94 protein-coding genes, 2 tRNA genes and 8 pseudogenes (1 of these 104 running past the window's edge) are annotated in these 115,343 nt (G+C 41.1%); 47 read left to right on the plus strand and 57 right to left on the minus strand.

The window, feature by feature from the left end; translation table 11 throughout:
• Window positions 1–1,335 (plus strand): chromosomal replication initiator protein DnaA, encoded by a 1,335-nt coding sequence (gene dnaA / locus ACQY1Y_RS00005; RefSeq protein ID WP_002792753.1) that lies wholly within the window; start codon window positions 1–3, stop codon window positions 1,333–1,335.
• A gap of 112 nt (window positions 1,336–1,447) precedes the next feature.
• Here the strand turns inward: dnaA and ACQY1Y_RS00010 are convergent, their stop codons facing one another.
• Window positions 1,448–2,398 (minus strand): heme o synthase, encoded by a 951-nt coding sequence (locus ACQY1Y_RS00010; protein WP_016516960.1) that lies wholly within the window; start codon window positions 2,396–2,398, stop codon window positions 1,448–1,450.
• 13 nt (window positions 2,399–2,411) lie between these two features.
• On the minus strand, window positions 2,412–3,332 hold the full coding sequence (locus tag ACQY1Y_RS00015) for a COX15/CtaA family protein (RefSeq protein WP_430013706.1): 921 nt from the start codon (window positions 3,330–3,332) through the stop codon (window positions 2,412–2,414).
• 314 nt (window positions 3,333–3,646) lie between these two features.
• Here ACQY1Y_RS00015 and ACQY1Y_RS00020 point away from each other — a divergent pair, with 314 nt between their 5' ends.
• The 3 genes from ACQY1Y_RS00020 (at window position 3,647) to ACQY1Y_RS00030 (ending at window position 7,064) form a co-directional block, all read left to right on the plus strand.
• A complete protein-coding gene (locus ACQY1Y_RS00020; RefSeq protein ID WP_002778178.1) occupies window positions 3,647–4,612 on the plus strand; it encodes a cytochrome c oxidase subunit II in 966 nt (321 codons plus the stop codon).
• 29 nt (window positions 4,613–4,641) lie between these two features.
• Window positions 4,642–6,318, plus strand: a complete 1,677-nt coding sequence (gene ctaD, locus ACQY1Y_RS00025; RefSeq protein WP_002738565.1) for a cytochrome c oxidase subunit I — start codon at window positions 4,642–4,644, stop codon at window positions 6,316–6,318.
• 122 nt (window positions 6,319–6,440) lie between these two features.
• Window positions 6,441–7,064, plus strand: a complete 624-nt coding sequence (locus ACQY1Y_RS00030; protein ID WP_002738397.1) for a cytochrome c oxidase subunit 3 — start codon at window positions 6,441–6,443, stop codon at window positions 7,062–7,064.
• Between the two features lie 412 nt (window positions 7,065–7,476).
• On the opposite strand, the gene ACQY1Y_RS00035 is transcribed toward ACQY1Y_RS00030, so the two are convergent.
• Together ACQY1Y_RS00035 and ACQY1Y_RS00040 are read right to left on the minus strand one after the other, a co-directional pair.
• Window positions 7,477–7,839 (minus strand): acyl carrier protein, encoded by a 363-nt coding sequence (locus tag ACQY1Y_RS00035; RefSeq protein WP_430013092.1) that lies wholly within the window; start codon window positions 7,837–7,839, stop codon window positions 7,477–7,479.
• Window positions 7,817–9,616, minus strand: coding sequence for an acyl-CoA dehydrogenase family protein (locus ACQY1Y_RS00040; protein WP_430013707.1), 1,800 nt, complete (start codon window positions 9,614–9,616; stop codon window positions 7,817–7,819). Before ACQY1Y_RS00040 ends, ACQY1Y_RS00035 begins: the two co-directional genes overlap by 23 nt.
• A 256-nt stretch (window positions 9,617–9,872) precedes the next feature.
• On the opposite strand from ACQY1Y_RS00040, the gene ACQY1Y_RS00045 reads away from it, so the two are divergent.
• Window positions 9,873–11,603, plus strand: coding sequence for a calcium-binding protein (locus ACQY1Y_RS00045; protein WP_430013708.1), 1,731 nt, complete (start codon window positions 9,873–9,875; stop codon window positions 11,601–11,603).
• 149 nt (window positions 11,604–11,752) lie between these two features.
• Here ACQY1Y_RS00045 and ACQY1Y_RS00050 read toward each other — a convergent pair whose 3' ends face one another.
• Window positions 11,753–11,908 carry a DUF29 family protein gene (locus tag ACQY1Y_RS00050; RefSeq protein WP_353847178.1) on the minus strand — a complete coding sequence of 52 codons (156 nt, stop codon included), beginning with the start codon at window positions 11,906–11,908 and terminating at the stop codon, window positions 11,753–11,755.
• 100 nt (window positions 11,909–12,008) lie between these two features.
• Between ACQY1Y_RS00050 and ACQY1Y_RS00055 the strand changes: the two genes are divergently transcribed.
• Window positions 12,009–13,745 (plus strand): IS1634 family transposase, encoded by a 1,737-nt coding sequence (locus tag ACQY1Y_RS00055; RefSeq protein WP_430014637.1) that lies wholly within the window; start codon window positions 12,009–12,011, stop codon window positions 13,743–13,745.
• Window positions 13,746–14,164: 419 nt separating this feature from the next.
• Here ACQY1Y_RS00055 and ACQY1Y_RS00060 read toward each other — a convergent pair whose 3' ends face one another.
• The 5 genes and pseudogenes from ACQY1Y_RS00060 to ACQY1Y_RS00080 all read right to left on the minus strand — a co-directional run bounded on the left by ACQY1Y_RS00060 (window position 14,165) and on the right by ACQY1Y_RS00080 (window position 17,347).
• Entirely contained in the window at window positions 14,165–14,980 is an 816-nt protein-coding gene (locus ACQY1Y_RS00060) for an Rpn family recombination-promoting nuclease/putative transposase (protein WP_430013709.1), read from the minus strand.
• Window positions 14,981–14,996: 16 nt separating this feature from the next.
• Window positions 14,997–15,569, minus strand: coding sequence for a Uma2 family endonuclease (locus ACQY1Y_RS00065; RefSeq protein ID WP_287231685.1), 573 nt, complete (start codon window positions 15,567–15,569; stop codon window positions 14,997–14,999).
• A gap of 46 nt (window positions 15,570–15,615) precedes the next feature.
• On the minus strand, window positions 15,616–16,629 hold the full coding sequence (locus tag ACQY1Y_RS00070) for a WD40 repeat domain-containing protein (RefSeq protein ID WP_430013710.1): 1,014 nt from the start codon (window positions 16,627–16,629) through the stop codon (window positions 15,616–15,618).
• Between the two features lie 36 nt (window positions 16,630–16,665).
• A pseudogene (locus ACQY1Y_RS00075) lies at window positions 16,666–16,908 on the minus strand (DUF5678 domain-containing protein).
• 7 nt (window positions 16,909–16,915) lie between these two features.
• A complete protein-coding gene (locus ACQY1Y_RS00080) occupies window positions 16,916–17,347 on the minus strand; it encodes a DUF29 family protein (RefSeq protein ID WP_430013711.1) in 432 nt (143 codons plus the stop codon).
• Between the two features lie 266 nt (window positions 17,348–17,613).
• Here ACQY1Y_RS00080 and ACQY1Y_RS00085 point away from each other — a divergent pair, with 266 nt between their 5' ends.
• The 5 genes from ACQY1Y_RS00085 (at window position 17,614) to ACQY1Y_RS00105 (ending at window position 20,275) form a co-directional block, all read left to right on the plus strand.
• Window positions 17,614–17,775 carry a hypothetical protein gene (locus ACQY1Y_RS00085; RefSeq protein ID WP_430013712.1) on the plus strand — a complete coding sequence of 54 codons (162 nt, stop codon included), beginning with the start codon at window positions 17,614–17,616 and terminating at the stop codon, window positions 17,773–17,775.
• Window positions 17,776–17,883: 108 nt separating this feature from the next.
• The gene (locus ACQY1Y_RS00090) at window positions 17,884–18,741 is read left to right on the plus strand and encodes an IS5-like element ISMae4 family transposase (RefSeq protein WP_420065461.1); all 858 of its coding nucleotides are present in this window, start codon (window positions 17,884–17,886) and stop codon (window positions 18,739–18,741) included.
• 222 nt (window positions 18,742–18,963) lie between these two features.
• Window positions 18,964–19,440 (plus strand): choice-of-anchor C family protein, encoded by a 477-nt coding sequence (locus ACQY1Y_RS00095; protein WP_430014714.1) that lies wholly within the window; start codon window positions 18,964–18,966, stop codon window positions 19,438–19,440.
• Window positions 19,441–19,586: 146 nt separating this feature from the next.
• Window positions 19,587–19,919, plus strand: a complete 333-nt coding sequence (locus ACQY1Y_RS00100) for a DUF433 domain-containing protein (protein WP_002750711.1) — start codon at window positions 19,587–19,589, stop codon at window positions 19,917–19,919.
• Window positions 19,916–20,275, plus strand: a complete 360-nt coding sequence (locus ACQY1Y_RS00105) for a DUF5615 family PIN-like protein (protein ID WP_430013713.1) — start codon at window positions 19,916–19,918, stop codon at window positions 20,273–20,275. The genes ACQY1Y_RS00100 and ACQY1Y_RS00105 overlap by 4 nt, the downstream gene beginning before the upstream one ends.
• 27 nt (window positions 20,276–20,302) lie before the next feature.
• Here ACQY1Y_RS00105 and ACQY1Y_RS00110 read toward each other — a convergent pair whose 3' ends face one another.
• Window positions 20,303–21,694: an MlaD family protein gene (locus tag ACQY1Y_RS00110; RefSeq protein ID WP_002750715.1), complete on the minus strand. Its 1,392-nt coding sequence runs from the start codon at window positions 21,692–21,694 to the stop codon at window positions 20,303–20,305.
• A 30-nt stretch (window positions 21,695–21,724) separates the two neighbouring features.
• Between ACQY1Y_RS00110 and ACQY1Y_RS00115 the strand changes: the two are divergent.
• A pseudogene (locus ACQY1Y_RS00115) lies at window positions 21,725–21,961 on the plus strand (formylglycine-generating enzyme family protein); the annotation flags it as partial.
• A 33-nt stretch (window positions 21,962–21,994) separates the two neighbouring features.
• Here the strand turns inward: ACQY1Y_RS00115 and ACQY1Y_RS00120 are convergent.
• Both ACQY1Y_RS00120 and ACQY1Y_RS00125 read right to left on the minus strand, forming a co-directional pair.
• Window positions 21,995–22,084 (minus strand): annotated as a pseudogene (locus ACQY1Y_RS00120) (type II toxin-antitoxin system HicB family antitoxin); the annotation flags it as partial.
• 17 nt (window positions 22,085–22,101) lie between these two features.
• Window positions 22,102–22,593: a DUF29 domain-containing protein gene (locus ACQY1Y_RS00125; RefSeq protein WP_002750720.1), complete on the minus strand. Its 492-nt coding sequence runs from the start codon at window positions 22,591–22,593 to the stop codon at window positions 22,102–22,104.
• Window positions 22,594–22,741: 148 nt separating this feature from the next.
• Here ACQY1Y_RS00125 and purL point away from each other — a divergent pair, with 148 nt between their 5' ends.
• Together purL and purF are read left to right on the plus strand one after the other, a co-directional pair.
• Entirely contained in the window at window positions 22,742–25,012 is a 2,271-nt protein-coding gene (purL, locus tag ACQY1Y_RS00130) for a phosphoribosylformylglycinamidine synthase subunit PurL (protein ID WP_430013714.1), read from the plus strand.
• 137 nt (window positions 25,013–25,149) lie between these two features.
• Window positions 25,150–26,613, plus strand: a complete 1,464-nt coding sequence (gene purF / locus ACQY1Y_RS00135; RefSeq protein ID WP_430013715.1) for an amidophosphoribosyltransferase — start codon at window positions 25,150–25,152, stop codon at window positions 26,611–26,613.
• An 8-nt stretch (window positions 26,614–26,621) separates the two neighbouring features.
• On the opposite strand, the gene ACQY1Y_RS00140 is transcribed toward purF, so the two are convergent.
• A complete protein-coding gene (locus tag ACQY1Y_RS00140; protein WP_430013716.1) occupies window positions 26,622–28,337 on the minus strand; it encodes an ABC transporter ATP-binding protein in 1,716 nt (571 codons plus the stop codon).
• A gap of 195 nt (window positions 28,338–28,532) precedes the next feature.
• Window positions 28,533–29,873, minus strand: coding sequence for a 3-phosphoshikimate 1-carboxyvinyltransferase (gene aroA, locus ACQY1Y_RS00145; protein ID WP_430013717.1), 1,341 nt, complete (start codon window positions 29,871–29,873; stop codon window positions 28,533–28,535).
• Window positions 29,874–30,245: 372 nt separating this feature from the next.
• Here aroA and ACQY1Y_RS00150 point away from each other — a divergent pair, with 372 nt between their 5' ends.
• Window positions 30,246–30,788, plus strand: a complete 543-nt coding sequence (locus tag ACQY1Y_RS00150) for a peroxiredoxin (RefSeq protein ID WP_002738531.1) — start codon at window positions 30,246–30,248, stop codon at window positions 30,786–30,788.
• Between the two features lie 71 nt (window positions 30,789–30,859).
• On the opposite strand, the gene ACQY1Y_RS00155 is transcribed toward ACQY1Y_RS00150, so the two are convergent.
• Window positions 30,860–31,024 (minus strand): hypothetical protein, encoded by a 165-nt coding sequence (locus tag ACQY1Y_RS00155; RefSeq protein ID WP_193977023.1) that lies wholly within the window; start codon window positions 31,022–31,024, stop codon window positions 30,860–30,862.
• A 144-nt stretch (window positions 31,025–31,168) separates the two neighbouring features.
• On the opposite strand from ACQY1Y_RS00155, the gene ACQY1Y_RS00160 reads away from it, so the two are divergent.
• Window positions 31,169–32,509, plus strand: a complete 1,341-nt coding sequence (locus ACQY1Y_RS00160) for an AAA-like domain-containing protein (protein ID WP_430013718.1) — start codon at window positions 31,169–31,171, stop codon at window positions 32,507–32,509.
• A 382-nt stretch (window positions 32,510–32,891) separates the two neighbouring features.
• Here the strand turns inward: ACQY1Y_RS00160 and ACQY1Y_RS00165 are convergent, their stop codons facing one another.
• Window positions 32,892–33,830: a WD40 repeat domain-containing protein gene (locus tag ACQY1Y_RS00165; RefSeq protein WP_271935805.1), complete on the minus strand. Its 939-nt coding sequence runs from the start codon at window positions 33,828–33,830 to the stop codon at window positions 32,892–32,894.
• Between the two features lie 411 nt (window positions 33,831–34,241).
• On the opposite strand from ACQY1Y_RS00165, the gene ACQY1Y_RS00170 reads away from it, so the two are divergent.
• On the plus strand, window positions 34,242–35,372 hold the full coding sequence (locus ACQY1Y_RS00170) for a glycosyltransferase family 4 protein (RefSeq protein ID WP_430013719.1): 1,131 nt from the start codon (window positions 34,242–34,244) through the stop codon (window positions 35,370–35,372).
• Between the two features lie 183 nt (window positions 35,373–35,555).
• The gene (locus tag ACQY1Y_RS00175; RefSeq protein WP_430013720.1) at window positions 35,556–36,626 is read left to right on the plus strand and encodes a glycosyltransferase family 4 protein; all 1,071 of its coding nucleotides are present in this window, start codon (window positions 35,556–35,558) and stop codon (window positions 36,624–36,626) included.
• Between the two features lie 119 nt (window positions 36,627–36,745).
• Here the strand turns inward: ACQY1Y_RS00175 and ACQY1Y_RS00180 are convergent, their stop codons facing one another.
• The gene (locus ACQY1Y_RS00180; protein ID WP_193977020.1) at window positions 36,746–37,699 is read right to left on the minus strand and encodes a DNA-methyltransferase; all 954 of its coding nucleotides are present in this window, start codon (window positions 37,697–37,699) and stop codon (window positions 36,746–36,748) included.
• A gap of 229 nt (window positions 37,700–37,928) precedes the next feature.
• Window positions 37,929–38,711, minus strand: a complete 783-nt coding sequence (locus ACQY1Y_RS00185; RefSeq protein WP_149107438.1) for an MBL fold metallo-hydrolase — start codon at window positions 38,709–38,711, stop codon at window positions 37,929–37,931.
• Window positions 38,712–39,103: 392 nt separating this feature from the next.
• On the opposite strand from ACQY1Y_RS00185, the gene gnd reads away from it, so the two are divergent.
• Window positions 39,104–40,531 (plus strand): decarboxylating NADP(+)-dependent phosphogluconate dehydrogenase, encoded by a 1,428-nt coding sequence (gnd, locus tag ACQY1Y_RS00190; RefSeq protein WP_002750762.1) that lies wholly within the window; start codon window positions 39,104–39,106, stop codon window positions 40,529–40,531.
• A 137-nt stretch (window positions 40,532–40,668) separates the two neighbouring features.
• Here gnd and ACQY1Y_RS00195 read toward each other — a convergent pair whose 3' ends face one another.
• The 6 genes from ACQY1Y_RS00195 to ACQY1Y_RS00220 all read right to left on the minus strand — a co-directional run bounded on the left by ACQY1Y_RS00195 (window position 40,669) and on the right by ACQY1Y_RS00220 (window position 49,626).
• Window positions 40,669–42,330: a GUN4 domain-containing protein gene (locus ACQY1Y_RS00195; RefSeq protein ID WP_081330814.1), complete on the minus strand. Its 1,662-nt coding sequence runs from the start codon at window positions 42,328–42,330 to the stop codon at window positions 40,669–40,671.
• 111 nt (window positions 42,331–42,441) lie between these two features.
• Window positions 42,442–42,909, minus strand: a complete 468-nt coding sequence (locus ACQY1Y_RS00200) for a hypothetical protein (RefSeq protein WP_002738405.1) — start codon at window positions 42,907–42,909, stop codon at window positions 42,442–42,444.
• A gap of 51 nt (window positions 42,910–42,960) precedes the next feature.
• Window positions 42,961–44,973, minus strand: a complete 2,013-nt coding sequence (locus tag ACQY1Y_RS00205) for a phospholipase effector Tle1 domain-containing protein (protein ID WP_287636896.1) — start codon at window positions 44,971–44,973, stop codon at window positions 42,961–42,963.
• A gap of 326 nt (window positions 44,974–45,299) precedes the next feature.
• Window positions 45,300–47,312 (minus strand): ABC transporter ATP-binding protein/permease, encoded by a 2,013-nt coding sequence (locus tag ACQY1Y_RS00210; RefSeq protein ID WP_430013721.1) that lies wholly within the window; start codon window positions 47,310–47,312, stop codon window positions 45,300–45,302.
• 56 nt (window positions 47,313–47,368) lie between these two features.
• On the minus strand, window positions 47,369–48,571 hold the full coding sequence (locus ACQY1Y_RS00215) for a thioester reductase domain-containing protein (protein ID WP_430013722.1): 1,203 nt from the start codon (window positions 48,569–48,571) through the stop codon (window positions 47,369–47,371).
• Window positions 48,572–48,588: 17 nt separating this feature from the next.
• The gene (locus ACQY1Y_RS00220; protein WP_272072100.1) at window positions 48,589–49,626 is read right to left on the minus strand and encodes a methyltransferase; all 1,038 of its coding nucleotides are present in this window, start codon (window positions 49,624–49,626) and stop codon (window positions 48,589–48,591) included.
• Between the two features lie 6 nt (window positions 49,627–49,632).
• Here ACQY1Y_RS00220 and ACQY1Y_RS00225 point away from each other — a divergent pair, with 6 nt between their 5' ends.
• Complete coding sequence (locus tag ACQY1Y_RS00225) at window positions 49,633–49,833, plus strand: hypothetical protein (RefSeq protein ID WP_430013723.1); 201 nt, start codon at window positions 49,633–49,635, stop codon at window positions 49,831–49,833.
• Between the two features lie 81 nt (window positions 49,834–49,914).
• Here ACQY1Y_RS00225 and ACQY1Y_RS00230 read toward each other — a convergent pair whose 3' ends face one another.
• From ACQY1Y_RS00230 to ACQY1Y_RS00260, 7 genes are all read right to left on the minus strand, one after another.
• Complete coding sequence (locus ACQY1Y_RS00230) at window positions 49,915–51,279, minus strand: aspartate aminotransferase family protein (protein WP_430013724.1); 1,365 nt, start codon at window positions 51,277–51,279, stop codon at window positions 49,915–49,917.
• The gene (locus tag ACQY1Y_RS00235) at window positions 51,276–55,670 is read right to left on the minus strand and encodes an amino acid adenylation domain-containing protein (RefSeq protein ID WP_430013725.1); all 4,395 of its coding nucleotides are present in this window, start codon (window positions 55,668–55,670) and stop codon (window positions 51,276–51,278) included. Before ACQY1Y_RS00235 ends, ACQY1Y_RS00230 begins: the two co-directional genes overlap by 4 nt.
• A gap of 58 nt (window positions 55,671–55,728) precedes the next feature.
• Window positions 55,729–56,421, minus strand: coding sequence for a polyprenyl diphosphate synthase (gene uppS / locus ACQY1Y_RS00240; RefSeq protein WP_430013726.1), 693 nt, complete (start codon window positions 56,419–56,421; stop codon window positions 55,729–55,731).
• Window positions 56,422–56,486: 65 nt separating this feature from the next.
• Window positions 56,487–57,479, minus strand: a complete 993-nt coding sequence (locus tag ACQY1Y_RS00245; protein ID WP_430013727.1) for a methyltransferase — start codon at window positions 57,477–57,479, stop codon at window positions 56,487–56,489.
• A gap of 87 nt (window positions 57,480–57,566) precedes the next feature.
• Window positions 57,567–58,139: a chorismate--pyruvate lyase family protein gene (locus ACQY1Y_RS00250; protein ID WP_002738782.1), complete on the minus strand. Its 573-nt coding sequence runs from the start codon at window positions 58,137–58,139 to the stop codon at window positions 57,567–57,569.
• Window positions 58,140–58,368: 229 nt separating this feature from the next.
• On the minus strand, window positions 58,369–60,924 hold the full coding sequence (locus ACQY1Y_RS00255; protein WP_430013728.1) for a sulfatase-like hydrolase/transferase: 2,556 nt from the start codon (window positions 60,922–60,924) through the stop codon (window positions 58,369–58,371).
• Window positions 60,925–61,053: 129 nt separating this feature from the next.
• On the minus strand, window positions 61,054–61,599 hold the full coding sequence (locus ACQY1Y_RS00260) for a hypothetical protein (RefSeq protein WP_002738344.1): 546 nt from the start codon (window positions 61,597–61,599) through the stop codon (window positions 61,054–61,056).
• Window positions 61,600–61,894: 295 nt separating this feature from the next.
• On the opposite strand from ACQY1Y_RS00260, the gene ACQY1Y_RS00265 reads away from it, so the two are divergent.
• The 5 genes from ACQY1Y_RS00265 to ACQY1Y_RS00285 all read left to right on the plus strand — a co-directional run bounded on the left by ACQY1Y_RS00265 (window position 61,895) and on the right by ACQY1Y_RS00285 (window position 69,777).
• Window positions 61,895–63,256 carry an AMP-binding protein gene (locus ACQY1Y_RS00265; RefSeq protein ID WP_430013729.1) on the plus strand — a complete coding sequence of 454 codons (1,362 nt, stop codon included), beginning with the start codon at window positions 61,895–61,897 and terminating at the stop codon, window positions 63,254–63,256.
• 3 nt (window positions 63,257–63,259) lie between these two features.
• Window positions 63,260–63,541, plus strand: coding sequence for an acyl carrier protein (locus ACQY1Y_RS00270; protein ID WP_287636888.1), 282 nt, complete (start codon window positions 63,260–63,262; stop codon window positions 63,539–63,541).
• Window positions 63,542–63,586: 45 nt separating this feature from the next.
• The gene (locus ACQY1Y_RS00275; RefSeq protein ID WP_430013730.1) at window positions 63,587–64,900 is read left to right on the plus strand and encodes a coproporphyrinogen-III oxidase family protein; all 1,314 of its coding nucleotides are present in this window, start codon (window positions 63,587–63,589) and stop codon (window positions 64,898–64,900) included.
• Window positions 64,901–65,082: 182 nt separating this feature from the next.
• The gene (locus ACQY1Y_RS00280; RefSeq protein WP_430013731.1) at window positions 65,083–66,357 is read left to right on the plus strand and encodes a sulfotransferase family protein; all 1,275 of its coding nucleotides are present in this window, start codon (window positions 65,083–65,085) and stop codon (window positions 66,355–66,357) included.
• Window positions 66,358–66,498: 141 nt separating this feature from the next.
• The gene (locus ACQY1Y_RS00285) at window positions 66,499–69,777 is read left to right on the plus strand and encodes an amino acid adenylation domain-containing protein (RefSeq protein WP_430013732.1); all 3,279 of its coding nucleotides are present in this window, start codon (window positions 66,499–66,501) and stop codon (window positions 69,775–69,777) included.
• Between the two features lie 19 nt (window positions 69,778–69,796).
• Here the strand turns inward: ACQY1Y_RS00285 and ACQY1Y_RS00290 are convergent, their stop codons facing one another.
• From ACQY1Y_RS00290 to ACQY1Y_RS00325, 8 genes are all read right to left on the minus strand, one after another.
• A complete protein-coding gene (locus ACQY1Y_RS00290; RefSeq protein ID WP_430013733.1) occupies window positions 69,797–71,011 on the minus strand; it encodes a thioester reductase domain-containing protein in 1,215 nt (404 codons plus the stop codon).
• A complete protein-coding gene (locus ACQY1Y_RS00295) occupies window positions 71,004–71,828 on the minus strand; it encodes a hypothetical protein (protein WP_430013734.1) in 825 nt (274 codons plus the stop codon). The genes ACQY1Y_RS00290 and ACQY1Y_RS00295 overlap by 8 nt, the downstream gene beginning before the upstream one ends.
• Window positions 71,829–71,886: 58 nt before the next feature.
• Window positions 71,887–72,690 (minus strand): hypothetical protein, encoded by an 804-nt coding sequence (locus ACQY1Y_RS00300; RefSeq protein ID WP_430013735.1) that lies wholly within the window; start codon window positions 72,688–72,690, stop codon window positions 71,887–71,889.
• A gap of 77 nt (window positions 72,691–72,767) precedes the next feature.
• A complete protein-coding gene (locus tag ACQY1Y_RS00305) occupies window positions 72,768–73,589 on the minus strand; it encodes a hypothetical protein (protein ID WP_042791032.1) in 822 nt (273 codons plus the stop codon).
• Window positions 73,590–73,650: 61 nt separating this feature from the next.
• Window positions 73,651–74,463, minus strand: a complete 813-nt coding sequence (locus ACQY1Y_RS00310) for a hypothetical protein (RefSeq protein ID WP_002738639.1) — start codon at window positions 74,461–74,463, stop codon at window positions 73,651–73,653.
• Between the two features lie 100 nt (window positions 74,464–74,563).
• On the minus strand, window positions 74,564–75,424 hold the full coding sequence (locus tag ACQY1Y_RS00315; protein WP_016515118.1) for a sulfotransferase domain-containing protein: 861 nt from the start codon (window positions 75,422–75,424) through the stop codon (window positions 74,564–74,566).
• A 38-nt stretch (window positions 75,425–75,462) separates the two neighbouring features.
• Window positions 75,463–77,229 (minus strand): thiamine pyrophosphate-binding protein, encoded by a 1,767-nt coding sequence (locus ACQY1Y_RS00320; protein ID WP_016515119.1) that lies wholly within the window; start codon window positions 77,227–77,229, stop codon window positions 75,463–75,465.
• 102 nt (window positions 77,230–77,331) lie between these two features.
• Complete coding sequence (locus tag ACQY1Y_RS00325; RefSeq protein ID WP_002738617.1) at window positions 77,332–78,045, minus strand: sulfotransferase family 2 domain-containing protein; 714 nt, start codon at window positions 78,043–78,045, stop codon at window positions 77,332–77,334.
• Between the two features lie 583 nt (window positions 78,046–78,628).
• Here ACQY1Y_RS00325 and ACQY1Y_RS00330 point away from each other — a divergent pair.
• Window positions 78,629–79,108, plus strand: a complete 480-nt coding sequence (locus ACQY1Y_RS00330) for a hypothetical protein (protein ID WP_430013736.1) — start codon at window positions 78,629–78,631, stop codon at window positions 79,106–79,108.
• Window positions 79,109–79,272: 164 nt separating this feature from the next.
• Here the strand turns inward: ACQY1Y_RS00330 and ACQY1Y_RS00335 are convergent, their stop codons facing one another.
• Together ACQY1Y_RS00335 and ACQY1Y_RS00340 are read right to left on the minus strand one after the other, a co-directional pair.
• A complete protein-coding gene (locus ACQY1Y_RS00335; RefSeq protein ID WP_002739260.1) occupies window positions 79,273–79,431 on the minus strand; it encodes a microviridin/marinostatin family tricyclic proteinase inhibitor in 159 nt (52 codons plus the stop codon).
• A 230-nt stretch (window positions 79,432–79,661) separates the two neighbouring features.
• Window positions 79,662–79,853, minus strand: a pseudogene (locus ACQY1Y_RS00340) (MvdC/MvdD family ATP grasp protein); the annotation flags it as partial.
• Window positions 79,854–79,925: 72 nt separating this feature from the next.
• Between ACQY1Y_RS00340 and ACQY1Y_RS00345 the strand changes: the two are divergent.
• Window positions 79,926–80,714 (plus strand): annotated as a pseudogene (locus tag ACQY1Y_RS00345) (class I SAM-dependent methyltransferase).
• A 157-nt stretch (window positions 80,715–80,871) separates the two neighbouring features.
• Window positions 80,872–81,606, plus strand: coding sequence for an SDR family oxidoreductase (locus tag ACQY1Y_RS00350; protein ID WP_430013737.1), 735 nt, complete (start codon window positions 80,872–80,874; stop codon window positions 81,604–81,606).
• A gap of 643 nt (window positions 81,607–82,249) precedes the next feature.
• Here ACQY1Y_RS00350 and ACQY1Y_RS00355 read toward each other — a convergent pair.
• Together ACQY1Y_RS00355 and ACQY1Y_RS00360 are read right to left on the minus strand one after the other, a co-directional pair.
• Window positions 82,250–82,405 (minus strand): annotated as a pseudogene (locus tag ACQY1Y_RS00355) (IS4 family transposase); the annotation flags it as partial.
• 36 nt (window positions 82,406–82,441) lie between these two features.
• A protein-coding gene (locus ACQY1Y_RS00360; RefSeq protein WP_420064666.1) for an ISKra4-like element ISMae18 family transposase occupies window positions 82,442–83,493 on the minus strand; the annotation gives its coding sequence in 2 pieces (ribosomal slippage) (window positions 82,442–83,337 and window positions 83,337–83,493; 1,053 coding nt in all).
• A gap of 292 nt (window positions 83,494–83,785) precedes the next feature.
• On the opposite strand from ACQY1Y_RS00360, the pseudogene ACQY1Y_RS00365 reads away from it, so the two are divergent.
• Window positions 83,786–85,000: pseudogene (locus ACQY1Y_RS00365) on the plus strand (ISL3 family transposase).
• A 23-nt stretch (window positions 85,001–85,023) separates the two neighbouring features.
• On the opposite strand, the pseudogene ACQY1Y_RS00370 reads toward ACQY1Y_RS00365, so the two are convergent.
• Window positions 85,024–85,458 (minus strand): annotated as a pseudogene (locus tag ACQY1Y_RS00370) (IS4/Tn5 family transposase DNA-binding protein); the annotation flags it as partial.
• A gap of 382 nt (window positions 85,459–85,840) precedes the next feature.
• On the opposite strand from ACQY1Y_RS00370, the gene dacB reads away from it, so the two are divergent.
• Together dacB and glgA are read left to right on the plus strand one after the other, a co-directional pair.
• Window positions 85,841–87,265, plus strand: a complete 1,425-nt coding sequence (gene dacB, locus ACQY1Y_RS00375; protein WP_430013738.1) for a D-alanyl-D-alanine carboxypeptidase/D-alanyl-D-alanine endopeptidase — start codon at window positions 85,841–85,843, stop codon at window positions 87,263–87,265.
• A gap of 192 nt (window positions 87,266–87,457) precedes the next feature.
• On the plus strand, window positions 87,458–88,936 hold the full coding sequence (gene glgA / locus ACQY1Y_RS00380; protein ID WP_123230000.1) for a glycogen synthase GlgA: 1,479 nt from the start codon (window positions 87,458–87,460) through the stop codon (window positions 88,934–88,936).
• A gap of 138 nt (window positions 88,937–89,074) precedes the next feature.
• Here the strand turns inward: glgA and ACQY1Y_RS00385 are convergent, their stop codons facing one another.
• Genes ACQY1Y_RS00385 through trmB form a run of 3 tightly spaced genes read right to left on the minus strand, consistent with a single transcriptional unit; the run spans window position 89,075 to window position 91,173 of the window.
• A complete protein-coding gene (locus tag ACQY1Y_RS00385) occupies window positions 89,075–89,875 on the minus strand; it encodes a tetratricopeptide repeat protein (RefSeq protein WP_430013739.1) in 801 nt (266 codons plus the stop codon).
• A gap of 19 nt (window positions 89,876–89,894) precedes the next feature.
• Entirely contained in the window at window positions 89,895–90,503 is a 609-nt protein-coding gene (locus ACQY1Y_RS00390; protein WP_430013740.1) for a hypothetical protein, read from the minus strand.
• Window positions 90,504–90,537: 34 nt separating this feature from the next.
• The gene (trmB, locus tag ACQY1Y_RS00395) at window positions 90,538–91,173 is read right to left on the minus strand and encodes a tRNA (guanosine(46)-N7)-methyltransferase TrmB (protein WP_002777978.1); all 636 of its coding nucleotides are present in this window, start codon (window positions 91,171–91,173) and stop codon (window positions 90,538–90,540) included.
• 65 nt (window positions 91,174–91,238) lie between these two features.
• Between trmB and ACQY1Y_RS00400 the strand changes: the two genes are divergently transcribed.
• The 3 genes from ACQY1Y_RS00400 (at window position 91,239) to petG (ending at window position 93,315) form a co-directional block, all read left to right on the plus strand.
• Entirely contained in the window at window positions 91,239–92,375 is a 1,137-nt protein-coding gene (locus tag ACQY1Y_RS00400) for a metallophosphoesterase family protein (RefSeq protein WP_430013741.1), read from the plus strand.
• A gap of 88 nt (window positions 92,376–92,463) precedes the next feature.
• Complete coding sequence (locus tag ACQY1Y_RS00405; protein WP_430013742.1) at window positions 92,464–92,949, plus strand: hypothetical protein; 486 nt, start codon at window positions 92,464–92,466, stop codon at window positions 92,947–92,949.
• 249 nt (window positions 92,950–93,198) lie between these two features.
• Window positions 93,199–93,315, plus strand: a complete 117-nt coding sequence (petG, locus tag ACQY1Y_RS00410) for a cytochrome b6-f complex subunit V (RefSeq protein WP_002738052.1) — start codon at window positions 93,199–93,201, stop codon at window positions 93,313–93,315.
• Between the two features lie 169 nt (window positions 93,316–93,484).
• Here petG and ACQY1Y_RS00415 read toward each other — a convergent pair whose 3' ends face one another.
• Complete coding sequence (locus ACQY1Y_RS00415; RefSeq protein WP_430013743.1) at window positions 93,485–94,036, minus strand: 1,2-dihydroxy-3-keto-5-methylthiopentene dioxygenase; 552 nt, start codon at window positions 94,034–94,036, stop codon at window positions 93,485–93,487.
• Window positions 94,037–94,167: 131 nt separating this feature from the next.
• On the opposite strand from ACQY1Y_RS00415, the gene ACQY1Y_RS00420 reads away from it, so the two are divergent.
• A tRNA-Ala gene (locus ACQY1Y_RS00420) sits at window positions 94,168–94,240 on the plus strand.
• A 41-nt stretch (window positions 94,241–94,281) separates the two neighbouring features.
• Here the strand turns inward: ACQY1Y_RS00420 and ACQY1Y_RS00425 are convergent.
• From ACQY1Y_RS00425 to ACQY1Y_RS00455, 7 genes are all read right to left on the minus strand, one after another.
• Entirely contained in the window at window positions 94,282–96,507 is a 2,226-nt protein-coding gene (locus ACQY1Y_RS00425) for a hypothetical protein (protein WP_430013744.1), read from the minus strand.
• Between the two features lie 10 nt (window positions 96,508–96,517).
• The gene (locus ACQY1Y_RS00430) at window positions 96,518–97,582 is read right to left on the minus strand and encodes an NAD-dependent epimerase/dehydratase family protein (protein WP_430013745.1); all 1,065 of its coding nucleotides are present in this window, start codon (window positions 97,580–97,582) and stop codon (window positions 96,518–96,520) included.
• A 58-nt stretch (window positions 97,583–97,640) separates the two neighbouring features.
• A complete protein-coding gene (locus tag ACQY1Y_RS00435; protein WP_430013746.1) occupies window positions 97,641–98,330 on the minus strand; it encodes a class I SAM-dependent methyltransferase in 690 nt (229 codons plus the stop codon).
• Between the two features lie 30 nt (window positions 98,331–98,360).
• On the minus strand, window positions 98,361–99,629 hold the full coding sequence (locus tag ACQY1Y_RS00440) for a glycosyltransferase (protein WP_430013747.1): 1,269 nt from the start codon (window positions 99,627–99,629) through the stop codon (window positions 98,361–98,363).
• 39 nt (window positions 99,630–99,668) lie between these two features.
• Window positions 99,669–101,195, minus strand: a complete 1,527-nt coding sequence (locus tag ACQY1Y_RS00445) for an ArnT family glycosyltransferase (RefSeq protein WP_430013748.1) — start codon at window positions 101,193–101,195, stop codon at window positions 99,669–99,671.
• Between the two features lie 76 nt (window positions 101,196–101,271).
• Window positions 101,272–102,339, minus strand: coding sequence for an NAD-dependent epimerase/dehydratase family protein (locus tag ACQY1Y_RS00450; RefSeq protein WP_002737062.1), 1,068 nt, complete (start codon window positions 102,337–102,339; stop codon window positions 101,272–101,274).
• Between the two features lie 70 nt (window positions 102,340–102,409).
• Window positions 102,410–103,189: a pantothenate kinase gene (locus ACQY1Y_RS00455; RefSeq protein ID WP_430013749.1), complete on the minus strand. Its 780-nt coding sequence runs from the start codon at window positions 103,187–103,189 to the stop codon at window positions 102,410–102,412.
• A gap of 365 nt (window positions 103,190–103,554) precedes the next feature.
• Between ACQY1Y_RS00455 and ACQY1Y_RS00460 the strand changes: the two genes are divergently transcribed.
• Together ACQY1Y_RS00460 and ACQY1Y_RS00465 are read left to right on the plus strand one after the other, a co-directional pair.
• Window positions 103,555–104,832 carry a M16 family metallopeptidase gene (locus ACQY1Y_RS00460; RefSeq protein WP_430013750.1) on the plus strand — a complete coding sequence of 426 codons (1,278 nt, stop codon included), beginning with the start codon at window positions 103,555–103,557 and terminating at the stop codon, window positions 104,830–104,832.
• 3 nt (window positions 104,833–104,835) lie between these two features.
• The gene (locus tag ACQY1Y_RS00465) at window positions 104,836–106,095 is read left to right on the plus strand and encodes a M16 family metallopeptidase (protein WP_430013751.1); all 1,260 of its coding nucleotides are present in this window, start codon (window positions 104,836–104,838) and stop codon (window positions 106,093–106,095) included.
• Between the two features lie 52 nt (window positions 106,096–106,147).
• Here the strand turns inward: ACQY1Y_RS00465 and ACQY1Y_RS00470 are convergent.
• Window positions 106,148–106,219, minus strand: a tRNA-Asn gene (locus tag ACQY1Y_RS00470).
• A gap of 147 nt (window positions 106,220–106,366) precedes the next feature.
• Here ACQY1Y_RS00470 and ACQY1Y_RS00475 point away from each other — a divergent pair.
• From ACQY1Y_RS00475 to trpB, 10 genes are all read left to right on the plus strand, one after another.
• Window positions 106,367–106,840, plus strand: coding sequence for a hypothetical protein (locus ACQY1Y_RS00475; RefSeq protein WP_430013752.1), 474 nt, complete (start codon window positions 106,367–106,369; stop codon window positions 106,838–106,840).
• Between the two features lie 574 nt (window positions 106,841–107,414).
• Window positions 107,415–108,167: an LCCL domain-containing protein gene (locus tag ACQY1Y_RS00480; protein ID WP_202950800.1), complete on the plus strand. Its 753-nt coding sequence runs from the start codon at window positions 107,415–107,417 to the stop codon at window positions 108,165–108,167.
• 230 nt (window positions 108,168–108,397) lie between these two features.
• Complete coding sequence (locus ACQY1Y_RS00485; protein ID WP_230400944.1) at window positions 108,398–108,472, plus strand: hypothetical protein; 75 nt, start codon at window positions 108,398–108,400, stop codon at window positions 108,470–108,472.
• A 39-nt stretch (window positions 108,473–108,511) separates the two neighbouring features.
• The gene (locus tag ACQY1Y_RS00490; RefSeq protein WP_430013753.1) at window positions 108,512–109,540 is read left to right on the plus strand and encodes an adenine-specific methyltransferase EcoRI family protein; all 1,029 of its coding nucleotides are present in this window, start codon (window positions 108,512–108,514) and stop codon (window positions 109,538–109,540) included.
• Between the two features lie 289 nt (window positions 109,541–109,829).
• The gene (locus ACQY1Y_RS00495) at window positions 109,830–110,078 is read left to right on the plus strand and encodes a DUF4160 domain-containing protein (RefSeq protein WP_002736965.1); all 249 of its coding nucleotides are present in this window, start codon (window positions 109,830–109,832) and stop codon (window positions 110,076–110,078) included.
• 4 nt (window positions 110,079–110,082) lie between these two features.
• Entirely contained in the window at window positions 110,083–110,328 is a 246-nt protein-coding gene (locus tag ACQY1Y_RS00500; RefSeq protein WP_002737254.1) for a DUF2442 domain-containing protein, read from the plus strand.
• Window positions 110,329–110,530: 202 nt separating this feature from the next.
• Window positions 110,531–110,785 (plus strand): hypothetical protein, encoded by a 255-nt coding sequence (locus ACQY1Y_RS00505; RefSeq protein ID WP_430013754.1) that lies wholly within the window; start codon window positions 110,531–110,533, stop codon window positions 110,783–110,785.
• Window positions 110,766–111,026 (plus strand): Txe/YoeB family addiction module toxin, encoded by a 261-nt coding sequence (locus ACQY1Y_RS00510; protein ID WP_002777946.1) that lies wholly within the window; start codon window positions 110,766–110,768, stop codon window positions 111,024–111,026. The genes ACQY1Y_RS00505 and ACQY1Y_RS00510 overlap by 20 nt, the downstream gene beginning before the upstream one ends.
• Before the next feature lie 390 nt (window positions 111,027–111,416).
• Entirely contained in the window at window positions 111,417–113,987 is a 2,571-nt protein-coding gene (locus tag ACQY1Y_RS00515; RefSeq protein ID WP_430013755.1) for a DUF3536 domain-containing protein, read from the plus strand.
• A gap of 245 nt (window positions 113,988–114,232) precedes the next feature.
• Window positions 114,233–115,343 carry the 5' portion of a tryptophan synthase subunit beta gene (trpB, locus tag ACQY1Y_RS00520; RefSeq protein ID WP_002738234.1) on the plus strand. 137 nt of this gene lie beyond the right edge of the window, so only the first 1,111 of its 1,248 coding nucleotides appear in the window; it begins with the start codon at window positions 114,233–114,235; its stop codon lies beyond the right edge, outside the window.

The raw sequence follows: 115,343 nt of genomic DNA on the forward strand, positions 1-115,343 counted from the left end.
GTGGATAGCAGCACCCAACAACTTTGGCATAATCTCCTAGAGCGTCTAAAATTACTATTAACCCGTCCCGCTTTTGAGACTTGGTTTCAAACGGCAACGGTTAAAGAATGGCAAAACGATCGCTTAGTAATTCAGGCTGCCAATCCCTTTATTCTTAACCATCTTCAGAAAAATTATCTGTCAACAATTGCCGAAGTAGTGGAGGATATCGTCGGTTATCCCGTCGAGATTCAACTAACGGCACAACAGGGGGATTCGATCGCTATTTTCCAGCCTAACAGTAGCTTAGAATCAGAATTACCGCCCAGTAATCAACTTAACCCTAAATATAATTTTTCCCGTTTTGTTGTCGGTCCAACTAACCGCATGGCCCACGCGGCTGCTTTAGCGGTGGCGGAATTACCCGGACGCGAATTTAACCCGCTTTTTCTCTGTGGTGGTGTGGGATTAGGTAAAACCCATTTAATGCAGGCCATCGGTCATTATCGTCTGGAATTATATCCCCAATCCAAGGTTTTTTATGTATCGACGGAACAATTCACGAATGATTTAATCACCGCTATCCGTCAAGATAGTATGGAAAGTTTTCGTAATCATTATCGTCATGCTGACATATTATTAGTGGATGATCTGCAATTTATTGAAGGAAAAGAATACACTCAAGAAGAATTTTTTCATACCTTTAATACCCTGCACGAAGCGGGAAAACAGGTGGTTTTAGCCTCCGATCGCCTCCCCAAACAGATTCCCAGTTTACAGGATCGTTTAATTTCTCGCTTTTCTATGGGATTAGTGGCCGATATCCAAGCACCAGATATCGAAACTCGCATGGCAATTTTACAAAAAAAGGCCGAGTACGAAAATCTGCGTCTCCCAAGAGAAGTTATCGAATATATTGCCGTTAATTATACTTCTAATATTCGCGAATTAGAGGGGGCATTAATCCGGGCTACTACTTATATTTCTATCTCCGGATTGCCGATGACGGTAGAAAATATCGCGCCGGTTTTAAATCCACCAATGGCCAAAATTGCCACTTCTCCTGAGATTATTATGGCGGTAGTAGCGGAAAAATTTCAACTCTCGATCGCTGATCTAAAGGGAAATTCCCGCCGACGAGAAATTAGTTTTGCTCGACAGATTGGGATGTATTTGATGCGTCAACACACGGATTTAAGTTTACCGCGCATTGGCGAAGAATTTGGCGGCAAAGATCACACCACCGTTATTTATAGCTGTGATAAAATCAACCTTTCCCAACATCAAGATCGACAATTACAAGAAATCTTAGCGCAACTAATCGAGCGAATTAACTCCCTCAGTCGCAATCAGTAGTCGGAGGGAATTATGAATTATGAATTGGGGAGATGGGGTTTTTCAGTAAACAGTAATCAGTGAACTGAAAACTCACATCTGATAACTGATAACTGATAACTGATAACTGAGATTAACTACAGGGGAATAAACTGGCAATTGTAGCGAGGAGACGAGAGGTCATGGGTAAACTATCGATCACCATAGCTGTACATAATAACATCATGTAAAGAATGGAATATTTAAACAGCGATCGAGCCATGTCTCGATCAAAAGGATTCTGTTTTAATTGCCAAGCTTTTTTCAGGAAAACAAACCCTAAAACCAAAGCCGCTAGACCATAAACCACACCACAGGCAGCCAAGGGATAAATCAGGAGGAAAGTGAAAGGAACGACGATTAAAGTATAGAGCCAAATCTGTTCGCTAGTGGCTTCTTCTCCTTTAACTACGGGCATCATCGGGATATCCACTTCTGCATAATCATCCTTGATCATTAAAGCTAAAGCCCAAAAATGGGGAGGAGTCCAAAGAAAAATAATGGCGAATAAAATCCAGGGAATCCAACCGAGATCGCCCGTTACTGCCGCCCAACCGACGAGAGGAGGAATCGAGCCGGCTGCGCCGCCGATAACAATATTTTGGACACTATGACGCTTGAGCAGATGGGTATAAATCAGCATATAAAATGCGATACCGGTCATTGCTAAAAATCCGCTCAAAGTATTGACAAAAAAGACAAAAAGTGCTAGGGAAAGGGAAGCTAAAACGAGGGCAAAAATGAGGGCGTGGAGGGGTTGCACGCGGCCGGAGGGAATAGGACGGGCGCGGGTGCGAAGCATGGTGTGATCGATGTCGCGATCATAGATGCAGTTTAAGGTTTGAGCGGCGGCGGCGGCGAGAGTGCCACCGAGGAGAGTAAGAAAGAGTAAGAGGGGGGAAACCTGACCTTTAGAGGCGATTTCCATGGCAGCGGCCGTGGTAATCAGCAGTAGAGGAATAATTCGCGGTTTAGTGAGTTGATAATAACTTTTAGCGACTTGTAAAAAATTATCGTGGTGGCGAAGGGCTTGAGTTCCAGTCATCGTGATTAAATCCTTAGAGATGGCTTATAGGCGCGAAAGAACGATCGCGAAGGGCAAAAGTGGTAAAAGCGACGAGGGTTCCCACCAATAGCGCACCGATGCTGTGGTGGGTAATGGTTAAGGGTTCCACCTGGAGATGTAGTTTCAGGGTGGCAACGCCTAAAAACACCTGTAGGGCGACTAATCCCCCGGCGCTAAAAGCTAGTTTTTTGAGGAGAGGATGGATAGCGGCAGCTCGCCAAGCGAAGAAAACTAGGGTTAACACCGAGATAGTGGCGGGAAAAACCCCGATAATGTGGCTATTCATCACCGTGCAGAGTTGGGAAACCGTTAAACACTGATGGGCTGCCCAACGGGAACCGACGAGACCGCCGAGGAGACATTGCAGATAAACTAGACTGGTGGCGACCATTCCCATCCCGGTTAGTTTTCCGACCGTACCTGTGCCACGGTAGGGAGTCAGACCGATAGCAATGACGATTAAGGTGGCAAAAAAGAGCAAAGCTGTGGCTAAATGGGCGGTTACGATGTCAAATCGCAGTAATTGGGTGACGGTTAGTCCTCCCAGGACTCCTTGCAGGAGAATTAAAGCCAAGGCGGCGATCGCAGATGGCAACAGCCAAGTAGGAAGATGGCGACGATACCACCAAGACAGACCGACGAGAGCGATCGTACTAAACCCGATCAAAGAGGCATCGAGACGATGAAACCACTCCAGAAATACCTGTAGATTCATCTGCTGACTGGGAATCCATTGACCGTAACAGAGGGGCCAATCGGGACAAGCTAAACCGGCGTTCATAACTCTGGTGGCAGCGCCCACCACCATGAGGGCGAAAGTAGCGATCGCAATTTTCCAGACTAAGCGGCGCATCCACACCTGAATATTGCCGGTTTCTCTTAGGGGTGTCGGGTTAAAAACAGATTCGGTCATCGGTTTGCCTGTTCTCAAGGAGTCTGTCATCAAAGATCCTGGCTTGGTTTGCCAGTCAGTTATCACTGTGAATGAGTTTTTTTACGACTGGTAAAACCTTTTAGATATTCTTTAGATTTCTGGCCATTTCCGTTACATTTGTTTACATAAACTCAGAATAAAACATAAAAATTAGTTATTTTAAATACTTTCCCCGAAAACGATCCCAAAGAAAAGATAAAATTCTCAGAAGATGCTGGTTAAATTTCCCATCTATAGGGGAATCATGTTTTAGCCTTGAATAAGTAGCCACTATTAAAAATATTGAAAAGACCGTGAAAATTCCCAGCAGTATCCTGACGCTCGTACTCGGGATCACCTTAACCTTAATTAGTCTCTGGTATGGCCAAAATCATGGCTTAATGCCTGTGGCCGCTTCTGAAGATGCTCAGGAGATAGATAATATCTTTAATCTGATGATGACCATCGCCACGGGACTATTTTTAATAGTTGAAGGCGTGATTATCTATATAGTGATTCGCTTTCGCCGTAAACCGGGGGATCAAACCGACGGGCCGGCAGTGGAGGGCAATGTCCCCCTAGAAATCTTCTGGACAGCCATCCCGACGGTAATCGTTTTTATCCTTGCCGTCTATAGCTTCGAGATTTATAACAATATCGGCGGTCTCGATCCCTTGATTTCCAAGGGTGGCAAAGGAGAAATCGCCCACCACGGTCATCACCACGGCACGATGATGGCCATGGGCGGCGATCGCAGAGTAGCCCTAGGTATCGGCAATTCCTACGATGGTGAAGGAGTTCCCCCCCTAGTGGTCAATGTTAAAGGTATTCAATACGCTTGGATCTTCACCTATCCCGAAACCGGCATTGTTTCCGGAGAACTGCACGCTCCCGTCAATCGTCCCGTGCAACTGAATATGGAAGCAGGGGATGTGATCCATGCTTTCTGGGTTCCCCAATTGCGTCTAAAACAGGACGTTATCCCCGGACAGGAAACGGTGTTATCGTTCACATCCAACCAAATTGGTCAATATCCGATCATTTGTGCGGAACTTTGCGGGGCCTATCACGGCGGCATGAAATCTAGCTTTGTAGTTCACTCCCAAGCCGATTACGACCAATGGGTGCAGGATAACACAATCGCCGAAGTTGACAGCGATCGAACTGTAGCTATGACCGCTAAAGATCGCTCTGATAGTCAATATTTGACCCCCTACACCGAAGAAATGGGCATAAACGGTGAAATCCTCGCCCAAGTTGCCCATCAGCAGCAAATGTAATTTTTCTTGTCATCTAAAATCTTGGCCTTATGACAGCATCAACGGAAATAACCACCCCAGCAACCGTTCCCGAGGTGATCCATCACCGCAAGTGGACCGATTACTTTACTTTCTGCACCGATCATAAAGTCATCGGGATTCAATATCTGGTGACTGCCTTTCTTTTCTTCTTTATTGGCGGTGCTTTCGCAGAAGTGCTGCGGACAGAATTAGCCACTCCCGACCCCGATTTTGTCTCCCCAGAACTATATAACCAATTCATGACCATGCACGGAACGATCATGATCTTTCTTTGGATCGTTCCGGTTGGGGCAGGTTTTGCCAATTATCTCATTCCCCTGATGATTGGGGCCGAAGATATGGCTTTTCCTCGTCTTAACGCTGTGGCTTTCTGGCTTAACCCCCCCGGCGGGCTGCTATTATTATCCAGTTTCTTTGTCGGCGCACCCCAGTCCGGTTGGACTTCCTATCCACCTTTAAGCTTAATTAGCGGCAAATGGGGGGAAGAATTGTGGATTTTGAGCCTTTTATTGATCGGGACTTCTTCGATTTTAGGCTCGATTAATTTCATCACCACGATCCTGAAAATGCGGATTCCTGAGATGGATTTGTACAGTATGCCGCTATTTTGTTGGGCAATGCTGGCCACCTCGACTCTGGTACTGCTTTCCACTCCCGTTCTCGCTTCTGCTCTCGTTCTCTTGTCCTTTGATTTAATCGCCGGCACGAGCTTTTTTAACCCTGCCGGCGGCGGCGATCCGGTGGTTTATCAGCATATGTTCTGGTTTTACTCCCATCCTGCTGTTTATATCATGATTTTGCCCTTTTTCGGCACTATATCGGAGATATTACCGGTTCATGCGCGTAAACCGATTTTTGGTTATCGAGCGATCGCCTATTCCAGTCTCACCATCTGTTTCTTGGGTTTAATCGTCTGGGCCCACCATATGTTCACCAGCGGCACCCCCGGCTGGTTACGGATGTTTTTCATGGCGGCAACCATGTTAATCGCCGTTCCCACCGGCATTAAAATCTTTAGTTGGTGTGCCACTCTTTGGGGGGGTAAACTTAGTCTCAATACGTCTTTATTATTTGGGATCGGTTTCCTGTCTTCCTTCCTCATCGGTGGTTTGACTGGGATTATGTTGGCTTCTGTTCCCTTCGATATCCACGTCCACGATACCTATTTTGTCGTCGGTCACTTCCACTATGTACTATTTGGTGGTACGGCAATGGCCCTGTTTGCTGCCGTTTACCATTGGTTCCCGAAAATGACCGGACGGATGTATAACGAGACTCTCGGTCGTATCCACTTTGTTCTCAGTTTTATCGGTTTGAATTTAACTTTCATGCCGATGCACGAATTGGGATTATTGGGTATGAACCGTCGTATTGCCCTGTATGATGTGCAGTTTCAGGATTTAAATGTTCTTAGTACCGCAGGAGCTTATATTCTCGGTATATCGAGTATTCCCTTCGCTATTAATATGGTCTGGAGTGCCTTTAAAGGTCAACCGGCTGGTCGTAATCCTTGGCGCGCTTTAACCCTAGAATGGCAAACCTCCTCTCCCCCAATTATCGAGAATTTCGAGGAAATGCCGATTCTTTGGTCCGGCCCCTACGATTACGGTATTGATATGGAAGAATCGGAAGCAGCGGAATCAGTACAAGATCTCCTCGCTGAAGTGGGTGCTGAATCCCAATAATCAGTTATCAGTTATCAGTTATCAGTTCACTGATTGCTGTTTACCGAAAAAAAGCTTCCCACTTCCCACTTCCCACTGACAAAAAGCTCCCCGTCTCCTGTGTAAACTAAGGACATTCAATCATGCAAGGTTCAACGCTCGAAGATTCTCAACTCTCTGTCAATTATCATCAGGAAACAGTGGAACACGGACATCATGGCCACCCGGATCATCGCTTATTCGGTGTGGTTTTGTTTCTAGTGGCGGAAAGTTCCATCTTTTTAGGCTTATTTGCCGCTTTCTTGTTCTACCGTACCATGTTACCCGTTTGGCCCCCCGCCGGCACGCCAGAATTAGAATTAACCCTACCGACAATTAACACGATTATTCTGGTGTCCAGTAGTTTTGTTATGCACATAGGACAAAAGGCGATTAAACAAAATAATAACGCCGGTTTACAATTGTGGTTCGGTATTACTGCCCTAATGGGAATTATCTTCCTTTGTGGTCAAGGATACGAATATTATCACGCTGAATTCGGTCTGACAACTAATGTTTTCACCAGCGCTTTTTATGCCTTAACCGGATTCCACGGTCTCCACGTTACTTTCGGTTTAGTGCTAATTCTATCTGTCCTCTGGCGTTCTCGTCAAAAAGACCACTATTCTAGTCAATCTCATTTTGGTGTCGAAGCGGCAGAATTATACTGGCATTTCGTCGATGTGGTCTGGATTATCCTGTTTTTACTGGTGTATATCTTGAGATAAGTAGGTAGGCGTTAAAAGTTGTCAGATAACCCCCCTTATCAAGGGGGGATTAAGGGGGGATCCCCCCGCCTATCGGCACCCCCCTTATCAAGGGGGGCAGGGGGGATCGAACCTAAAATCCATTTTTAATTTAATTATAACCAGCTACTTAATTTTTGTTATACCATTTCTCTAAATGAAAACTACACATCGAATTTAAATCCCCCTTTAAGTTCCCCTTTTTAAGGGGGATTTAGGGGGATTAAACTTCTGTAGTCAGACTTTGGAGAATTGGTATTATTTAGTAGGAGAAAATGGCGATCGCTTGATCGCCCTTTTTTCTGTATTTCAATTTACAGCAGTTATCCTATAGGTTATACTTCATTTTTATGAGAAATGCCGTAACTGGTAACTGATCACTGATAACTGATAATTAACGACGACCGAATAAACTCCAACCTTTGCCACCACTAACGGCCGGTTCAGCTTTTTCAGCGACGGAGGCAACTTCTGCGGGGGTTTCCTCATCAGAAAGATTAGAAAGATCGTAGTTTTCTACTAGGAAAAGAGACGCTTTTTCAATAGTAAAATAATCCCAGAAAAGCGTAGAAGGTAACTCTTGACCGACCCAATCTTCTAGATCACCCACCATCGTTACTGCATCGATCGAATCTAAACCATAACGGGTTAAAGGTTCAGTCACATTAATTGTTTTAGCATCCAAAGATAACTGATCAGCTAACTGTTTAACTAACCAATTTTGTACCAGATTATTAAGATTGGAGCTGGAGTTCATGGGTTTTTTCCTCGGTAGTTTGTGAAGGGGCTAATTGAAAAGGCACAATCGAAAAATGTTGATTTTCTTGATATAATTTCAGCAGTTCTTGGGCAACATTTTCTACATACACCTCAGATAGAGTGTAAGGCAGCGGCCGCAGAGTTCGCAGTAATCGGTGTAAACTCAACACCAACCATTCCCCCCGGGCAAAAAATTCCCCCAAGATAGAACGATTATAAAGCCAAGTGTGTAAACAAGCAGAAGCGGCGTGTAAAGTGCAGTATTTCTTGGCAATCTCGAACAATTCGGGTGATTGGTCGTGACCATACTCGAATTTCGATTGACTAATCTTTTCATCGTGAGCATTTAGTTCCTCTAAAACTAAATTACCCAACATCAATAGATTTTCTAATATCTCTGGGTCCACTTCGTCAGAATTTTTCAATCCTTCCAGTATATCAAGGGCAATTTCTAAACCTTGCAGGGAATCATCCATTCCCCGGCCAAATAATTCTAAATTATTGGGTTCAAAGGGAGGAACTGACTTTTCTAGGCTAAAAATCGCCTCTAAACGGGTTTTTAACGCCGACATGGTGCGCGAGTTGCGTTTAGCCCGATATTTGGTTAAAGGACGCAATTGTAGGATTAAAGCATGAAGATTGACGATGGAACTGCCGTCAAACATACTGATAATCGAATTATCCCGCAGTAGCTTCTGGAAGATGCCGAATTCGTGTTCTTCTCGCATATAAAAACGCGATCCCAAGACCACATAAACACTATTAACCATCTCCTCCAGACGGACAGTAACAAAATATTTTACCACCGAAGCCCAGACGCTAAACTGTTCGGGGATAATATGAAAACCTCTCGCAGCCTGAATCGTCTCGCAATCACAAATAAGGATGTCAAGGAAAGCATCCACGAGAGTGCGCCGGGGTTGGGGCAAATCCATCACATTTTTGTTATAAATTACTCGATTAACGGCAAAACCGAGGGTAGTTCTTAAAGCGGTATCGGCTGCCCCGTGGGAAAAAGCAGCGCACAACATTCGGGTAATCTGGAAACCTTTCAGGGCTAATTCTAAACCGTCTCCCTCCTCGCGTAAACGCATGGAATCAGGGACGAAACAATCCTTAAAACCAATGCCACTCATATCCGAGGCCCGCACACCATGGGTGTATATTTTCGGCAAATTATAGTATTTTTCGGGGTCTAATTGCCGTTTATCGACCATAAATAGGGTTAAACACTTCGGACCGCCGTTAGCATCGGTTTTCGCCAAAATAAAGGAAATTCCAGAGATAGTCGCCCGGTTAATCGGCCATTTCTCCCCATTGAGAATATAACCTCCTTCCACCTTCGTCGCGGTCAGATCACCATTGATCAGATCGCTGCCGTGTTCCTTTTCCGAGTAACCCAGACACATCGCCCCATAGTCATCCATGATAAAACGGGCGAGCTTCTGTTTCTGTTCTGGGGTTCCCGCCATCCAGTTTAAAAACGACCAGAATAGGGTAGTAAAAGCGATACCGATAGTTTGATCCCGTCGGGAAAGTACCCGCACAAAAGCGACAAATTCCTCAAAAGAGGTAAATTCACCGCCGCAATCCGTGGGAATGTAGTAGTGTTGGAGTTTCCAGTCGTATAACCAGCGAATTTCCTCGTGGGGAAATTCTTCGCTCTCATCAATTTCGATCACCCGCTTGTAGGATAGAGGGTTATCGGGATTGAGAGGATCGCCTAAGTCTTTTTCCAGTGCTTCAGCAGTCCAGTATTGCTTAAGCTTTTTCATAGTGCCTCTAGGACAGATACGATGTGCTTTTCGTCAATGCCTTCGGTTAGAAGACCCGACCATGCACAAAAATTAATGACCATTCTAGACTTTTGGCCGTACAATGGCAACAATTACGCAATGTGCAACTAAAAACGACAGAATCAGGGTTCCAGAGGATACTTTATCTCTGCCGATTTCTGAAAGCCTTGGCAATCAAGACTAAAAATACAGTTGCACAGGGTGTAAATTATGTAATTTTAAGAAGGACTAAATTATGCCCCTAGTTACGGGAAATGGCTCTAATAACATCATTACTCCATCTTCTGCATCAGCAGGAGTCACTGGATGGTATTCGGGACTCTGGGGGGATGATACCATTTATGGCTATGATGGCAACGATACCATCAATGGTGGCGATGGCAACGACAAATTATTTGGCGGCACTGGTGATGACTTTATAGACGGTGGATTTGGTTTTGATACCATTGATGGGGGTCTGGGAAATGACACGACATCCTATGCTTTCTATTCGGGACCGATCAATGCTAATTTAGCAACGGGTGTAGTGAGTTTCCCTGGTAATTCTGTCTTTACAGATACATTGATCAGTATTGAAAATCTAATTGGCACTGCTGGCAATGACACCATCATCGGGAACACTGCGAATAATTCCCTCTTCGGTGAAGCTGGTAACGACAGTATCAATGGTGGCGATGGCAACGACAAATTATTTGGCGGTACTGGTGATGACTTTATAGACGGCGGATTTGGTTTTGATACCATTGATGGGGGTCTGGGAAATGACACGACATCCTATGCTTTCTATTCGGGACCGATCGATGCTAATTTAGCAACGGGTGTAGTGAGTTTCCCCGGTAATTCTGTCTTTACAGATACATTGGTCAGCATCGAAAATCTAATTGGCACTGCTGGCAATGACACAATCATCGGGAACACTGCGGATAATTCCCTCTTCGGTGAAGCTGGTAACGACAGCATCAATGGTGGCGATGGCAACGACAAATTATTTGGCGGCACTGGTGATGACTTGATAGACGGTGGATTTGGTTTTGATACCATTGATGGAGGTCTGGGAAATGACACGACATCCTATGCTTTCTATTCGGGACCGATCAATGCTAATTTAGCAACGGGTGTAGTGAGTTTCCCTGGTAATTCTGTCTTTACAGACAGATTGATCAGTATTGAAAATCTAATTGGCACTGCTGGCAATGACACAATCATCGGGAACACTGCGGATAATTCCCTCTTCGGTGAAGCTGGTAACGACAGCATCAATGGTGGCGATGGTAACGACAAATTATTTGGCGGCGCTGGTAATGACTGGATAGACGGTGGATTTGGTTTTGATACCATTGATGGGGGTCTGGGAAATGACACGACATCCTATGCTTTCTATTGGGGACCGATCAATGCTAATTTATCAACGGGTGTAGTTAGTTTCCCCGGTAATTCTGTCTTTACAGATACATTGGTCAGCATCGAAAATCTAATTGGCACTGCTGGCAATGACACCATCACTGGGAACACTGCGGATAATTCCCTCTTCGGTGAAGCTGGTAACGACACCATCAATGGTGGCCTGGGTCTGGATACTCTTACTGGTGGTGCTGGAAACGATTTCTTCAGGCTCGACAACGTAGCGAACCGTGATCTGATCACCGACTTCTCTGTACCCGCTGACACGATCATTCTGGCGAACAGTCTTGACAGCACTTTGACCGGTGCCATTAATCCGGGGATCAAGGGTCTGCTCTTTAATAGTGGTAACGTGGACGGAAGTGTCCTTGACGCTGCCCAGTTCTTCCAGGGAGCTGGGTTGACTGGGGGAGTATTGGGAGACTCCTCCGGCATCTACGTCAACACTAGCAACGGCGACATCTGGTATAACGATTCCGACGTCGTCGGTAGTTACCTAATTGCCAATGTTGGGGCTGGTGCTGCAGCTGGCATGACTAATGCTGACTTCGTTTACGGGGTGTAAGTCTTAGCTAGGCATCACAGGAAAACTATGCCATGTCCCCCGCTAACGGCGGGGTTTTTTTGTCGGCCCCCCATCATTCAGTCACTAAAAATCCCAACTTTAACAGCGATATTAATCCTTTCAAAAACAGCATTATTTTTGAGTATGTATTAACCAGGTAACGAATCCTCATCAAGAATTTTCTCAATTGTCCAAGGACAATCCACTGGTAAAGTTAATCCACTTTTGCGGCTCGCTTTTCCCAGAGCTTTTTGATAACTGAACTTCCCCCATACATATATACTATAATAGCCGAAAACCCTTATCCATCAATGGATACGCCCCTTAACTTTTCTTAATGTACCCATGTAATTTGTAACATTTCTTAATGGACAAGAATTCTCTCTATTTGCTAGAATGATAGCCATGTATATAGAAAAAGTTCCTAACCGTAATTCCCCCCCCGCCGTTCTTCTTCGGGAGTCCTACCGAGAAGGAGATCAAGTCAAAAAAAGAACCCTGGCGAATCTCTCAAAATTACCCGATGATATTATCGACAATCTGAAACTGGCTCTTAAAGGCGCAACACTGTCCATGACTGAAGGCATTCCCAATCATTTTGAAGTGATTAGAAGTCTTCCTCATGGTCATGTAATGGCTATTTTAGAGACGATTAAAAAATTAGGTTTAGATAAAATAATCAGTGAAAAATCCTCACGAATCAGAAACTTAGTGGTGGCGATGATTGTGGCAAGAATCATCAATCCTAAATCGAAACTAGCCACAGCGAGAGGGTTTAATAGCGAGACTTGTAGTCAGAGTTTAGGACAATTGTTAGACTTAGAGAAAGCCGATGAAGACGAATTATATAACGCCTTAGATTGGTTATTAGAAAAACAAGAGAAAATTGAGAAGCACCTAGCAATTAAACACTTAGAATCAGGAACATTAGTCTTGTATGATGTCACTTCTACCTACCTAGAAGGAAATGGTTGTGAACTGGGAAAATATGGTTATAACCGAGATAAAAAGAAAGGGAAAACTCAGATAGTTTTTGGTCTGCTCTGTTCAGCTAAGGGTTGTCCGATAGCGGTAGAAGTATTTGAAGGAAACACTTCAGACGGTGCTACTTTAAGCGGACAAATTGAGAAAGTCAGAAAGGGTTGGGGGATTGAGAATGTTGTCTGGGTAAGCGATAGAGGAATTTTAACCAACTCGAAAATCAACGAATTAGTAAAACCCATAGAAGGATTAGACTATATTACTGGTTTAACTAAGCCTCAAATTCGGAAACTGGCTGAGGTAGAAGTGATTCAATTAGGATTATTTGATCAGGTAAACTTGGTGGAATTTGAGAGTGAAGATTATCCCGATGAAAGATTAATTGCTTGTCGGAATCCCTTAATCGCCCAGAAAAATCAACTACAAAGAGAGGCATTATTAGAAGCGGTAGAGAAGGAACTAGATTTGATTGTTCAGGCGACTCAAAGGGAGAAAAGAGCTTTAAAGGGTCAAGATAAGATAGCTTTGAGAGTGGGCAAGGTTCTTAATCAGTTTAAGGTCAATAAATACTATAACTTAGAGATAACAGAGGAAGGCTTTTCTTATCAGCGTCAGCGGGAATTAATCGCTCAAGAAACGGCTTTGGATGGTGTGTATGTGTTAAGAACTTCTCTGGAGTCAACTTTGATGGATGCAGCGACGACGGTTAAAGCTTATAAAAGTTTGTCTCAAGTGGAGGAGGCATTTCGCTGTTATAAGTCAATTGATTTAAAGGTACGTCCTATATATCATTATCAGGGTGATAGAGTCAAAGCTCATATCTTTTTATGTATGTTGGCTTATTATGTGGAATGGCATTTAAAACAGTGCTTGGCTCCTTTGTTATTTGAGGATGAAGAAATTGATGATGGTTCTCTGAATGTGATTAAAGCGAGTCGCAGTGAATCCGCTCAGTCTAAAGAGAGAAAAAAACGGAATCAAGAGAACCTCCCTGTGCATAGCTTTCGGACTTTGTTGGAAGACCTGGGGACAATTTGCTTGAATACAGTGGAATGTACGATTAGGGAGGGAAGTTATCGTTTTTCTAAGATAACTCGACCGACCCAACTGCAACAAAAAGCGTTAGATTTATTGGGAGTTTCCCTGATTTGTACCCAGTAACGGGGCGGCGGAAATTCTCTTAATCCCTTCTACAGCACAGGTTATGGCCTTTTGTCAACGGGGAAGTCCAGAAATACAATCGACCTAACATTGCATTGACGGCATAACTAGCTTGATGATCTGACATAATGATAAGTAGTCGTGCAAAATTAATTTCCTAGTGAAGATAGGCAAAAGGCAAAAGGCAGGAGGCAAGAGGTGGTTAGATATGTGTAGTTAATTTTGCTTAGGTACTTAATAGAGGGGCTCTTCTGGTTTCTGTGTGGAAACGAGGTCTATACTGATAGTTTCTTCGACAAAATAGTCCTAAAAGTGTTACCCGATAAGCATTTCACGATTCCATAAGCAAAAATTATCACACAAAGTCGAGAAGAGCCATAGAGGGAATTAATAGAAGAAAAATAACCGCATTAAATTAGTTAAAAATGCTCATTTTCTAGCCATTGTTCTAAGTCCTCTACTGACTGAAAATCTAATAAAGCTTCTCCTAAGTTTTCTAAATTTTCTAGAGAAAGACTTTGGATATTGGCGGATAATTCGGCAGAAATGCCACCTATACGCCGATTTAATTGACGTAGAAGCAAATTGATGGCTTCTTCTTGTCTTCCTTCCCCTTTGATTTCCTGATAGATGACAGATTCTTTCATAATGTCCTTCCTCAACAATTGTTGAATGATGTCTTTGTTTAATACTAATCCGGCGAGAATTGCTGTGGAGGCAGCCAGATTGCTTTGTTCTCGACTGTCGCTGATTTGTTCGATTTTTTGGGCGATTTGCCGCAGTAAATTCTCTTGCTCCTCAGCTTGAGCTAGTATAGCAAAGGGCAATAGTCCCGGTGCTTGCAATAAGGGTTGATAGGGTTGTTCCCATAGTCTAATCACCTCAAATTGATGATAAGTTTTTCCCTGTTGATAGTCATTCTGTCTGACTAGGGGTAAGGTACTTTTCCTTAGATAAATCACTACCTGATAGATAGGTTTGCCTTGATAGCGTCGATAGAGTCTTGTGGCATAATCGAGCATTCTATAGGGAATATCCTCTTTAGGGTCGGTTTGGAACTCAATATGTAAGATTAGTTCTTCTGACTCCAAAAAGATTAAACTATCGGCTCTTATCGGCTCTAATGATAACTCTGAGGGTTTAATTTCGGTTAAATCCAAAGGTTTACCTAATAACCAAGTGGCTAAATCTCTCGAATATTCCAGGGCGATAAATTTACAAGTAGAATCATACATCAGTCTTGACTATATTTTACTCAAAAATAGAGATAAATAGACTAAAGCCTGGTAAGACATCCTCTCCGCTGAAATTAGCGGGTAGTTCCATAATTTCTACGGGTTGCTGAGGACGATAAATTTCCACTTGTTGTTGTTGAGGATTAACTAGCCAACCTAATCGCAAACCACTGTGGAGATATTCCTGCATTTTCGCTTGAATTTCTGGGAGGGAATCGCTACGGGAGCGCAGTTCAATGACGAAATCAGGACAAATAGGCGGAAATTTCTCCTGTTCTTCTCGACTTAGAGCTTGCCAACGAGTTAAACTCACCCAAGCGGCATCAGGAGCGCGATATCCGCCTTTCGGCAAACGAAAAATCGTCGCCGAACTAAAGACTTTACCCAATTGGGTTTGATGATTCCACAACCAAAGTAAACTAATAAAATCGGCCTCTCGGTTGCCGCTAATTCCCCCAACAGGTGGCATCACAATTAATTCTCCTTGAACGTTTCTTTCCAATTGCCAATCTGGGTTAACTTGACAGAGACGGTAAAACTGCTCATCGGTGAGATTGACTGTATCTAAGTTTAAAATCACTGCTGCCATAGCTATATTTCACCCTAGAAAACACTCTAGTCTTAATTATAGTCAATTAGATTCCCCGCCAGATTGCGATCGCACCGTCCCGATCTCCAGTGACTAACCAACGACCATCTTGACTGGCAACCATTCTTAAGATGACGTTTCCCTTGAGAGTATTCAAGTGCCGACGGGTATTAACATCCCAAAATTTGACGGTTCCATCCCCGGAAGTGCTGGCCAAAACTTTGCCCCCATCGAGCAGGGCCATATCGGTAACAGCGTCGTTATGGGCGAGAATAGTAGTGGTGCCGATGCCGCTTTTCACTTGCCAACCGCGGATCGAACCGTCTTGACTAGCAGTACCGGCGGTATTACCATCCTTGGAAAAAAGCACCCGATAAACGGGGAATAAATTACCCGCATAGGCACGAATAAAGCGACCGGTACTCACTTTCCACAGTTTAACGAAACCATCGTAATCGGCGCTCACAATTCCTTTACCATCGGGACTAAATGCGATCGACTGAATCGGATGATTATGGCCGCGCAGGGTTTTTAACAGTGTACCCGTCTGAAAATCCCAGAGTTTAACTGTACGATCCCAGCTACCCGTGGCCAAAATTTTGCCATCGGGAGAAATAGCGGCATCGGTAACGAGAAAAGCATGGCCGGGATAGGTCATTTCTAATTTTCCCGTGCGCGTATTCCAGCGTTGCACTTTTCCCCCCGCATCGGCAGTTACGAAAGTCTTACCATCGGGACTAAATTGGATAGCGTTAACGGTATCACCTAGTTGCCAAGTCCTGAGAGGTTTTTGGGTTTTTAGGTCCCATTCCCTGACAGTGCCGTCAAAACTACCACTCAGCAGCCTGGAGTTATCGGGACTAATAGCCAAAGCATAGATGGGATCCTGATCGGCTTTTAAAATAGTAACCCGTTCGACCATCTGCCAAGGAACGATTTCTGCTAGGGGAGACGCTTGCGGAGTGATGGTTTTCCCTTTTTCCTGATTGACTGCACAACCACCGGATAGCAACAGCAGCAATAATAACGATAACGTCGGTTGATAAAGGGTTATTTTCATAGAATTTTGCCGTTGTCAAAATCATCTTAAACTACTTTAAACTTGAACGGGTAGAATTTGAATAGAATAACGACAACGAGGAACAAGATAAATGACAAATTCTTGATTGGTTGTGTTGGCTTATTCCAGAACATTCTGTAAATTTTCACCGTGAGCAATGACCACTTTTTCATTATAGGCAATGTATTGATTTTTATACAAATCAAGCACGGTTTCACAATTTTTGTTTAACCAACGTAACATTTCTTGGGCTTGTTCTTGAGAGATTGAGTCTGTCATAATCTTTCTAAGGAGAGACGGTTTTTATGAGAAGAAAAGCATCACTAATCAGTTTATTTTTGTCAATTAAAGCTTCTATTTGCTCCGATTGATAACAAGCTGATTCGACTTCTAAAGAAGCGGCATCCAAAGCATTAAGATAAGCATCGTTTAAAGTGTCTGTTAATTCTTCATCACTTAAATAATATCCTGCTGCTTTTCGGCGTTTATTTTGGCGTTGAATTTCTCTAACACTATTGCGAATGGAGACATCCCAAGAACGAGTGGTTCGGTTTTCTGCCTGTTGTTTAATTAAATGAAGTAATAAGATAACAGCATAACCACGAATGGTGCTAATAATCCCATTTTTGCTCATATCTTCAAGGTCTTCTACAATCGCCAGTGAACCTTTAATATCACCTTTTAAGAGCAAAGCTTTTAATTCTAAAAGTTCTTCCATAATCCAATTTCTTCCCCCAAATATACCTTAATTATATCTTGCCACAAGTCTCTCTATCCCAAAGCTCATTTAAGGCCATCTTGAGCAAAAAGTTAATCATTTTTTCATTTATTTTAAGCTTTTCTGTGCTATGCCATGGTTGTTTATCTAAAAATGGAGTTTTTAATTATGACTCAAAAATTAGCAAAACTGATTGATTTGCCGGGGGAGGTAAGCATAGCTTATTAAAACTCTCAATTGCTTCCTCTGTCTTGGCGGTGAGTGCTTTGATAGTCACCCCTGTACAAGCAGCAAATTTGATTCAAAATGGCAGTTTTGAGACGGCTACCGTCAACCCTAACCCTGGTGATTTTATAAGACTTGATGCTGGTTCCACAGCAATTACAGGATGGACGGTCAGCCAAGGAACAATTAGACCTCTTGCATAATTTTTTTATGGTATAATATAAGGTTTTGCTTTTTTCTCAATTCTTAGATTGAAGTGGAAAAAAGAATAAAATGTGATCTTAGGTCAGGAAATCATCTATAATTTTGCTATGTTTATTAGCAAAATTATGGATTATCAAAACTTATCAGATGAACAATTCAAACGCCGTTTCGGTGTGTACAAACAAACATATAGAAAGATGGTAGAATCAGTAAAAAGTGTTGAAGCCGACTCTAATTCACCATCTAAAAGGGGACCGAAACCTAAACTATCTATAGAAGAACAAGTTTTAGTAACGTTAGAATATTGGCGAGAATATAGAACATATTTTCACATTGGTACAAGCTGGGAACTATCAGAATCAACTATATGTCGGATTGTAAATAAGACGGAAAAAATGCTTTTACAATCGGGAAACTTCCGTTTAAAAGGAAAAAAAGCTTTACTCAATCAAGCAGAGATACCGGTCGTAACGGTAATGGATGTGACGGAAACTCCCATTGAACGCCCCCAAAAGAAACAGAAAGATTTTTTTTCGGGTAAAAGAGGTTATCATACTTTAAAATCCCAATTAGTAGCTGATCAAAATACCGAGGAAATTATCTGTGTCTTTTGTGGGAAAGGTAGAGGTCATGATTTTAGTTTATTTAAAAAAAGTCGAGTTCGTTTTCATCCTTTAACTACCAGCATAGAAGACAGTGGTTATCAGGGAATAGCTGCATACCATAGTAATAGTTATACACCGAAAAAGAAATCGAAAAATAGAAAATTAACAGAGTTAGAAAAAGAGTATAACAAGGCTTTAGCCAAAGAAAGGATTATCATTGAACATATAAATAGGAAACTCAAAATCTTTAAAATCTTATCCTGTAAATATCGGAATCGTCGTCGAAGATATAGTTTAAGAGTTAACTTGTTGGCGGCTATTTATAACTGTGAGTTAGGGATAGGTATAGCAGCTTCTTAAAAGTTGCCTAAAGATTAATCAAGTCAAGGAGAATTTATTCTCAATTTTTATAATTGAGATAGTTTGTGCCGCTTAAATAAAGAGGTTTTGATAACCAAATTAAAGCAGCTCTAAAGAGTTTTGAGTTAAAAGTTAAACTTCAAGTTTTCATTCAGGACGAATGTACTGATTAACTAATTTTTTGGGGAAAATTAGTTAACCCATCATTATAACATATAATTAATTTGCAAGAGTTCTATTGATTATATAGGAACTTATTGGCAAGCTTCTGAGGGTAGTAGAAATCTGGACCTATCTGGAGCGAATGCCGGTGGAATTCAGCAAACCTTTAACACAACTGTCGGTGAGACTTATCGGGTGACTTTTGATCTGGCGGGTAATACAGACTACAGTCCTACTATTAAAGAGATGAGAGTGAGTGCAGGAGGAAATTCTGCTGACTTTTCTTTCGACATAACAGAAAAAAGCCGTTCAAACATGGGATGGGTATCAAAATCTTGGGGTTTTACTGCCACTGGAACAACAACTACCCTTAGTTTTCTAAATTTAGTCGATACACCTTATGGTCCTGCGTTGGATAATGTCTCAGTGATAGCTCTTTCCCCTCCTCCTACTTCTATTCCCGAACCTTCATCAGTGCTAGGATTATTGAGTTTAGGAGTATTAGGAATTAGTTCTGCTTTAAAACGTCAATCTTAATCTATTTTTATCTTTTTAACCCATCTAAACTAGGTGGGTTAAATTGAATATTCAGATAGGCTTAAAATCGGTGAATAATTTGAATTTTGCGGCACATTTTTAATAATATGCTAGGATAGTATTGATGTTTTAGGAGGTAACAACCTATGCAGTTAGAAGATTATTTTGAATTTGTAGCAGTAGATAATATTCAATTAAAAGGACATCGTATTGGCATTGAGGACGTACTGAAATACTATCGACAAGGTTATAGTCCTCAAGAAATTCTCCAAGAATTACCAACTCTAAATTTAGAAAAAATTTATGCCACTTTGACCTATTATTATCACAATCAAGCACAAATCGATCTCTATCTTGTCAAGCTAGAAAGACAACGGGAACAACATTATCAACAGTGGCTAGAAACATCATCTCCTTTAATTGATCGTTTAAGAAAAGCAAAAATTAAAAAGGAGCAGGAGTATTTACAAAAAGCATGAGAATTCGGTTTTTGCTGGATGAAAATTTATCTCCTAAGCTAAAAATAGCGGTTCAACGTATCAATTCTACTATAGATATTTTGCGAGTTGGTGATGCGGATGCACCTCTTTTAGGGACACTTGATCCTAATTTATTGCAATATTTAGAATTATCCCAGAGACTGTTAATCACTGACAATAGAAGTACCATGCCCAATCATTTAAAAGATCATTGGAACACGGGAGGTCACACTTGGGGAATTATTTGGTTACGCCCTAGCGGTACAATTAGTCAATGGGCTGAATCAATGATTTTAATCTGGGAATTAACAGAAGCTGAAGAATGGATTGATCGCTTAGATTGGATTCCTTTATGAGGAACTAAGGTGATTTTTCAAACACATTTAATCATTTATTTCGGGGCTTTTTCTGGGTTTCTTAGGGTCTTTTTCCGGGGTATTAGCGGCAGGATTTGGAGCTATTGTCGCAATTTGGGCGGCCATTCTTGTCATTGCTTGACCTTGGGCGAATTCCTGCTGTAGTTGTTCGCTAGAAGAAACCAAACGACTTAAACCCTGAATTAAGCGGATAATTTCCTGTCGCAGTTGCGGATTACCAGTAATTTCATCCACATCCGAGGTGATTTTCTGAAGATTGGCAAAAGCGGCACGAGAGGAGTCGAGGAGTTGCTGTAGGGTGACAACAGTGGCAGGATCGGAGAGATAAGCAGTAAAGTTACCCAAATTTTCGCTTAATTTAACAGCATTTGCCGAAATAGTGTTTAAATTGTCGATAATTTGGCTTTTCTGCACTTGTGTCAGAATCGGATCCAAAGCAGCGAGAGTAGTTTGTAGGCGATCGCTGGTAGTTTTGATACTATCGAGAGTGGCAATTAAACGATTTTGATTAGCTGCCAAAAAAACCCGCAGTTCTTCGGTAGTTTCTCCCACCAAAAGCAGCGTTTTTCGGGCCTCTACTAGGGTAGCGTCTAAATTTCTCAGGCCGCCACTTCCCTGTAAACTTCTCAGTAAAGTAGTCGCTTCCTGACTCAATCCCCCGACACCGGAAAGATCACTAGAAAGGCGATCGAGGGAACCGGATACTTGCGGTAAAGATTCTAGGGATCTCATACCCGAATTAAGTTTACCTAGAGTACCGCTGCGACGTACCTCGCTTAAAGCGGTGGTTGCCTCACCACTAAAGCGATCGAGTCCCCCCAAGGCATTGGCAGCGCGTTGGGTAAAAGAACGAAATCCGGCCACCATATCGGGATCGCTAACTAGATTAGAAATTCTCAGTAAAGATCTGATCAAGGTATTGACATTTAGCGCCGATTGCCCTTGTAAACGGGAACCGTTACAGATAATCACTTCCCCATTGCAGTTAGGACTCAAAGGGGGTTCTTTGACACCACCGACGGGTAAAGCTTGCAGGGGAGTAATATCGATCGTGGTTTCACCGACTAAACCGGATTGAATGGCTTCGATGAGGGAATTACTGGGAATTAGGCGATCTGCTGGCGAAATCTCCACTTCTACGGCGACTCCCTCCGGTTCTGGGGTAATTGCCGTCACTTGCCCGATTCTCACTCCCCGATAACCGACGCGGGTTCCCACCATCATGCCACCCACATTAGGAAAAAGGAAGCTGGCTCGATAACTGCGTCCCCCGAAGCTAAAATTACTTAACCAGGTGACAAACCAGATTAGTATTCCCCCCGATGTCAGTAACATTAAACCGATACCACTTTGCCGCAGAGTTGGGGAAATCCCTCGTTGTGAACCGCCAGCTTCCATAAATAATTACTCCTCATCTCTACACAGTATCAGGATACACAAAAACAGGTTTTCTCGAAAATGATCGGTGAGTTGAACGGTTATAAACAAGTGTATCAGCTGCAGCTGGAGTTAGATAATCTGGAACAAGAAGCGATCAAAATGGCCAAAGTAGCCATTAATCTAGAACAATACCTAAAACCAATTATTGGACAGTTTCAAGGCTTGATCGATCGCGTAGTGACCATTGACGGGGAACTTTCCCCCAGTGTCAGCGAAAAAGATGCCTCTAGTTTAGCAGTTGGATAGATTTTCTTATATACTTTTTCCCCAAGTATGACAACTGGGGAAAGCTGGAACGGTGGCACACCATAAATCATCCTCTTGCCAAACAATAACTTTAATATTCATCTTTAACTTTTTTGTTCTTATACGTCGAAGTAATGATCGATATCAATCGGGAACCACTCCCCATCTAATACCTGTTCGAGGGAGAAAGGAGGCTCGACAGGAATCGCATCGCCAGTGACGGTTTTCGCTTGTATTAGGGTTTTTCGAGCGTTCGAGTAGGCTTTTTGAAAATAATCCCGCGCATGGTTACTGAGAGTAGTGGTTTCTAGCCACTCTCCTAGTTGAGTTCGGAAACTGGCAATTTCTCCTACCCAGTGACAGACGTTGCGTTCTCGCTCCCGTTCCGATCTGTGATAAGCTAACTTAAACAGGTGTTCGATAAGCTGGGTTAATAAACTTTCTACAGCCCGTCTGTCACTTTTCCCCATGCACTCCACTTCCTCGATCAGATTTTCCCAGTCCACCTCATCAAACTTTTTTAGCTTTAAAAGTTCGGCGGTTTTTGAAGCCCAGAGAACAAAATCCTGATCGTATAAGGCTTTCATTGATAAAGCTGTTTCTACTGCCATAGTTTCGTTCCCACTGATCATAAAACTATGTCTTTAGCTTAACTTTACTAGCGCAAACCTTTTTAACTTTTTTGTCTTTCACTAAGCAGTATAACTCGATCTCATCAGACGTTATACAATAAATCTTGTCCCTCGATCGCATTTTCCCATGACTACCCCCTTCACTGCCGCAGAAATTGCCTCAGAAGGCATCAAACCCGAAGAATACGAAGAAATAGTCAAAAGACTGGGAAGACACCCCAACAAAGCCGAATTAGGAATGTTTGGCGTGATGTGGTCGGAACACTGCTGTTATAAAAACTCCCGGCCGCTGCTCAAACAATTCCCCACCATCGGCGAAAAAATTCTCGTCGGACCGGGGGAAAATGCCGGAGTAGTGGATTTAGGCGATGGATTGCGATTAGCCTTTAAAATCGAGTCCCATAATCATCCTTCTGCGGTGGAACCGTTCCAAGGTGCCGCTACCGGAGTCGGAGGCATCCTGCGGGATATTTTTACCATGGGGGCCCGTCCTATTGCTATCCTCAACTCCCTCCGTTTTGGTAACTTGCAAGATGCCCGCAATCGTCGCATTTTTGCCGGAGTGGTGGAAGGAATAAGTCATTATGGCAATAGTGTCGGCGTTCCCACGGTGGGCGGTGAGATATACTTTGATAATGCCTACAATGGCAATCCCCTAGTTAATGCCATGGCTTTAGGGCTAATGGAAACCGAGGAAATCGTTAAATCCGGGGCAAAAGGTCTGGGAAACCCAGTTTTATACGTTGGTTCTACCACCGGCCGCGACGGTATGGGAGGGGCGAGTTTTGCCAGTGCCGAATTAACCGATAAATCGATGGATGACCGGCCTGCGGTGCAAGTGGGCGACCCTTTTCTGGAAAAATCCCTGATAGAAGCTTGTTTAGAGGCATTTAAGACCGGTGCGGTGGTGGCGGCCCAGGATATGGGGGCTGCTGGGATCACCTGTTCTACCTCCGAGATGGCGGCCAAGGGAGGGGTGGGAATTGAATTAGACCTCGATAAAATCCCCGTCCGGGAAACTGGGATGGTCCCCTACGAATATCTGCTATCGGAATCCCAAGAAAGAATGTTATTTGTGGCAGCATCGGGACGAGAAGGCGAATTAATCGAGATTTTCCATCGTTGGGGACTTCAGGCTGTGGTCGCTGGCCAGGTAATTGCAGAACCGATCGTCCGTATATTATTTAAAGGGGAAATTGCCGCCGAAATTCCGGCCACGGCCCTAGCGGATAATACTCCGATTTATCATCGGGAATTACTAACAGAACCGCCGGAATACGCCCAAAAAGCTCAATTATGGCAAGATAGCACGATTCCTATTCCCGAATCCTATAACGAGATTTTATTAAAACTGCTGGATAGTCCCTCGATTGCCTCAAAACGCTGGGTTTATCGTCAATATGACCATCAAGTCCAGAATAACACCGTTATTCTCCCCGGGGGGGCTGATGCGGCCGTGATTCGCGTGCGTCCTCTGGGTGCTAATCCCGCAAATTCTCGGCGAGGTGTAGCGGCGACTACAGATTGTAATCCGCGATATGTTTATCTTGATCCCTATAACGGAGCTAAGTTGGCCGTGGCGGAAGCGGCCAGAAACCTTAGTTGTGTTGGTGCCGACCCCATTGCTGTCACGGATAATCTCAATTTCGGAAGTCCAGAGAATTCAATCGGTTATTGGCAATTAGCCACTGCTTGTCAGGGTATTGCCGAAGCTTGTCGGGAAATGAATACACCGGTGACTGGGGGTAATGTCTCTTTGTACAACGAAACCGTTGATGCAGCTGGCAGCCCCCAGTCTATTTATCCGACTCCCGTGATTGGGATGGTGGGATTAGTGCCGGATATCGGGCAAATTTGCGGCCAAGGTTGGCAAAAAGCGGGGGATTTAATCTATCTTTTGGGTTTCTCCTTGCCAACTATCGGCGCTTCCGAATATTTAGCCGTTATTCACGGTTTGGTGACGGGAAAACCGCCGGTAATTGATTTTGAGTTAGAAAGAAAGGTACAAGCGGCCTGTCGTTGGGGAATTCGCGCCGGTTGGCTGAAATCTGCCCACGATTGCGCCGAGGGAGGTTTAGCCACTGCTCTGGCAGAATGCTGTATTAGTGGGCAGTTAGGGGCGGAAATTGACCTTTCTTGGCAGCATCAAGGCCGTTTTGACGCGGTGTTATTCGGGGAATTAGCTAGTTGCATTATCGTCTCCGTTTCCTCCGAAAATCAGCAAGATTGGGAAGAATACCTAAAGACACAATTAGGAGACTATTGGCAAATAACCGGCAAAGTTAGCGAAAAAAACGAGAATCTTCGGATTTTTGACCGGGATAAACAACCAGCGATCGATGTTAGTCTAGAAACTATACAGCAAGTTTGGTCAAAAGCGATCGAAAGAAGGCTGTAATCTTGAGGCCGTCAGCTAGATAAGATGGCCGATTATATCGGTAAATAAAGGCTGATAGCTGATAAATAAATCGTTAAAAGAAGATTAAGATCGGTTAAGATTTTGTTACCAAAGTATTCTGCAGCCCCAACCCTCCCATGTCTAGCCATCCCGACTCATCTGTATCTTTTGCCAGTGTCGATAAGCCTGAAGAAGCCTGTGGAGTTTTTGGACTCTATGCCCCCGAGGAAGAAGTAGCAAAACTGACCTATTTCGGACTCTATGCCCTGCAACACCGAGGACAGGAATCGGCAGGTATTGCCACCTACGACGGGAAAACGGTGCATTGTTACAAGGAAATGGGCTTAGTTTCCCAAGTTTTTAACGAAACTGTCCTTAAAACCTTGCCGGGTACTCACGCCGTTGGTCATACTCGTTACTCTACCACCGGTTCTAGCCGTCGGGCCAATGCCCAACCTGCCGTGATCGAAAGCCGTTTGGGTAAACTTTCCTTAGCACATAATGGCAATTTAGTCAATACTTTTGAGTTAAGAAATGTATTAGAACAGCGCGGTTGTGATCTCGTCACCACCACCGACTCGGAAATGATCGCCGTCGCTATCGGTCAGGAAGTGGATAGTGGCAAGGATTGGATACAAGCGGCGATCGATGCCTTTAGTTATTGTAGCGGGGCTTACAGCCTTGTTATCGGCACACCGACGGGAATTATCGGGGCGCGGGATCCCAATGGTGTCAGACCCTTAGTAATTGGGGTTTTGCAAGAAGAAGGCAATCCCTCCCGTTATGTTTTAGCTTCGGAAACCTGCGGATTAGATATTATCGGGGCCGATTATCTGCGGGATGTGCAGCCGGGGGAATTAGTTTGGATTAGTGAAGATGGCTTATCTTCGGTGGATTGGGCCATTAAACCGGAGAAAAAATTATGCGTTTTCGAGATGATTTATTTTGCTCGTCCCGATAGCATTGTTCACGAGGAATCTTTATATACTTATCGGGTACGTTTGGGGGAACAATTAGCCAAAGAGTCGCCGGTAGAAGCAGATATGGTGATGGGAGTTCCCGATTCGGGTATTCCGGCTGCGATCGGATTTTCGCGCATTTCTGATATTCCCTACGCGGAAGGATTGATTAAAAATCGTTATGTGGGACGGACTTTTATTCAACCAACCCAACACATGAGAGAGTCGGGAATTAAGATGAAATTGAATCCTTTAAAGGATGTTTTACAGGGAAAAAGAGTTATTATTGTTGATGATTCGATCGTGCGGGGAACCACTAGCCGGAAATTAGTTAAAGCTTTACGCGATGCCGGAGCAAGAGAAGTTCACATGAGAATATCTTCTCCTCCGGTGACTCATCCCTGTTTTTATGGCATTGATACGGACAACCAAGAGCAATTAATTGCGGCAACTAAATCGGTGGCCCAAATTCAGGCACAAATCGGGGTGGATAGTTTAGCTTATCTCAGTCACGATGGAATGTTAACAGCAACGAAGGAAGATCCGAAAACCTTCTGTACTGCTTGTTTTAATGGCGATTATCCGATTCCTGTACCTGATAATGTTAAGCGATCGAAGTTGATCTTAGAAACAGTTAAATAGCCTCACGGCTAAATCCTCTGAAAACAATCGGCAATTTCCTGGGGAGTTAAAAGAGAATTGGGATAACCGGAAAGTTGTCCTAATTTTTGTGCTAATAAAACTGCTTGGGGTGGAGTTAGATAGGTTTTGGCCAAGAGATCGGTTTGATGATAAGCTTGCCGGATTGGGGCATCTAAAAGGATAGTTCCTTGACCCATGATAATTACTCTTTCGGCGTATTCTGGCATTAAATAGAGGTGATGGGTAATCACAATAACCGTTTTGCCCATCTGGTGTAATTGACGGCTCACCTCTAAAATTGCCTTAGCCCCTTGGTAATCTTGGCCGGTGGTGGGTTCATCAAAGACCACTATACGCGGTTCCATGGCTAAAATTGCCGCAATCACTACCCGCGCTCGATCGCCTTTTGGTAAGGAGAGAGGATGATAGGAGCGATATTCTAGCAATCCCATGGCTTCTAGACTTGCTTCCGTGCGTTGGGTGACGATTTCTGGAGGATAACCGAGATTAGTCAGGGCAAATGATACTTCTTTCTCGACAGTGGTGTTAAAAATCTGATTATCGGGATTTTGGGCTACATAACCGATCGAACGAGCTAAATCACTGACAGAAAAGCTATTGATTGAACGTCCATCAATCATAACTTGACCGGTGGTCGCCGAGAGAAGATTGAGAAAATGCTTGACTAAAGTGCTTTTTCCCGCGCCATTTTGACCGATAATCAGCAGATATTCCCCTTCAGCAATATCGAGGGACACATCCCGCAAAGCGGTAGTACCATCGGGGTAGGTATGGCAGAGATTTTTTACCCTCAGTATGGGGTTTAAGGGGTCAGAAACCGACGATAAGGGAGGGTTTGGGGTGACAAGATGATAAAAGGATTTAAGCTCGTTTAAACGGGCAAAACTGCGGTCTAGGGTGACAGGAATAGAATTTATCGCCCCGATTTTTTGATCGATCAAAGCAAAAGTAGTGGCCACTTGCGGGGGACGCAGAGCATTTTCCTGTAAACGCTGTACTTGGGAGTAGATCTCTGCTGGGGTTCCCATGGCTTCGATCGCACCCTCCCTTAATAGTACCAGGCGATCGGCATATTCGGCCATTTCCTCGGCTGCGTGGGAGACCATCACAATGGTGACACCGAGATGGCGATTTAATTCCTTAATGGTGGCGAAAACTTCCTGGGAGCCTACCGGATCCAGTTGGGAGGTGGGTTCATCGAGAATTAACAAAGCGGGCTGAACTGCGAGGGCAGCGGCGATCGCTAATCGTTGTTTTTGTCCTCCTGATAATTCCCCCGGCGATTTTTTTTCCATTCCCTCTAACCGGACTGCCGCTAAAACTTTGGGAATGCGCGCTTTAATTTCCTCTCGCGGTAGCCGTAAATTTTCTAGGGTAAAAGCGATTTCATTTTCTATCGAAGTGGCTAAAAGTTGCGTTTCGGGATCTTCAAATACTGCCCCCACATAGCGGGCCAGGGTGCTAACGGGATGGGTTAAAGTGTCTAAACCGGCTACTGTTGCATAACCAAAAAAACGCCCTCCGTAAAATTGGGGGACAATACCGTTAAGAGTTAAACAGAGAGTAGTTTTTCCTGCACCTGTGGGCCCGATAATACCTAAAAATTCGCCTCGATGAATTGCTAAAGAGATATTTTTAAGCACTAGATTGGAGGATTCGGGATAAATATAGGAAACTTTCTCTAATTGGGCGATGATTTCCATTATCGGTGGGGAATAGAAGACGGGAGTGGAGTAGATAGGGAGATATTTTTCAGGGAAATTTGAATGAGGGACGCTTCTATTTTCCGCTATTTCGATCGATGAACTTGATTATCACACAGGCGGCCTACTACTCTGTGATTTATCCCGCAATTTTACCAGTTACTCCTCGCCCGTTCGCATAAAAACTTAATATTTCTACTCTTGACAAATTTGCTTTAAAGTGCTTACAAAATCGGGGTAGGAAATGCCGGCCGCTTCAGCGCGATGGATAGTGGTGGGTTGACGGGAATTGAGGGCAGCGATCGCTAGACTCATGGCAATGCGATGATCGGTAAAACTGTCCACTTCCGTGCCGAATAGGCCTGTACCGCCGGTAATCTCTAAACCATCGGGTAATTCCGTTACTTTTGCCCCTAGGCGATCGAGTTGGGTGGCCATCACCGTCAGGCGATCGCTTTCTTTCACCCGTAATTCCTCAGCATCCTTGATAATTGTCGTTCCTTGGGCAAAAACCGCCGCTACTGCCAAAATCGGAATTTCATCGATCAGACGGGGTATAATCTCACCGGCGATCGTGGTTGCCTGTAGTTGACTGGATTTCACCCGCAGATCCGCCACCGGTTCCCCCGTCACCACCCGTTGATTTTCGAGGGTGATATCTGCCCCCATTGCCTGTAAAACCTGTAAAATTCCAGTTCTAGTCGGGTTTATTCCCACATTTTCGATTAATAACTCGGAATTAGGCACTATTGCCCCCGCTACCAACCAAAAGGCCGCCGAACTGATATCCCCCGGTACAATCACCGTTTGTCCAGTTAAAGTGGGATAACCCGTCACCGTGACGCTATTAGTCTCCCCATCCACCTCAATATTTGCCCCAAAAGCGCGCAGCATCCGTTCACTGTGATCACGAGATAAAGCGGGTTCCGTGATTGTGGTTTTCCCCTCCGTTAACAGTCCAGCGAGGAGAAGACAGGATTTTACCTGTGCAGAAGCAACGGGAGAATAGTAGTGGATCGGTTGCAGACATTCCCCAGAAACGGCTAAAGGAGCCAAAGAATTGGCTTTTCTGCCCCAAATTTGCGCCCCCATTTCTTTGAGGGGTTTCACCACCCGGGACATGGGACGCGATCGCAGGGAAGCATCACCGGTAACGACAAAAAAACGGTCCTGATGACCGGCCAATAATCCTAACATTAAGCGGATCGTCGTGCCAGAATTGCCCGCGTCAAGGATTTCTAAGGGTTCCTCAAGATTGCCTAAACCCCTACCTTTGACGATCACTTTCTCGCTGTTGAGTTGGGAAATTTCCACACCCATGGCACGAAAACAACTAGCGGTACTGCGGGGATCTTCGCCCAATAATAACCCATGAATAACGGTTTCTCCTTCGGCGATCGCTCCTAACATCAGGGAACGATGGGATATGGATTTATCGCCGGGGATAGTGATTTTTCCGCGTAATCCCGTGATTTTGGCTGGATCGATGACTAAATCTTGATGGGATTGAAGGGGGTTAAGGGTGACAATAGACATGATCGTTAGGCAGATGAAGACAAGCTCGATCTATTTTCCCTCTTTACCTCGCCCTTTCCTTGTCAAGTTATGTAAAGAATATTAAGCTAGAAGCATAACCTCTTGTCCCCTAACCCTACGATTTTTTACTAAAATGACTGCTATAATCATTTCAGATAAGTCTGATACAATCTATAGCGTTTCTGATTCACAAGAGGTACATTCCCGATCCTGAACAGCTTAATCAGCAAAGGTTTAAGTGTGCCACACAGATGCGATAACCGCTATAGACCAGTTAAACCCTTATGAACTCTGGCATTGATATTCTCAATCTTAGTTGAAATGACTATAACTGATAACTGATAACTGATAACTGATAACTGATAACTGATTATGTCTCGTCGTCAACTGTTGAGTTTTTTAAGCGTAGTAATTCTGGCATTTTTTGCCCTTATTCCCGATGCTAACGCTTTAGGTGGCCCCCAACCCCCTTTAAATCAACCGGCACCCGATTTTAGCCTACCGACTAACACGGGAGAAGGGAATATTTCCCTATCGGATTATCGGGGTAAGTGGGTAGTTTTGTATTTTTATCCCAAGGATTTTACCCCCGGCTGTACCCTAGAAGCGCGGCGTTTTCAGCAGGATTTGCCGAAATATATGGCTAAAAATACGCAAGTTTTAGGGGTAAGTGCCGATGATGTCGATTCTCATGCGGAATTTTGTGACTCGGAGGGTTTAAAATTTCCCTTACTGGCAGATACTACCGGAGATGTTAGTAAAGCCTATGGTTCTTGGATGGGTTATGTTTCCCTGCGTCATACCTATCTTATCGATCCGCAGGGGATTTTAAAAGAGATTTATTTAGGGGTAAATCCTGCCATTCACAGTGCCGAAGTTTTAGCGCGTTTAGAGGAATTACAGGCGAGTTCATAAAAAAAATCCCGACCACGATTTTTTTATCGGTGCGGGATATAGACTAACAACCTTAACCGAGATAATCAGGACTAATTGCAATTATCGTCCTTATCACCCTTACAGTCACGGTTTTGTAAAATTAGCGGCCAAGAGGAAGGGTCAAAATGGTTATCTTGACTATTAACCGCTAAAGTGTGAGGAATTGAACCTAACAGCAAGGAGGCCACAACAAAAAAGGTTAACGAGATTTTCATGGTTTTACTCCCTTAGACACCATCAGGTAATTGACCTATTTTTAGCATAGGGTTTTCCCGCTCGGATGTCAGTCCCATTGCCAAGAGGGAAAAAGGGGTTAACATGGAAAAAAAGGGAATTTGAGTAGAATAAAGTAGAACGGGATGAAACCACAGGGATGGGACGAGTTTCTCAAACATCTAGCCAGAGAATACGGTGTTCAAGGCAAATTAAAGGAAATTTTTTTGGTTCGTTTTGCCTATGAAAATTGGCGCAAACCGGATGAGGAAATTTGGGAAATGGCTGAGGCTGCCAGCCATGAAACCTATAAAAAACAAATGACTAAAATCTATAGCTATTTCTCGGCAGATAAAGATAATGGCTGTCCCGAACTCGAATTAGGTAGTAAAGGGCCGGGTAAGTTCCAAATCCTCCGAGAATGGTTCAAAGATATCAAATATCCTGAATGGAGAAATCAACCCGTCCCGATACTAGCAGAAAAATCAGTTATAGATACTTATATTAGCCGCCCTCCCGTCGAAAGCGACTGTTATCAAGAAATTAATCGTCCGGGGTCACTCATTCGCATTAAATCCCCTGAAAAGACTGGTAAAACTTCTCTCCTTAAACATCTGCTCGCTCAGGCAGATAGTTGGGGACATAGCACAGTTTATATTAATTGTCAAGTGGCAGAAAAGGCGATGTTTGCCAGTTTAGACCGATTTTGTCGCTGGTTTTCGGCAAATGTCAGCCGAGAATTGGGTTTAAAGCCGCAATTAGATGAATATTGGGATGAGGAACTATTTGGCAGTTTAATCAGTTGTCAAACCTATTTTCAGTCCTATCTTTTGGAACAGATTAACGGGCCGCTCTTTTTGGCCCTAGATAATTTAGACAGAATTTTCGAGTATCCCGACATCGCTAGGGATTTTCTGCCGCTTTTGCGCTGTTGGCACGAAGAAGCTAATAATTTAGAAATCTGGCAGAATTTGCGGTTAGCGATTGCTAATTCCACGGAAATCTATATTCAATTGGACGCTAATCAATCTCCCTTTAATGTCGGCCGTGCGATTAAATTACCCGGTTTTAGCCTCGAACAACTGGAAAACTTGGCTAGTAGCTACGGATTGCCTAAAAATGAAGATAATCAGCGTTTTATCGGGGATTTAATCGCTCTAGTTGCTGGTCATCCCTATCTTAGCCGTTTGGCCCTGGAAGCGCAGGTGCGTGGGGAAAAAAATATTCTCCCTAATGCTGCTACCCAAGGGGGAATTTATGCGGCACACTTGCGTCATCACTGGGATAATCTGCAAAAACAGCCGGAATTATTGACAGCGATGGGGGAAGTGGTTAATTCTTCCGATAAGGGAGTGCGATTAGAACCGATTACTGCCTATAAACTGGAAAGTATGGGTTTAATTCAGTTAAAAGGCGATCTAGCCCAGCCTAGCTGTCAATTATATCAGCTTTACTTCCGAGAGGAACAGACCAGCAGCGATCTCTAGTAGATAATTATACTAAATCCGTTGAGTACAGGCTACATATCAGGACAGGCACTCATGCAAAGGGGAATAAATAATCAGTTTTTAATAACCGGATTTAGTATCACATTTGCAGAAATATCGACAATCAGCAATTATCAGTGACTCTTAAATTATTACAAATATATCAGCAGCCGCGTGTAAGCATCCCACCGAAAAGCTCATGCGCAGGGGGTTCGGGGGAGGCGCTTCGTCCCCCGACGGGGGGTTTGGGGGGTAGAACCCCCCAAAAGCTTGGATTGAGTAATAAAATCGGAAGTAACGATCAATTTTGGCAGATAGTTTCCCTTTAAAAATTCCAACTTAGTAGATTTACAAAAATGAGATGCACCCGCTCAAAGATTGCTCAACTTGCTAAAGATTGTAGTTCGGAAGTGCCATAAACTCTCACGATTTTATCTTGGCAGGCCGTGGCGATATAATTACCATCGGGACTAAAACAAACGGAATAGATTTTCTGGGGATGGGGAATAGAAATAATCGCTTTTCCTGCTTTTAAATCCCATAATTTTAAGCTTTTATCATCACCACCACTGGCTAATAGTTGATTATTAGGACTAACACTAACTGAATTGATATGATCACTATGTTCGCTGAGAGTTTTTACCTCTGTACCTCTTTTAATATCCCAGATTTTAATAGTTTTGTCTTTGCTGCCACTGGCTAAAAATTTGTTATTACTGCCGAAATCTACCGATAAAATACCTCCAAACCAATCGGAATGACCTTTTAAGGTAATACTGCTCTTTTCTCCCAGATTCCAAATAATTACCGTTTTGTCATTTTCGCCGCCACCACTGGCTAAAAGTTGACCATTTTGACTAAATTTAACTGTTAGGACTTTATCGCTATGACCTTGTAAAGTGGCTAGAATTTCTCCAGTTTTTACTGACCATATTTTCACCGTTTTATCTTCACTACCACTAGCAATAATTTCCCCATCGGGATGAACAGCTACTGCTGTAACTTTGTCTTGGTGTCCTGTTAAGGTAGAGATTAATTTTTTAGTTTCCAGTGACCAAATTCTTAGGGTTTGATCATCTCCTCCACTGACCAAAAATCCTTGACAGGGACTAAAAGCAACAGAGTTAACTCCCTTATCCCACCAACCAGCTTTTTCATGTCCTTGTAAACTAAATTTTTGATTTTTTTGCCAATCCCAAACAATAACAGTTAACTCGTTATCTCCACTAGCTAAAAATTTACCATCTTGGGAAAAAGTTAGACATTTAACCTCACCTTCATGGCCTTCTAGGGATTTAAAAGATACTAAACGATTAAACATAGTGAAAACATTAGTTAATCAAGATTTTTCGGCATTACCCGATGTTAGTGGTTCTGTAGGGGACTACTTCATCCCTGAGATAACTTTTTCCGCTCACCACAAGTACGGGTAAGCTATTGTTCCCTGATTATAACTAATTACAGTGTTTTTCGTCAAGGAGATTCATAGCTGATAAGTACCCGTTGACAATCCTAGTCGTAGGGTGGGACAATAATCGAAAAAATTGCCCGATAAATTAAGTATTGACCGTAACCTAGCCCAAAAAGGCTGCTATTTAGGGGTGCTATAGGGTAAGATTAACTATTAGGGTGGAGTTTATTGCCGATTTTAATCTTGTCCTAAGCGAGCAAAATTGACAATTGAATCTGTAATTTTAAAAATATCTATCCCGTCAATCTCATCTAACCGCAAATGCTTAAAATTTTAGTTGATGGTACACCGATAAGACAAAATCCTAGTGGAATTGGATTATATGCTTATCACCTGATTGCCGAATTAGCTAAATTACAAAACCAAGAAAACTTTTCCCTGTCCCTCTGTTTTCAACCATCGGTAAAAAACTGGCTGCGGGGTAATCTTTCTATCCCCGAAAAACTGCAATCCTATCCAGAAGTTAAATGTTTACCAATTCCCGTCAGTCTTAGCAATATCTTAACCAGATTTCCTAATCCTCTAATTCCCTATCTAGAAAACTTTCTTGATTCTCCCGATATTCTCCACGGATTGGATCATGTGGTGTATCCTTGTCGTCAGAGTCGCAAAGTTATGACTATTCATGATGTTACTTTTATAAAATATCCTGAGTTTGTCACGGGGATTGTCAAAACCTACACCCAACGGATTAAACAATCTCTACAATGGACAGATTTAGTTATTGCTAACTCCGCAAGTACCAAACGAGATATTATTGAATATTTAGATGTGAACCCAGAGAAAATTTTTGTTACTCCCCTCGCAAGTCGTTATTCTTCCCTCCCCAATCCTCCCTCATCTCTAACTATCACTAAACCCTATTTACTCTTTGTTAGTACCCTAGAACCACGAAAAAATATTATTAATCTTATCGATGCTTTTAACTATCTTAAGGACAGGTATAAATTAGACCATAATCTGATTCTGATTGGCAAAAAAGGATGGAAGTATCAACCAATTTTCGATAAAATATCTCAGTCTCCCTTTCGAGATAGTATTCAACATCTTGATTATCTTGCTGATGACTTAGTTGCGGATTATTATCAAAAAGCTGATGTTTTTATCTATCCTTCCTTTTATGAAGGTTTTGGATTACCAGTTTTAGAAGCGATGACTTTAGGTTGTCCCGTGGTAACTGCTAATACTGCATCCTTACCCGAAGTCACCGGAGACTCGGCAATATTAATTAATCCCGATAATCCCCTAGAAATTGCCACAGCAATCTATCAAGTTATTAGTGATACCTCTCTCCGTCAAGAATTAATCACTAAAGGAAAAAAACAAGCGGCAAAATTCTCTTGGCAAAAAACCGCACAAGCTACTATAAAAGCTTATCTTTCTCTTTTATAATAAGTAAGTAGTTATAATTAAATTGAAGATGGATCCCCCCTTAATCCCCCCTTGATAAGGGGGGTGCTGATCACCCCTTAATCCCCCCTTGATAAGGGGGGTGCTGATCACCCCTTAATCTTCCCTTGATAAGGGTGGTGTCTGACAACTTTTAACACCTACCTGCTTAACTAGCTAATATCTATGAATAGGAATCATCAATTATTAATCAATCTCGCTTTTCTCGGTACTAAATATACTGGATTGACTACCTATACTAAAAATCTCATTCCTCAATTAGCTAACTTAAATCCTACCCTAATCACTTCTAATAGTTACCCAGATTTTAACACCTATCCTGTGTCGGCAAACCTCACCCAAGAGCAGGGAACCAAAGGCAATATTAGGCGCTTAATTTGGACAGAAACCCAACTCTATCAAACCTATCAACAATTGAAATCCTCTCTGCTATTTACCCCTATTCCAGAAGCACCTATTTATCGAAATTGCCGCTATATTGTCACAGTTCATGATTTAATTCCCCTGCGGTTCCCGAAATTTTCTCCTTTAACTTTTTATAATAAATACTATTTACCTCAAGTCCTGAAAAAAGCCACACATATTATCGCTGTTTCCCAAGCAACTGCCTCGGATATTAATAAGTTTTTTAACATATCTCTTGACAAAATAACCGTGATTCTTTCTGGATATGATTCTCATAATTTTCGTCCTCTAAATCTGGCGACTCGTCCCTATTTTCTCTATCTTGGTCGTTATGATCCTCATAAAAATCTCGCTCGTTTAATTACTGCTTTTTCCCAAATCGATCCCGAATATCAATTATTAATTGTCGGTCAATTTGACCCCCGTTTTACCCCAGCTCTACAGCAACAGGTAGAAGCATTATCAATCTCTCAACGGGTGCAATTTTTAAACTATGTTTCCTATGAAGAATTGCCGCAACTTTTAAACCAAGCAACTGCTTTAGTTTATCCTTCCCTTTGGGAAGGTTTCGGATTACCTGTACTAGAAGCGATCGCCTGTGGAACTCCTGTGATTACTTCTAATCTTTCCTCTCTCCCGGAAGTCACAGGAGATGTGGCAATTTTAATTAATCCCTATAGTATTGATGAGATGAGAGAGGCAATGCAGCAAATCGCTACTGATGAACAATTACGTCTTAAATTAAAATCCCTGAGTCGCCAACGCGCCGAACTTTTTAGTTGGGAAAAAACGGGACAAGAAACTGCAACAATTCTGGAAAGTTTTCTCTAAAAATGGTGACAAAAAAACTTATCAATCATTGTAGGATGGGTTAGACGGCACTAAGCATTAAAACCCAAGTATATGAGAGCAAAAACCTTTACTTTCTTGGGGAGATTCAGTTTTACTTCCTATATATTATTGTGCCATTCTTCGGGAATTTGAGCGACTTTTTCTTGGCCAGTAGGCTGATGAATAGGTTTTCCTAAAGGACGAATTTTGAGATTTCCTTGCAAATAAGCGGCGATTCTTTCCCTGGCAATTTTCACATATTCTGCTTCTTTTTCACTCCCCATCACTCGACGATTGTGCATAATACTAGCAATCAGAGAAGTTCCAACCCCGGCAAAGGGATCAAAAACCCAATCCCCCTCATTTGTCAAGGCTAAAACACATCTTTCTACTAATTCGATTGGATATTGACAAGGATGAATAGTTTTCTCTGGATGATTAGATTTAACGTTAGGAATATCCCACAGTAACTCATCCCATTCTTGTGCTAAAAACTCCCAAACATCGCTGGGATTTTTTCCTAAAGGATTACCAGAGGGTTTACCGATATTTTTACCTTTAAAATGGCGCTTACCAGGGTATTTAGCGGGGATTCTCACCGGATCAAGATTAAAGATATATTTATCGGTTTTTGTCAACCATAAAATAGTTTCATACCTGCCAGAAAATCTTTTAGAGGTATGTAGTCCATGGCCAAAATGCCAGACAATTCTATTTCTTAAAAAGAAACCCATTTGTTTAAATAGCTGATAATAAAAAATATCTAAAGGATAAACTTCTCCCTCTTGAACGAAATTTCCCACCTGCCAGCAAATACTGCCATTATCTTGCAAGATTCTAGAGAATTCTCGCATAATTTTGGTTTGGGTTTCCAGATAAGTATCCAAAGAGATTTTTTTTTCGTAGTCTTTTCCTAAATTGTAGGGAGGAGAAGTAATAATCAAGCTCACAGAATTATCTGGTATAGTCTTGATAAAATTATTGCTATCTCCTTGATAAAGAATTATTTCGGCATCAGGTTGATAAAAGTCTCGCACTGATTTTGACTGAGAAAATAAGGGCAACTGATTCATAGACAATTTAGCAGAGAAGAGCCACTTTTAATTAGGGTTTGCTGAAAAAGTTTTTCCTGGGGGCAGGGTGTGGGGTTTTACCCATTTTACATCCAATATTCAAGAGAGCCAGTTTTTTAAAACAATTAATGTTATCTGTAGCCAGCAAAGATATAACAAAAATTCTACTTTTTTAGATAAAAATCGGGAAGAAAGTTTTGACTTTTTTCTATTCTTCCCTTAACTTAGATTAGCTCAAACCAGGAACGCACTCGCCCAATTCCACTGTAAAAGGTTGCCAAGGACGAGGATCAATTACCTTTGTCGGCAAGTCATGGGATGTTAATAATTCTTGAAAAGATTCGGGACTACCCCCAGCACTTAACACCGCCATTAATAATCCTTTAAACTCGATATCACCACCGGCAGCCGTAGAAATAATATATTGAGGCTGCAAGCGTTGACAGACTGCCAAGGCGCTTTCTTGTCCTTTGATTACCGGTCCGAGGAAAGGTATTTTTAAGTCAATCAAAGGGGTAATAATCACGGAGATTTTACCGAGAGAATCGAGGCTAGGAGAATGATAACCGTGGGGTTCGTAGTAGATACTCTGATTTGTCGCTAATTCCTTGATAACATAACCATTTTCCACCAGAGTCGGCCCGATTGGAGAACCGGGGACAGCAGTAATTTCGATCGCATTGTCAAAGATATAACTAGAGCCGTGGGTTAAAGAAATGCGATGGGTATAATTGAGTGCTCGAACCACTTTTTCGGCATTGGGAGAGGCCACCACGGGAATTTGGCGATCGAGTACCTGTAAAGTGGGAGGATGAGCGTGATCTTCCAAACCTTGGGAGAGAAGAATCAGATCGATATTTTCGGGAATGGCATGATTAGCGGTTTTTTTGCCCTCAAATAGCCAAGTTAAATTACCAAAAGTCAGGGAACCTACCAACCAAGGATCGAGAAGCAGGCGTTTTCCCCCGATTTCGATTAACCAAGAATTACTATCAAGCCAAGTTAACTGCATATAAGCCGAGGAATAATGGGGATTTTCTTAATTTAATTTAACATTAGCATTAACTTTTCTGCGCTTGGGGGTTTTTCAGTCATCAGTGAATGCCATTTATAGCAGTTATCTTAATGGTGAGGTAGGAAGTCTCTGGTTTTAGGGAACAGGCAACAGTAGCCAGTCGTCAGGGGGTGATACCAAATTAGGTTACACTTCATCTTGAGGAGAAACGCTGTCACACTCCTCACTCAATGCCGGTCACTGAAAACCCAAATCTGATCACTGATTACTGATTACTGATCACTGATCACTGATTAGTCAAGGCTTAAGAAATAGGGAAAGTTTAGCTATCCTAGGGAAAGTAGGCGCTAAAAGGGGAAGAAGAACGCATCAGCCGAGACTGAATTTCTATGACTAAACGTACCTTCGGTGTTATCGGACTAGCTGTCATGGGAGAAAATCTCGCTCTCAATGTGGAGAGTCGGGGTTTTCCTATCGCTGTTTACAATCGCACCGCCAGCAAAACTAAAGAATTTATGGAAACTCGCGCCGTCGGCAAAGATGTCAAGGCGGCCTATAGTTTAGAAGAATTCGTCCAAATTTTAGAGCGTCCCCGCAAAATTCTGGTCATGGTCAAAGCTGGCCCGCCGGTGGATGCCGTGATCGAACAATTAAAACCCCTTCTCGAAGAAGGGGATATGATTATCGATGGCGGTAACTCCCTCTACGAGGACACGGAAAGACGCACCCGCGACCTAGAATCAACCACTAAACTCGGTTTTGTCGGTATGGGAGTCAGTGGTGGCGAAGAAGGCGCTCTGCACGGTCCTTCCCTGATGCCGGGGGGTACAGAGTTCGCCTATCGAGAATTAGAGCCGATTTTAACCAAAATTGCCGCCCAAGTCGATGATGGTCCCTGTGTCACCTATGTGGGGTCCGGGGGTGCGGGCCATTATGTGAAAATGGTTCACAATGGCATCGAGTACGGCGATATGCAGTTAATTGCCGAAGCCTACGATGTGCTGAAAAATGGTCTAGGACTAAGCAATCAGCAGTTACAGGAAACTTTCGCCGAGTGGAACCGCACCGATGAGCTTAATTCTTATTTAATTGAAATTACCGCCGATATCTTTAAGTGTGTTGACCCAGAAACCGGTCATCATCTAGTAGATTTAATCTTGGATTCGGCGGGACAAAAGGGAACAGGACGCTGGACCGTGTTAAGTTCCTTGGAGTTGGGGGTGCCAATTCCGACCATTTATGCTGCGGTTAATGCTCGCGTGATGTCCGCTTATAAGGATGAACGGGTGGCAGCCTCAAAAGAGTTACCCGGACCTGGGGAAACCTATCCGGGGGACGCGGCACTATTTGTGGATAAGGTGCGTGATGCTCTTTACTGCTCGAAAATGTGTTCCTATGCCCAAGGTATGGCTTTAATCGCTAAAGCTTCTCAGGAGTTTAACTATAATATCAGTCTGCCGGAATCGGCCCGCATCTGGAAGGGCGGCTGTATTATTCGGGCCGGTTTCTTGGATAAAATTCGCAAAGCTTTTGCGGAAAATCCGGGCCTGCCGAATTTGTTGTTAGCACCGGAATTTAAGCAAAGTATCCTCGATCGCCAAGAGGCCTGGCGTGAGGTGTTAGTCTTGGCTAATAAGTTGGGAATTCCTGTCCCGGCTTTTAGTTCTTCTTTGGACTATTTTGATAGTTATCGTCGGGCCAATTTACCGCAAAATCTCACCCAAGCACAACGGGATTATTTTGGCGCTCATACCTATGAACGTACCGATAAACCCAGAGGTGAGTTTTTCCATACGGAATGGATGACTGAATCCTAAAGCTATCTAATATTTTCTCCCCTTTTTATTTCCAGTAAAAAGGGGAGATTTTTTTGCGATATTTTTCTGATTAAGAGTTAACTATCGGTCAAGAAATTGGTAGGGATACCAAATCAGTTTTTAATGGGATAATGGCTTTAAAAGTCAGACAGAGGAATAATTCCACAGGCTTGAATTTTGCTGAAAACGAGGTGAAGTTGCCACAATAACCAATTGCCAACTCTCCAGAAAGCCACGGAGTTTTGATGATCAGAAACCTCGGCAGATGGATCACCAAGATTTTCCTCAAAAATCAACCAATGAACCGGTAAATGACCGAGGGGAGAATTCGGCTCTAATTGAAAGTTTAGTTGCTCATAATTGAGCCATTTACCTTCCTTCCGCCAACCTAGGCGATCGCCAAGTTTCTTTTGGGTTTCATAATCCACTAAACCACCGAGACTAGAGAAAATGGCCTGCTGAATACTAAACCCGAAATGACCATTACTATAATGCAGCCAAAGTTGATCAATTTTTTTCAGTTCCGAACAAGGTAATTGAGCAATATCTTGAGGATAAACCTCATTCCAGTAGGTTCTACCCAAAATTTTTAATAGTAGTTTGGTTGTTTGGCGATCAGCCGCTTGCCACTGTTGCTTTATTAGCAAATCTTGTAATTGATTATAATCAAGATCGGCCGATTCTTGAGTTAAGATATTTGGGGAAGTCGGGGGATTTTTAGAACTAGAAGATTTGTCAAGATTGTTTTGAGTGAATTGAGAGACAACTATTGCTAGGGGAGTTTTTGGGATAGCGTCTTTTTGACAAGCCTCTTGTTCTGCTAAATGATCAGATAATTTATTGATGGTTTTTTCTAGGGAAATGAATTGTGCTGACCATTCACTTTCATTGAATAAGTAATCATTAAATTGATCAGAGGAAAAAGCCTCTTTTAACCTTGCTTCTTTCTCGTAACCAGTCGCTAGAAAATTTAGCAAAAACTCAGAACTTATGCTGGAATCTGACGTTTCTAAGAGATCAGGCTGAGGTTGAAAAATATTGTCTACCAAATACTTAATTTCTCCAACCGTTGCATAAAATTCTTCGTCCACCTTAATGACTTCTTCTATTAATAATTGAAAAGGAGCAAAATAGTCCTGTAGGTAGTTTTCAAAATTAATCGCATTTTGGGCAAGATCAGCAATTTCTTGGCGAACTCGTTGAGATTTGAGTTGATAATGATTTAATTCCTCATAAATTTTGAGTTCTTGAATAATTGCTTGCACAATTTTTTTCTGCTTTTGAGTATCCTCGGCTAATTTCTGAACTCCTTCCCCTAGTAATTTAGTTTTTCTCAACATCAAAAAAGATGTTTTTCCCAGTAGCAAAATTGCCCGAAAATTTTCCTGTTTTTCTAGCTTGAGTTGATTGAGAATATTTTGATTATTATTATTTTTAATCTCTAACTTTATTCTCTCGTAGTCTAAGATTTTTAATTCTTGATATTTTTGGGAAAATAAAATTTTGAGATTGTCACTGAGTTGGAGTAAAAAACGATAATATCCGTCTTGATAGATTTCTAGCCCGTTAATTAATAAATTATAGTCTTTAATTAATAACTGAGTCTCAATCAAGATTTCTTGTTGAGTAATTTTTTCTTTTCGTTTAATAATCTTACCAAAATAGTAATGGTAGCGAACTCCTTCTTGAATTAATTTCCGACGTTCCTTGATGATTTTCTGAAAATTCTTTAAGTATCTATTTTTAAAAACAGGAATTTGATAGCTTTGCTCATAAATGGCAATTTTTTTATAGGTCATCAGATGTGGAGAGTTCCTATTTAGCATAGCTATCTTAGACCAAAAAATTCCTCAGTACTTAGCAATAATCATCCGCTGCTCCCAGCTATTACAAGAGGGAGCAATACCTAATTAAACATTCTCAACTTCAACAACAACTGGTTCATTTTCAACAACTGGTTCATTTTCAACAACTGGTTCATTTTCAATAACTGGTTCCTTTTCAATAACAACTGTTTGAGGACTTTCAGGAGTTGGCTCAGTTACCGTTTCTTGCTGCTTTACTGTCTGTTCTTGATGGTCAGTCAAGTGTTTTTTGGTTTTTAATTTCAGGTCATCAGTCAGAGGTAAAGCATCAATTTCAGCCAAAAGTGTTTCCAGGGATTCTTTTTTACTTCGCTCAGTGTAAAAAGCATTCAGAACCGCTTCAATTCCGTACTGAGCGATCGCATCTCCTAGGACAGTAACCAACCCCATCGCTCCAATACCCATAAAAACTACAAAGGGTTGTCCGAGGGTTAGAATTAGCACGATGACAGCAATAACAGCCGAAGCTAAATAAGCACCTGCCACTTTTTTGATAATGTTATCGAGTTCCATAAAAATCACCTCAAATTTCTAGCGAAGGATTAGTTTAATTCTAAAGCAAGGTTAATCTATCTGTTGATCGCCGTCAAGTAAAGCTTGAAGAAAAGGTTCAAGACTTTTGGGACGATAATCGGAAAAAGCCTTTAATCGTTTTACCACACTGTGATGAACAGTGACAACTTTTGTATTGAAATATCGCCATTGCTCACCTCCCAAGGCCGACAATCCCTTAAGGGTATTATCGAACTTGATGGTGGGGTCTAGTTTAATTGGGAATTCCTCAAATTCAGAGGTGGTTGAGTCAAACTCTAATCCCAATTTTTTGGCTTGATTAATCATCCATTGTAAGGGGTAGTCGGAAAGTCCTTGATATTCTTTTTTGCCACCACCTAGACAGGTATGTTCACCGACAAATAAAACTTCTTTGACAACTTGTTCAGGATTTTCGGGGTTGGCTTTGATCGGAGTGGAAGGGAAGTTTTTCCGTTTTTCATCAATGGCAACAGCATGAAAAGCATTTTGGATAATCGGACTTAATTTTGTGTTACTAAATTCATATTTTTTATGATAAAACTTAGCTAGGGGAAACCAAGGAGTTAAATCAGGAATACCAAAATGACCAACTGTATCCCAACAACCTAACATCTTGATTGGAATACGATCTTGAAAATCTTCCTTTTCTGTCTCAATTTTTTTAGCATTAGCGGCACGAAATTGTTGAGCTTTGGCACTATCGAAACTAACGTTGTGGTCTCGATAGAGTTGATAAGCTAGGGGAATTTCTTTAATCTTAGATCGTTTTAGGATTCCACATTTATCGATAAAACTAGCCAAACAACGAACGATATATGCTCCGCGACTAAAACCTAACAAATAAATTTCATCCTCGCTTTTGGGATTGTAGTTAAGGACAAGAAAACGATAGGCATCTTGAATCATCCGATCGAGTCCCCAGCCAAAAGTTTCATTCCCTAAACTTTTAATAAATTCGTTATCTTCGGCGCTGCCAGAACCTGACAAAAAGACGATTTGAGGGGTTTGATCCTCGGCAATATACTTAATAGATTCGGCGAATTTAACCACGTTGGTGGGGTAAGCACTGCCAGAGTTTTCCCAAGAACCATCACAACAAATAATTAACCGTTTTTTCTGGTTTGAATAAGTCAGTATATCCGGTTGAGAAATTGCCGTTTTAGTAATCTCCTCAATTTCATTACTGGCAAGAGCAGCTTCTGCGGCAATTATAATTGATTCTGAATTATCTTCCCGGGAAGGTTCTTGATTTTCTGCTGGAGCATCCTGTTCAACCACTTCTTCTTCTTCAAGGGAGTTAAAAATTTCGTTGACCATTGTTATCCTTTTCGCACTCCTTCTAGCTTTACTGCTAGTCTGAGTTTTTGACTTAGGGATCGAGGTCGGTTTAGAGGGAAGACTATCTAGTTGCCAGGTTGTCCCATAAAGAATACCATGATTGCTATAACTTGTTTGATCCTCTGCATTGCCATTGAGTGATAAATAAGTGACTAGGCCAAGGTCATCAACTAAGGGAGATTGATACATCGTTTTTTGGATTTCTTCTTGGCTACGCGCTTGATTCCAAACAGAAAATTCGGCGAGACAACCTTGCCAATAATGGGAGAGATTAACAGAGGCTCCCAAGATGATTTTTTCAATCCCCGTTAAGGCACGGTTATGACCGTTGCCACGATGCCAAATGATCCCATTACGATAGATCAACATTCGGCCTGTGGTCGCATTTTTGACAAAGGCCCAATGAGTCCAATCACTATAATCCTTAAGCTTGACTTTTTTTTCAATTCGATCGAAACCTTCTTCATTTCCCGCATCCCAAAAAATTGCAGGTTTCACAGGATCGCCCCAGGGCAAAGTAATATGTAGGACGCGGTTATTCTCGCGATTAACAGCTTCTAAAAGAGTGGTTTCTGTGGATAAATTATTTTCTCCTTTTGCCCAAAATGTAATGGTAATACTCTGATCGATGTCAAGAAATCCCCGGGATAGCTCCATCTGATCATCAATGCCATTAAATTTTAGTACAGAGCGTTGTTCAGCCATTGGTTTTGTAATCACCTAGGGGAGAAAGAGGTAATCAGGGGTTCAGGGACTCTGACTAATAAGAGACTGTCATATCTGTCGCGGTCTTTGTGAACGTTACCACCTAGTTTACCACATTTTAGTTATCTAGCGATATAAGTGAGAAGTTTTCACAAAATTTAGCTTCAATAGCCTCTCATCCCATATTCTCGGTCAATTGTTGTTGGTAGAAACTGGCAGTTAAATTGCTGGCATCGTTAGACAGCCGGCGGGTTTGTCCAGGTTCTGGGGTCGATTCGAGGTCCGGCTATTGGCCTGATTATATCAATCTTTTCCAGCCAGAGAGCTTAAGGTGAGATTTTAAGCCACTTTAAGATTTGAGGATTTTTGTCATAACGATAGGTAAAACCATCGTTGGCTACGATCAAATTTCCGCGACTAGCTTTACTACGAACACTAGAGATCGATAAGTCGGTTAATAGTTTTATCTCTTGATGAGAAAGTCCCTCAAGAGACTGATGTGTTTCTGGGGATTCTGACTCATGATTAATGGTAATATCGGGTTTTACAGAATTGCCATTAGGGGTCTTAGTAAACATTTCTTGCGCTTTCTTAAGGCGATAATTTTCAACAGTCAAGAGTTCCCAACTAGAGTCGGCCGAGAGTTCTAGAACCCATTGATGGTAATTAAAGAGACTTTCTCGATGACCGACACTAATAAAAGTTGTTTTACGAGCTTTTAATTGCTCATATAGAATCCTTTCGTTGACTAAATCTAGGGCGCTGGTTGCTTCATCTAAAATGATAAAACTGGGGGGATTAACTAAGAGCCGAGCAAAGGCTAGACGTTGTTGTTCTCCTAGGGAGAGAATGTTTTCCCAGGGTTTTTCAGAGTCAAATTCATCCACCCGACTTAGGGCGTTTTGTAAATTGACTTGTTGTAATACTACTTGAATTTCGCTATTAGTTATCTGACGATCAGTCTGAGGATAGAGCAGTTGTTCGCGTAAGGTTCCTAAGATAATGTAGGGACGTTGGGGTAAAAAGAGAATTTCTTCAAGGGGTGGCCGTATTAAACGTCCGGTACCGGAATTCCATAAACCCGCGATCGCTCGTAGGAGGGAACTTTTGCCGCGGCCACTAGGGCCAACAATCAGTAATCCTTCACCGGGTTGAACAGAAAGAGATAGATCTTCGACAATTACCTGCTCATAGTCGGGAGTTTGTAAAGTAACTTTCTCAAAGGCAAAATGATTTTCTTCTATAGTTTTGATCGTGCTGATATTCTCCGGTTGTTGAGTGACGGTTTCTAGGGCAGTCGCAAATTCATTTAAACGTTCAACATAACTAGAAAATCGTCCCGAAATGCCAAATTCAGTGATCAGGTCGCCCAAAGAAGTAGCGAATATATAACAGGCTGTGGAAGCTTGTTCCACCTGTCCATAATCGATCTCACCTCTAATATACAAAGGTCCCAGAATTAAGAAGGGAAATACTTGAATAGCAGCTTGATAGCCCCTAGCAAACAGTTCGTTCCCTCTTTCCCAATCAATTTTATCGAGAGTATCTTCTAATACCTTTTTAAATCTTCGCTGAATGATATTTAATTCTTCTTTCTCTCCCCGAAAAAAAGCGATAGATTCAGCATGATTGCGAACGTGAGTTAACGCATAATTATAATCAGCTTTTGAAGCTAATTGCTTTTCATTGATCTTGATTAATTCTTGATTTAAATAAAGGGCGATAAAATTACCGATGACTGTATAAATAAGTAGCGGAATAGCAATCCGCTCAGAAATCGTCCAAATCACCACTAAAAAGACAAGCATCTTCAGGCTTTTTTCTAGGAAAGATGAGAAAAAGCTAAGAGCATTACTGGTGATCGGTTCAATTTCTTGAGCAATGCGTTGATCGGGATTATCAATATCAGATTTGAAATTAATTTTATAATAGGCACGCTTATGGAAATATTTAGTTAAAACCTGACCATTTAGCCATTCATACCAATCCAAAGCAATTTTTTTGGAAATATTTTTACTGTAACCGACTAGCAGTGTCACCAAGATCAGTCCAATCACATAGGCGATCAATTCCTGATTAAATCTGGCATAGTCTCCCTGTTGTACAATTGCGTCAATCAAGCGACGAATAGCAAAACTATTAAAAAGCGTTACGACTACTAGACCGAGGATTAGAAAAATTAGCAAAAATAGCATTCCCCAGCCACGAATTACCTCGGGAAAGCTTCTTGCTCCTGGTTCGGTGGGATACCAGTAAGGTTGAGTGATCGCCTTGACATCTTTCAAAAATTGGTTAAAAGAAGCAAGTGCATTTTTATTTTCAGCAACTTGGGTTGACATATTTCCAAAAAAAAGGGGTTGACGCTATTGGTAGTCGGGCAGCAGTTGAGCCTTTGCTAGTTTAACATTTTTGTCTCATATTTTTTCCAAGCAAGTAAATAAGTAGAGATCAGGGATAAATCGAGAGGATGACAAACGATGGAGCTATGGGCTAATCCCTCGATAGTTTGACAAGCATCGAAGCAAGGCTTTGTCTGACTAATCATTTTAGCTGATTTTAAAATAATTGGGAACCAAGAACTAACGGCTTTTTCTCCTCCCTGCTCAAAAAGGTAATTTTCAACCATTACTAACCAATTTTTATCGGATACCGCTTCAGTGGCATAACCACAGGCATTAATTAATTCAAAAAATCTCTGCCATGGAATTAATTCAGGATTAACTAAATGAAAGGTTTTTCCTAAAAGTTGCTTTTGCCTTGAGAGATAAACAATAGCTTTACTGGCATAGTCAATGGGAATAATATTGATATCCACATCAAAAGTGGGAAATTTTTCTAATTTAATACATATTTGAATAAACCGAAAAAAGAAATTATTCGATTTTCTATAAATTCCAGTTTTGCTGTCACCCATAATTCTTGTGGGTCGATAAATAGAGACGGGCAAACCTCTTTTTTGAGCTAGGTGTATTAATTTTTCAGCAACCCATTTGCTTTGTTTATAGCCCGTATTTAAACTGGGAGAAAATCGAGGAAATTCTGTCTCTCTAATGGGTGTATCTTGTCTATGAGCCTGACTAAAAAAAATGGCCAGTGTCGAGATAAAATGAACTGGTTTAGTTTTTCTTAGTCCGGCTAACTTAAGAATTTCTTGAGTTCCCAAAACATTAACCGCTTTCATTTGATAGTAAGGGGGGATCAGGTCATTTTGTGATCCGTTATGATAAATAACATCAATCTCGTTGGCTAATTGACAAAACTCTTTCTCAGAAAGACCTAACAATGGTTGAGCCAAATCGCCAAGCATTGGGATAATACGAGCATCAAAATGTTGCTGCCAAAGTTGGTAAGATTGGAGGTTTTCTTTTAGTCGCTGTTTACCAGTTTCTACAGTATGACAACGAATTAAACAATAGATATTAGCGGTGGTTTGATCGAGCAGTTCCCTGAGCAAATAAGCCCCTAAAAATCCAGTGGCACCAGTTAAAAAAATTGATTTTGGCTCGTCAAAATTGTCCTTGAGAGGACTGTCAAAACTGATATCAGGATTAAGAATAGCTTCTGTTTTTAAATCTGGAATACATTCTTGATTGCTCATGCTTTGCTAGGACATATCTAATTTAATTTAGGGAGTGGACTTGCTTCAATCAAACTCTGCACAGGCATAGTGTCAATAATTCTATCTATTTGAAATCCAGCACTTGTTAATAGGACTTTTAATTCATTTTCTGAGCGAATTTTTCCTGAATGAAGCATCCATAACTGTAGATCAGCTAAATTGTCTCTCCAATAAATTTTGCGGATAATTCTTTCTGAAATTAATAATCGAGATGTGGAAGGCATATACTGGCGACAGTTTTTGAGAATATCAACCACTTGTCGATCATTCCAACTGAGCAAAACTTGCTTGAGTAAATAAACATCCGCTACGACGGGAACCGATTCAAAAAAATCTCCACTTATCAACTCACAGCGTTCGCTTACCCCTTCCTGTTTCAATAAATTTTTGGCTTTTTCAAGGGAGTATGGCTGTTCAAAAAGTATCCCTTTTATTTGAGGGTAACGTTTTAAGATAGCAGCAATCAGTTTTCCCTGACCGCCACCAATATCTGCCAATACTTCTACGGAGGAAAAGTCATAAGCTTCTAATATTTTAGCTATTTGAAAGGTGGTTATATCATTCATTGATTGATCATAAACTTTATTGAGGCTAGGATTCTCTCGATGGTACTCCTCAATATCAAGACCATACATGGCTTTAAAAGCTCCTTCTCCAGTGGTTAAACTTTGGGTAAAATTGCCCCAACAAGCATAACTTTCTTCTATCTCGGTAATTAGCCAGTTGCGTAAAGTTCCCACTTGATCATCCCTTAGATAAGCCGCTAAGGGAGTATTTTGAAAATAATCCGGTTGATTTTCTTGCAAAATTTCTAAACTGACCAAAGTTCGTAAAAGACGATAGAGAGAATCAGCATGAGTGTTAGTTTCCGTCGCTAATTCTTGATAGTGTTTTGAGCCATCTCCTAACAGATTAAGAATTCCTAATTTTACAGCAGCATAAATACATTGACTGATCTGAAACCCCCTAATCATCAGTAAAACGGTGTCTCTGGGAGATATTTGATTTGGGTTTTCCCCAGGAAGATTAAACATAATTTAATGACCTTTTTGATTGAGCTTACGGATTCCCTAAAAAGGGTATTTTTTGCTAAGAATAAATCCTTGGCTAAATTATTAACGATTTTACCTTACTTGTCAACAATTCTAGGCTTGACTGTATTATTCCCTCAGTTTGACCAGAAACAGCAAAAACGAGAGCCTTTTGCTCAATTCTTTGGTCAGGGTGACTTACTGAATTAGCCGCGCCTTTGGAAATAGTAACCGCCGCCAGAGTCCGATAGGATTTAGCTGTTTGTAGCAGACTGTTTTGAGCGATCATCTTTAACACACCTCAACCAATTTTAAAGACTGTTTTACCTGCTTGAAAGTTAACTCTAACTTTTCCACCAATTCATCACATTGACTTTCTGTGATAATAAAGGGTGGCGAAATTAAGATATGGTCTCCATCAACTCCGACACCAGTACCAAACCTCCCTCTGAGGATTAATCCATTTTCTAAGCCTACTTGCATAATTTTTTCAGTAATACCCAGGGAACGAGAAAAAGGTTGATGATTGTCTCGATTTTTAACAAATTCAATTCCTATTAATAATCCTTCCCCCCGAACATCGCCTATGATTGGCTCCCGTTCAGCCAGTTTTTCTAATTGATGTTTGAGGTATTTACCCATCACTGCACATCGTTCTATTAAATTATGTTTAGCCATATAGTTCTGCACAGCTAAAGCCGCAGCGCAACTAATAGGATGACCGGCATAGGTAAACAATGACAGGGGTATATTTTTAGTTGCATTGTCAAATACTTCCCGAACCCGTTGATGAACAATAACTGCACCAATGGGAGCGTACCCGCTGCTTAAGGCTTTCGTGGCTGTAATTATATCGGGAATTGCCGCCCAATGGTCAACCCCAAAGTTTTTACCCGTTCGACCAAAACCTGTGATAACTTCCTCAGAAATCCAAAGAATATCATAGAAATCACAAATTTCTCGCACTTTTTCATAATAGCCAGGAGGCGGAACAATGGCACTCCCGGCACCGCCAATAATCGGTTCAGCCACGAAAGCTGCTATGGTATCTGCTCCTTCTTGTTCGATTATTCTTGCTAGTTCATTAGCACAAGTTAATTCACAACTGGGATAGGTAAGTTTATAGGGACATTGATAACAGTGAGGTGCTTGAATATGGGGAAAATTTAAGAGGTCAAAGGGTGATAAACTTTCTCGCACAAACCTACTACCAGTCATGGCGAGAGTGGCAATTGTATGTCCGTGATAGCTATGCCAACGAGAAATAATTTTGTATTTGCTGGCTTTGCCTCGTAGTTTATGGTAATAAAGAGCTATTTGAAAAGCCATTTCATTAGCTGTTGAACCACTGGTGACAAAACCGACTCTATCCATACCTTCGGGAGCCATTGTTGTCACCACATTAGCTAACTTTTCTTGGGGTTCACTGGTAAATTGAGCCTTATGAATAAAACACAGTTGACGAGCTTGTTCTGCCATGGCATCGGCCACTTCTGTGACACCATGACCGATGGAAATAACATGAGTCCCCCCGATGGCATCTAGATAGGTTTTTCCCTCTGAATCATAAACATAAATACCTTTTCCCGATTCTGCCATTAAACAGGTATTATGCCAACGAGTTGTATTGAAAACGTGGGATTGCTCGGGTTTCATTGATTGACGATTACCTCTAATAAATTTTCAAAATTTGACGCTATCCTAGCGATGGTATCCGCTTCAAACAAATCTTTTTTATACTTCCACCATAGCTTAATAACAGTTCCGGAAGGGGTATTTTTTTTCCAGAACAATACTCCTAAATCTACTCTTGCCATTGATAATTTAAGCGGTATGGGGGTGACATTCAAACCCGATAATTCTAAATGCTCTGTGGGAGCTTTTTGCAAAAAGTCTAAATACACTCTAAAAAAGCGTTTATTTCGCTCTATCGGCGGGTCAAAGGTTTTGGCGATTTGCTCAAAAGGGACATCTTGGTGAGTGATGACAGCAAGCATCTCCTGTTGAACCCGTTTTAATAGCTGGAAAAAGTGGTCATTTTCGCCAAAATCAAGTCTTAAAAGCAAGTGCTTACCAAAATCTCCCATTACAGATGCAAATTGCTGCTGATTGCTATCAATCGCTGGAACGCCGATAACGAGACTTTCCTTCGGAGCGTACTGATGGAGTAAAAGTCCAAAGGTAGTGGCGATGGTGGTAAAAAAAGTCACTTTTTGTTTCTGACTCAAAATTTCTAACTGAGTAGTCAGTTCAGGAGAAATCTCTGTTTCTAGGGTGACTGCCTGGAAGCTTTGCACCTCTGGTAGCGGTCTGTCAGTGGGAAGATTTAAAGGCTGGGGTTCTTGACTTAACCACTGTTGCCAATAGTCGCGCCTTATTTTTAGTCCTTCTTCTGTAAGAGATTGACGTTCGGCAATCACATAATCGCCATACTGTAGGGGTAATTCGGGCAAAGGAGAAGGGTTATCAGAGAGGAAAGTATCGTAGAGAAGGCTCAATTCTGGCATTAATATTTCCGAAGATTGTTCATTGGCCAGCATCATGTGTAAACCGATCAGCAAAATATGAGATGTTTCTGACAATTGTAGTAGATTAACGAACAACCAAGGATCTTTGTCCAGAAAAACTTGTTTTTTGATTTTTTCTGCGGTTATTCTTTCTATTTCTTGCTGTTGTTCTACTTCTGAGCGGTTTCGCAGATCAATAATTTCAAGAGCTATCTTTGTATTGGGATAGACAACCTGCCTTAAAGAACCATTGATTTTTTCTAATTTTGTTCTTAGAATTTCATGGCGACGAATAATCTCATTAAGACTTTTTTCCAAAATAGCTATATTAAGCTTTCCTTCCAGATGGAAGTAGTTAGGTAGATAATAAAAGCTACCTAAATGACGATAATCCCAAAATCGCTCTTGAGCAAAAGAGGGCGGATAATAACGAATTTCGTCGGCAGGTTGGAGATTTGTTGCTTCAATTCTGTTAAATGTTGATGATTTTTCTGACAGACAAGTTACTAATTCAGCAATGGTGGGTGACTGAAATAGGTCAAGCATCTGCAAGTTTTTATTCAACCTTTCTTGGATTCTATTCAATAAAATAATGACCTTGAGAGAATTGCCGCCTAACTCAAAGAAGTTATCATTAATACCGATTGCCTCTAGTTGCAGAACTTCAGACCACAAGTTCGCTAATATTTCTTCTTCTCGATTACGAGGAGCTACAAAATTAGCTTTATTACTGGTTAATATATAACTCGGTTTTGCCAGTTTTGACAAGGCTAGACGGTCTATTTTATCATTAGGCGTAAGGGGCAATTTGTCTAAAATACTGATGGCATTTGGCCTCATATATTCTGGCAATTTGCTTTTAAGAAATTGACCGAGTTCTAATATTAATTGCTGCTTAAATTTAATCTCGATTGGATTATTGGCATAGGTAAATATATCTTCAATAGGAGAACTAATGGGAAAAATTGCTGGTTGGAATGGTGCGGATTTATGGCTAAAAACTAGATCATAATATCCTCTGGCATCGGTGTTAATCCAGCTAATCTCTAGGTGATAAGGTAAGTCCTCCACAAGAGCCATTATCCGATCAATTTCTACCCCATGCTTCGGCTGCTGACCTAGCCACTGGTTTAGTTGCTTAAGTGAGTCGCTTTGATCAGCTTCTTCTAACCATTGTTGAACCTTAACTTCCTTACTCAAACGAGCATTAGGAATACGAGAAATACCTAAATTTCTCGGTTTATCTTCAGTTAAAATGCGTTTAACTTCGGCTAAGTTCAGTTGTTCTTTTTGCCAGTCTAACCAATCAATCTCTGTCAACGGTTCAACGGAACTATTGATAGATAAAATCGCCTCGTAACGAAAGCGAGTTAATTCATTATCATAAACCCCAGTTTTGGGTTTTATTTGCACATGAGTAATTTCAGGAAATTGTTGTTGAAGTGCTAGGAAGAAAAAGGGATGTAATAACAACTCTTCTTCTGCTTGGTGTTTGCGGGTAATTCTTTCTCGCAATTGGCAGGCAAGAACATGATCATTAGCTCGATAAGCTTCTACCGAAGTACAATAGGTTGGCAAAAGGGCTAAATTACGAATATCTCCAACAAGAATATGACCTCCTTTTTTAACCCGTTTAATTAACCCTTCTAAAACTTGCAATAGGTAGGCGGTACTGGGGAAATATTGCAGCACAGAGTTGATGATAATAGTATCAAAACTTTCTGACTCCAACCCCGCTAAATCATCGGCGCTTCGTTCCCACAAAGTTACATGATCTAAACCGCCTATTGTCCGCTGAATTTTCCGAATATGATCTAAAGCAGGACAAGAAAAATCAAGACCTACATACTCGCAACAATCGGGGGCAACTCGAGTTAATAATAATCCCGTACCGCAGCCAACTTCTAAAACTTTTTCTGGGTGTAATTCTTGAATGCGCTCAACAGTTTTATCAACCCATTCGTGCATTTCTTCTTCGGGAATTGGCTGTCCGTCATAACTACTATCCCAACCAATAATATTAAAAGTAAGATCACTTTGAATAGGTGTTTTACCATCGGTTTGCTGATTAACAGTTTTCCAAAGAGCTAGGTATTCTTGTTGAGTTTTTTCCTGTTCTAAGGGATCCTCAGAAGTTAGATGAGGAACAACATAAGCGATTAACTGTTTATCCCCTAATTGATCTTGGCTGAGGATAACCGCCGCCGAATCAATCGCCGAGTGTTGAATCAATACATTCTCAATTTCTCCTAGTTCTACCCGAAAACCTCGAATCTTAATTTGATTGTCAATGCGTCCTAAGTATTCAATGTCACCATCAGCCAAATAGCGACCCAAATCTCCAGTTTTATAAAGCCGTTCGGAGGGATTGAAAGGGTTATTGATAAAGTTTTCTTGGGTTAATTCTAGCTGATTGAGATAACCTCTCGCTAAACTAATACCGCCAATATATAATTCCCCTTGAGTTCCTTGGGGGACAGGCTGTAAATTCTGATCAAGAATATAGATTTGTGTCTGATTGATGGGACGACCAATAGGGACAGAGGTGCAGTTTTCTGTTAATTTATAATTAGATAAATCACAATAGGTTGCTTCGACAGTGGTTTCTGTCGGTCCATAAGCGTTAATTAATTGGGGTACTCGGCGAAGTTTCCCAGTTTGTAACATTTCTTCTACATATTGCTGCCATAGTTTGAGTTTTTCGGGTAATAAACTTTCTCCGCCCACAAATAATGATCGCACCGATTCGGGGAAGGGTTCCTTAGTTCGTGCTAATTCGGTAATTAAAGCCTGCCAAAAAGCTGTGGGTAAATCTAAGATTGTCAGTTGCCATTCTCGACACTTTTGGATAAAGCTAGAAAATGAGCTTAACATCGCCTCAGTTCGCAAAAACACTGTGCCACCAACAGTTAAGCAAGGATAAATTTCCTCGACGGCAACATCAAAACTAATCGAGGCAAATTGTAAAATTCGATCGCTTTGACTGAGATTAGCAGTAGTCTTAACCACTTCAATAAAATTAACCACAGAGCGATGTTCAATCATCACGCCCTTGGGTTTTCCGGTGGAACCTGATGTATAGATAATATAAGCGAGGTTTTCGGGGTTAACTTCAATATCGAGATTTTCTGGCTTTTCTAGGGCAATTAGCCCCCAATCTTCATCCAATTTCAGAATTTTAACTCTCTGATTGTCCCCGAATTTACCGATTAAATAACTGTTGGTGATTATGAGAGATAATTGAGCATCTTGTATCATATAATCCAAGCGCTGCGGGGGATAGTCGGGGTCGAGGGGAACATAGGCACATCCGGCTTTTAGAATAGCCAAAAGGGCCATCACCATTTCCGGGGAACGTTCCACAGATAAACCGACGAGACTTTCCGGTTTTAGCCCACATTTTTGTAAATAATGGGCTAGTTGATTGGCTTTTTGATTTAAGCTTTCATAGCTAATTTGCCGGTTTTCCCCAATCAGTGCCATAGCTTCAGGGGTGCGTTGTACCTGCTGTTCAAATAATTGATGAATAGATTGAGTCATAGGAACTAAAGTGATTTGATTTAACTCAGGGGTCATAGTTGGTTTAATTTGCTTGATCCTATTTTCCAAAGCGACGCTCACGATTTTGAAACCAGTGGATAGCTTCTTCAATATCTGCCGGAATTAGATCCGGAAAGAAGGTATTTGTAAAGTAGAGTTCACTATAACAACTCTGTAGGGGCATAAATCCAGATAACCGACATTCTCCAGAGGTCCGAATAATCAGATCTGGCGGCGGACAAAATTGATCCATTAGCTGATGAGGTTCGATCTCTTCCGGTTTAACCCCCTTTTCTACTAGGCGGCGGACTGCGCGGATTATCTCATCTTCACCACCGTAGTCTAGGGCAAAATTGAAGATGTGACCGGTCATTCCTTTGGTGCTATGCTCTACCTCCTCAACCATAGACAAGAGATGTTCAGGAAGGCGATCTTTTCTACCTAAGTGTCGCAACTGTACTGAGTATTCAACCGATAAAGGCAATAAATTGCTGAGAAACTGACTAAAAACATCCATTAAGTTGTCAACTTCGCTATCGGAACGCTTCCAGTTTTCGGTGGAGAACAGCCACAATGTCGCAGCGTAAATTTCCTTATCCCAAAGCGTTTTTAATAGGGAAGGTGCCACCTCTATAAATGCTTTTCTGTGACCTTCTTGGGGAGATAAGCCCTGATTTTTTGCCCATCTTCTGTTACCGTCTGGAATGATGGCAATATGCTTGAGAGGTTTAGTAGAGATGTTGTTAGTCATAAAATTTTTCCTAATAAGGTTGAATTGAGTAGTTTGGCAAACAGAGCGGTATTTAAGTTTCTGGTTTAGAGTGGAGTAGCTTCAATTAAACTCTCTATAGACTGAGTGTCAATAATTTTAGTTATTTGAAAGCCAGCCGTTTCTAATAATACCCTAAATTCAGATTCCGATCGAATTTTTCCTGAACCTAGCATCCATAAATTGAGATCAGCTAAATTATCCTTCCAACGATTTTTGTGCAAAATTCGATCCACGATTAACAATCGAGAGGATGGGTCCATAGCCTGACGACAGTTTTTGAGAATTTCAAGGGCTTTTTGATCATCCCAATTGAGCAGAATTTTCTTCAATAAATAAATGTCTGCTTTAAGGAAAATGGGGTCAAAAAAGCTCCCAGAAATCAAACTACAACGGTCGATCACTCCCTCTTGTGTTAGTAGATATTTCCCCTGCTCAATACAATAGGGTTGTTCAAATAGCACCCCTTGAATCTGGGGATATTTTTGTAAAATAGCAGCCAGAAATTTTCCATATCCTCCACCAATGTCTGCGACAATTTCCCCGACAGAAAAATCATAAGCGGCCAAAATCAGGGGGTTTTGAATTGCAGTTATATCAACCATTGCTTGATCAAAAACTTCAGCTTGATCGGAATTTTGTTGATGAAACTCTTCAATATTGACACCATACATAGACTCAAAAGCACCTTGACCTGTGGTTAAACTTTGAGTAAGATTTCCCCAACTAGCATAACTTTCTTCTATTTCGGCCATCAGAAAATTGCGAACAGTTCCCTGTTGCTTATCTCTTAAATAAGTTGCTAAAGCAGTGTTTTGGAAATAGTTGGGTTGGGTTTCTTCTAAAATCCCCAGACTGGTTAACGTCCGCAAAAAACGATAAAGTAAATCAGCATGAGTATGGGTTTCAGTGGCTAACTCTTGATAAGATTTTGTTCCATCGGCCAACAGATCAACAATTCCTAATTTGGCGGCCGCATAAATACATTGGCTAATCTGAAAACCCCTTATCATCTGCAAGACAGTGTCTCTATCAGACATTTGCCCGGGATTTTCTCGCTGAAGATTAAACATGATTGAATGAGCAAAGTTGAGATGGTTGTTAATGGAATGACTCTGGAGATATTTTTAGACGAAATAACTCTCAGGAAATTTTTCTGTAATCATCATAATCGGTTGCTTCTGAGAGAAAACACGATAGGTACGAGAAAAAAGTTTTTCTTCTGGACTGATTTGAAAATCCTCAGCCAAATCCCCCGCACGCTCTTGAGATAAATCAACGATTTCCTTAAAGGTTTCCATCCGATTTTCTAACCAAAGCTTACCAATGGGTTTTCCTGACTTGATTAACTCGTCTTGAAACTTGGTGTCTAGTCTATCAATAACAATAATAGACTCGGCATAAATTAATTTTTTTTGGCTGACTGTACTGCGAAGAAATATTTTTCTCTTGATAATTTTGCTACCTTTTTCAATATCTAAAACTGGCAAGTCTTCCTCTAAATATACCGCTTCTTCAGACAGTTTAACAATTGACATTTTTTCCAACAAATAAATCTCTAAAATGTCGGTCAGAGTCCCATCGGTTATTAAAATGATTCGCTGGAGTGTGCTTAACTCCGACAGATTAAGAGGAGTTTTGCTAAAACTATTTTTTAACAACTCGATCTTACACCGATTCGCTGGTTTCGCTGGCATCATGACATAATTCCTCAATTTGCTGGATAGATTTAAAGTTAGCCCATCGATGTGCCTAAGCACTCTCTGGATATCGTGCTATAACTAGATAAAAACAACCTTAAGCTTGACAATCTACTAAGTAGGTTGGTCTCATTGAATGTAAGACCCAGTGTGGGCGGTATGCTCCCATTACAGGTGGGTGCAAATCAATGGCACCCACCTACTTAGTTGTTTTGCCGCGGCGCTTTGATTAGATTCCCAACCACCACATATCGGGATCAACATCTTTTGCCTGGGTTTTGATCACCTCCTTGTGATCTCGGTGCCGGTAGGAAGACTGAGCTTGGTTAGCCGCATAATCCATGATGGCTTCATATTCGGCCTCGTCTTCCGTCGGCCAATACAGAGGAGGAATAAAATTCTGTTGCTTCATCTCTTCTGTATAGATAGAAAAACGACCCGGAACAGTTTTTAACTTAACCATCTGGGTGATCAATTGCGCGTGTAGTTGCCGGAATTTTTTTAAATATTCTGGTTTACCCGCAACATTGGTTTTTTCCAGAGGGTCATTGACTAGGTCGTACATTTCGTACTCGTAATTAGTCCCCTCGTCGTTAAAGTAAACAGAATATTTCCACTCTTTGGTGCGGATAGTACGGATACGTCGGGGAATGGTTTTGAAAAATCGGGGAGGCAGCGTACCATCATCAAAAGTAAAATGAATGGCATCGCGGACTTCCTGATTGGGATTGGTGAATAAAGGCGTTAGGTCACAACCCTGAAAGGCAAACTGGAACAGATCATACACCCCGGCAAATTTAGCCAGAGTTGGCACTATATCCAAGGTCGTGGCAAAGGAATCGGTACTAACGGCTTTGGGGAACAGATTCGGGTTAGAAATAATCAGAGGAACCCGAAGCACTTCCTCGTAGGCATTGAAAGGCTTTTCTCGCTGACGGTCGTGGGCCAGGCACATTTCCCCATGGTCGGAAGTCCGCACGATTAAGGTATCGTCAATTAATCCCTTAGCTTCAAGGGCATTCAGCACTTCATTGATTTGGTTATCTGACAGTTTTTTCAGATAGCCGTAGAAGTTAACAAACATCTGCTGAACTTGCTGACTATTGGTAGCGAATTTACCATCTTTTAGTTCTGGTAAATCTTCATACCACACCTTTTCGCCGCTCCGTTTTAGCCGTTTCCAGCGTTGCTCTTCCTTGACTTGACAGCCTTGTTTAAAAATCTCCTGGACGGTTGGCTTAAAGGATAGATCCTCGAAGACAGTTTCGGGAATGGGAAGATTAAAATCTTTAAAGTCCTCTAGGACATAGCCGGCATCTTTCTCAAAGGTAGGAGCCACATGAATATCATGGGGATTGACCAAAGACACCACCAAGCAAAAAGGACCGTCCTCGGATTTGTAATTTTGAATAAATTCGAGAATCCCTTGTTCTTCCGGGGGAATGGCCTCGTCAATTCCAGCCAAGATATTTTGCTTTTTCGCTTCCTTTTCCTTCGGGGAAAGTCCACTAAAAGCTCCGCGTCCTTCCTTGGCATCTTGCTCAATGACTTTTTTGACCCCTTCTACACCCCGTAGATAGCGTTCATCATTGTAAAAAATTCCTTTGCCAAACTTGGTTAAATCACTGCGGGCAACTCCCGCATCAATCGGAGTCCAGCCATCGAAACCGTAGGACTGTTTCATGTATTCGATGTCTTCGCTTGACCACTTATCGGTGTCACTCTTGGGAACGCTCAAGTGCCATTTGCCCTTCCAATAGACCTTATAACCGGCCGCCTTCAGAACCCGAGCTAGGTTCACCTGGGTGGGACTAAGAAGCTTTTGTTCTAGGGATTGTCCGTAGCTATCCTCATAGCGGTTGATAATATCGGAAAAAGGCTCGGCAATGGTGTTGATGACACCGTGTTGATTGGGATAGGTACTGGTGAGCAGAGTAGCCCGACTGGGAGAGCAGGCCACCGTTACCGTGAACATTTTGTTGAAGGTCAGCCCGTTCTTTTTCAGTCGTTTCAGGGCCGGTAGATGCTCATCTTCAAAGCTTTGCGGCCAGCGTTCAGCAATGGCGGCACTGTCCTGGTCAGTGAGGAAAATGACAATATTGGGTTTAGAGGCTTTGGGAGTTAAGGGGAGTTGTTCTTGCTGCCAAGTTGCCCCGTTAATTGTGCCATTACTGCCCTTACCGGTTTTGTCAGTGACGATATTACCTGAACCTTCATTAAGAGGCCAATAGCCCACCAGGCCTGGTTCATTGCCTAGCAGCCGATAATTCATTGATTTTTTAATGTCTTCCGCGGACCGTGCTTGGTTCCAAACCTGCACTTCCCCGATTTGGCCGGCAAATAAATAGTCTGGGTTTCTTTCTGTCGCTCCTGCTCCAATCCGTAAGGGAGATTTCTTATTCAGACTGATTTTGGTAGCCACGGGTCCGCCAGCTAGTTGCCCATTGACATAGAGTCTCATGTTGTTGCCATCGTAGGTGGCGGCTAAATGGGTCCAGGTTCCCAGCACAACATCTGGACCGGTTACGGTCACCCAATTACCGCCATTGCCGGTCCAAAACTGCCATTTGTTGTTTTCCCCGGCATAGAGGATGTATCCCCCCTGCGGGCTGTCGGTTCTGCTAGTGATCGGCGATCGCCATTGACCCTGTTTTCCCGTTACTTTAGCCCAACAGGACACGGTAAACTGTTCCGGGTTCAGTTGAGCATTGTAAGGAACTTCCACATAATTTCTTTGTCCATCAAAGGACAAAACATTGGACAAAACATTTTGTTGAGCAGACATAAAACCGATCCTTTCTTTACTTAGGGGTTAATTCAATTCAAGGCAACCAACTTAGTTGATGTGATCAAAGACGAAGAAGAAATCAGAGCAAAAAATGTTGAAATCGAATCATTGAACTAAGGGAAGTCATTATTCTGCAATTTCAATTTTTTGAGGGGAACCAATATCCTCAGACACAACCTCCGCCGACTCTATTTGCTGTTTGAGCTTCAGTTTCAGTCCTTGCGTAATCGGTAAACCTTCAACTTCTTTGATTAAGTCTTCCTGAGCTTCCTGTTTACGACGATCTTTATAGATAGCGGCAAGAACCGCTTCAATTCCATAGTTCGTCAAGGCATCTCCCACAACAGTGGTTAGGCCAAGCAGTCCTAATCCGCCGAGAACGCCAAGGGGACCCCCTAAAGCTGCCAAAGCGAAGGCAATGGGATAAGTGGTAGCTCCCGAGGTGGATACCGTGACCACGAGAATTACGCCTGGGAGTCCCAAAGAACCAATTCTCTTGGCTACTTCGTCCAAAGAAACCCCCCAGGATGCCAGTTTTTTGCTGATTTCACCCGGGGCAGCCTTTAGTTTTTTGCTGATTTCCTCCCAAGAAAATTCCGAAGCGGCAGCTTGTTCGTTAACATCCTGGGATGAAGATTCATCAGCGGCAGCTTGTTCGTTAACTTCGTCCATGAGAAACTCCTAAAAATCAATCTTCCGGAGTCTAACATACTTTGACCGAGGGATAAACCTATTTAAAAAATCCTTGACAATTCGTAAATATTCTGATTGACTGGTAGCATTTGAAATGCCTAGACAGCAGACCAACGGCCGACAAAATTGACCAATTATCAATAGCGTTTGAGCTGGGTTTGCCCTGATTTCTCCTGCCACTACGCCACTCCCCATGTAACCTTCCATACCAATGTAAATGTTGAACAGCTTATTTATAGCCCGCATCCCCTCTCTAGACTCGTATCAGTCCAACGTGCTTACCGATGGATGTTTAACCTATTCTTGGCAAGATGTTGGGGAAATATTTGACAATTTGTCAAGCTTTTTCAGGCAAGAAAAAATCGATCATTCAGACTGCTTGTCCCTGGAATGTGAAAATTCTCTTCCCAGTGCTTTAACTCTGTTATTTCTGTTAGAAAAGGGCTATAGTTTCTTTTTGCAGCCTCAGTCAAACTCGTCCCCTATTACTCCTGAATTTTGTCGCTATTGTCTCACTCCCAAACTAGAAAAAACTGACAATTTAGATCAGATTAGCAATTGGCTAAAAATTACCGAAAATCATCAATATAAAACTATTGATGACAAGGGTAAAAGGCTGTATATGAGGACTTCTGGGAGTACAGGAACACCAAAAATAGTGGTTCATTCTCAGAACAAATTGCTAGAAAATGTGCTTAACTGTGTGGAAAGATTGAGATTAAATTCAGAGGCGAGAGTAGCGATTCCAGTACCGATTTATCATCTCTATGGTTTAGGGGCTGCTTTTCTCCCTAGTGTGGCTGTTGGAGCCTCTATTGATTTACAGAAAGGTGCTAACCTTTTACGCTATCTTCAGAGAGAAAAAGACTTTAATCCTAATATTGCTTTTATGACTCCTAGCTTTTGTGAAACCTTAGTTAAAGGCAGAAAATCAGCCAGAGAGTATAAATTAACAGTGGTTGCGGGAGATCTGATCAAAGAAAACACTTTTATTAAATATGAAGAGAATTTCGGCCCCCTAGTTAAGTTATATGGCAGCACCGAAATGGGGGTAATTGCCGCAGGTAGTCCCCAAGAAGAATTATCCCTCCGTTGTCAAACGGTCGGTTTACCTATGCCAGGTGTCCGATTGCGTCTTAATAAATCTTTAAACTCGGAAATGTCAGAAGTTGGGGAAATTTGCTGTCAGCATCCCCTAGGTTTTGATGGTTATGTTGATCCGGCAGGAGTGCCGCTGATGTCAACAAATTCCGATGATTGGTTCCCTACTAAAGACTTAGGTAAGCTACATTTAGACGGTCATCTAGAAGTTTGGGGAAGATGCGATCGCAGTATTAACCGGGATGGTCTATTGGTCTTGTTTTCTGACATCGAGAAAAATATGGAAACCTTAGGGGAAATTGAAGCGGTTGCGGTTCAATGCCATGGAGAGAGTCAAAGAGGCAAAGGTATAGTCGCTTTTTGTGTCTTGACAAAAGGGAGTCATCTGTCTGAGAATGAAATCAGAGAATTGTGCTTTGATATACTACCGAAAAGAGCGATTCCAGACCGCATTGTCACTTTGAAAACCTTACCGATGTTACCCAACGGGAAGATCGACCATCAGCAATTAGTCAGTTTTTTACCCAAAGCTTAGAAAATGGCGACAAATATTTTAAATCAACTCAAGACAATTATTGCCGAACAACTGGATGTCAATCTCAAAATCGAGGAAATTGACGAAACCGCCTCCCTATTTGAAGACGGGTTAGGATTGGATTCCATCGCAGTAGTTGAATTAATTGCTTTGACCGAACAGCATTTCGAGGTTGAGTTTGCGGAATCGGATTTAAATCTAGAATCCTTTAGCAATCTTAACGTTTTAGCTAGTTGTATTGCCCAGAAAATACCGGCAAGTGAACAATTAACGGTCACAGCTTGATCTAGAGTTAATGCAACCTCAATAACAATATCTCAGTCAAAAACCATGACTTTAACCATCGAACTTCCGAAAACCCAAACGCCGCAACGTTTACCCTTAAATCCTAACTATCCCCCCTTTCGCCAGTGGAAAGCAGGGGTAATCGCCGAAAAACTAGAAGAACAGCCAGTCTGTCTCTATGTTCATATCCCCTTTTGTACTCAACGCTGTGCTTTTTGTTATTACAAAACCGTTGACCTAAAAGAGAGCCAAGTACAGGCCTATGTAGATACGCTTTGCCAAGAAATTAAACTCGTTTCCGAAAGATTCAATTTGAAAAACCGACGGATTCAGGCGGTTTATTTTGGCGGAGGAACTCCCACTACCTTAACCGGAAACCAGTTAGTCCAAGTTGTCGAGAATTTACGCGAAAATTTCTCCTACTTTGAAGAAAAGAAACAGTTTTCCGTAGAAGCAGAACCCTTGAGTGTTTCCCCATCAAAAATGAGGGTACTCAAAGAATTAGGGGTAAATCGCCTGAGTTTAGGTGTTCAATCTTTTAATGATCAAATCATCAAACTGAGTGGCAGAGGTCATGACGAAAAACAAGCTTATCGAGCGATAGATGTGGCCCAAAACGCTGGCGAGGGGCAATGGTCAATTAATATTGACCTATTGAGTGGACTAGCCGGAGAAACTGTAGAAACTTGGCAAGAAAGCTTAGAATGCGCTCTGAAAACCGGAGTAGAAAGCATCACCGTTTATAAAATGGAAGCTTTTGCCAATACCCAAGTATTTGATCAAGGGGTTCGCCAAGAAATTATAGAATTGCCATCAGCAGAGCTAGAAATGCAGTTTATGCAGTTGGCCATGGAGCGCTTTGCCCAAGCAAATTATAATCCTTGGAGTCATTTTACCTATGTTAAAAATGACAGCGATTTGGCCACAAGTACCAAACAATATCGCAGTGAATACATTTTTAATATTTGGCACGGAATGGAGTTTTATGGTCTGGGAGTCTCTGCTTTTGGCTGTTTAGGGGATTCTCTGTTACAAAATACTAGCGATATGGAAAAATATGCGACCCTTCTGGCCCAAGGAGAACTACCCTTATCTCGCGGTTATAAGCTGACTAGCTTGGACCAGATGGTGCGGGAAGTTTTACTAGGAATCAAGACATTACGTTTTGATTTAATTGCATTTCAGCAAAGACATGGGTTTAAATTACAATCCCTTTGCGCGGAAACTTTGTCCACACTTGAAAGAGATGGTTTTGTCACCGTATCTACCCAAGAAATTGAATTAACCGCTAAGGGGATTCTTTATGGGGACTATGTGGGCGAAACTTTAGCAGCATCTCTCAAAAAACTCAAAAGTTAGTAAGTAGGTGGGTGTTAAAAATTGTCAGTTTCCCCCCTGAGTAAGGGGGGTCAGAACTCCTTACTCAGTTAAAATCTAGAAACTGGATAATCGCTAACTAATAATTGTTCATTGTTGAAAATGACCCAGATGAGATGTGCAGAACAAACAGTTTAGCTCAGGTCCCACTTAACGATTTACCCGTGCTTACTGCTACGGAAATTGAGGAGCAAGTAGCCGCTATTTATGGTCTTCTCGAAAATTGCTCGCTTCCCCAGGGACAACTAGAGCAACTGACCGAAAAACTGGCAGAATTTCAAAGCCAATGGCAAGCGGTTTTTGCCAAATTTGGACAGAACTATCGAGGAGAATTAGCCTATCGAGATTTAATCGGGGAATTTAGCCGAAAAATTGCACCATTATTACAAAAATGGCTATCTTCATCGGTGGCAATCCAAGAAATAATTAATCCTATTACTTCCATGCTTTCAACCCTATCGCCTTCCCCACCCCTGAGGAGAAAAGATGGCGAGATGCTTTCTCTGATGCAGAGAAAGCGTTTGTTAATTGTCAAAAAAAAGCACCAATCTCAGCTAGAAGTAGAAGATAAAAACCTCTCAATCCCAGAGTTTGAAAAGCCGATTTTTATTGTTTCTGCACCCAGAGCAGGAAGTAGTTTATTGTTTGAAACCCTGGCTAAATTCCCCGATTTATGGACGATTGGAGATGAAAGTCACGAAATTATCGAAGGAATACCCGCTTTACATCCAGCTGCACGCAATTTTAGCTCTAACCGCTTGGATGAAGGCGATGCTACCCCAGAAATTAGCGCAACTCTAAGAAAAGGTTTTACCCAACAATTACAAAATCGGGAGGAGGTAAAATATTTAAACATTGCTGAAAATGAGCGTCCTAACAAAATTCGTTTTTTAGAAAAAACGCCCAAAAACGCCCTAAGAGTTCCTTTCCTAAGGGCTTTATTTCCCGATGCTCTCTTTATCTATCTTTATCGAGATGCTAGGGAAAATATTAGTAGTTTGTTAGAAGGATGGCGATCGCAACGTTTTATTAGCTATCAACCCTTACCCGGTTGGGAGCATAGTCAGTGGAGTTTTCTGCTCGTACCCGGTTGGTCATCTCTCCAGGAATCTTCTCTGGTAGAAATTGCCGCCTATCAGTGGAAAATGGCTAATTCCTACCTAATAGAAGACCTTCAGTCCCTCAACCCTTCCTGTTGGTGTTCGGTCAATTATCGGGATTTAATTGAACATCCCGGGCAAACTATTAATCATATTGCCCAATTTGCCCAACTGCATCAAGACAAACAAATCGAGCAAATTCTCTCTCAACCCTTACCCATCGCTCAAAGAACCCTATCTGCTCCTAGACAAGAAAAATGGCGCAAACATGAACGGGAATTGGCCACAGTGTTACCAGACTTAGAAAACATAATTGATTTTTTGCAGTATCTTAAGTAGGTAGGTATTGAAAACTTTCAGATGCCCCCCTTATTAAGGGGGGACTAAGGGGGGATTGGCACCCCCCTTATTAAGGGGGGACTAAGGGGGGATCGAACCTAAAATCCATTTTTAATTTAATTATAACCAGCTACTTAAATCATGATTGAAGTACAATTACAGCCAATTGAGGAGAATTTTAGGGCAGAAAATTATTCTTATTCCACCACAATTCATCAATTATTTGAAACCCAGGTGGAGAAGACCCCTAATCAGATTGCGGTAAGTTTTGAAGATTGCTGCTTAACCTATAGGCAGTTGAATGACCGCGCTAACCAAATCGCCCATTATTTAATTGAATTAGGAGTAAAACCAGAACAATTAATAGGAATCTGTGTTGAGCGTTCCCTAGAAATGATCATCGGGGTTTTAGGTGTTCTCAAAGCGGGAGGGGGTTATGTACCCCTTGATCCTGCTTACCCCCAAGAACGGCTAAAATTCATCCTAGAAGATGCCGATATATCTATCTTATTGACACAGGAAAAACCCCTTATAAATCTACCCCTTGAGCAGATAAAAGTAATTTTTTTAAATAAAGAACAGTCCCTAGTTCAACAAAGTCAAGAAAACCCTAAAACTGCTGTAAGCTCCGACAACTTAGCCTACATTCTCTATACTTCCGGCTCCACTGGCCTACCCAAGGGTGTTTTAATTACTCATAAAGGAGTAGTTAATTTAGTTCAAACAGAAATTAAACTATTTAACTTAAATCCCTCAAGTCGTGTTCTGCAATTTGCTTCCTTAAATTTTGATGCTTCCGTTTCGGAAATCTTCACCGCTATTTGTTCGGGGTCGCAACTTTGTCTAGGAAATTCTAACTCCTTACTTCCGGGGGATAACTTGCTTAATTTTCTGCAAAAAAAAGCTATTACCCATGCACAAATTCCCCCATCAGTATTAGCCGTCCTCCCTCAAGCACCCTTAAAACACCTACAGGTATTAATTGTCGGCGGAGAAGCTTGTCCCCCTGCCTTGATGGCTCAGTGGTCAGTGGGAAGACTCTTTTTTAATGCCTATGGCCCCACCGAGGCCACCGTTGATGCCACCATAGCAGAATGTAGCCCTGATAGTCCCTTAACTATCGGTCGTCCTCTTGCCAATACTCAAGCTTATATCCTTGATGAGTCTCTCAAAAAAGTTGCTGTGGGGGTTGCGGGAGAATTACATATTGGGGGAGTAGGTTTAGCTAGGGGATATCTCAATCGTCCCGAATTAACTGCGGCAAAATTTATTCCCCATCCTTTTGATAATAATCCATCGGCGAGGTTATACAAAACCGGCGATTTAGCCCGTTATCTTCCCGATGGTAATATTGAATGGTTAGGGCGTATAGACTTTCAAGTTAAAATTCGCGGTTTAAGAATTGAATTAGGGGAAATTGAAGGCATCTTAAACGAAAATACCGCCATTCACCAAGCGGTAGTCATTGTCCGTCAAGAGCAGTTAAATGATCCTCAATTAATCGCTTATGCTGTTATTAATCCCACCGTTAAAGTCGAGCAAGTCCTCGCTCAATGGCGCGACTATCTCAAAGAAAAGTTACCCCATTATATGATTCCCCGGGCATTAGTAATTTTAGAAAAGATGCCTTTGACCCCCAATGATAAAGTTGACCGTGCAGCTTTAGCTAAATTGCCTCTAAATTATGACACTTCTCGTCTGGTTACACCGCCACGAAACCCAGAGGAAGAACTATTAACCGCAATTTGGGCGGAGGTTTTGGAATTAGAAAAAGTAGGAATTGATGAGAACTTTTTTGAATTGGGGGGACATTCCCTCAAAGTTATTGCCCTCTGTAAGAGGCTAGAGTCTTATTTTGAAAAAAAGTTTGCTGTAGAAACTATTCTTGATGCCGCAACGGTGGCTGAATTTGCCGAATATTTACGGAAAAATCATCCAGAACTAATCGAAAAAATTGACAAGATAAAATTTAATGAGGTAATCAATCCCTTAATCATAGACGAGGATTTTATTGCCGATTCTTCCCTGGAGATTGATTCCTTATCTGGCTGTCCTTATTTTCCCTTATCTTTGACTCAACAGAAAAGATGGGCCTATGAAAAATCTAATACAGTCGTCCATTTTTCGGGTAATTTTCGACGACACTACCTTAAAGGAGACCTCAATTTAGCCGCTTTAACAGCCAGCTTGAATGAGATTATCTATCGCCATCAAATATTGCGCGTCACCTTTCGAGAAGTCAACGGTTCCCCCGTTCAGTTAATTAACCCCTACACCGAAAAAAACCTACCCATAATTGATTTACAATCCTGGCCAGAGAACAGGAAAAATGAGGAATTAGCAAGATTATTACAAGAGATTATTCATCAACCCTTTGACTTGATTAATGGACCTTTAATCAGACTGATATTAATTCGTTTGGATGAGAAAGATCACATTCTCCTCACTCACATCCATGATATTATTATAGACAATTCATCCTTGACGCTCTTTTTTAAAGAATTGGAGCTACTTTATCAGGCTTTTGTCTTAGGTGATTCCTCCCCTTTACCTCCCTTACCTATCCAGTATGTTGATTATGTTCAATGGCAACTAAAATCCTTTAGTTCTCAACTAATTGAGCCGAAAATTAACCACTATAAACGTATTTTAGAAGCGGGAGAGTCACCAACCTTAAAAATTCCCCCACACCTGATTTCGCCGTCTAAATCTAGTGATAAATTATCCGATTCATCGGTTTCAAGTCTAGGGACTAATTTTGATTTTGAAATTCCTAGGGATTTCACAGAGAAATTAAACATTCTCTGTCAAGAGCAAAGAATCACTTTATTTATGACTGCACTAACAGCCTTTGCTGTTTTACTCTATAGCTATAGTGGCTGTGAAGATATTATCATCCGCGCTCCCCGTGACGCTCGTAATCATCCACACCTGAAGGCTCTAATCGGTTTAATTAGTAATATAATGTTGCTCCGAGTTAATTTAAGTGGTAATCCTACTGTTAAAGAGTTACTAACGCAAGTGAGAAGGGTAGTATTAGAAGCTTTAGAGTATCAAGATGTTCCCTTTGAGCATTTAGCCAAAGTCATCAAACCAGAATATCGCCTTGATAATTCTAGTTTTAAAGCAGTTATTACGGTTTTGTCAGAGTCCCCCGAAGAAGAATTGAAACTACCTGGGTTAGAGGTGACATCTTGGGAAATGGAAGAGTTTGAAGTTAGGCCCGACTTAGAGTTAATACTCTGGGAAAATAAAACTTCCCCAAAACCCTCTCTTAAGGGTTGGTGGCAATATAAAAAAGATTATTTTGAGCTTGATTCAATGACTCAAATTAACCGAGATTTCATGCAGATATGGTCGGAAATTGTTACGAATCCTCATCAGCCAGTTACTATCTTCCAAAATCTTAAAAATGTATAGCAAGAATTGAAGATTTTTCCTATAAATTATGGTCTAGAATAGGGGGAAAATAGCCAACTTTCTGAAAGTAAGAAAAATATAAACTGAGCAATTTTTCATCAATAACGGGACAGGAGATAGATAGCTCTGTTAATTCTATCAATGTTCGAGTTGCGTCAAATTCTAGCTTATCAGGGGAAAATAGTTTTGACAGTTTCAAAAGCAGTAATAAAGATGAATATAGTGTATTCTTGGGAGACTGGGACAATTGATATTTTAATTCGGCATAAAAATTATCATAATCAACTTTTTCTAAGGAATAGCCTAAAAGTTGAAGAGAATTAAAGAAAGTTTCCCAGGAAATTAGCTGAGAATTAATTAAATGAAATACTTGACCAGCATGGTTTTTTGGCTGGGATAAACCGACAATTGCCTGACTGACATAATCGACGGGAACGATATCTATTTGTGTGTTTAAAGCGGGGAATTTTTTTAATTGAATACAACCCTTTAGCAAAATACATAGGAAATCTTGGAAATTACCGTTAATCCCCGTTTTACTATTCCCGATAATTCTTGAAGGACGATAAATACAAGCAGGTAATCCTCTTTTTTGTGCGACCATCATTAATTGTTCTGCCACCCATTTACTTTGGCGATAACCTCCTTGCAGATTAACAAAATTAGGGCTATCCATTTCAGTGATTCTGCCAATTTCCTCCTGATTATCACCGAGAAAAACCCCAAGAGTCGAGACAAAATGAACGGGTTTAGTTTGCTCCCTACTAGCTAACCTTAGCACTTCCTGCGTCCCCAAGACATTTACCGGTTTTAAGGTGGAGTAGGGACGAGCAGAGTTAACCCAAGCTCCATTGTGATAAATAATATCAATTATTGCCGCTAATTCATTAAATGCTAGTTGAGAAAGACCGAATAAAGGTTTCCCTAAATCTCCAACAATAGGAATAATACGAGAATTAAAACCATCTTGCCAAAGAGAATAAAACTCTAAGTTTTTTTGAAGACGATTTTTACCCTCTTCTATATTAGAACAGCGAACTAAACAATAAATATCTGCGCTGGTTTTCTGGAGAAGTTCTTCGAGTAAATAAGCACCAAGAAAACCAGTTGCTCCTGTCAATAAGATAGCTTTTGGCTCTAGTACATTCTTGGAAAGCGATTGCTCAAATTGAATCGAGGAATCCAAATTTACTTCCGCTTTCAGGTCTAACTGTTGAGTCACAGGTTTAGTCATGTGTTTTTTTAATCCCTTCTAGAGCAACCTGATGAATAAGTTCGGCATCGGAGAGATAGGGAAATCTTTGCCAAAAACGAGACCATGTTACTAAATATATCTCTTGTTCTTCTTGAGGAAATCGCTTAAGTTTCTCCTCAAATAGATTTTTATAACGGTCTATTTCTGCTTTTAAATAATGATGCGCTTCCTCTCCATACAATTTCTGAAACATCCAGTAGGTATTGTAATTACCAGCTGCCATATCCTTTTTGTAGGAAATAAGATCATCATTAAATTCTATTAAAACTTCCCTAGGTTCCATCAGGTCAAAAATTTCACTTCTGTAGGGTTTACCTGAAATCTGAACTAAAGCAGAATGTACAACCCTAAAATCACAAGACCGTAATTCAGAAGCGCGAATCACGTCTTCATGAGTTACTTTTTCAGAAGTGACTAGCTTATTTTCTAGTTTAACAAATTCTGTCACCTTTTCTAGCTTATTGACGATTGTATTATGTTCTAAGTTGTGTTCTTTTAAAAAAGACTGAATGATTCTCTTTCTAGAATCCCAGGGAGAAGTTTGAGTTAATAGTGAACCATCTTTTTGATTACTCTCTACTTCCATATCGGCTTCATAGATCACAGCTTCAATAAATAGGAGTAATGGATAATAAACAAAAAATTCATCATCATAAATATTATAAATTGGACAATATATTTTGAAAAACGGCTTTAAAACTGAAGTAGCTTTATAGATACTATAATAGGAAATATAAGGAATTTGACTAACGTTTTTTTTTCTTTCAATCATCCCAGGGGACATTTGCGGGTTCATTTTAGTTTCTCCTTTTTGAATTTTTAAACAAATAAGTTTTCGCGGTCAAATAACAGGTTTAAACCCCTTCTAAAACAGTCTGACGAAGAAGTTCAGCACTAGAGAAATAGGGAAATACATCTTGCCATAAACGAGACCATTTTGCTGAATAAACTTCTTGTTCTTGTTGAGATAATCCTTTGAGGGTTGCCTCAAATAGATTACTGTAACGGTCTATTTCTGCCTTTAAATAATGGTGTGCTTCCTCTCCATACAATTTCTGAAACATCCAGTAGGTGTTATAGTTACCAGCTGCTCTATCCTCTTGATAGGAACGAAAATCATCATGAAATTCTAGCAAAATGTTGATCGGTGACATAAGCTCAAAAACTTCAGTTTTGTAAGGTTTACCTAGTATTGAAATTAAAGTAAAGTAAAGCATATTGATCTCGGAAGACTGCAATTCAGAAGCACGAATCACATCTTGATTAGTTATTGTTTCAGAAGTCACTAACTGACTGCCAAGGTGAAAAAATTCTCCTAAGTTCTCCATAGCATTTAGGATAGTAGGATGTTCTAAGTTAAATTCCTTTAAAAAAGATTGAATAATTTTCTTTCTAGCATCCCATGATAAGTTATTCTGTTGATTGCTTCCTAGATCAATATTGACTTCGTGGATTAAAGATTCAATCAATGCTAAAACTGGATAACATAAAAGAAACTCATCAAGAGAAACGTCATCAATCATATTATATTGCTTAAAAATAGATTTAAACATAAAAGCAGTTTTGTATAGACTATGATAAGAGATGTAACGGGTTTGACTGCTTGGTTGTTTGCTTTTAAGACTCTCATACAAAATCTCTAAGTCCTGTATATTCATTTTTGATGCTCCTAATTTTGAATTTTCCAATGAATAGTGATGCAGATTTTAATAATAGCAGGCTATGGGATGGCTAATTATTCATTATTTTCGACCCCTTCCAGAGCTACTTGACGAATAAGTTCAGCACTAGAGAGATAAGAATATCTTTTCCAGAAACGAGACCATTTTTTTGTATATCTTTCTTGTTCTTCTTCAGGAAATAGCTTGAGTTTCTCTTCAAATAGATTTTTATAACGGTCTATTTCTGCTTTTAAATAATGGTGTGCTTCTTCTCCATACAATTTCTGAAACATCCAGTAAGTATTGTAATTACCTGCTGCCACATCCCTTTTATAGGAACAAAAATCATCCTGAAATTCACTCAAGATTTCTGTCGGTGAGAGAATTTCAAAAATTTCCGCTCTGTAGGATTTACCTGACATCTGAACTAGAATAGTGTGGATAATCCTCAAATCAGATGAACGCAATTCGGAAGCACGGATTACATCCTCTAATGTTATTTTTTCAGAAGCTACTAGCTGACTTTCTAATTCAATGTATTCACCTAGATTCTCCATGTGATTTAAAATCATAGGGTTTTCTAAATCAAATTCTTTTAAAAAAGATTGAATGATTATTTTTTTGGAATTCCATAGAGAACGTTGAGTTAATGGGGTGCTATCCTTGGGATTGCTCTCTAACTCCATATCAGTTTCATAGATCAGAGATTCCACAAGTGCTAAGAGTGGAGAAAATTCAAAAAACTCATCATCAGAAATATTATAAATCGGACAATATAGCCTTAAAGAAACGTGGATTACAGAAATAGCTTTGAATAGACTATGATAGGAAATGTAAGGGATTCGACTAATAGTTTGTTTGCTCTTAAGCCGCTCAATGGATATCAATGGGGTCATTTGGTTTTCTCCTTGTTTTGAATTTTTAAGCAAATAAGTTTATGCGGTCAAATAATCAGGTTTAAACCCCTTCTAAAACAGCTTGACGAAGAAGTTCAGCACTAGAGAAATAGGGAAATACATTTTGCCATAAACGAGACCATTTTGCTGAATAAACTTCTTGTTCTTGTTCAGATAATTGTTCAAGAGTTGCTTCAAATAGCTTACTGTAACGGTCTATTTCTGCTTTTAAATAATGGTGTGCTTCCTCTCCATACAATTTCTGAAACATCCAGTAGGTATTATAATTACCGGCTGCCCTATCCTCTTGATAGGAACGAAAATCATCATGAAATTCTAGCAGAATATGTATAGGTGACATAATCTCAAAAATTTCATCTCTATAAGGTTTACCTGACATAGCAATCAAGGTACAGTGGAGAATTAACTCGTCAGAAGACCGCAATTCAGAAGCACGAATTACATCTTCTAATGTGATTTTTTCAGAGGTGACTAGCTGACTTTCTAATTCAAAATACTGACCCAAATTCTCTATGTGCTTTAAGATTGTAGGATCTTCTAAATCAAATTCTTTTAAAAGAGATCGAATGATGATTTTTTTAGAATCCCACAGAGAAGACTGACTTGATGGGTTGCTATCCTTTTGATTGCTTTCGATCTCTGCATCAGTTTCATAGACAAGGTATTCAATAAATGCTAAAAGGGGATAATATTCAAAAAACTCATCTAGTGAAATATGATAAATCGGGCAATAATGCTTGAATATGAATTTGAGAATGGGAGTAGCTTTGTATATACTACGATAGGAAATATAATGATTGCGACTGATGGGGTGTTTGCTTTTAAATCTCTCAAGATTTGCTTGTAAGTCCATTTTTGTGTTTCCTTATTTTAAGTCGTGGAAGGATCGTACCATATCTAGGAAAATAATCACCAATAAACTGGGAATTTATCAGACTAATCCTAGGTATAACTCAAGACATTTCATAACCCGCCTCTTGACATAATGGTTGACAATAGGTGTTTAATTTTTCGATATCTGCCGGCTCTATTGAGTCTTTCCATCCGTCTATTTTACCCATTCTAAATGTTCTAGCAGAAGGGTTATAAATCTCCCCCAACTGAGAAGCAATAGTTTCACTAAAAGGAATATCCAAATGGTGGCAAATTTTTTCCATCGTCTCCCTTTGTTTTTCCGACTTGCCACCTCCCTGTTCTCCCACCAGATCCTCAAAACGGATAAATAAACAATTTTGCTCTTGAGACCAAGCTAACATAGAACGGAACACTTCAGCAAAATTTCTGATTTCTACTCCCGCTTTTGCCCCATAGCCTCCCACTAAAATAAAATCTAATCTTTGGCTAGGAGACATGGACTTAAAATCCTCTTCTAGAAAGTGTCTTGCTGGCATTTTTCCCGTATCTAAAACAAAGGGAATTGAGGAAGCTATAACAGCACGAGGATCACGAATAATGAAGATATGCTGATAATTCAATTCCTGAAGAATTGGGGTTAACAGAGGTGTCCAAGGAATATGACCTAAAATGTATTGCTTTTGGGCAATCAGAGTTAACCAATGTCGAACAATCGCCAAATCTACATAGTAGGGGGTTAAGGCCCCTATGCTAATCTGTTGTTGGCTAAATTGAGTTTGATGCTCGATTCTTTTTTTAACTTCTCGATAGTTAAAAAATAGAGGCACTTCTTGAATTTCTTGATCCTCAAAATGCTCTCTATAGCCCAGAATTTCAACGGACTTAGCCAACAAATGAGTGCCACTTTTAGGCAAAGAATTAATTAGTAATCGCTTGGCGGGTAACTCGGTATAGGACATCGCTTTTGAGTTAAAGGTATTGATCATTGTTCGTGGCTTTAAAACATTCCTATGGGGGGAACATATTCCGAATCAATTCGCACATCTAAGACGGTAGGTTTGCCATCCCGATAAATTGCCTCATAATCTAATCCCTGCAAGTCTTGACTATTACGAATAATATAACCATTCGCTCCCATTCCTCGAGCAATTTGACTAAAATCTACTGACGGTAAAGCAAACTCTAGGGGTTCTACTCCCGTTTGAAGATGTCGGTGTTTAACCATACCAAAAGATTGATCATTAAGAATGATAAAAATAATCGGTAATTTTTCAGCAACAGCAACAGCAAGTTCGTTGCCGTGCATTAGGAAACATCCATCACCCGTCAGACAAACAACCGGGGTATTTTTTGCCCCCATAGCTGTTCCAATCGCACTGCCAATTCCCCAACCCATGGGGGCAGTGGCCACAGCTAAACGGAAATTTTCCGGACGGGGTGGGAAGAAATAGTGAATTGTCCAAGCTAACCAATTACCTACATCCACTAAATAGCGGGTTTCTGGAGGCAAATGTTGTAGGAGTTCACCGATTAATTGCTGGGGTTTAACGGGGGAATTATCCTCTGAAAGTCGATAGCTATCCGGTTGTTTAACGGTAATTTGAGCGGGTTGATAAGGCGGGGAAATTTCAGGGAATAAGCTCGCTGATAACTCTGGTTTTAATTGTCCCCTTTGCCGAGTTTTCTGTAATCTTTTTAGTAATTCTGCCAAGGTGGTTTTGATTGTACCTTGAATGTGTAAACTGGCCATCGGAGAACTTTTAAAATAGTCCCTTGCGTGATGAATATGAACTATTTTTTTAGTTAACAATGCCTGATCCCAAGCCGAGGTTTCCCATTGCCCTAAGTTCATCCCAGCCGCTAAAATTAAAGCAACAGAATCATCGGTTAAAGCTTGACGAGCCGTTTGATGTCCAGCGAAACCAAAGACACCTTTTACTAAAGGATGATAAGGATTAACACAGGTTTTACCACCTTGAGTTGTGACAATAGAAGCGTTAATTAATTCGGCTAATGCCATAATTTCTGGGGTGGCTTCCCTACAATCTTGACCAACCCAGATGGCGATGGTTTGACCTTGGTCTAAGATATTGTTTATGGTACTATCAAGCTCATCTAAGGCTTTTAAATCAACTAATGCAGCAGCTTGAGTCGTTACCTGGGGATAAGCAAGGGATGAGGGAGACTCAACCCGGAAAATATTCACAGGAATACTAAGATGAGCCGGTCCAAAAGGTGAATGTAAAACTGTTGTTAATGCCGCTGCCAATTTTCTTTCTAATTGATTAGGGTGGGTAACGAGGGTATTATAACGGGTACAGTGCTTAAACATGGCCACTGTATCAATGGTATCAGGCGATGATTCTTGAAAGGCACTCCAGCTAAAATGAGGTAGGGCAGTTTGTGCGGTGATAACAAGTAGAGGTATCCCTTCAGCATAAGCTGAGGCTAATCCTGTAATGAAATTGGTGCTACCGGGTCCAGTTGTGCCGCAGCAAACCCCGATTTTTCCGGTTTCACGAGCATAACCATCAGCCATAAAAGCGGCGCCGGTTTCGTGACAAGTCAAAACGGCACGAACCCCCCCGCGTCTTTCGCTGCGTGCTAAGGCTTCGTAGAAGGCACTATTATGTCCTCCCGGGATGCCAAAAACGTATTCTACCCCTAATTGCTCTAAATAATCGACAATTAGGTCACTCATATTTCTTGGCTGGATTTGTTCTGGCTCTGTCAAGGTAATGGGAGAAGAGGCTTGTGAAATCATTAGATTTTGTCTTGTCAATGGACTATTGTTAGAATATCTCACATAGACGCTGCTTTTAAACCCCTGGGCAGAAAATTGGTTTAGCTAAATTTTTGTAAACTCTCAATAACCCCCGGCAGCTGTGAGGAAAAATTTTTCCGATGCAATTTGGGATTGATAACTATCAAATGTGTAGCCAAATAGGGCGATGTCATCCTGAAAGTGTTTTTCTACTAATTTTCTGGTTCTGTTGTTGTAATATTCTCGATAATCACGATGTTTTGACTTGTTTAAACAGGGCAGAGAAGCTTTAATATTTAGCCTTTGACAGACCAGATCAAAATCAGCTTCTAAAGTTTCATATCTACCAACAAAGTCAACTATTATTTTGCCTTCTAAGTCAGTAATAAGGTCTTTTTGTAGTTTAGTTGCTCCTTTGGGAAAGGGATTTTTGGTACTAATAACCCATTCCAAGTATTCTTCAAAACCGTCCAGAGATTTAACCAATTCATGTCTGACATGATCTTTCTCCTTAAGAATAAAATGATAATAGGATACCTGCCAATCCCAAGGATTTCTGACAAAAGAAAATTTATAAAAATTATTATATACTTCCTCTGACAGTTCTTTTTGCATATCTCTGGCTTTAGCGTGCCAAAGAGAGGATTCCCACATTTCATACAGGGGATTGATTTGCTCTCCTAACATTCTGGGAGGGCGATTAATTTTGAATTTTTCAGGTTGTTGTGCATAAGGTTCTAAGACTGCTTTAACGCTTGTCCCCGCAGCTTTCGTGACATGAAAAAAAATGAACTGATGACTGTAGGATATTAACATTGATCTGGCGGTGTGATAACAATAGCTCTGCCCGAGATCGGTAGGCGTGTCAATTTTAGTATAAATTGAACTTGACAAAAGAGACAGTATCTAAAATATCAGCTTGTCCATTCTGGCTGCCCTCTGGGAGATGCTCTACTACTGCTGATGCTCGTATTAAATTAAAAAAACTCTGGTTCTTCCGAACTTACACTGTAGAAAATTCCCCAAGCTCCCTCTCTGTCCAGCAATGCTCTAAAGTTGATAAATATCAATCTAACAAAAACTCAAAGCCTTGCTGTACAAGCTTTACAAGCATGAGTTGTTAATAGTTTTGCATGACAGATTCGGTAGAGCCAAAACTCTATCCCTCAATTCAAACTTGACAGACTACTAGGGGTTAACCCGAAAATGCACAGAAATGGCTATTTCCCTAAGAACTGAGGATTTTCTACAAGTTCTGTGAACAGTAAGACTGATGTAGAATGCTGCCAGGCATCTGATTGCTAGACAGCCGATTTGTATTCTTTTGCCTTACCATGGATTTTATATGACTGAAATCCCCACCAACCAATCCAACTTAGTGATTTTAGGAGTCTCATCAATGACGGAAACTACTGAAACGGCCATTCCCAATGATTTTCTCGGAATTAATCCCACAGAAATCAACAAAAAACTTGTCTCCTGGGGAATTTCTCTGGATGAAGTTGTTCAAAAACTTGCTTCTCTGGGACTCCCCGGCATTATTTTCATTATTGCTTTTGCCGCATCCGGTGGTACTGCCTATCCGATGATTTACGCACTTTTTGGGTTAGGCGGTCCGCTGGGACTAATTGGTGGACTTGGGGTCTTAGGCCTCTCTACCATTATTGGCGACATTGTGACGGGTTATGGCATTGAGGCACTGCTTAAAACGGTCTATCTCAAACGTCGTGAAACAGAAACTCAAGAATATCTCATCAATGAGGTGGAAGGTTTACCAATTTCTCAAGTTCTAAAACTTAACCTGAAAAAGGCTATTGAAGTAGAAATTACTGCCGAAGAACCCATTGCTCCCAAAGAAGTCGAAATTGCTGAAGAGTAGTTGTGACTTGACTAAGCACTTTCTCCCCCCGCTGCCCTCACCGGCAAATTGACTTTTTCAGCAAACCCTAAATACAACAAAAAACCGCCATAAATCTTACTCCTGCTTGACTTATGGCGGCGGTTGTTTTCTGTGTGAATTACTGAAAGCAATCTTTAAATTAATTAACTATCTTCCCAGTCAGAAGGCCATTTCCAAGTCCAAACGGGAGCGGGTTCAGAATCGGGGGGGGAATCAGGAGTCGGAGCCTCGTCTTGGTCTACAGATAAAAAACGAGCAAAGAAGGGGATTGCTTTACTTTGTTCGCTATTGGGATAATTCATGGTCGTTCCTAGTTTTGAGTAGCAGCTTTTTCAATATAGCTGCGATTACCCTGTGATAGTAACATATATTGCCGTCTTACTCAAGTCAAATCCTCACCTTACCCGCACTCCCATCGGTGACACTTATAGCGGTATTCAGAGTCATCAGGTACGCCTGTTTCCTTCCCTGTTCTCCGCTCCCCATTCCTAATTCAAAAGCGATAACTTCTGTCCCTGACCAGACATGATAATATAGATTGATGGTTATAGGTTAATTGATAAAAACTTTTTTTACCATTAAATTGGGCTGTTAGTTGAACCTCTCAGGGAAATTTATCGGTATCTAAGGTAAAAGGTGCGGCTCCTTTTTTTTCTATCGCCTCAGCCACGCGGTCAATATCTAGCACCTTAACAGCAGTTGGGTAAGCCTTGCTATAACCCACTTCCCGCTCTACTAAGCCCAATCGTGTTAGACCAATGTGGTTTTTTGCCGAAAGAGTTAAGTGAGTTTAAAAATGGATAAAAATGAATGGATTAGTAGATTCGATGATTTAATTTGTAGTCCTTCGATTCGAGAGTTTTATGGTGAAAGAGAGTTTTTTAATGTCGGTTATTGGCTCTCCCATACCCAAGATCAACAGGAAGCATCCTCTACTCTGATGGAGAAACTTTTAGAATTTATTCCCAACAAACAGGGAACAATTCTTGACGTTGGCTGAGGTTTAGGAGCAACTACCCATTATTTTCTCAAATATTATCCATTGACAGCAATTGTGGGGATTAACATTTCTCCGACACAAATTGCCAGAAGTCTCTTGAATTTTCCCGAGGGTAAATTTCTGTTAATGGACGCGGTAGAGATGGATTTTGCCGATCATTCTTTTGAGCAAATTATTTGTGTAGAAGCGGCTTTTTATTTTAATACTAGACAGCAATTCCTCCGAGAAGCTTGGCGAGTATTAAAGCCGGGGGGAACCTTAATTCTCTCAGATCTGAGTTTTGCCACAACGGAACTTTTAGGGGATTGGACAGTTCCCCAAGCAAACACGGTCAAAGATAGGGCAGAGTATCAAAATCTTTATCAACAGGCAGGGTTTAAAGATGTTCAATTTGTCGAGGTGACGGAGGAGTGCTGGTTCAGACATTTTCGCCATCTTAAGTCTTGGTTAACAGAGGAATTGCAATCAGGAAAATTAGACGAAGAGATCTATAATTTAAACATTAAGCCTCTGGATAATTTGCTAAGTTCCTCGGTCATAACTTATTGGTTAGTTGCTGCTCAAAAACCAGTCAATATGCTGTAATAAGTAGGTAGATGTTAAAAATTGTCAGACACCCCTTTATTAAGGTAGCAGGGGGGATCGGCATCCCCCTTACCAAGGGGGGATTAAGGGGAGATCGAACCCAACATCTATCTTCGATTTAGTTGTCAGTTTTTCTTGAATTTTTGGAGACAAAAAAATGTTTGATTCCTTATCGGGTAAAAAAGTCGTTATTATTGGCGCAAGCTCCGGGATTGACCTAGCGATTGCTCAAAAATTGCTCTCCCTAGTGGCAAAAGTGGTGCTTTCCCATGCTTCTCAAGAGAAATTAGCTGCCGCCGTTGCGCTAATTTCCGGGGAGATTGAAGCCAAAACTGTTAATTTTTTACAAGAAGATTCTGTTAATACCTTTTTTGCAGAAATTGGCAACTTTGACCATTTAGTAGTCACCTCTCTGGGAGACAGAAATATGCCGCGAGCCTTATTAACTGAAATGACCACAGAAACGGCCCGGGGAGGTATGGAGAAATTCTGGGCAACCTTTTTAGCCGTGCGTGGCTCCCTGAAAACTTTGGCCAAGGACGGTTCTATTACCCTGACATCCAGCGTCACTATATTCAAATATTCCAAAATGGGCGGAATTTCCGTCATAGCCGCCGCTAATAGTGCTGTAGCCGTATTTGGACGCGCCCTCGCCCTAGAAATCGCTCCTATTCGCGTTAACGTTGTTGCCCCCGGATTAATAGAAGATACAAGTATCTGGAGCAGTCAAGGTGATTCAGAACGCTCGGACTTGAGCAAATGGGCGGTTTCTGCCCTACCTGTCGAACATTTAGGGCAACCCGAAGAAGTCGCCCTAGCAGTATTGAGTTTGATTATCAACCCCTATATGACAGGTGTGGTTTTACCTGTGGACGGTGGAGTTACTCTTTAAAAGAAATGGTGAAAAAAGACCGACAAATCCTCGAGAACAAAAAATCTGGTGTCAGAGCAGAGGCTCTTCTGGTTTCTGTGTGGAAACGAGGTCTATACTGATAGTTTCTTCGACAAAATAGTCCTAAAAGTGTTACCCGATAAGCATTTCACGATTCCATAAGCAAAAATTATCACACAAAGTCGAGAAGAGCCGAGCAGAAGAGCGAAAATAACAAAGTGAGCAGAAAAATGCAGGAAAATTAATAAGTACCCTATCCCTTATAGGGATATTTCTTAACAATTTTGTCAGTAAGCATTCTAACCCTTATCCTGACTTGATTTCAGTTTTTTCTTTGTCAGTAAGGGTGTCAACAAGGAATATTATAGATTGTTAACCGAGTCTTGAAAGCCCTGTGCTACAAAGGGTTAAAATGTTAAGAAAGATGTGACTAATGGATAAGACCGTATTCATAGTGATAGAGAGAGAAACGGTATATTAGAGAGATAATTTTTAATTTTTTCACTACTACCGAATCACCACCTTAAAATAATTAAGTAGGTAGGTGTTAAAAGTTGTCAGACACCCCCCTTATCAAGCTATCCATTAGTCACATCTTTCTTAACATAAAATTTGACAAAAAGAGAAAAGTGTGCAAGATGGCTCAAGGGGGTTCTATGGGGGGACTAATTTGATGAGATAGTTTCCAAGTCTGGCTGATATCATGTAACCTTCGCAGTCCCAACCAAATAGTTTTAACACCTGGTTCACCGTCACCTTTTCTACCTAAAAACCACCCAAGAGAAGCAATCATTCTGACTCGGGAGCATCCCAGTTTTGCAATGAGTAAAAATACTCAGGCAATATCGCCGTTGAGATAAGCACAACGTAGCTTCAAATACTGAGGAACATTCTCTGCTTTCCATTGTGCTCCCACAATTTTCATTCTTGCACCTATTTGCTTAATCTTTGACTCTACACTTCCAGAACCGATGCAAATCCCTTGTGATTGATAGAGTTCGTAATTGGGTATTCTTTCTCGATGTTTATCGACATATTTGGTGAAATTTATAGCCTGTTTCTTTTTGCATCCCTCTAATTCCTCTAAAACTCTTTTCACCTCTCCTTTCCATAAATTCTCTTTGATTCTATTCAGACGCTGGTTTGACCCGCCTATTTTATTCATATTCTCTACTAAATGATACCAATCCAATATTTCTCTCCTTTTAACACCGATTTTCTCCATCAGATTCCACACCCCATCATGACCATCTCCTAAACAGGTGACTACCTCTGTTAAGGGCTGACGGTTCACCCATTCCAGTAATTCTTCATTTTGCTGAAAAAATCCCGCACATTCTTGACCATGCAGACTTACTGCTTTGTAATCTCGACCTTGACTCGGTTGTCCTTTGGGCGTTCTGATTCTGACTTTTCCGACCTCTACACTCAATGCTTCTACCGGACTCTTTGCTTCTGCTTCCTCAAATTTATATCTTTGTACAAGCCTCTGTTGACTACTGCCTGAAACTGCCATTCCTGTCGCCATTTTGATATCTTTTTCCGCATCTTCAAAAGAGACTTTAGCCACTGCTCCTAAGCAACATTTCTCCAGCATGGGACTTAATCGATTATTCTTGCTTAATCCTAGTTTATCGGCTTGTTTCTCGCTTATCTTGACTTTCCCTATGATACTGCTTACGCTTTTGGTTCGCCCTGCTTGGGTTCCTGTTGCTGATTCAAAAAAAAATTGCCTATGGCAGGACCCAATGTAGTCAGCCAATGGTCTCGCAGGGCGGTTTCAATGCCCTCAAAGCTACGTAGTTGTTCTTCTGGGGTATTATCGACTAGAATTTGAGCAATGGCTTTTAAATGTTGATCTAGTTGTTCTTTTTGGTCTGTATTCATGATTAGAACTCTTGCAAATTAATTATATGTTATAATGATGAGTTAACTAATTTTCCCCAAGAAAATAGTTAATCAGTACATTCGTCCTGAATGAAAACTTGAAGTTTAACTGGCTCTTCGGGAATTGTTATGCAAATAATTAACTTAAAATAAAATTCGATGAGAGTACCTAAGCTCAAAAGTAGCTGAAATCCATACAGGGAAGGACTTAAGGCACAAACAGGTTAATGCCAAAAGATAGACAATTGAGTTAAGATTTGATATAATAGCCAAAAACGAGATTATTTTACTTATGATACTTGACAAATTTTTGAACCTACAAGGAACCTGTATTCAAGGCTATCGACACCTAGAAAATATCGGTATAGTTTGACCAGTCGAATCGAAAAATCAAAAAGCAGCCTGTCCTCGTTGTGGGTTAGAGAGCGATAAACTTCACCAAAATCATCGACATTTAGTCAAAGATTTACCGCTCTCAGGTCAACCAGTGTACCTACAAGTTAATCGTCGTCAATTTAAGTGCGGTAATTGTCAGAAACCCTTTAGCGAAGAGTTAGATTTTGTCGCCAAGAAACGAACCTATACGAAAAGACTAGCCGAGAATATACTCGAACAATTAAAAGAAGGAGATATTTTAAATGTTAGCCGAAGAAATGACGTAACGGAAGAAGAGATTCAAAGAATGATAGAGGACATAGCTGAAGAAATTACAGAGACAGACCTATCGAAATTAAAAAGACTAGGAATTGATGAAATCGCTCTAGTCAAAGGACAAAAAAATTACTGTGCGGTTTTAGTAAATTTAGATACGGGAAAACTAATAGCTATTCTAGAGAAGCGAACACAAGAAGAATTGAGGGAAACGCTTACGGGGTGGGGAAAAGAGGTGTTAGAGCAAATTGAAGAAGTCAGCATAGACCTTTGGTTGCCCTATAAAAATTTGGTGAAAGAATTGATGCCATCGGCCGAGGTAGTCGCCGATAGATTCCATGTAATGAAACAAATTAATCAAGAGTTAGACGAACAAAGAAAAGCAGAAAAAAGAGCCGTAGAAGCGCAGAGAAATAAAAAACAGAAAGCGGAAAAAGAAGCGAAGCTAGAAGTTTTAAAGCGAAGTAAATATAGCTTGTTAAAAAATGAAAAAGATTTAACGGAAACCCAAAAAATCAAACTAGAAGCTATCAAAGAAAATTTCCCAAATTTGAAAAAGATGCACGAGTTAAAGGAAGAATTTAGAAAGATTTATGAAACCTCAGAGAATCCGACAGAAGGACTGCTATCCATCTCGGACTGGTTGGCAAAATCCTCCAGTGTTTTTACCAAGAGTTGTCAAACAATCCGAAACTGGTTTGGAGAAATCATTAGTTATTTCGAGCGAAGGACAACTAATGGGGTGGTCGAGGGAATCAACAATAAACTTAAACTAATAAAACGGAGAGGCTATGGCTTTAGAAACTTTCGGAATTTTTGGGTTAGAAGTATGTTGTCTTGGCATCTTGTCTGTTGATTTAGCATAAAGGGTAACGAAGAGCCTAAATTCTTTTCTTCTCTTACCCAGACATATTGATTAATCAGTCCTAAAGGTATTCCTTGCGGTGACACTCCTAAGGTGGTATGAACTTTGAGACCAAAGGATTTTTTATAATCTAGATAACCCATTCCTTTTTTGGCTTTTTGCGTCGTAAAGTCTAAACTTGTTGTGTCTTGCACTGCCAAAACTATTGGATGTTCTTTGATTCTTTCTACTGTACTTTTGGCTTGGGCGGCAATTATATCTGAGGGGTGAAAATAGGGGGAATTCCAAAAGTCGTAGGTGGCACTCGCTGCGGCTAGATTTCCCGAAGCTTGTGGTACACTTGTACTAGGTTGGCTGGCCAAGTTTTCTACGATACTGATTAACCTTTTCTTTCTTCTGATGTCCCCTAGGTCTGCATACTGTAATTCTTGGGCTGCCCATTTCTCCATTTTTTTGCTTACCTCCACCTTAATTCCTTGGCTCTTCTGGTTTCTGTGTGGAAACGAAGCCTATACTGATAGTTTCTTCGGCAAAATAGTCGTAAAAGTCTTTCTCCGTCAACATTTCACGATTCCATAAGCAAAAATTATCACACAAAGTCGAGAAGAGCCATTCCTTCTTTCAAAACTATACCTATCAATCGTTTCCCCTTTTTTTAAGTTTCTTCTCTTTTTGTTAAGAAAGATCTGACTAATGGATAGCTTAATAAGGGGGGTGCCGATCCCCCCTGACCCCCTTGATAAGGGGGGTGCCGATCCCCCCTTAGTCCCCCCTTAATAAGGGGGGCATCTGATAATTTTTAACGCCTACCTACTGCCAAGATTTAATTCTATGCTAACACGCTGCTCGAAATTATCTTTTCTCTTGGGGACCTGTTCCCTATTTCTCTGGGTAAACCATCCCGTCACCCTCGCAACCCCCATCAGTCAAGACAATTCCCCCCCTTCCCAGTTTATCTGTCCAGCAGACTTAGCCACCGAGATCGATCGCATTTTGTCCCGCCCCGATTATCAAGGCGCTTACTGGGGAATTTTAGTAAAATCCCTTAATTCTCAGGAAAATCTCTATAGTCTCCACGAAAATAACTTTTTTACTCCCGCTTCTACTGCGAAATTATTAACCACTGCCGCCGCTTTTAGCAAATTTAACCGCGATTATCGTCTGAAAACCCCCATTTTAGCCCAAGGCAACCCCCCCGATTTAGAAACTTTAACCTTAGTCGGGAGGGGAGATGCCACCATAACCACAGAAAAGTTAGAAAAATTGGCAGAAAAGTTAAAAGCAGGGGGAATTAACTCAATTTATCGCTTAATTGTCGTTGCTAGTCCTTTTGTCGTCTCCGATAGTCAAAAAACTTGGGAATGGGAAGATGTCTTTTTTGACTATGCAGTTAGTGCTTCTAGCTTGGTTTTAAACGAAAATTCCGTCAATTTAAGGCTTTTACCGCGACAATTGGGGCAAAGCTTAGATTTACAATGGTCTGATCCCATTGCCGCTAAACAATGGCTAATTGAGAATCAAACCAGCACGGCAGCGCAAGGAAGCCCGAATAATCTGGCAATTAAGGGCAATTTAGCCAATAATCGCCTGATTATCACTGGTTCTCTGGCTATTGATAGTCAAGATGATTTTAATTTAGCTATTCCCCAACCCTCGGAGTATTTCCTCGATCGCTGGCGTAATATCCTCGAAAAAACGGGAATTACCGTTAAAACCGCCGAAATTAGCTCAGAAATTCTCGGCGATGAAATCACAAATTTAGAATCAGAACCCCTAGCATATTTGGTGGAAAAAGTCAATAAAAATAGCGATAATTTACTAGCCGAAACCCTACTACAAATGCTCGGCGGTGTCTCGGGATTGCAAGAAACTTTAACAAAACTGGGAATTAACAGCGATAGTTATAAAATCGGCGATGGTTCGGGGCTATCACGACAAAACCTGATTAAACCCAATACTTTAGGTCAAATATTACAACTAATGGCAGAAAATCCTGATTATCGTCGTTCTTTAGCTATTGGCGGCATTGATGGCACTTTAACCAATAGATTTCGCCAGACTCCCCTAGAAGGACGATTACAGGCAAAAACCGGGACTTTAACCGGAGTTATCGCTCTCGCCGGTTATCTAGAAACCGCCGACAATCAACCCCTAATCTTTAGCATAACCGTCAATAACAGCGATAAACCCGCCAATACTCTCAGAAACGGCATCGATGAGGTGATTTTGCTCTTAGGACAGTTAAAACGCTGTTAATATTTAGGAGACAGGAGGCAGGAGGCAGGAGACAGGAGGCAAAAGGCAGCTTTGTTCTCCCCAACACCCCAACTTCCCCAACACCCCAACCCGCAACTAATTCGATCGAGCCATTTAATCACAGAAGACTGTATACTTTTGTAAAAATTGCTTCTAGCTGACCTGTAGATTAATCGAGGGAGTTATTGATATATGTATATAGTTCAGGTTGCCTCCGAGTGCGCCCCGGTGATTAAAGCTGGGGGATTGGGGGATGTGGTATATGGATTGAGTCGAGAATTAGAAATTCGCGGTCATTGCGTGGAGCTAATCCTACCCATGTATGATTGTATGCGCTACGACCAAATTTGGGGCTTACACGAGGCTTATCGGGACCTGTGGGTGCCTTGGTACGGTGGCGCAATTCACTGTAACGTTTTTTGTGGTTGGGTACACGGGCGCTTGTGTTTCTTTATTCAACCCAATTCGGGGGATAATTTCTTTAATCGCGGTACTTACTACGGTTGTAAGGACGATAATATGCGTTTTGCCTTCTTCTCTAAAGCCGCTTTAGAATTTTTGCTCAGAAGTAATAAACGTCCCGATATAATTCATTGTCACGACTGGCAAACGGGTTTAATTCCGCCCTTACTTTTTGAAATTTATAAATATCATGGTATGGGCAATCAGCGCGTTCTTTACACCATCCATAACTTTAAACATCAAGGATTTGGTGGTGCAGAAATTCTCTGGGCAACAGGATTAAATAACGATTCTTATTACTTTAGCTATGCCCGAATGCGCGATAACTTCAATCCTTTTGTGATTAATTTTATGAAAGGTGGTATCGTCTTTTCCAACTATTTCAATACCGTCTCACCTCACCATGCTTGGGAAGCACACCACACCGATGTTAGTTACGGTTTAGGCCATACAATTCACCAGCATCAACACAAATTTACTGGCATTCTCAACGGTTTAGATTACAATATCTGGAACCCAGAAGTAGATAAGTTTATTCCTGCACCCTACGGTATTGATAACTTCTCCGAGAAGGCACGCAATAAGAAGGCACTGCGAGAAAGACTCTGGTTAAGAGATGAACCAGAAAAACCCTTAATTTGTTATGTCGGTCGTTTAGATGACCAAAAAGGCGTACATTTAGTTCACCATGCCATGTATTATGCCTTAGCTCGCGGGGCGCAATTTGTCCTCTTAGGTTCCGCCACCGAATCGTTAATTAATAACTGGTTCTGGCATGAGAAAAATCACCTAAATAATAACCCTGATGTCCATATTGAATTGGGCTTTAATGAGGAATTATCTCACCTCATTTATGCGGGGGCCGATATGATTGTGGTTCCCAGTAATTTTGAACCCTGCGGACTGACACAAGTAATCAGCTTAAAATATGGAACCGTTCCCATTGTCCGGGGAGTTGGTGGTTTAGTTAATACGGTTTTTGATCGTGATTATGATACCTATCACAAACCGGAAGAACGCAATGGTTTTGTCTTTTTTGATCCCGATAATAATGCCCTAGAATCAGCCATGTCCCGGGCATTAGAATTGTGGTACACTCAACCGGAAGAATTCCAAAAATTAGCGATTCAAGGCATGGAATGCGATTACTCTTGGAATCGCCCTGGGGAAGAATACGTTGCCCTCTATGAAATGATTCGCCACAAATAAACTGCATCTTGTCCCTAGCAATTCCCTGGCAATTATCAACAGAAATTCGAGGAATAGATTTGTTGAAATTACCGGGGAATTGCTTTAGTTTTGACCGACTCTTAACCCCACCAACAAACTTTTTGCCGCAAACCCTACTTAGTAGAGCAGAAATGTTAACTTTGCTTGGTATTCTTGGGTGAGGGGATGACTAACTCCCAAAATCTGAAATATGGCTAACATGGCTTTTCTTGCCCCATCCTGACGATATTTTCTACTTTCTTCCACCAGACTGATCAGTTTATCTAAAGCGGCGGCATAATCTTCTTTTAAAGCGAAATTAATCCCAGTAAAAAATATCGGATCGAGGGGATTATTTTCTGGTTTTAACTGTTGAAATTCTAGGAGAGTTTTCCAACCTTTGATAACAGGATTTTCCTCTTTAATAGCACTGATTAATCGATAGGCATCTGACCATTTTTCCAGACGCATGAGAAATTTTACCGCCATAATAATTAATCGCGGTTCGTTGGGATATTTAGGGAAAAGACGATCAAATAATTGTTTAGCTGCGGGCAAATTATCGAGGGCGATCGCTTCTTTGATTTCTGCTAATCCTGTTTCTAATTCCGATTGTAAATCGAGACGGGAAAATAAGTCTCTAATTTGTTCTTCTGGCAAAGCACCGACAAAACAGGGTAACACTTCTCCCTTGCTGACAATTCGCACATCTGGAACTCCTTCTACATCGTATTGTTCGGCCAATTCGGGACTTTTATCTATATCTATTTTTGCCAGGATAAAATTATATTCACTTGCCAGTTTTTCCAGCATCGGTTTTACCAATTTACAGGGTCCACACCACAGGGCATAAAAGTCTAAAATCACTGTATTTATATAGGACTTCTCGATCACTTCACTGTCAAAATTTGTCCCATCTACCTCGATAGAATATCCCATCTATTTCTCCTCTAATAACTTATTTTTCAGCTAGTTTTGTCTCACTTACCTCTTTTACCCAAAGGGCTAATCCTCCCCCTCGTCCCCGGGCTGCTATCATTGTTTCTGTGATCATAAAATAGGCAAAAAATGCCTGTTTTTTGATGCTTTCCTGATAAAAATTAGCTTCGCTTACCTGGCCATTTCTAATAAAACCTGAATAGAGAGAGCGATTAAATAGGGTTAAGTTGAGCCGGGTAAAATCAAAGGCGAGAAGACGGGTTTTAGGAAAAAACTTAACCGGACCGCTTACGGATAGTTTTACTGCCCCTAAAACTATCTGATTGCTGACGCTTCCAGAGATAAATTCTCCCGGTTCTAAACTCTCATTTCTTTGGTAAGAGATGGTAATTTTTAACCAGGATGGTAGATAGCGACCCTTACCCAAAACAATCCCCGCTCTCTTTTTCGCTTTTTGAGTTCCCGTGATCAAGTATAATCGCCAAGTACCGACTAAAGCCTCAAAAGTAAGATTTTCTTTAGTTTTTTTATTGTTTTTTTCTGTTGCTAAGAGAAATTCTAACAATTGAGATACAGGAGGGCGATTATTCTCCTCAAGTATTAGGGGTGAGTCGAGATTTATAACCATGATTTCAGACAGTGCCAAGATATTTTAGCTGAAGCTACCGAACTCGAAAAAGTGATCGATAAACCGGTTGACCTTTATTATAAGTGGACTTTTCTCTCTCCGTCGCTATGGGGAAAATATTTTCCGCTAACCAGGGGGTTTGATGTTGCCGAACAAAATGGGGATGTGCTTGAAATCTCTCCGTCATTTCCAGGGCGATCGATTCCACATCCGACTGTAAAAAAACCCAGCCTCCAGATACCATATATTTAGCCAAAGCTATGACTAATTCCGGCTGCACAACCCGACGCTTACTGTGACGCTGTTTAAACCAAGGATCGGGAAATTGAATCGACACCCGAAATAACTTATCTACGGGCAAAGATTGCAGTAAAATTTCTGGGGTAACATTCATATTGCCAAAAACAAAAGCGAGATTTTTTAATCCTAACCTTTCCCGTTCCTGATTCGCTTCAATTACCAAAGGTTGACGAATTTCAATCCCCAAAAAATTAATTTCTGGATATACTTGGGCCATTTGTAACAAAAATTTACCCCGCGCACAACCAATATCAAGATGGAGAGGTTGCGTCATATCCTGATAAACTTGATTCCAATCGGGGGGAGCGATCGGATGGCGATATTTATGACTTAAGGGATTGACGTGCTGACGAACGCGAACTTTAGCCAAAGATATTTTCTCCTCATTTCTCCTCGATCGATCTAGTTTACCGATATTTAGCCCAATTGCGTGCGATGAATTTCCGTTTCGCCATTCTCAGCGATCCTCATATCGCTTTACCCACAACCATTTTGAACCATTCTAATCGCTTTCATCTGGTGGAAGTGAGTATTCCCGCTTTAAAAATTGTTTTAGACCATCTGATCACCCTTAACCTCGATTTTCTGCTGATTGCTGGCGATTTAACCCAAGATGGTGAACCAGAAAATCATCGTTGGTTAGCCGATTGTTTAGCCACTTTACCCTTTCCCGTCTATGTGGTGCCGGGTAATCATGATGTTTTGAGTTTAACCGCAACAGAAAACCAGATCGGTTTAGGAGATTTTCCCTTTTATTATCAACAATTTGGTTACAGCGATCCAGAACAAATATACTACCAAAAAGAAATTTTACCCGGAGTGCAATTAATCGGTCTTAATTCTAATCAATTTGATGAGCAAGGTAAACAAATTGGCAGTTTAGATGCAGAACAATTGCATTGGTTAAAACAGATTTTACCAGCGCTAAAAAACGATCTAGTGATGGTGATGATCCATCATAATGTTATCGAGCATTTACCCGGACAAAGCAATCATGAATTAGGTAAACGCTATATGTTGGCTAATGCGGGAGAACTGCTCGATATACTAGAGGAAAACGGCGTAAAATTGTTGATTACCGGCCATCTCCATGTGCAGGATCTGGCTTTTGCCAGAGGTATCTATGAAATTACCACCGGTTCCCTCGTCAGTTATCCCCATCCCTACCGGGTGTTAGAATATTGCGAAAACACGGTTGAATTAGCCATAAAATCTTTTCATCTGCAAAATATACCCGGATGGGAGAATTTACCCGCTATTTCTCGGCAATGGTTAGGCGATCGCTCTTATCCTTTTATGATGCGTTTATTAACCTGCCATCCCCTCAATCTTCCCGTGAGTCTAGCGGAGGAATTAGCCCCGAAATTACGCAATTTTTGGGCAGATGTGGCCCAAGGTGACACAATCTTCGATTTTAGCGATTTTCCGCCCCTAGCACGCCGTTATTTCTACGCTTTCAGTGCCGTCGATCCCCTCGGTAATCCTCATTTTATCGACAATCAAGCCGTAATTAGTTTCAAGCATCAGTTTAGTTATCAGCGCTCAAACTTTCTGCTGGAGATGGGAGAATAGCTGCAACAAACAATTAACTATAGCTTATAGTTATGGTACGAGGCCGCTATCTTGGCAGAAAATATCAAAAAAAAATCAATAAAAATAAATGGAAGCACTTAAAAAGGAATTAAAAAAAATCGGTTCTCTTGCCCTCTTTTTTTTCTTGGCTTTCGGTTATATTCTTCTGATCATGAAATTATTTCTGGAAGAGTATTCGATTACCACCTACGTGTTGGGTAAAGCGATCGTAGGAGCGATCCTTGCGGCAAAAACCGTGGCCATTCTCGACGCAGCCATGAAGCTAGAATGGTTAGAAAATCGTCCCCGTTACGTTAGTGTTCTATATCGAACCTTTGTTTATACCCTAGCAGCACTGATTCTCGGCTCGATCGAGGGTTTTCTGGAAGCTTATCGGGTAACGCGGGTGATTTCGGAGGCAATGGCCAAATTTTGGCAAAGGGAAAGTTTCTCTCAAATCCTTGCGGTTACTCTCTGTCTGGCAGTGGTTTTTTGTCTCCACAATCTCTGGCAAGAAATCGATCGCTATTGGGGTAAAGGCAAATTGAGAAAATTTTTTCTCGATCGCTCCTAGAGTAGAGCAGTTATCTTAATAGTGAAGTTTTCCTTTTGGGGAGTCGGGAGACTCCGAGACAGGAGACAGTCTTGAATCAGTTATCAGATCTGAGTTTTCAGTTCACTGATTACTGATTACTGTTCACTGTTCACTGAAAATACACCCCACACCCCACTTAAGAAGTATGTACGATCGCCCTATCTTTCGCGGGCAACCCCTGCTAGGATAAAATACGGGTGAAAAATTGCTAATCCAAGGAGTACAGACGTGATTGAACCTTTAGTGCTAGGGATTGTCCTAGGCTTAATTCCCATTACCCTAGCGGGTTTGTTCGTTGCCGCCTATTTACAGTACAAACGGGGCAATCAATTCGGCTTAGACTAAATCTATCACGCCAATCCCCCGAATTGAGAAAATCTCCCGTCAAGCTAGGCACTAGACGGGAGATTTTCAACAGGACAAATTTGCCGCTTAACAGATTGTGGCTGCCGGCGTTGCCATCCCCGCAAAACTTATCTGTCTTACTGGGAGAGCGATCGCCTAAAACCAAGAGCTACACGGCTGTTAAACTAGGAAAACGAATAACGGTTTCCGTGTATTCGGGAACCCATCCGGCGGTAGTGGTGAAGTAACGCACTGCTTTAACTCGTTTACTGGCAGTGAGGTGAAACCAGTGTTCGCTATGGGCGGGAACATTGATATATTCTTGAGGTTGAATAGTTAATTCCCCCTGAGAACCATCGGCAAAGACAAAGCCAAAAACCCCCTCCCCATCAATGATATAACGCACCTCATCGTCAGCGTGGGTGTGACAGCGCTCGAATTTGGCCAGTAAAGTGTCGAGATTGGGAATTTCAGGGTGTAAAACGATTAAATCTCTAGCTTGATAACCCGCTTCTTGCTTTAGTTGCTCAAAATAACCGTCTAAGCTGGTTAAAACTATTTCTTTTTCTTCGTCAGTGAGAGAAGCTTGTTTAAGTAGCTGACGGGTGGCCTCGTTTTCGATCGGCCAATAGTTTAAAGTAACATTTAATTTGGCCAATTCCAGACTAATATCGGCTAACTGGGTATAGGTTGTCCCATTCTCTAAGCATAGTATCGCCATTAGTTATCATCCTCAAGATTACTTTTTCCATTTTAAAGTTTTCCGGGGGCAGGCCGCTCGATTTTTTACCCCTCGAGCCCTTGCCAGTTCCTAGGATTTTCTGCTCAAAAATGCTATTATGGTCTATATCTGGGGAATTAGCTCAGTTGGTAGAGCGCTGCGATCGCACCGCAGAGGTCAGGGATTCGAGTTCCCTATTCTCCATTTTCCAGAGATATTAACCGCTTTTCAAGGTTCAAGAAAGATTATGAACCAGTCTCAACTTCCCAAAAAGGCGTTACTTTTATTTCTGGGGAGAATAGCAGAGGATTACTGACAGAAAAGCTAAAAGATTTGACTTGTGGTGGTAATTTTCCTTGAAAAAATGCCATTAATTCCTGATCATTTCTCGGTAAATGACTAAGGATAACTCCATTAGCTGAATTATCTTGAACAAAGCGAAAATTGGCTTGAGTTCCATCGAGATAATTAACGTTAATTATCACGGGAGGGATTCTAAAGAGTTGTTTGACTATTTTACCCAACCAAGAATATTCAAATTTAACTTGAACACGAGTAATCCCACTATTACGAGTAGGTAATTCATAGACTTGATCCCAAGTAACATTAGTAGTCTCTCCTAGAGGGGTTGGAATGCAACGACTGACTTTTTGTTTTTCTAGAAGATAAAAGTTGGTTTTGATTGCGGGGACTTGGAAGGGCGAATTTACCGAGTCAAGTTGATAATTACAAACCACATAGGAAAAGGCTTTAGGTTCATCAAAAAAAGGATGTCTGCCATCAATAGCTTGAAAGTGATAAATCAGATAATCTCTGGGAGATTGAGATAAGCTTTGATAATTTAGTTCATCCAGTTTTTCTGTATAAGCACCATAAGATTGAATAATCGGCCGCGGTTTCCAATTAAGCTGATTGCCCGGAATAAGTGAAAATTCCCAGGGAATTATATCAATAGTTTTGCCTTGCACTTTTTCCAGCACAGAATCGGGTATTTTGGTAGCGGTAGCAATGACTTGTAAATTTTGAGTTGTACTCCTTTCACCTCGCATTTTTAATTCTCTGGGATTAAGGATAGAGGAAATGACAACCCCAATATTATTAGCCACCCTATCGGGACTGAAATTACTCCACTGGCGAGCATTTTCCAATATAGTCCAATTAGGACTAGAGGTGATAATAATACATCCCAAAAAAATTATTCCCCAAGCACAATAAGCAATTTTCTTAAACCGAGATTTTTTAATAATTGTTGTATAGAGAGAAGCTAAGAGAATAACCACAAGTGTAAAAACAACAACGTGAGCATCTTGCCGAACAAATCCATGCTTAAATGATAAAAATATGGGAAAAATATAGGCAATAGCCAGACTAATTTTTTGGTCTATAATTGCCAGAGACATTAAAAGCAAACTTAAGGCAAAGCAGAGCAAAGCAATTAGTAAACGCGGGTAATTTCCTACAATACTCATCGCACTGGAATAACCAGAAGAAATTTGCCAAGAATTGCTCAAATATTCCATGAGAGAGGGAAAATTATCTAGATTAATTGTTTGGATAAGAAGTAACCCATAAAGCCCATAAAATACTAACAGAGGTAAGAAGTTAAGTAAGTGGTTATGATTAAATAGAAGATAGATTCTGCCTTTGATACCCCTTGCCTCTCTTAATAAGGGGGGTGCCGATAGGCGGGCAGATCTGACGATAAACCAGAGAGTTAAAGCCACTCCTCCGGCAATGCAAAAATTAACTATAATGTGAATAAAGGCTCGGTTAGAGGCAGCTGGATAGAGAAAAATAAAGGCAATGGAAGGAATGGTTAAAGTTAAGTTAATACCAGCGAGAACATTTTTTATAACTATCGATGGTGACTTCTGAAAATATCCCCGAACAATATTAACGATTATGTAGATAAACAGGCTGCCTGCTAGATAAATTCCTAGAGTTAGTTTCGTGAGTATAGAGAACCCAGTGATTATGCCAATAGCCATAGCTAAATAATTGATATACTTTTGAAAAAAGTTATCAAAAGACATGAGTATCAGGAGGATAAATATTATCTGATAATCAACAGTAAAGCCGACACTGTTGTAGGGATTTCCTACTAGAGTAGCAAAAATAATTGACAGCACAAAAACTATTTGATTGCTATAGCTTTTAATAAATAATAATCTGAGAATAACCACCGCTAATAGACAAAGGTGTATCAACCAGCGAAAATAGATAATTTGGGAAAAGTTGTAATTTAAAGATGTGCCATGAATCAGATAGCCTAGGGGTCCATAGGTGAAGATAATATCTTGACCAAAAATTAACTGTTTATGGGCAGCATCACTAATAGCAAAAGCCCAAGAAGGATCTAAACCAATTTCTAGCCAATCAATAATAGGCAAATTTGCCAGAAAAAAGTAGGCAGTAATGATAATTAGTATTCCTTTGACTAATACAGGTGAATCGAGAGATTTTTTCTGCATAATTTTTGAGTTAAAAAATTCCTTTTAATTCCTTCTCGTGATTATAAATCCAATCAAAAATATCTTGGATTAATTTTCTACCGTCTCGCTGGGGTTGCCATCCAGTTATAGAACTGATTTTGCGGGAATCAGTGATAAAAATTGGCATATCTCCGGTGCGATTTTCGGGAATTGCCTCAATCATTATACTATTGCCCGTGATTTCTTGACATAGTTTGGTGGTTTCGCAAAGAGACAAGGAAAAATCTTGCCCACCCCCCACATTAAAAGTCTGCCCTTTGAATTGTTCTAAATTAGCAATCTGAATATCGATTAAATCAAGTAAATCAGCTACATGAAGAAAATCTCTAACCTGTTTCCCCGTACCCCCATAACCGATATATTTTAAGGACTTCTGAAAGTAATGATTAGCCACCCAAAGGGCAAAAACTCCCTGATCAACTTTTCCCATTTGCCAAGGACCGGTTAAAACTCCACAGCGATTAATTAAAGTTCTTAATCCGTAGGCATCCCCATATTCATTAATAATCAATTCCGATGCTAACTTAGTGGAACCGTAGAGAGAACGGGGCAAATCTAGGGGAAATTGTTCACTAATACCAAAAGCAGAAACCCCGGGTAAATTTTGCTGTTCAGATAACTGAAAACGAGTATCTGTTTCTGTATAGTTTAATTGATTAAGATAGGCGATGGGATAAACTCTGCTGGTGGAGAGAAAAATAAAATCTGCTTGGGTTTGTCTAGCTAATTCTAAACAGTTAATCGTTCCAATTAAGTTTGTTTGCAAAACGTAGCCTGGGGAAGTATAACCAGCTAAAACCGAAGGTTCTGCCGAACATTCTAGGATTAAATCCACTGGCAAAGCGGATGCTTCTAAGTCTTCCGCATTTCTGACATCTCCATGAACAAATTCAATTCCTGCTTGTTTGAGACGGGGAATATTTAACTCGGAACCGCGACGTTTTAAGTTATCTAAGGCGATAATTTTCCAATCGGGATAACGTTGGGCTAATCCTAAACCTAAAGAACTACCTACAAAACCCGCACCACCAGTAATTAACACTTGTCTAGTCATAATTGTACAATCTTGATTAGTATTTGTCGGTTACTTTGAATCACTGTATTGTCAGTAATTATCTAGGTTTGGTGGCTTTGACAAATAGCTGCCCACCCAAGAAATTCCAGAAAATAGGGAATTTTAAATAAATTTTGAGTAAGGTGGGTGAAGCGGGTCTTCCTTTCGTAGAAAATGGTAGAAAACGAGGAATTAAAGTATCGATTCTAAAACCAATTGTTTCCAATAACTCCTTTAAAGAAAGGTGAGTTATTGGTAGTTTATGATCAATAAAATCATAGTATTCTTTATAAGAATACTTAAAATTAGGTTGAATCACTAGAAGTGATCCGCCCGGTGTTAAAATGTCATAACAAAATCCCAAAACTTCGATTAATTCTTCCGCACTATTTAAATGCTCGAAAAAGTTGGAGATAAAAATTTTATCAAATCTTATATCAAGTTTTTGCTGCTCATTAATACTGAGAATATTGAGATTCAATACCGTTACATCAGGATTAGCAAAAACTTTTGCATCAGAATTAAGATCGATTAAGTATTTATTTTTAGAACGAATTTGATTAATAAATTCACAGTAACCTCCACCAATATCTAAAACTGTATCATTGACAGTAACATAATTTTGTAAAAAATTATTAACCAAAACTTTCCAAAGAGCTAATTTTGCTTTTCTTTCTTGAGGATTAAAGCGACTTTCGTAAAGTTTCTTTAAGTATTCCATTTGTCGGGTTACTTGCTCGTCTAACATGGTTTTAACCTCTGAATTTATTGGTTACTTTTATCTGATTTTTTGGACAGGTTTGCGCTTATAGTCGCCTCTAGAAAGGTATTTTTCTAACCAGATAGAGAGAACTATAAATAAATAACGACTACCCATTTCCTTGAGTTTTAACTTGGAAATCCCCGTGGTACGATTGCGCCAAATGATGGGAATTGTCGTGTAGGAATATCCTCGCACGATTGCTTTTAAGGGCATCTCTACTGTTAAGTTAAAATGGTGAGACAGTAGAGGTGATATTCCTTCGATAACCTCCTTCCGATAGATTTTAAAGGCATTAGTGGTATCATTAAATTTTAGCCCAAATAAAACTTGAATGAATAGATTGGCCAAACGATTAACGAATAACTTGTGTATGGGATAATCAACAACTTTTCCTCCTTTGATAAAACGAGAACCAAAAACGCAATCGTAGCCTTCTTGGAGTTTATAATAATAGTCCACCATGTTATCGGGAGAGTCGGAATTATCTGCCATTACTACTGCCACTGCATCACCGCTAAAATTTTCTAATCCACAGCGTACCGCAAAACCAAAACCGTTAGGATAATAATTATTGATGTAGCGAATCCGATGATTTTCTTGGTTGATTTTTTGCAGAACTGCTTCGGTGTTATCTTTGCTATTGTCATTAACCACCAGGATTTCATAATTAATTTTATCCCGTTCTAAACGTTCAGATATTAAGTGAGTTGTGCTTTCGATGCAATCTTCTTCGTTGTAAGCAGGAATAACTATTGATAAGGTTTTTACTGCATAGTTATCCCTTGATTGACGTGGGTGAGAGTAACCGTCCATCTCGAAAGCTGGGGCTAATCCTTCGGGATAGTACATTTCTGTCTCATTTGTCTTATTCTTAGGTTTAAAAATTAGGCTATCACTGGCGACATAATTAATACTAGCTCCCAGTAAAACCCCAATCATTGTGTTGACTCCGGGGCTAACTCCTAGCCAGTTTAAGAATGGAAACACCAAAAAAACTCGCAGTAAAACTGCTAAACCTGCCGAGAGATGATAGAGAGGAAGTTGTATCAAAATCACATCTCTAATTGTCCAATCTCCCCCAGTCCACACCCAGATTCTATAGATAAAGAAACTAGCAATTAAAGATATTTCTATCGAAATAACATTAGCAACATTCTTCAGAAATGGGGTATTAAATCCTAAGTCGTCAATGAACCAATAAATGAAGAATAAGTTGATTAAAAATGCCACTCCCCCAGCAATGAGAAATCGAAAAATTTTATTATTGTAGATTTTAGTTAACATAAGGAACTCAACTCAATATAAATTACAGATAATTATCTCTTATTTACCGTGTCTTGTTGTGTATATATCACAACGTTTGTTAGAAAAAACGGGCTTGTCATTAGGATTATACAGGCTATTTAAATATTTTTTATCTTCTCGGTTTTCTCTTGTTTCGTTGCAAAAAACTATCGCCTCAACTTGATGATTAGCTCTTGATAACTTATAGAGAGCATTTTTTAATTCTTCCTCACTTGCTTGATTATGAATCATTAAGGCACGACGTTGACTGTAGTAAGGTATCATTGAATTCCATTGATGTCCGTAGATTAACAAAACACCATCAGAAGAAGTAATACTTTGGACTTGAGAGGCAATTTCTAAGTAATTGATACTATAAAATTTTGTTTTAGGATGCCAGAAAGCTCGATAAAATTGCAGTTGTGATAACAAAATTAAAGCTAGGAAAAACCAGCCTACAGACTGCCAAATTTTCCGTTGTTTCTCTATTAATCCCATGATGGTAAATCCAGAAGCACCGAGGAGAAAGATAGCATTAGCATAGGGATAATAGTTATGAACAAAATGCAAATTGGTAAAAATGGCAACTGTCAATATAAATAGTAAACTTAAGCCATAACTTAGTAACTTTTTTGAGGTGAAAATTGGTAATATTACTAAAGCCATAACGCTGATTATCAATCCGCCAAAAACGTCATTTAGAGTCCTAGTTAGATAATTTCTCCACTGTGACCGAGATAATTTTTGAGCGATAGTTCCAAAGTTCCAATCTCTCAAAGCTTTCGAGGTGATAAAATCTGCTGCCATGGGATTGAGTAGCTTTTGGCCATCGGTAAAGTTAACCCAAATTTTGGCTATAAGGAAGGGTATGATTATAAAAACAACGACCGGTATCAATAAATCTCTCGCTAAGTTACGAGATGACTCTTTCTTAAACCAATTAGCACCTATCCAGACAGAAGCTAAAATTAAAAATCCAGCCATAGTCGTTACTTTAGTTAGACTGGCAGCGATTCCACAAAGACAGGCTAGTAAGGCAATAATTGGCGATTTATAGCGAAAATAAACAGCAATACAGGCAAGATAAGCTAAAGAGAAAAATAGGGCGGTTGATTCAATCATGAATGTTCGCGACCAAAACAGATAAAGAGGACTGGCTAAAAATAAACTCAAAAACAGCCAACGGAAAGCTCGCGCTACTTGTAAATAAGATAGGATTACATATATAGGAATCAAACTTAAATAAAAGAAAAAAGCACTCACAAATCTACCAGTTTGATCTATCGGTGTCTGCAAAAGCTTAACTAAAATAGCCACTATTCCTTGATAGAGCGGAAACTCCAGCGGAATTGACCAAGGCACTCCTAAAACAGGGGTTTCATAGGCTAACCAAGGACTACCTTTGAGTAAATAAAAAACCGAGATGGCCGTTTGAGTTTGACGAAAGGCGTCAGCATCTATCAAAGGATTATTCCAGCCTCTGCTAATCCCCCAAAAACTATGGATTAAGCAAGCTGCAAAAATTAACAATAATATTTTCTCAGTCCATGATTTAAAAGCAAGCATATTTGACCATCTCCAGTTTTTTAAATGCATATACGCACAGACCCAGGTAGTTTTGACATAGTAATCTAATGCTCTACTATAACCAACGGCTAACGTTTTGACTAAAAATCTCTTTGAGAATATCTGTTACTGTGTAGGTTAACTGCCAATCAGGATAATGATTTTTAAACTTACTCACATCAGAAATCCACCAGATATGATCACCAATGCGATTAGTCTCCACATACTGCCATTTTAACTTTTTATCCGCAATCGCTTCACATTCTTGAATAGCTTCTAACATGGAACAATTACTAAAGCGACTACCACCGATATTATAAACTTCTGCTACTCGAGGAGTCTGATAAAAATGATAGAAAGCATTGACCAGATCGTAACTATGAATATTATCCCGTACCTGCTTACCCTTATACCCATAAATACTGTATTCTTTGCCAATCATCGTACATTTCATTAAGTAGGATAAAAACCCGTGTAATTGGGTTCCCGAATGACTGGGACCGGTTAAACAACCGCCACGAAAAGAGGCAGTTTTCATCTCAAAATAACGCCCGTATTCCTGTACTAACACATCCGCTGCCACTTTTGAGGCACCGAACAAAGAATGTTTACAAGCATCAATACTCATCAACTCGTCAATACCTTGAGCAAAATAAGGATGACTTTCCGAGATTTCCCAACGTAATTCTTTTTCTACTAAAGGCAATTCATTCGGTCTATCCCCGTAAACTTTATTGGTGGAACAGAAAATAAATACTGCTTGGGGACAGTGTTGACGAGTATTTTCTAATAATACTAAAGTTCCGTTAGCATTGACACTAAAATCCATATAGGGATCCTTAGCTGCCCAATCGTGGGAAGGTTGCGCCGCCGTGTGGATAATTAAGGATATATCATGACTATAGGTTTTAAATATATCTGCAATAGCCTCATGATCGCGAATATCTACAGCATGGTGAATGTATTTATCCCCGTAATCTTGGGATAATTTGGCTCGATTCCACTCCGTCGAAGCGTCTTCGCCAAAAAATACCTGACGCATATTATTATCGATACCGACGACAGTATAACCCCGATCACAAAAAAACCTCACTGATTCGGAACCGATTAAACCAGCAGAACCGGTTACTAGAACGATCGCCATAACTATATCCTGAATTTTTTGCCTAGTTGTTCAGAAATTTCTCAAGTTGAGAAAACTTTCTCCGACTTTACTAGATAGGTTCGCCTTTGTCAATTAAACCGGCGGAGATACCCTTAATTGCGGCAATTCCCTGAAAAATGATCGTCTTATCCACTAGGGGTGATTTAATGGCCTTTTCTTGCCAGTAATCCCTAATTAAGTCCCCATCTCCCCCCGTTAAAATTATCCCGCTCTCTGGATATAAATTTAACCATTCCCGACTGAATTTTTCTATTCCCGCCAAAATTGTATAAATTATCCCACTTCTTATCCCTTCTGCTGTTTCTTTTGCCCACATCTGGGGTAATCTTTCCGATAAGGACACCTCTGGTAAGGCTGCCGTCCGTTCCCTTAAACTGGCTAATTGCACCTTTAACCCGGGTAAAATTGCCCCCCCCACTAGCTTTTTATCCCCATCCACTCCCGTAAAAGTTAAGGCTGTTCCCGCATCGATGACTAAACAGGGAAATCCGTATTTTTTTCCCGCACCTAAGACAGCTAAAGCTCGATCGATGCCGAATGTCGGATATAAATCCAGTAAAGGAATATCTTTTAAAGTAATTATCCGTAAATTGTCATAATTTGCCCATAATTCTTTTTGGCTAGGAACCACAGAAGCGACAACCAATTCACAGTTACATTTATTTGTCAAGAGTTTAGGGAAAATTTGTTGCAAAAATTCATTACTTGGGGGTTCCCTCAGGTGGGGAGTATCGAGACAAGCTAACAGGGTTTGACCGCGAAAATACCCCCAATGTAGCCGAGAATTGCCGATCATCAACCCTATCCAGTCAGTATCTTGCTCAGTCATTTAGTTAGTAGGAAGTATTTTCAGTGAACAGTGAACAGTAATCAGTAATCAGTGAAAAGACAGCACTGTTAATGCTATTTAATACTCCTCACTTACAGCTTTTCTCAGATACATGAGGTTCGTTCTTGCAGCTGAAATACTTGATTAGCAAAGATCAGCTTGTGCCTCACCTTTACGAGAAAGGCTGTCTTACTCTTCACTAAAAACTCACATCTGATAACTGATCACTGATCACTGATCACTGATAAGGCCGATATTTGGCGGAATTATCTAGAAATCATGACAAAAGTTTTTTAATGGTTGCACAGGCAAGAGAATAAGATAACCTAGGTATAGAATTTAACAAAAAATCTGGTTAACGGACATTGATCAAGTCGATAGCGCAGTGTCAAACGAGTTCTTTTCCCGCTCAGGTATGGCAATTAGATCACGGCTTAACCGTAATTCATCAGTACTTACCCGTGACTCCTGTGGTGGTAGTAGATGTGTGGGTTAAAGCAGGTGCGATCGCTGAACCCGACCCATGGTTAGGTATGGCCCATTTTCTCGAACACATGATCTTTAAGGGGACGAAAAAACTTCCCCCCGGACTCTTTGACTATTTAATCGAAAATTGTGGCGGCATGACCAACGCTGCCACCAGTCACGACTATGCACACTTCTATCTCACCACCAGTGTTGACCAAATTGAACATACCTTACCCCATCTGGCCGAAATTCTCCTCCATGCTGAGATTGACGATGAGGAATTCTATCGGGAAAAAGATGTAGTTTTAGAAGAATTACGGGCCTGTTATGATGATCCCGATTGGATTGCCTACCAAACCCTCTGCGGAAGTATCTATCAAAACCATCCCTACGGACGCTCTATTCTAGGGGATCAACCCTGTTTAGAGCAATTAACCCCCAATCAAATGCGCTGTTTCCATCGCACCTATTATCAACCAGAAAATATGTGTGTGGCGATTATCGGGGGAATTGAACCCCAAGCAGCTTTAGAAATTATCCGGCAATCTTTTCGGGAATTTCCCGTCCCCTCGGAATCCCCCCCCCATCTAGTGGCTGCCGAACCCCCCCTGATCGAAATTCGTCGTTCCCAAGTATATTTACCCCACTTAGAACATTGTCGCCTCTTGATGGGATGGACTGGACCGGGAAGCGATCGCCTAGAAGATGCCTTTGGATTAGACTTGCTTTCGGTAATTCTTGCCGGGGGACGCTGTTCGCGGTTAGTGCGACAGCTGCGGGAAGAAGCGCAAATCGTCCTCGATATTAACAGTAATTTTTCCCTGCAACGAGATTCCAGTCTCTTTACCATCGGCGCTTGGCTATCTAGCTCACAAACTGAGACAATTGAAGGCATTATCTGTGAACATATCCAACATCTGCACGATGATCCCGTCACCCCCGCAGAATTACACCGCACTCAACAGTTATTAGCTAACGATTATATTTTCTCCACAGAAACCCCGGGCCAATTAGCGGGACTCTATGGATATTATCAAACCCTGAGAGCTGCCGACCTAGCCACGATCTATCCCCAAGTTATCCAAAGTTTGCAACCGTCAGATCTCCAGCGTCTGGCTCGTCAGTATCTCTCCCCGGAGCGATATGCTATTACAATAATGCAACCCTGTGAATAAACGATGTCCGCTTCCCCCATTCACCGCTTAACCTTAGAAAATGGCATCACCCTTTTAGTGGTGGAAAATACGGCCGTGGAGTTAGTTGCGGGGAGGATTTTTCTCAAAAATGCGGGTACTCGTTGGGAAAAAACCGAAAAAGCGGGTTTATTTCGTCTTTTAGCCGTGCTGCTCACCAAAGGTACAGAAAAGTTATCTTCCCTAGAAATTGCTGATCGCGTTGAGTCCACGGGGGCCAGTTTAAGTGCGGACACGGGGACTGATTATTTTGTGGTTAGTTTAAAGACCGTTACAAAGGATTTTTTAGATATATTGCGTCTAGCGGCGGAAATTATTCGTTTTCCCAGTTTTCCACCCCCAGAAATCGAATTAGAGAAAAATCTCACCCGTCAAAGCATTCGCTCTCAATTGGAACAGCCTTTTAATGTGGCTTTTAATCAATTACGCGCCGCTATGTACCCCGATCATCCCTATGGTATGTCTTTATTGGGTACGGAGGCAACGGTTTCGCAATTGCAACGGGAGGATATGCAGGCCTATCATAGTCGCTTTTTCCGTCCCGATAACCTAGTGATTAGTCTTTCTGGCCGTATTACCCTAGAGCAAGCAGTAAAAGCAGTGACGGAAATTTTTGGCAGTTGGTCAATTCCCGATCTTCCTTTATCTAGTTTACCCCCAGCCGCTTTTGATTTTCAGCCCACCTGTTTAACTACCGTCCAAGCTAGTCAACAGGCGATCGTTATGTTAGGATACCCCGGCTCTTCTGTACAAGAGGATGATTATGCGGTTTTAAAATTATTGAGTACCTATCTGGGGAATGGGTTATCTAGTCGTTTATTCGTGGAATTGCGAGAAAAACGGGGATTAGCCTACGATGTTTCCGCTTTTTATCCCACCCGTCTCGATTCTTCCCAATTTGTCATTTATATGGGAACTGCACCCCAAAACACAGCCATGGCCCTGTCGGGATTGCGTCAGGAAGCAGAAAGGTTATATAAAGTAACTTTGAGCGAGGAGGAGTTACAGTCAGCTAAAAATAAGTTATTGGGTCAATATGCTCTCGGTAAACAAACTAACTCCGAAATCGCTCAATTATACGGTTGGTATGAAAGCTTAGGTTTGGGGATTGAATTCGATCGCACTTTCCTGGATTCTATTAATCAGATTACTGCCGAACAAGCGCGATCGGTAGCCAGTAAATATTTTCAAAATCCTTACATTTCTCTAGTCGGTCCGGAAAATGCGATCGCTGAAATTCTCTAGTCAGAGCAAAAAGCAGCAACAAAAAACTATTGCCGCTGCTATTTTTGATTAACTCCCCGGGTGGGATTCGAACCTACGACCAATCGGTTAACAGCCGACCGCTCTACCACTGAGCTACCGAGGAAGGCTACTCACAATTAATAATTATAATCATAAGTCCCTCAATAATGCAAGTGTTTTCTAGATTTTTTCTCAAAAAAATTTCCTGTGCCGGTAGCGGTGGGCGGAGAATCCACTATTGTGGAGATAAGGACACCATTAAGTCTAGTCTATGCTTGCCCATCACCGCCGTCCCGTTTCCTTCTGTCTGCTCTCGACAGATCTACCCATCCTCTCCACTTTAGACACTTCCGCTACCCTCTACCAAAAGGATCGCCACCGGTTTCATCTTCTCCTCAATCAACCACCAGTGGCTCTCCCAGAAATAGAGACACTTAAACCCGAAAATAATCAAAATAAATTAATTTGGCTAGAAATTTCAGCCAATCGGGTAATTATGACCATGCAGGGCCAGGGAAGATTCGCCTATCGTCATTTTTGGGAGCAAGGGGTTTTTGGTGTCAGTCGCTACTGGTTAAATGGCGAAAGTCCTCAACCGGGTTACGCTTTTCGCCTCCGCAACTATACCCGTAGTCTCAAATTAGAGGGGAATAATTTCCCCGAATATTTGCGTCTAGAGTACGAATTATGGTCAGATAACCTGATTTTAGGTCATTATGTCCTTCATTTGCAAGTACACCAATAAATCGGGTTGGCTGCATAGAGCTAAGTAGCTGGTTATAATTAAATTAAAAATGGATTTTAGGTTTGATCCCCCCTGCCCCCCTTGATAAGGGGGGTGCCGATAGGCGGGGGGATCTGAAAGTTTTTAATACCTATCTACTTAAAAACCTTGTGGGATAGGACTTTTAGGCTTTTTTGTCCCTCAAAAAGTGCCAGCCGGTGGCAAAATTTAGGCACTTTTTCCCCGAAAATTAGGTAATTGTGGGGTGGATTGAAGAATTAGTGCTACACTTCCCGAAAAGTCGATTTTATTTGAGCTTGTTGTTAGGAATCCACTTAAAAGACGTTGTTTAATCTGGCTAATAAGCTCTTGGGTATGATATGGGGAAAAGTTCGGGCGATTGCGCTAAAATGGGGGAATATGCCGAAAGTTTCCACCTATCGTTACTCTGGAGAGTGTTAGACAGAAAGTTTCTGTATAATATGTGGTTATGCTGCCCTAATCCCTGGTTGATGCGGAGCGTCGGTGCTGCTTATTGCTCTACAAAATTGGAGAAAATTGCATGAAGAAGTATTTGACAAGAATTTGTGGAGTTGTGTTGGTCAGTATTGCGTCAGGCGAATACACTGATGCTGGACAGTTGCTAATCAATGAGCGAAGCCAAATACCTCTTGATCCTCGTTACAGAGTCGATTCTGGTTCAGCACAACTTGCTAGTTCTCAGCAAATTACTTGGAATGATAATGCGACCAATCTCCGTGGAAGGTTAGATCAGGATTTTACCTTTATCTGCTCATCAAGCGGACGAGTTGGCTCTGTTTGGGGAACCAATACATACACCGATGATTCCTCAATTTGCAGTGCAGCAGTTCATGCTGGACTGATTACTGCGAGAGATGGAGGGGTAGTAACCATTAGGATTCGTCCAGGAGAGGATTCATACGCGGGTACTAATCGTAACGGTGTTAGAAGCAGTAGTTATGGAAGTTGGAGTGGGAGTTTCATCTTTTTGAACTCGATGGGAAGTCCTGTATCTGCTGAACCAGTCATTCCGTTTCTTGAATGGAGTGATACTGCTACAGGACTTCGCGGAAGGTTAGATCAGGATTTTACTTTCAGTTGTCCTTCAAGCGGACGAGTTGGCTCTGTTTGGGGAACCAATACATACACCGATGATTCCTCAATTTGCAGTGCAGCAGTTCATGCTGGACTGATTACTGCGAGAGATGGAGGGGTAGTAACCATTAGGATTCGTCCAGGAGAGGATTCATACGCGGGTACTAATCGTAACGGTGTCAGAAGCAGTAGTTATGGAAGTTGGAGTGGGAGTTTTATTTTTCTGAGATAGTGCGATTGCCTATATGGTAGATCGGGTTAGTGCGATCGCCGCTCTGGTAGGGTGCGTTCCCTAATGCAAGTCCTGCTACAAAGCGATCGCTTTTGGGGAACGCACCATGCACATTGATGGAAACTGTGAAGTTAGAAGCATGAAACCCAACCCCCGATCATGTTACGTTACCGCTAACCCATCCTACAAATAATTGTGCCTCCCTACTTATCAAAAAAATGTTTGATATTATGCTTGAAATTTCTAAAACCTCTCTTCAAGTATTAGGCAGTGAAATATTTAATCAGATAACCAAAAGTAAATAACTAAAAACAAAACATTTATTAAATCAAAAAAGGTTGAACATGGTAAGAAATGCGACAAATAAATTATTGCAAAATGCTAAAAAACTAAAAAGTGACGAGTTTTATACACAACTTTCAGATATAGAAAGTGAGTTGCAACATTATAAAAGTCATTTTGAAAATAAAGTAGTTTATTGCAATTGCGATGACCCCAGAATTAGTAACTTTTTTAAGTATTTTGCTGCAAACTTCAAAAAGTTAGGTCTAAAAAAAATAATAACATCTTGTTATCGAGAACAAGTCAGAGATTTATTTAATACAGAAGAAGATGAAAAGGGTTTTTTCTTTGAATATACAGGTACAGATAGAGAAAAAAATAAACCTATTTCCACTGACATTATTTACTTTAATGGGGATGGAGATTTTCGTAGTCCTGAAAGTATTGAACTATTAAAAAAGTCTGATATTATTGTTACTAATCCGCCATTTTCATTATTCAGAGAATATGTAGCTCAATTAGTTAAATATGACAAAAAGTTTTTGATAATTGGCAATATTAATGCAATAACCTATAAAGAAATTTTCAAACTAATTAAAGAAAACAAAGCGTGGTTAGGAATAAATCTTGGTAGAGGTATTTCTGGTTTCATTATTCCCGAACAATATGAACTTTATGGAACAGAGGCTCGTATTGACAATTCTGGAAATAGGATAGTTTCTCCAAATAATTGTTTATGGTTAACAAACTTAGACACATCAAAGCGGCACGAAGATATAGCTCTCACAAAAAGATATTTTGGCAATGAAGCTGAATATCCAAAATATGACAATTATGATGGAATTAATGTCAATAAAACTCAAGACATTCCCCTAGACTTCAAGGGGGTTATGGGTGTACCAATAACATTTTTACATAAATTCAATCCCGACCAATTTGAAATAATTAAATTCAGGAAAGGGAATGATGATAAAGATTTATCAGTAAATGGGAAATGTCCTTATTTTAGAATACTAATCAAGAATAAACGAATACAAACTGAATATATTGATTTAACTGACAAAGAAAAACAATGTATAACTCAGTCCTAGGGTGCGTTCCCTAATGCAAGTCCTGCTACAAAGCGATCGCTTGTGGGGAACGCACCATGCACATTGATGGCAGCTGTCAGTGGGATGCCGAAGAACGTAGTGCGATCGCCGTTATCTTCTTGATTAAACTTTAAAACTGCCATTGCTTGGGATAGGAACGTCACTGGCGATCGCTCTTTGGGGATAAGGAGTGCGATTGCTGATCTTGTCGTTTAGGTCGAGGTAACAAAACCCAACAAGCTTTGTTATAATATTTTTGTCATAAAGCAAGACTTATAAAAATAGATTTATGCCAGAAATTACTCGATTTTATGGAATTATCATTAAAATCTTTTTTGCCGATCATCCACCTCCCCATTTTCATGCGATTTATGGAGAATATAACGCCCTATTTAATCTGGAAACCTTAGAAATCATTGAAGGAGACTTACCTAATAGAGCCACAAAAATGGTTGTAGAATGGGCAACAATCTATCAATCAGAATTATTGAAAATGTGGAACACTCAAGAATTTAATAAATTACCACCTTTGAAATAAAACAATGCTTTACCCCAAAATAACATCAGCCGAAATCATTGAAAATTATACTCTATTGGTGCATTTTTCTAATCATCAAGCTAGAAAATATAACTGTGAAAATCTACTAGAAAAAACGATGTTTTCTTCCCTTAAAAACTATGCTTTCTTTAAAAACTTTCAACTTGATCCATCAGGTAGCGGAATCGTTTGGAATGATGAAGTTGATATAAGCGAGTATGAAATTTGGATCAATGGAATTGAACTATGATTGCCGATCTTGTAGTGCGATCGCTGTCATCTTGTTGATTAAACTTTAAAATTGTCATTGCTTGGGATGGGAACGCCAAGGGCGATCGCTTTGGGAAGGATCAATTTTTGGGGAATGGCGATCGCTTTTTTTTCATTAGTTCTAACTCATGCTGATTTTGATATAATAGCCATAATTGTTTGACATCTTAAGAGAAAAAATCATGATTAGAGCGATTAAACAGAAAGGAATTGTTGGCAGAGAAGGAAAAATAGAGCTTTATTCTGCGGAACTAGAAGAAGGAACAGATGTGGATATCATTATTTTAGTATCTGATCCTGAACCCGATACAACCGAATATCTTCTTTCAACAGAAGCCAATCAGCGTGAATTATCGGAAGCTATTGACAGAATAGAAAATCAAGAAAACTTAGTGACAATCACCACAAAAGAATGGCGTGAAAAATATAGTATTTGATCCGAAAGCTTTTAAACAATTCAATGAATGGGCGATAGAAAACAAAAAACTCTATAAAAAAATAGTTGATTTAATTGATGATATATTGCGCCATCCCTTCTCTGGAATCGGCAAACCCGAACCCTTAAAACATCAACTCAAGGGTTATTGGTCAAGACGTATTAATGATGAACATCGCTTAGTTTATAAAATTACAGAAACAGAAATTATTATTATCAGTTGTAAATTTCATTATGACTAGGCTCAATGCGATCGCTGTCATCTTCTTGATTAAACTTTAAAACTGCCATTGCTTGGGATAGGAACGTCACTGGCGATCGCTTTTTGGGCAGCAGCAGGAGCGATCGCATCTCTCTTAGGGTAGAACGCTGATTGCAAAGGATGGTCAGTCAGCCCTAGATAGCCAACAGCTTACCCGAAAAAGCTAGATTTTGTAACAAAATTTAGTATTACTTAGGGCTGTGTATAGAGAAGTTGCGAATTGTTAACCTTAGCTTTGCTAGGAAAATAAAACATGATATTGTGACACCGAGTCCGTAAAAAACGGTAAGGTTTTCAGTTTTTTAAAACATCAGGTCGCTACATTCTACAGCTATTTTCCCTCAAAAAAACCGATTTTCTAGGCATTTCTATGACTTATCTTGTTGAAAATCCTTCTACAACCTTTTATTCCTATACCGACACGGGGGTTGATCCCCTAAAAATCGCTCACGGAGTTTATATCACGGTTCACGGACATTTTTACCAACCACCGCGAGAAAATCCCTATCTAGACAGAATTGAACGGCAACCGAGCGCCCATCCCTTCCACAATTGGAATGAACGCATCCATCACGAGTGTTATCGTGCCAATGCTTTTGCGCGCATTTACAATGACCGGGGGGAAGTGCTCAAAATAGTTAATAACTACGAATATCTCAGCTTTAACATCGGGGCTACCCTCATGTCATGGATGCAATCCCATGATCCCGAAGTTTATCAACGCATCCTGGCAGCGGATCAAAAAAGTTGTCAACGCTTAAACGGTCATGGTAACGCCATCGCCCAGGTCTATAATCATATCATTCTGCCCCTAGCCAACAAACAGGACAAATACACCCAAATTCGCTGGGGAAAAGCCGATTTTCAGCACCGTTTCGGCCGGGATCCCGAGGGAATGTGGTTAGCAGAAACAGCCATTGATTTAGCCACAGTGACAGCTTTAATCGATGAGGGGATTAAATTCACCATTTTAGCCCCTTCCCAGGCCCTGCGCTGTCGTCCTTTCCCTAGCGACCATGATCCCCATCCCCAATGGCACGCGGTGGCCGGAGGTCAAATCGATCCCACCCGTCCCTATCGCTGTTACATCCCCGATGGTCGTTATCTGGATATTTTCTTCTACGATGGTCCAATTTCTCGGGATATGGGCTTTAATGATGTCCTAGCCAGCAGTGATTTTCTCGTCGGTCGTCTGGGACAAGCAATTAAAGGGGATCATCGTCCCTCCCAGTTAATCAGCGTCGCTACCGATGGGGAAACCTTCGGCCACCACAAACAGGGGACAGAGAAGTGTCTTAGCTATGCTTTTACGGAATCTTTCCCTAAAAACGGCTGGACAGTCACCAATTTCGCCCATTATCTCAGTATTTGCCCCCCCACTTGGGAAGTGGAATTAAAACCCGTGACCGCGTGGAGTTGCGTCCATGGCGTAAATCGTTGGCAGGATGACTGTGGTTGCGGGGGAGGGGGAAATTACCAGCAAAAATGGCGTAAACCCCTGCGGGAGTCCCTAAATTGGCTCAGAGATGAGTTAATTAAGGTCTATGAGATTCAAGGACAGGAATTTTTCCGCGATCCTTGGCAGACAAGGGATGACTACATTGCAGTTATTTTAGATCGATCCCCAGACGCGATCGAACATTTCCTGGCTGTGCATCAAAGTCGTAACCTGAGTAAAAGCGAGAAAATCGATGCTTTGCGTTTATTAGAAATGCAAAGACAAGCTTTATTGATGTTTACCAGTTGTGGCTGGTTTTTTGAGGAAATTTCTCGACCTGAAGGTACGCAAATTTTGAGATATGCTGGCCGGGCCCTGGAATTAGCTGGAGAAGTGGCCGGAATTCAATTAGAAATGAATTTCCTCAGTCGTCTAGCTTTCGCCCCCAGTAACGTTAAGTTATATCAAGATGGGGCTGATGTCTATCGACAATTGGTCACTTCTGCGCGGGTGGATTTGGAACGGGTGGCGGCCCATTACGCCATTAGTTCTCTATTTACCAATTATCCCAGTCATCATCGGATTTATTGTTACAATGCCCGTCAATTAGATTATCAAAAACAAGCGATCGGGTCTTTAACTTTAGCGGTGGGACAGGTGGAATTAACCTCGGAAATTACCCAAGAAAGTGAACATTTTGTCTTTGCTGTTCTACATTTAGGAGGTTGGGATTTTTACTGCTGCATTCAACCGTTTAACAGTCGGTTAATCTATACCAATCTTAAGGATCATCTCTTTGAATCTTTACAACAGGCCAGTGTTTCGACCATGATCGTAGAAATGGGGCGCGGATTGGGAGAAAACTTCTTTGCGTTACCCCATCTTTTTGCCGATGAAAGACACCGAATCATGCAGAAGGTGACAGCCGAAACTAAAAAACGTCTCGATCAATTATACACCCAAGTTTATCGGGATAATTACGGCATTTTAGCGGCTTTCCAACGGGATGAGCTGCCCGTACCTCAAGAGTTACAGGTAGCGGCCGATATTGCCATTTCTCACCGTTGTTTACAGGTGATTAATGCCCTAGAAAAAGATTTTGAGCATCGGCAAGTGACGGAGAATAATCTCGATCAATTATTTGCTATTGCTAAGGAAGCCAATCATTTACACTGTCAATTAAACATCCCCGAAGCGCGTCAAATCTTAGAAAGTCTGCTCTGGCAATCTCTTGGGAAATTATTACACGATGGCGATCCTTTAACGGCGGAGGAGGATACTCGCCTAATCACCCGTTTAATTGAAGTTAGCCAACAATTAAAGCTAGGATTATCCCTCGATCGCTCTCAGGAGTTATACTATTATTATTTTCATGATCGTCTAGTTCCTAATTCTTTGCGGTCTAATTCAATAGGTGCTGCCTGTCCCTGGCCGATGACTCAATTAAAGTGGTTATTACTATTAGGACAGGTGTTAAAAGTTGATGTGAGTATTTGGCTGTGAAATCAGTCAAAGGGTGGGCAATGCTCACCCTTTAATGATTAAGTGGGTTATACTAAATCCGGTTATTAAAAACTGATTATTTATTCCCCCTTTTGCCCCTTGCCTCTTGCCTTTTGCCCGTCCTGATATATAGCCTATACTCAACGGATTTAGTATTAGGTGATGATTGCCCTGAAACTCAGGTTAACCCAGAGACTAAACCCTTAGATTTATAATGGATCATAAGTCTCTCATTGAAGGTTTACATGACTATCACGCCGATTTATACCGCCTCAGCCAGCACAGTAACCCAGTATCCCGATGCTTTTGGGCGTTTTGGACGCTACGGGGGCAAATACGTCCCAGAAACCCTGATGCCAGCCTTAAGTGAACTAGAAACGGCCTATAATCAGTATAAGGACGACCCCGATTTTCAAGAAGAATTAAATCAACTGCTCAAGGATTACGTCGGCCGACCTAGTCCCTTATATTTTGCCGAACGTCTCACCGCCCATTATGCCAAAACGGACGGTACTGGGGCGCAAATTTACCTAAAACGGGAAGATTTAAACCATACCGGGGCCCACAAGATTAATAACGCCCTTGGTCAGGTTTTATTAGCCAAACGCATGGGTAAAAAGCGAATTATCGCCGAAACCGGGGCAGGACAGCACGGCGTGGCCACCGCTACGGTTTGCGCTCGTTTTGGTCTAGAATGCGTGATTTATATGGGAATTCACGACATGGAACGCCAAGAACTCAATGTTTTCCGCATGAGACTGCTTGGCGCAACGGTGCAACCCGTGGCCGCCGGGACGGGAACTCTGAAAGATGCCACCTCGGAAGCGATTCGCGACTGGGTAACAAATGTGGAAACCACTCACTACATCCTTGGTTCTGTGGCCGGTCCCCATCCCTATCCGATGATGGTACGCGATTTTCATGCGATTATTGGTCAGGAAACTCGTCAGCAAAGTCTGGAAAAATGGGGCGGTTTACCGGATATTCTCCTCGCTTGCGTGGGGGGTGGTTCTAATGCTATGGGTTTATTTCATGAGTTTGTTAAAGAAGCTGCCGTGCGTTTAATTGGTGTTGAAGCCGCAGGGGAAAGTATCGCCTCTGGAAAACACGCCGCCACCCTTACCCAAGGTCAACCGGGGGTTCTACATGGAGCAATGAGTTATTTATTACAAGATAGCGAAGGTCAAGTTATCGAGGCCCACTCCATTAGTGCCGGTTTAGATTATCCCGGAGTCGGGCCAGAACATAGCTTTTTAAAAGATAGTGGTCGCGCCGAATATTACAGTGTTACCGACAAGGAAGCACTAGAAGCTTTTCAACGAGTTTCCCGTTTAGAAGGGATTATTCCGGCCCTAG

It is taken from the genome of Microcystis ichthyoblabe FBCC-A1114 (genome assembly GCF_050500245.1).
Lineage (GTDB): Bacteria > Cyanobacteriota > Cyanobacteriia > Cyanobacteriales > Microcystaceae > Microcystis > Microcystis ichthyoblabe_A.

Excerpts from the sequence above, each read along its gene's own strand:
- gnd (WP_002750762.1), top strand. The coding sequence starts at position 39,104 with ATGACTAAACGTACCTTCGGTGTTATCGGACTAGCTGTCATGGGAGAA.
- ACQY1Y_RS00270 (WP_287636888.1), top strand. The coding sequence starts at position 63,260 with ATGGCGACAAATATTTTAAATCAACTCAAGACAATTATTGCCGAACAA.
- ACQY1Y_RS00230 (WP_430013724.1), bottom strand. The coding sequence starts at position 51,279 with ATGAAACCCGAGCAATCCCACGTTTTCAATACAACTCGTTGGCATAAT.
- ACQY1Y_RS00455 (WP_430013749.1), bottom strand. The coding sequence starts at position 103,189 with ATGACTGAGCAAGATACTGACTGGATAGGGTTGATGATCGGCAATTCT.
- ACQY1Y_RS00175 (WP_430013720.1), top strand. The coding sequence starts at position 35,556 with ATGAATAGGAATCATCAATTATTAATCAATCTCGCTTTTCTCGGTACT.
- ACQY1Y_RS00285 (WP_430013732.1), top strand. The coding sequence starts at position 66,499 with ATGATTGAAGTACAATTACAGCCAATTGAGGAGAATTTTAGGGCAGAA.
- ACQY1Y_RS00405 (WP_430013742.1), top strand. The coding sequence starts at position 92,464 with ATGGAAGCACTTAAAAAGGAATTAAAAAAAATCGGTTCTCTTGCCCTC.
- ACQY1Y_RS00515 (WP_430013755.1), top strand. The coding sequence starts at position 111,417 with ATGACTTATCTTGTTGAAAATCCTTCTACAACCTTTTATTCCTATACC.
- ctaD (WP_002738565.1), top strand. The coding sequence starts at position 4,642 with ATGACAGCATCAACGGAAATAACCACCCCAGCAACCGTTCCCGAGGTG.
- ACQY1Y_RS00125 (WP_002750720.1), bottom strand. The coding sequence starts at position 22,593 with ATGGCAGTAGAAACAGCTTTATCAATGAAAGCCTTATACGATCAGGAT.
- ACQY1Y_RS00295 (WP_430013734.1), bottom strand. The coding sequence starts at position 71,828 with ATGAACCCGCAAATGTCCCCTGGGATGATTGAAAGAAAAAAAAACGTT.
- ACQY1Y_RS00055 (WP_430014637.1), top strand. The coding sequence starts at position 12,009 with ATGTATATAGAAAAAGTTCCTAACCGTAATTCCCCCCCCGCCGTTCTT.
- ACQY1Y_RS00235 (WP_430013725.1), bottom strand. The coding sequence starts at position 55,670 with ATGACTCAATCTATTCATCAATTATTTGAACAGCAGGTACAACGCACC.
- ACQY1Y_RS00325 (WP_002738617.1), bottom strand. The coding sequence starts at position 78,045 with ATGTTAATATCCTACAGTCATCAGTTCATTTTTTTTCATGTCACGAAA.
- ACQY1Y_RS00475 (WP_430013752.1), top strand. The coding sequence starts at position 106,367 with ATGCTTGCCCATCACCGCCGTCCCGTTTCCTTCTGTCTGCTCTCGACA.
- ACQY1Y_RS00110 (WP_002750715.1), bottom strand. The coding sequence starts at position 21,694 with ATGGAAGCTGGCGGTTCACAACGAGGGATTTCCCCAACTCTGCGGCAA.
- ACQY1Y_RS00505 (WP_430013754.1), top strand. The coding sequence starts at position 110,531 with ATGATTAGAGCGATTAAACAGAAAGGAATTGTTGGCAGAGAAGGAAAA.
- ACQY1Y_RS00450 (WP_002737062.1), bottom strand. The coding sequence starts at position 102,339 with ATGGCGATCGTTCTAGTAACCGGTTCTGCTGGTTTAATCGGTTCCGAA.
- ACQY1Y_RS00010 (WP_016516960.1), bottom strand. The coding sequence starts at position 2,398 with ATGACTGGAACTCAAGCCCTTCGCCACCACGATAATTTTTTACAAGTC.
- ACQY1Y_RS00310 (WP_002738639.1), bottom strand. The coding sequence starts at position 74,463 with ATGGACTTACAAGCAAATCTTGAGAGATTTAAAAGCAAACACCCCATC.
- ACQY1Y_RS00080 (WP_430013711.1), bottom strand. The coding sequence starts at position 17,347 with ATGGAAGAACTTTTAGAATTAAAAGCTTTGCTCTTAAAAGGTGATATT.
- ACQY1Y_RS00305 (WP_042791032.1), bottom strand. The coding sequence starts at position 73,589 with ATGACCCCATTGATATCCATTGAGCGGCTTAAGAGCAAACAAACTATT.
- ACQY1Y_RS00105 (WP_430013713.1), top strand. The coding sequence starts at position 19,916 with ATGAGAATTCGGTTTTTGCTGGATGAAAATTTATCTCCTAAGCTAAAA.
- ACQY1Y_RS00425 (WP_430013744.1), bottom strand. The coding sequence starts at position 96,507 with ATGCAGAAAAAATCTCTCGATTCACCTGTATTAGTCAAAGGAATACTA.
- ACQY1Y_RS00255 (WP_430013728.1), bottom strand. The coding sequence starts at position 60,924 with ATGTCTGCTCAACAAAATGTTTTGTCCAATGTTTTGTCCTTTGATGGA.
- ACQY1Y_RS00030 (WP_002738397.1), top strand. The coding sequence starts at position 6,441 with ATGCAAGGTTCAACGCTCGAAGATTCTCAACTCTCTGTCAATTATCAT.
- ACQY1Y_RS00335 (WP_002739260.1), bottom strand. The coding sequence starts at position 79,431 with ATGAATTATCCCAATAGCGAACAAAGTAAAGCAATCCCCTTCTTTGCT.
- ACQY1Y_RS00035 (WP_430013092.1), bottom strand. The coding sequence starts at position 7,839 with ATGAACTCCAGCTCCAATCTTAATAATCTGGTACAAAATTGGTTAGTT.
- ACQY1Y_RS00400 (WP_430013741.1), top strand. The coding sequence starts at position 91,239 with ATGAATTTCCGTTTCGCCATTCTCAGCGATCCTCATATCGCTTTACCC.
- ACQY1Y_RS00155 (WP_193977023.1), bottom strand. The coding sequence starts at position 31,024 with ATGAAAATCTCGTTAACCTTTTTTGTTGTGGCCTCCTTGCTGTTAGGT.
- ACQY1Y_RS00435 (WP_430013746.1), bottom strand. The coding sequence starts at position 98,330 with ATGTTAGACGAGCAAGTAACCCGACAAATGGAATACTTAAAGAAACTT.
- ACQY1Y_RS00015 (WP_430013706.1), bottom strand. The coding sequence starts at position 3,332 with ATGACCGAATCTGTTTTTAACCCGACACCCCTAAGAGAAACCGGCAAT.
- ACQY1Y_RS00060 (WP_430013709.1), bottom strand. The coding sequence starts at position 14,980 with ATGTATGATTCTACTTGTAAATTTATCGCCCTGGAATATTCGAGAGAT.
- ACQY1Y_RS00100 (WP_002750711.1), top strand. The coding sequence starts at position 19,587 with ATGCAGTTAGAAGATTATTTTGAATTTGTAGCAGTAGATAATATTCAA.
- ACQY1Y_RS00140 (WP_430013716.1), bottom strand. The coding sequence starts at position 28,337 with ATGGAAATCATCGCCCAATTAGAGAAAGTTTCCTATATTTATCCCGAA.
- ACQY1Y_RS00215 (WP_430013722.1), bottom strand. The coding sequence starts at position 48,571 with ATGAGCAATCAAGAATGTATTCCAGATTTAAAAACAGAAGCTATTCTT.
- ACQY1Y_RS00200 (WP_002738405.1), bottom strand. The coding sequence starts at position 42,909 with ATGGAACTCGATAACATTATCAAAAAAGTGGCAGGTGCTTATTTAGCT.
- ACQY1Y_RS00300 (WP_430013735.1), bottom strand. The coding sequence starts at position 72,690 with ATGAATATACAGGACTTAGAGATTTTGTATGAGAGTCTTAAAAGCAAA.
- ACQY1Y_RS00185 (WP_149107438.1), bottom strand. The coding sequence starts at position 38,711 with ATGCAGTTAACTTGGCTTGATAGTAATTCTTGGTTAATCGAAATCGGG.
- ACQY1Y_RS00275 (WP_430013730.1), top strand. The coding sequence starts at position 63,587 with ATGACTTTAACCATCGAACTTCCGAAAACCCAAACGCCGCAACGTTTA.
- ACQY1Y_RS00220 (WP_272072100.1), bottom strand. The coding sequence starts at position 49,626 with ATGTTTAATCTTCCTGGGGAAAACCCAAATCAAATATCTCCCAGAGAC.
- ACQY1Y_RS00205 (WP_287636896.1), bottom strand. The coding sequence starts at position 44,973 with ATGGCTGAACAACGCTCTGTACTAAAATTTAATGGCATTGATGATCAG.
- ACQY1Y_RS00250 (WP_002738782.1), bottom strand. The coding sequence starts at position 58,139 with ATGATGCCAGCGAAACCAGCGAATCGGTGTAAGATCGAGTTGTTAAAA.
- ACQY1Y_RS00390 (WP_430013740.1), bottom strand. The coding sequence starts at position 90,503 with ATGGTTATAAATCTCGACTCACCCCTAATACTTGAGGAGAATAATCGC.
- glgA (WP_123230000.1), top strand. The coding sequence starts at position 87,458 with ATGTATATAGTTCAGGTTGCCTCCGAGTGCGCCCCGGTGATTAAAGCT.
- ACQY1Y_RS00150 (WP_002738531.1), top strand. The coding sequence starts at position 30,246 with ATGTCTCGTCGTCAACTGTTGAGTTTTTTAAGCGTAGTAATTCTGGCA.
- ACQY1Y_RS00315 (WP_016515118.1), bottom strand. The coding sequence starts at position 75,424 with ATGTCCTATACCGAGTTACCCGCCAAGCGATTACTAATTAATTCTTTG.
- ACQY1Y_RS00170 (WP_430013719.1), top strand. The coding sequence starts at position 34,242 with ATGCTTAAAATTTTAGTTGATGGTACACCGATAAGACAAAATCCTAGT.
- dacB (WP_430013738.1), top strand. The coding sequence starts at position 85,841 with ATGCTAACACGCTGCTCGAAATTATCTTTTCTCTTGGGGACCTGTTCC.
- ACQY1Y_RS00245 (WP_430013727.1), bottom strand. The coding sequence starts at position 57,479 with ATGTCTGATAGAGACACTGTCTTGCAGATGATAAGGGGTTTTCAGATT.
- ACQY1Y_RS00495 (WP_002736965.1), top strand. The coding sequence starts at position 109,830 with ATGCCAGAAATTACTCGATTTTATGGAATTATCATTAAAATCTTTTTT.
- ACQY1Y_RS00090 (WP_420065461.1), top strand. The coding sequence starts at position 17,884 with ATGTTTATTAGCAAAATTATGGATTATCAAAACTTATCAGATGAACAA.
- ACQY1Y_RS00195 (WP_081330814.1), bottom strand. The coding sequence starts at position 42,330 with ATGACCTATAAAAAAATTGCCATTTATGAGCAAAGCTATCAAATTCCT.
- ACQY1Y_RS00430 (WP_430013745.1), bottom strand. The coding sequence starts at position 97,582 with ATGACTAGACAAGTGTTAATTACTGGTGGTGCGGGTTTTGTAGGTAGT.
- ACQY1Y_RS00210 (WP_430013721.1), bottom strand. The coding sequence starts at position 47,312 with ATGTCAACCCAAGTTGCTGAAAATAAAAATGCACTTGCTTCTTTTAAC.
- uppS (WP_430013726.1), bottom strand. The coding sequence starts at position 56,421 with ATGACTAACAACATCTCTACTAAACCTCTCAAGCATATTGCCATCATT.
- ACQY1Y_RS00385 (WP_430013739.1), bottom strand. The coding sequence starts at position 89,875 with ATGGGATATTCTATCGAGGTAGATGGGACAAATTTTGACAGTGAAGTG.
- ACQY1Y_RS00225 (WP_430013723.1), top strand. The coding sequence starts at position 49,633 with ATGACCTTTTTGATTGAGCTTACGGATTCCCTAAAAAGGGTATTTTTT.
- ACQY1Y_RS00320 (WP_016515119.1), bottom strand. The coding sequence starts at position 77,229 with ATGATTTCACAAGCCTCTTCTCCCATTACCTTGACAGAGCCAGAACAA.
- ACQY1Y_RS00040 (WP_430013707.1), bottom strand. The coding sequence starts at position 9,616 with ATGAAAAAGCTTAAGCAATACTGGACTGCTGAAGCACTGGAAAAAGAC.
- ACQY1Y_RS00180 (WP_193977020.1), bottom strand. The coding sequence starts at position 37,699 with ATGAATCAGTTGCCCTTATTTTCTCAGTCAAAATCAGTGCGAGACTTT.
- ACQY1Y_RS00290 (WP_430013733.1), bottom strand. The coding sequence starts at position 71,011 with ATGACTAAACCTGTGACTCAACAGTTAGACCTGAAAGCGGAAGTAAAT.
- ACQY1Y_RS00160 (WP_430013718.1), top strand. The coding sequence starts at position 31,169 with ATGAAACCACAGGGATGGGACGAGTTTCTCAAACATCTAGCCAGAGAA.
- ACQY1Y_RS00415 (WP_430013743.1), bottom strand. The coding sequence starts at position 94,036 with ATGGCGATACTATGCTTAGAGAATGGGACAACCTATACCCAGTTAGCC.
- ACQY1Y_RS00330 (WP_430013736.1), top strand. The coding sequence starts at position 78,629 with ATGACGGAAACTACTGAAACGGCCATTCCCAATGATTTTCTCGGAATT.
- purF (WP_430013715.1), top strand. The coding sequence starts at position 25,150 with ATGTCTAGCCATCCCGACTCATCTGTATCTTTTGCCAGTGTCGATAAG.
- ACQY1Y_RS00065 (WP_287231685.1), bottom strand. The coding sequence starts at position 15,569 with ATGGCAGCAGTGATTTTAAACTTAGATACAGTCAATCTCACCGATGAG.
- ACQY1Y_RS00350 (WP_430013737.1), top strand. The coding sequence starts at position 80,872 with ATGTTTGATTCCTTATCGGGTAAAAAAGTCGTTATTATTGGCGCAAGC.
- ACQY1Y_RS00045 (WP_430013708.1), top strand. The coding sequence starts at position 9,873 with ATGCCCCTAGTTACGGGAAATGGCTCTAATAACATCATTACTCCATCT.
- ACQY1Y_RS00165 (WP_271935805.1), bottom strand. The coding sequence starts at position 33,830 with ATGTTTAATCGTTTAGTATCTTTTAAATCCCTAGAAGGCCATGAAGGT.
- aroA (WP_430013717.1), bottom strand. The coding sequence starts at position 29,873 with ATGTCTATTGTCACCCTTAACCCCCTTCAATCCCATCAAGATTTAGTC.
- ACQY1Y_RS00070 (WP_430013710.1), bottom strand. The coding sequence starts at position 16,629 with ATGAAAATAACCCTTTATCAACCGACGTTATCGTTATTATTGCTGCTG.
- purL (WP_430013714.1), top strand. The coding sequence starts at position 22,742 with ATGACTACCCCCTTCACTGCCGCAGAAATTGCCTCAGAAGGCATCAAA.
- ACQY1Y_RS00440 (WP_430013747.1), bottom strand. The coding sequence starts at position 99,629 with ATGTTAACTAAAATCTACAATAATAAAATTTTTCGATTTCTCATTGCT.
- ACQY1Y_RS00445 (WP_430013748.1), bottom strand. The coding sequence starts at position 101,195 with ATGCTTGCTTTTAAATCATGGACTGAGAAAATATTATTGTTAATTTTT.
- ACQY1Y_RS00500 (WP_002737254.1), top strand. The coding sequence starts at position 110,083 with ATGCTTTACCCCAAAATAACATCAGCCGAAATCATTGAAAATTATACT.
- ACQY1Y_RS00260 (WP_002738344.1), bottom strand. The coding sequence starts at position 61,599 with ATGGACGAAGTTAACGAACAAGCTGCCGCTGATGAATCTTCATCCCAG.
- ACQY1Y_RS00490 (WP_430013753.1), top strand. The coding sequence starts at position 108,512 with ATGGTAAGAAATGCGACAAATAAATTATTGCAAAATGCTAAAAAACTA.
- ACQY1Y_RS00465 (WP_430013751.1), top strand. The coding sequence starts at position 104,836 with ATGTCCGCTTCCCCCATTCACCGCTTAACCTTAGAAAATGGCATCACC.